Source organism: Planomonospora alba, from assembly GCF_039534085.1.
In the GTDB taxonomy this organism is placed as follows: domain Bacteria; phylum Actinomycetota; class Actinomycetes; order Streptosporangiales; family Streptosporangiaceae; genus Planomonospora_B; species Planomonospora_B alba.
In genome coordinates this window covers 53,464-142,719 of sequence record NZ_BAAAUT010000014.1, presented here as the reverse complement: position 1 = coordinate 142,719, position 89,256 = coordinate 53,464, and the positions used below count along the sequence as shown (strand labels likewise).

The following is an 89,256-nucleotide window of genomic DNA, read 5'->3' as shown; positions in this document are numbered from 1 at the left end:
GGCACGGCCGACCCGGCGCGAGACTTCTCCGGCCTTCCGCCGCGCCTGCTCCCAGTCCGCTGCCACGCCTTCAGTCATACCTCACGGGCGGACGGGCTGTCCGGCACGGCGCGTCACGCGCCGGGCGGCCGCGGCGCCTCACGTGCCGGGCGGTCGCGGTACGTCATGTGCCGGACGGGCGGGCGCGTCACGCGCCGGGCGGGCCGCCACGTGCGGGCACCGGCCCGCGCGCGGTGCCGTTCGCTCCGGGCATAGGCGAGAATGAATCCGTGACCCGTACTCGATCCCGCGCTGTAGCTCTCGACCAGGCCTGTGCCGCCGCCGTCGATCTGGCCCGCTCCGCGATCGAGGAGAACGTCAGACCGGACCAGATCGGCGAGCACCTGGGCGTCGAGGGCGAGGGCGACCGGGTGGTCACCCACTACTTCGCCTGCCTCGACCGCGCCTACCGCGGCTGGCGCTGGGCCGTCACCGTCGTCCGGGCCGCCCGCGCGCGCAACGTCACGGTCAGCGAGGTCGTGCTGCTGCCCGGTTCCGGCGCGCTCCTGGCGCCCCCGTGGGTGCCGTGGAGCGAGCGGCTGCGCCCCGGCGACCTCGGCGTGGGCGACCTGCTGCCCACCGGGGCGGACGACGACCGGCTCGCGCCCGGCTTCACCGGCATCGACGACGAGACGGGCGACGAGATCGACCGTCAGATGATCTTCGAGTACGGCCTCGGCCGGGCCCGGGTGCTCTCCCCGATCGGCCGCGACCTCGCCGTGCGGCGCTGGCACTCCGGCGAGGCGGGGCCGCACACCCCGATCGCCCACGCCGCCCCCGCCCAGTGCTCCACCTGCGGCTTCTACTGGCCGCTCGCGGGCTCGCTGCGCATCGGGTTCGGCGTCTGCGCCAACGAGTACGCGCCCGACGACGGCCGGGTCGTGTCCGCCGACCACGGCTGCGGCGCGCACTCCGAGGCCGCCGTGGTGCCGCACCAGGCCGTGCCGGCCTCGCCGATCCTCGACGAACTGGCCTTCGACATCGAGGAGGAGGAGCCCGCGGAGGCCGACCTGGCCGGTTCCGTGGAGGACACCGACTCCGAGCCGCTGGGTCACTCCTGACCCGACCCGATCCGACGCCGTCCCCGCGCCGCCGGGTCGCCTCCCGCCGCGGTCCGGCCGCCGCGCTGTGGCGTCCCGGGGCCCCCGAGCCGGCCTGAGAACCTGGGAATCACCGCTGTGACTGACATCTTCGGCACCGATCGCATCCGCTCCGCCGTGCTCGCAGCGTGGACCGCCTCGCCCGCACGCTTCCGCGAGGACGCCAACGCGGAGGAGGACTTCGCGCTCGGCGGCTACCGCGACCGGCTGATCGTCGAGCTGGCCCAGAACGCCGCCGACGCCGCGCTCCGCGCCGGAGTCCCCGGCCGGCTCCGGCTCTCGCTGCGCGAGGGCGTGCTCTCCGCGGCCAACACCGGCGCGGCCGTGGACGCGGCCGGGATCGAGAGCCTCTCGACGCTGCGCGTCTCCGCCAAGCGCGGCGAGACCTCCGCGACGGGCCGGTTCGGCGTCGGCTTCGCGGCCGTGGTGACGGTCTGCGACGAGCCGGTCATCGGCTCGCTCGGCACCGGGGTGGTCCGCTGGTCCCGGGAGCAGACCGCCGCGCTGGTGGCGGCCGAGCCCGCACTGGCAGGCGAGCTCGCCGAGCGCGGCGGGCACGTGCCGCTGCTCCGCCTGCCGTTCCCCGCCGGTCCGGTGGAGATCCCGGCGGGCTTCGACACGCTGGTACGGCTCCCGCTCCGCGACGAGGCGGCCGTGGAGGCCGTACGGCGGATGCTCCACGCGGCGGGTCCCGCGCTGCTGCTCGGCCTGCCTTCGCTGGAGTCGATCGAGATCGACGTGGACGGCCGGACCCGGACGATCACGGCGGACGGCTGGCGGGTCGTGTCGGCCTCCGGCCGGTTCACCCCGGAGCAGGTGGCCGAGCTGTTCGCCGACCGGCCGACCGAGGAGCGGGCCCGGCCGTACTGGACGGTCCGCTGGGCCGTACCGGTCGGCCCGCAGGACGGCCCGCACGCCGGCGAGCCGCGGCCGCTGCCGGAGACGGTGCCGCCCGTGGTGCACGCGCCGACGCCGAGCGACGAGCCGCTGGACCTGCCCGCGCTGCTCATCGCCTCCTTCCCGATGGCCACCGACCGGCGGCACGCGGCGGCGGGGCCGCTGGCCGACTTCCTGGTGGAGCGCGCCGCCGAGACCTACGTCGAGCTGCTGGCCGCCCTGCCCCGCACGCCGAAGCTGCTCGACCTCGTCCCGGGCCTGATGGGCAAGGGCGAGCTGGACGCCCGGATCCGCCGGGCGATCCTGCGCCTGCTGCCCGACGCCCCGCTGCTGCCGGCCCTCTCCCCGCCCGCCGACGCCGCGGAGCCGGTCCCGGACGGCGAGGACCTCCTGGTGCCCGGGCGGCAGGCGAGCGTGGTGGCGGCCCCCGGCGAGCTGCTGGAGAAGATCGCCCCGATGGTGCCCGGCCTGCTGCCCGCCGGCTGGCCCGCCCGGCACCCCGCGATCGCCGCGCTCGGCGTGAAGCGGGTCGAGCTCGCCGACGTCGTCGACCTGCTCGCCGGAGACCTCTCCGGCGGTCCTTCCGGCGGCCCGGGCGCCGACCGGGACCCGGCCTGGTGGCGCTCGCTGTACGAGGTGCTGCCCGCCGACGACCTGGAGGCGCTCGGCGCGCTCCCGGTCCCGCTCGCGGACGGGCGCCTGGTCCGCGGCCCGCGCGGCACCCTGGTGCTGACCGAGCGCGGCGCGCTGGACCTGGAGGTGCTCGCCCCGCTGGGGCTGCGCGTCGTCCACCCCGAGGCCGCGCACCCCCTCCTGCTCCGTCTCGGCGCGGCCGAGGCGACGCCGCGCACGGTCCTGGAGGACCCGCTCACCAAGGCGGCCGTCGACCAGTCCCTGGACAGCGACGACCCCGAGCCGGTGGCACGGGCCGTGCTCGCCCTGGTCGACGCGGCCGGGCTGGTCGCGGGGGAGGCCCCCTGGCTGGCGGACCTGGCGCTGCGCGGCGCCGACGGCGAGCTGTACCCGGCCGGGGAGCTGCTGCTGGCCGACGGGTCGCTGGCCGGGCTGCTGGACAGCGAGGCGCACTTCGGCACCGCCGCGCCGGAGCTGGTGGAGCGGTACGGCCAGCGGGTGCTGACCGCGACCGGCGTGCTCGACGGCTTCGCCGTGGTCAACGACACCGACGTGATGATCGACCCGGACGAGTGCGACCACGACCTCGACCGCGAGGACGAGTGGCTGGAGGCGGTGCTCGACCTGCTGCCCGACCTGGACGTGCCGCCGGTGGCCCGGGAGTTCTCCGCGGTCCGCGACCTGGAGTACATCGCCGACTGGCCGTCCGCGCTGGCCCTGCTCTCCCGGCCGCCGCTGCGCGCGGTGCTGCACCCGCTGCGGCTCCTGGTCGCGGGCGAGGTCGTGGAGGTGCCGTCCTACACGTCGTGGTGGCTGTCCAACCATCCGGTGCTCGGGGGCAGGCGCCCCACCGAGCTGCGGGTGCCGGACGGCGACCCGCTGCTGTTCGGCCTGTACGGCGACGCCCCGGCGGTCACCGACGCGGCAGCCCTGGAGATGATCGGCGTGCGGACCACGCTGGCCGACCTGCTCGCCTCGCACGGCGGCCCCGACGAGCTGCTCGACCTGCTCGCCGATCCGGCGATCGAGGTGGACCGGGCGCAGCTGCGGGCCCTGTGGGTGGCGCTGGCCGGGGTGGACCCCGAGCGGGTCGCGCCGCCGCGCGCGGTCCGCGCGGTCCTCGGCGGGGAGATCGTCGTCGCCGACGTCGAGGACGGGCGGCTGCTGTCCGGGCCCGGTTCCGGTTCCGCGCCGGACCGTGCGACGGGCGAGCCGGTCGTGGTCGAGGCGCCGGACCTGCTGCCGCTGGTCGCGGACCGGCCGCTGGTCCTGGCCCCGTTCGACCTGGCCGAGGCGCTGTCGGAGCTGCTCGACCTGCCGCTGGCCGGGGAGGTCGCGGCGGGGGAGGTGACGTCCTCGGGCGAGGTCCGCCAGGTCCCGGCCGCGGTGCGCTCGCTGCTGCCGACCGCGCCGGAGACCTATGTGGAGCACGAGAAGCTGCTGGTGGACGGGGTCCCGGCCGCCTGGCGGTTCTTCGAGGGCACGGTGCACGCCTGCGGGGTGGAGGGACTGGCGCGGGGACTGGCCTGGGCGGCGGGCCAGTGGGGCGACCGGCTCGCGGTCGCCGCGCTGCTGCGCGACCCGGCGGCGGTGCCGCTGCTGCTGGCCGAGGCCGACCTGGACGGCTGGACGGCCTCGACGACGTGACGGCCGGCGGCCCGGGCGGGCTGACGGCCGGCGGGCCGAGGGTCGGCGGCCCGGGCGGGCTGACGGCGGGCGGGTCGGCGGCCGGGGCCGGCGCGGGCGTCGTCACCGGCCGGTGGTCCGGCGGCCTCAGCCGGTGATCTGGCGGTCGGAGTCGCCGGGGGCGTCGGCGCGCTCCGGGGCCGGGACCTCGCTCCGGGGCAGGCCCGTGGTCTCCGGCGACGTCTCCGGGGAGGTGTCCGGCAGGAGCGCGGCGGGCGGCGGGACCGCCGTCGCCGGTTCGACGGGCTCCTGGCCGGGGGGCAGCTCACCCGGGGACGGGGAGGCGACGCCGTGGCGCGGCCGGACGTACCACAGGCCGAAGGCGCCGAGGCCGATGGCCGCCACGCAGGTCCAGATCCACCAGCGGTCCTCCGGGTCGAGGCCGATGATCAGGAGGACGACCAGGGCGACCGCCCACAGGCCCATGCCTGCGAGGATCGTGGCCGTGTTGTTGGTCTGCAGCGGCTGGAGATCCTGACGGCGAGGCTGGTTCACGTGCTCCAGCGTAGGCGACGGCGCCTCACTACTCGCACGGCGGGCGCCGTGAGGGCGCGGATCGGTTGCGATCCCATCACCATCGTGACCTGGGCCTTCCTTGACCACTGCTTCAATGTCACGCTGAATGTCCGTGAGTGATACTAAAACAAGCCAAATTGGGGCACTTGACCGTTTCTTCCACATCACTGAACGCGGCTCGACGGTGGGGAGGGAGGTCCGCGGCGGTCTCGCGACCTTCTTCACGATGGCCTACATCGTGGTGCTCAACCCGCTGATCATCGCCACGGCCAAGGACGCCGAGGGCCAGTTCATCGCCGACGCCACCTCGGCGCCCATCCCCCTGGTCGCCGCCGGGACCGCCTTCGTCGCCGGCGTGCTCAGCATCCTGATGGGGGTCGTCGGCAAGGTGCCGTTCGCCATGGCCGCGGGGCTCGGCCTGAACGCCTTCGTCACGTACGGCATCGCCACGCAGATGTCGTGGGAGTCGGCCATGGGCCTGGTCTTCCTGGAAGGCGTGATCATCGCCCTCCTGGTGCTGACCGGCTTCCGCACCGCGGTGTTCAACGCCATCCCGGCCCAGCTGAAGACCGCGATCAGCGTCGGCATCGGCCTGTTCATCGCGCTGATCGGCTTCGTGGACGCCGGGTTCGTGCGCAGCGGATCCGGTGTGCCGGTGGACCTCGGCATCGGCGGCAAGCTGACCAGCTGGCCGATGCTCGTGTTCGTGGTCGGCGTGCTGCTGATCGCCGTGCTGGTGGCCCGGAAGGTGAAGGGCGCCATCCTGATCGGCATCGTCGCCACCACGGTCCTCGCGATCGTCGTCGAGGCGCTGGTCAAGGCCGGCGGCTCCGGCACGCCGGACGCGCCGAACCCGCAGGGCTGGCGGCTCAACGTCCCCGCGCTGCCCGAGCGGGTCTTCGGCTTCGAGAACCCGCTCCGGCTGTTCGCCGAGTTCGACCCCTTCGGCGCGTTCAGCACGGTCTCGGTCACCCTGGCGGTGCTGCTCGTCTTCACCCTCCTGATCACCGACTTCTTCGACACCATGGGCACCGTCGTCGGCGTCGGCGCGCAGGCCGGCCTGGTCAAGGAGGACGGCTCGCTGCCCCGCACCCGCGAGATCCTGCTCGTCGACTCGATCGGCGCTGCGGTCGGCGGCGCGGGCTCCGTCTCCTCCAACACGACCTACGTCGAGTCGGCGGCGGGCGTCGGGGAGGGCGCGCGCACCGGCCTGGCCAGCGTGGTCACCGGCGTGCTGTTCCTGCTGGCGATCTTCCTCTCGCCGCTGGTCGGCATCGTGCCGCACGAGGCCGCCGCCCCCGCGCTGGTCATCGTGGGCTTCCTGATGATGACGGCGATCAGGGAGATCGACTTTAACGACTACGAGATCGCCATCCCGGCCTTCCTCGTGATCGTGCTCATGCCGTTCACCTACTCCATCGCCAACGGCATCGGCGCCGGATTCCTCGCCTTCGTGCTGATCAAGGCGGTCAAGGGCAAGGCGCGGGAGGTCCACCCGCTGATGTGGCTCGTCGCGGCGCTGTTCGTGGTCTACTTCGCCCGCGGCGCGATCGAGGCCCTGCTCGGCGTCGCCTGAGCGTCTCCCGGCCCGGAGGCCGCCGCGGTGACCGGAGCGCGCCGGTCACCGCGGCGGCCTTCCGCGTTCCCGGGACCGGAGCACCCCTTCCGGCCGGGGCGACCGCCGGAGGCCCCCGGGAGGCCCGGCGGTCCGCGGCGGTCGCCGGGGGTCCGTGGCGGTCCGCGGTGAAAAGTTTTGTTCACCCGGCGGATAAACGGGATGACCGGTCGGGTAGGTATGTGGCCGGTTGAGGACGGCCACCGAGGTTGCCGAATAGATATCCTCGTCCTAACATCGCAGGGCGAAAGGATTTGCGGCGGACCGCCGGTGAATCCTTGAGCATTGTTCTCGCTCCGGGTGGGATGCCGATTCACAGCCCGCCGTCCCGCCACGTCGAATACCGCAGAACGCGGTGGACATTTCAGAGGAGACGTTCATGCGATTCCGGCCGTCCGCCCGTGCCCGCGCCAGGTGGCTCGCCGCCGCCGTCCTGGCGGGTCCGGCGCCGCTGCTCGGCGCCTCCCCGGCCCTGGCCGGGGCGCCCGCGCCGGACGCGCCGGTGGGCTCCTACGTCCTGCGGATGGCGCCCGAGGACGGCGCGGGGCCGGCCGTGGCGACTCTGACCTGCGCTCCGGACGGCGGTACGCACCCGAGGGCGAAGGAGGCCTGCGACCAGCTCCGCCGCGTCGCGGGCCAGGTGGAGCGCATCCCCGAGAGTCCCGGCCCGTGCACCCTGGAGTACGCCCCGGTCCGCCTGACCGCCACCGGGACCTGGCGGGGCCGGCAGCAGCGCTTCACGAAGACATATCCGAACCGGTGTGCCGCGATACGCGGGACCGGAGGCGTCCTCTTCGCTTTCTGATCGGCCGGCCAGTCAATTCTTCGGCGCCGTGGCGGATGCGCGGCGCCGCCGTTTCCGGGTCTCCTCGATCCGGTCCGGTGATTCATGGAGGATTCCTTCGCCCGCCGGAGTGAATTCACCGTTTCATTTCACCGGCGGAGACCGCGGCGTTCGATATCCGGATTCCGGGCCGGTGGAGGAGGCCGGTGGGGACCGGAGGTCCCGCCGTGCCGTTCCACCGGCCCACCGGTCCGGGGGCCCCGTCCCCCTCCCCCTCACTGTTTGGAGACGATCGATGCAGCCCCTCTACGACGAGCAGCCCTTCCCGCCCGCCCGCCGCGAGCGGCCGGTCCCGGAGGCCGCCGACCTGCTGCACGAGGCCGCGGAGCGGGCCGCCCGCGGTGGACCGGGGGTCGACGCGCTGGCCCTGGCCGGGGTCGGCATGGCCCTGGTGGACCTGGCGCGGGAGGTGCGCGCCCTCCGGGAGAGCGTGGAGGCCGCCGGCCGTACGGCGTGAGGGGGCGCCGGGGCCGGCGGCCCTGAGATCGACCTCACCCTCCGAAACGGCGTCCCGGGTTGGGAAGTACGGGGTCCGTCTGTCACGCTTTACGGCTCGCGGGAATGAATCCGGCCCGGAGGGAATGGGATGCGAGCGCGCATCGTTAGCAAGGGTAATGAGTACAGCTAATGAGTTACCCAGACAGGAAGGACCCCGTCGCCAACCTGCGCAGCGACGCCGGTCTGGCATCGGCGCTGCGCGTGTCACTGGCACGTCTGACCAGGCGCCTGCGCAGGCAGGCCGCGGGCCACTCGCTGACCCCCACCCAGGTCGCGACGCTCGCCGCCGTGGACCGGCACCCCGGCATAACGCCAGGAGAGCTGGCCGAGCACGAGAAGGTGCAGCCGCCCTCGATGACACGTGTGATCGCCGTGCTGGAAGAGCGGGGGCTGCTGTCGCGCACCCCGCATCCGACCGACCGGCGCCAGGTGAGCCTGACCGTGACCGAGGCGGGGTCGGCGCTGCTGAAGGAGGAGCGCCGGCGCAGGGACGCCTGGCTGGCGCAGCGGCTGAAGGAGCTGACCCCCGAGGAGAGGGCGGTGCTGCGGCAGGCGGCTCCGATTCTGGAGAAGCTCAGCCGGATCTAGCCGAACCTGACGAACCCGGCGCCTCGGCCGTTTCCCCCGAGGCCGAGGCATCCGCCGGACCGTCCGTCCGGTCCGGCGGGCGAGACGGGCGAGGCAAGCGGCTGGGGCTGCGGGCGCGGGTGCGCCGCGGCCGGATCGCGCGCAGGGCGGCGGCCCGGGAGATGCAGGCGGTCCGGACCGGGGGCGTCCAGACCGTGCCGGAGAGCAGGGGCTCGATGTTCCGGTCGCTGCGCAACCGCAACTACCGGCTCTTCGCGATCGGCGGCGTCGTCTCCAACGTCGGCGGCTGGATGCAGCGCACCGCGCAGGACTGGCTGGTGCTGGACCTGACGGGCGGCAGCGCGGCCGCGCTCGGCGTGACCACCGCCCTGCAGTTCCTGCCGACGCTGCTGTTCGGGCTCTGGGGCGGCATGCTCGCCGACCGCTACCCCAAGCGGCGGCTGCTGTTCGTCGCCCAGTCGCTGCTGGGCCTGCTGGCGCTCACCATGGGCGTGCTCACCGTGACCGGCACCGCGCAGGTCTGGCACGTCTACGTGATGGCGCTCGCGCTCGGCCTCATCGCCTGCGTCGAGGTGCCGACCCGGCAGTCGTTCGTGGTGGAGATGGTCGGCCGCCAGGACCTGCCCAACGCGATCGCGCTGAACGCCTCCAGCTTCAACCTGGCCCGCGTGCTCGGCCCGGCCGTCGCCGGCGTGCTGATCCACATGCTCGGCGGCACGGGGCCGATCTTCCTCATCAACGCGTTCTCCTTCCTCGCGGTGCTCGGCGGGCTGGCCCTGATGCGCGCCTCCGAGCTGACCACCCCCGACCCGGTCCCCCGGGCCAAGGGCCAGCTGCGCGAGGGCCTGCGCTACGTGAAGGACCGGCCGGACCTGCTGCTGCCGATCCTGCTGGTCGCCTTCATGTCGCTGTGCATGCAGTCGTTCTCGACGTCGATCGCGCTGATGGCCCGCGAGGTGTTCTCCGCGGGCGCGTCCTCCTTCGGCCTGGCCTCCAGCATGTTCGCGGTGGGCGCGCTGGTCGGCGCGCTGATGGCGGCCAAGCGCACGAAGCCGAGCCGGAAGCTGCTGATCGGCGGGGCGGTCTCGTTCGGCCTGTTCCAGATCGCCACCGGCCTGGCCCCGTGGTACCCGCTCTACCTGCTCCTGCTCATCCCCACCGGCGTCGCGATGATCTCCCTCAACACGACCGCCAACGCGAGCGTGCAGCTCGCCTCCTCGCCGGAGATGCGCGGCCGGGTGATGGGCCTGTACGTGCTGGTGTTCACCGGCGGCGCCCCGGTCGGCGCGCCGCTGCTCGGCTGGGTGGCCGAGGTCGGCGGTCCGCGGGCGGGCGTCATGGTCGGCGGGGCGCTCACCCTGGCCGGCGTCGGCGCGGCGATAATGCTGACGAAGGCGATCGGCAGGAGGACGACGCATGCGGCTGTTCGTGGCGTTGCTGCCGCCGCGGCGGGCGCGCGATGAGCTCGCCCGCGCGCTCGCGCCGCACCGGGAGGGATGGCCGCAGCTGCGCTGGGTCGATCCGGAGAACTGGCACCTGACCCTGGCCTTCCTGGGCGAGGTGCCCGAGGAGGCGGTGCCCGGGCTGGAGCTCCGGCTCGCCCGCGCCGCCTCCCGGTACGCGCCGATGACGCTGGCCTTCGCCGGCGCCGGCGCGTTCCCCTCCGCGCGGCGGTGCCGGGTCTTCTGGGCGGGCCTGCGCGGCGGCGGCGAGTCGTACGGCGGGCGCCCCGAGATCGTCCGGCTGGCCGACTCCACCGCCGCGGGGGCGCGGCGCGAGGGCATCGAGGTGGACGACCGGCGCTTCAAGCCGCACCTGACCCTGGCCCGGGCCCGCACCCGGGGCGACGTCGACGCGCGTCCGCTGGTCGAGGCGCTGGAGCCGTTCGCCGGCGCGGAGTGGGAGGCGGAGACCGTGCACCTGATGCGGAGCAGCTTCGGGAGCCCGCAGGCGGGCCCGGAGCGGGGCGGCGTGCGCTACGAGACGGTCGCGGAGTGGCCCCTCGTGGCGCGGGCACCCCGTGGGCAGGGTTAGGCTCCAGGGCGTGGATCGTCCCCGTCGCTGGCTGCTGCCCACGGTGCTCACGCTGCTCGTGCTGCTCGTGGTGGTCGGAGCCCTCGTCTCCTGACGCCTCCTACCAGGCGTACTCCTCCGGAGCGGTCCTGAAGCCGGGGAAGATCTCGTCGAGCCGGGCCAGCGCCTTCTCGTCGAGCGTGATCTGGAGGGCCTTGACGTTCCCGTCGAGCTGCTCCAGCGTGCGCGGGCCGACGATCGGCGCGGTGACCGCCGGCTGGTGGAGCAGCCAGGCCATCCCCACGTTGGCCGGGTCCTCACCGAGCTCGTCGCAGAACGCCTCGTAGCGCTCGATCTTGTCGCGGTGCTTCTCCAGCTGCTGGGTGATCATCTCCGAGGCGGAGCGGCCCTTGTCGATCTTGCGCAGGACGCCGCCCAGCAGGCCGCCCGCGAGCGGGCTCCACGGGATCAGGCCGAGGCCGTAGTCCTGGCAGGCCGGGATGACCTCCAGCTCGGCGGGGCGGACCAGCAGGTTGTAGTGGGACTGCTCGGAGACCAGGCCCATGGTGCCCCGGCGGCGGGCCTCCTCCTGGGCCTTGGCGATGTGCCAGCCCGCGAAGTTGGACGAGCCGACGTACAGGATCTTGCCCTGCTGCTTGAGGATGTCCATGGCCTCCCAGAACTCCTCGAACGGGGTGTTCCGGTCGACGTGGTGGGCCTGGTAGAGGTCGATGTAGTCGGTCTGCATGCGCCTGAGCGACGCCTCGCAGGCCCGGCGGATGTTCAGCGCGGACAGCCGGCCCTCGTTGGGCCAGTCGCCCATGTCCCCGTAGAGCTTGGTGGCGATGACGGTCCGCTCCCTGCGCCCGCCGCCCTGGGCGAACCAGCGGCCGATGATGCTCTCGGTGATCCCCTCGCCCTTCTTCCAGCCGTAGACGTTGGCCGTGTCGAAGAAGTTGATCCCCAGCTCGTGGGCGTGGTCCATGATCGCGAAGGAGTCCTCCTCCGTGGTCGCCGGACCGAAGTTCATGGTGCCCAGGCAGAGGCGGCTGACCTTCAGGCCGCTACGGCCAAGCTGTGTGTAATCCATGTCGCCCACATTAGGCGCCTGGAGTGCGCTCAAGGCGAGCCCTTCCTCCCCGGTTTCCCCCGGTGCGGCCACGCGCCGGGAGGGCCGCCGTGGACCGGGAAGGTCGCGGCGGACCGGAGAACGAGCTACAAACGGTCCATGGACAGTGAGACGCTCGCCGACCGCCTCGCCCGCGCCGTCGCGCAGGGCCGCGTGCCGGACCTGCACGGTGTCGTCGTCGCCCACCGCGGCCGGGTGGTCCTGGAGCACTACGGCGAGGGCGAGGACTTCCGGCTGAACGAGCCGCTCGGCCACGTGCGCTTCGCCCCGGACACGCTCCACGACGTCCGCTCGGTGACCAAGAGCGTCGTCGGCCTGCTGTACGGCGTCGCGCTGGCCGAGGGCCGGGTGCCGGAGCCGGGCGAGCCGCTGCTGCGGCACTTCCCCGAGTACCCCGACCTCGCCCGGGACCCGCGCCGCGCCGCGCTGACCGTCGAGCACGCGCTCACCATGACGCTCGGCCTGGAGTGGCGGGAGGAGGTCCCCTACACGAGCCCGGCCAACGGCGAGATCGCGATGGAACTGGCCCCCGACCGCTTCCGCTACGTCCTGGAGCGGCCGGTCGTGGAGGAGCCCGGGGTGCGGCGGTCCTACTGCGGGGGCGCCACGGCGCTGCTGGGGCGGCTCATCGAGAAGGGCACCGGGACGGCGCTGGAGGACTACGCGCGGGCCAGGCTGTTCGAGCCGCTGGGCATCGAGCGCTTCGAGTGGTCGACCGGCGCGGACGGCAGGGCCCTGGCGGCCTCCGGCCTGCGGCTCGCCCCCCGCGACCTCCTGGCGATCGGGCGGCTCGTGCTGGACGGGGGCGCCGGTGTCGTGCCGGAGTCCTGGCTGGCGGCGGCGCTCCGCCCGCGCGTGCGGATCGATGAGGGCTCCTGCTACGGCTACCAGTGGTACGTCGGTGACACCTGGGTGGGCGGGTTCGGCAACGGCGGCCAGCGGATCCATGTGACGCCCGCGCGGGACCTCGTCATCGCCGTCACCGCGGGGCAGTACGACCTGCCCGACCAGCCGACCGCCACGGTGGTGATCGACGAGGTCGTCCTGCCCGGCCTCGCCGGCTGAGGTCCGCGGGGCCGCTCCTCGGCGGGTTCCGCACCCGGCTCCCCGCGCGGGGTTCGGCGTCGAACCCCGCGCCGCCGCGGCAGATCGGCCGGGGCCCTCCGTGCAGGCCTGCCGGGTTGTCCGGGGGCCAGCGCGGCGACGGCGACCCGGACCGACGTACGGCCTGCGGGATCGGAGACGACCCCGGAGCTCATCTGCGCCGGAGGCTCCCGGAACAGCCCCTCGGGGCGGGGGCCGACCACATCGCGTCACTCTTCGGGGACGAACCTCCTGGAACCGCATCTTCCAGGGGTGCACTTCCGAGGAGTTCCCGCAGACCCGTCAGGCGACGCGGCGGGCGGTGACGGGGTGGCCGCTCCAGAGCATCTCGATCTTCCGGGCCGGTTCGCCGACGAAGGTGAGCTCCACCTCGCCCTTCATCCGGGCGAAGTAGCGGGTGCGCGACATCGGGCGCAGCTCGGTCTTCTTCAGGCCGTGGACCTCGACCATCAGGCCGTCCCCCTCGTGCGTCACCTCGATGGTCGAGGTCCGCCCCATGAAGGTGCACTCGTAGCGGCCCGTGCAGGCGTCGAAGACCGACGGGTCGGCCGGGACGAAGACCCGCTCGCCCGGCACCTCGTACGGCTCGCCGCGCGCGATCGCGGCCAGCGCCGTCTCGATCTCCGTGTAGGCGGCGTTCTCGGCGTTCGCCAGGACGACGACCGTCAGGTCGTCGGCGGGGTAGTGGGTGGTGAGGCTCACGTAGCCGATGGTCCCGCCGGAGCTCTCCAGGCGGCCGCCGGCCGCCATGCAGCCGTAGGCGTAGCCGTCCACCTGGGGTGTGACGAGCAGTTCGAGCGAGCGAGGGCCGAGCACCTTCCCGGCGCGCAGGCCCCGCACCCAGCGGAGCATGTCCTCGGTGGTCGAGTGCAGCGCCCCGGCCGCGTACTGGTTGGAGTTGTCCAGGTACGGCGTGCGGACGGCCCGTCCGCCGTCGAGCATGTAGCCGTCGGCGTGGCCGGGGACCACGTCGCCGGAGGCGGCGAGCCCGCTGCGCTCCATGCCGAGCGGGGCGAGGATCTCGCTGCGGACGTGGTCGCCGTAGGTCTGGCCGGTGAGCCGCTCGATGACCGCGCCGAGCAGCACCCAGCCGGAGTTGCTGTAGCTCATCCGCTCGCCGGGGGCGAAGAGCGGCGGCCGGTCCCGGAAGGTCGCGATCAGCTCGTCGACCGTCCGGGACAGGCCCATGGTCCGGGTGAAGTCCTCGGTGGTGATGTAGTCGGGGATGCCCGAGGTGTTGGTCAGCAGGTGGTGGAGGGTGATGCGGTCCCCGCCGGGGTGGCCGGGCAGGACCTCCTCCAGGGGCCGGGCGACGTCGAGCAGGCCGCACTCCTGGAGGCGCAGGATCGCGATCGCGGTGAACGTCTTGGTCTGCGACCCGATCCGGAAGGCCGTCCGCGGGGTGTTCGGCACGCCGTGCTCGTGGTCGGCCAGGCCGTACCCCTTGGAGAGCAGGACTCTGTCGCCGCGGGCGACCAGGACCGAGCCGCTGAAGCGGCCGAGCCGCGTGTAGGCCTTCACCAGCGTGTCCATCCGCGATCCGGTACGCCAGTTCATGATCTCCCCTTGGTCAAGGATGAATAATCAACCTTGACTATTAGGGCACGGCGGATCGCTATAGTCAACTTTGAACATCGGTGGTCCGACTCGTCCGGGAGCGTGGTTGTCCTCCAGCGCGCGCATGCTCGTGCTCGGCCTGTTGCAGCAGCGGCCCATGCACGGCTACGAGATCAACCAGCTCACCGTGGAGGGCGAGCTGGACCGGTGGACGCCGGTGCTGCCCGGATCGGTCTACTACGCGCTCAGCAGGCTGGAGAAGGACGGCCTGGTGCGCACCGAGGCGGAGGAGCGGACCGGCGACCGGCTCCGGAAGGTCTACGCGATCACCGAGGAGGGCCGGGCCGAGCTGAAGCGCCTGCTCCTCGACGCGCTCGGCCGGCCGCCGCACGGGGTGCAGTCGGCGCTGGCCCTCGCCGCCACCTGGATCCACCTGCTCCCCCGCGAGGAGGTCCTGGCCCGGCTGGCGGAGGCGGAGGCGGAGGTCGCGGCCGCCCGGGAGCACACCGAGCGGGGGCGGGCGCTGAAGGCGGAGATCTCGCCGCTGGCGGCGGCCCTGTTCGACAACGCCGCGGAGATCCTCGACGCGGACGAGCGCCTCCTGCGCCGCCTGCGCGAGCTGCTGCCGGGGCATGATGGCTGAATGCGGAGCAGACCGGGGGAGATCCTGATTCGGGTGGCGGCCGTGGCGGGGCTGGCCGCGGCCTCGGTGTTCGCCGCTCCCGGCGTGCAGGCGGGGGCGGCCGGGACGGGCCGGGCGGAGGCGCCGGCGGGAACTCCGGCGGAGCCGGGCGGGGCCGGACGGGAGCCGGGCGGCGACGAGGCGGAGCGGGTCCTGTTCCGCTTCACGGACCCCCGGATCACCGAGTCGAGCGGGCTGGCGGTCTCGCCGACGCACGAGGACGTCTACTACACCCACAACGACAGCGAGGCGGGACCGGTCTTCTTCGCGGTGGGCGGCGACGGCCGCACCCGGGCGGCGTTCACCGTGCGGGGGGCGCAGGCCCGCGACTGGGAGGGCATGGCGGCCTCCCGGGACCCGGAGACCGGCCGGGGGGTGCTCTGGTTCGCCGACATCGGCGACAACTTCGACGGGGCCTGGCCCGACATCTCGGTCTACAAGGTGCCCGAGCCCGCCTCGCTGCGCGACGCCACCGTCTCCGCCGTGCGTTACCGCTTCCGCTACGAGGACGGCGGGCACAACGCCGAGGGCGTCATGGTCCATCCGAAGACCGGGCGGCTGTACATCGTGAGCAAGGAGTTCGCCGGGTCGGTCTACGCGGCGCCGCAGCGCCTGCGCACCGGGAAGGTCAACGTGCTGCGCCGGGTCGGCTCCGCGCCGGTCATGGCGACCGACGCCGCCTACGCGCCCGACGGGTCGAGCTTCGTGATCCGGACCTACTTCTCCGCGACGGTCTACCGCGACTTCGACCGGCAGCTGGCGCGGGTCCCGATGCCCCAGCTGGAGCAGGCCGAGTCGATCGCCTACACCGCGGACGGCGGGGCCCTGCTGACCGGGAGCGAGGGGGCCGACAGCCCGGTCCACCGGGTGCCGCTGCCCGAGCGGGTCCTGGCGGCGGCCTCTCCCACCCCCGCTCCCGAGCCGAGCGGTACGGCGGGCGCGGACCGGCCGGGCGGAGCGGACGGGGCCGCGGAGACGGACCGGCCGGGCGGAGCGGACGGGGCCGCGGAGACGGGCCGGCCGGGCGGCACGGGCGGGGCCGCGGAGGCGGCCGACGGCGAGGAGGACGCCGGGGTGCCCGCCTCGGCCGTGCTGCTCTGGCTGCTCGTGGCCTTCGGCGCCACCGGTGCCATCACCTTCATCGCCCGCCGTACCCGGTAGGCGGCCCGCCGCGGCCGGACGGCCCGCCCTGCGCGGCGGGCGGCTCGCCGTACCCCGTCAGCGGCGGCGCCGGAGGCCCCAGAGGACGCAGGCCAGGCCGACGAGGCTTCCGGCGACCACGCCCGCCAGGACGCCGTTGAAGAAGCCGCCGGGGAAGCCGCCGGGGTCCCCGTCGCGGCTGACGAACCAGCCGACGGCGAGGGCGGCCAGGAAGAGCCCGTAGCCGGCGAGGAAGAGGTAGAGGCGCTTGCCGAAGAACACACTGCGGGCGGGGGCGGCGGGGGCGGCGTCGAGCTCGCCCGCCGGTCCTTCGGAGGCGGCCTTGGGACGTTTGAAGTACTGGAAGTGCATCCAGCTCCCGCAGGGCTCCCAGCCGTCCGGGGCCAGGCGCTCGGCGAGGGTGCCGTGGCGGGCCGGCGGCGCGGTCTCGCGGCGGTACTCCCAGCGGAGCGGGCGCTGCGGGTCGCGGCGGCTGACGAAGCGGCCCAGATAGTCGATGCGCTCGACCTCCCAGCCCTGGTCACCGTAGACGTTGAGGCGGGCGACGTCCTGGAAGGCGTCGGCGGTCCAGGTCCAGGTCTCGGCGACCGGGTCCGGATCCTCCTCGGAGGTGCCGCCCGAGCGGGCGGGGGTGAGTGAGGCGGCGAAGTCGGCCACCGGGCCGAACTCCTCCAGGGGGTCGGCGCCGCTCTCGGCGGCGTAGGCGGCGAGGTCGCCGACCGTCGCGGTGACCTCCTCCTCGGGGACGCCGTGTTCGCGCAGGCGCGCGGCGAGCTCGTCGAAGTAAGCGGTGGTCATCTCACACCTCCTCGGGAGAGTACCGAGCGGACCGATTCGTCGAAGGCCAGCCAGAGCCCGCCCTGCTCGGCGAGGGTGGCGCGGCCCTGCGGGGTGAGGGTGTAGTAGCGGCGGCCGGGGCCCCGGTCGGTGGCGCGGAACTCCGCGGTGACCAGGCCGGCCTCTTCCAGCCGGTTGAGCACGGGGTACAGCGTGCCGCCCTTGATCTGGCCGAGGCCGCTCTCGGCGAGGGTCTTGGCGATCTCGTAGCCGTAGTTCTCGCCCTCGGCGAGGCTGGCGAGCACCAGCAGGTCGAGCACGCCCTTCAGCCAGCTGGCGCGGCGGTCGGTGGCCATGGCGCTCAGCCGCGGCCGCGCGCGAACTGCCAGGCCAGGGCGGCGGCGGTGGCCACGAGGAGGCCGGTCAGGGCGCCGGAGAGGAGATCCAGGTCGGCGTGGCGGCGGACGAGGGTGTTGCCCGCGGAGAGCAGGAAGAAGGCGCCGAGGGTGAGCTGGAAGCGCCTGTCGGAGGAGAGGTCCCCGCGGGCGGGGACGGCCGGGGCCGTGGAGCCGGAGTGCGTGGCGGTCATGGGTCTTCCTCTCGGTGGGGGTCGATCAGGAGGATCCGTCGGTGGCCGACTCCGGGGGAGTCGTCGACTTCACGATGTAGAAGCTACCGCCATCTAGTTAGAAATACAACCTATATAGCTACGGCTCCTGTATCGGGACCCAGAGGGGTTGCCGGGGGAGTGCTCTCTTCTCCTGGAAGGGGAGTTCCCGCTAGCTTTCGGGGATGTGCACTCCGGTGACCGGAGTGTCCTGTTTCGGAGGTCGTGCCATGAACATCGGCATCGTGGGTGCGGGCATCGTCGGCCTGGCCGTGGCCAGGGAACTCGCGCTGAGCGGTGCTCAGGTGACCGTCCTCGACAAGGAGGACCGGATCGCAGCCCACCAGACCGGGCGCAACAGCGGCGTCGTGCACGCCGGCATCTACTACCGGCCGGGTTCGCTCAAGGCGCGCCTCTGCCGCGAGGGCGTGGCGCTGCTGCGCGAGTACTGCGCCGAGCACGCCATCGCCTACACCGAGGTCGGCAAGCTCGTCATCGCCGCCACCGCCGCCGAACGGCCCGCCCTGCGGGTGATCGCCGAGCGGGCCCGGGAGAACGGCGTGCCCGGCATCGCCGAGCTGGACGCGCTGGCCCTGCGCGAGATCGAGCCGCACGCCGTCGGGGTGGCCGCCGTGCACTCCCCGCACACCGCGATCGCCGACTTCCCCGCGGTCGCCCGCCGCCTGGCCCGGGACGTGGAGGAGTCCGGCGGCGCGGTACGGCTGGCGCACCCGGTCCGGGCGCTGCGCCAGACCGCGGACGCGGTGGACGTGGTGGCCGGGCGGGAGCGGATGCGCTTCGACCGGCTGGTGGTCTGCGCCGGGCTCGGCACGGACGCGGTCGCCCGGATGGCCGGAGCGCCCGGGGACGTGCGGATCGTGCCCTTCCGCGGGGAGTACCGCGCGCTGGCCGGACCGGCCAAGGACCTGGTGCGGGGGCTGATCTACCCGGTGCCCGACCCCCGCTACCCGTTCCTCGGGGTGCACCTGACCCGCCGGGTCGACGGCGAGGTGCTCGTCGGCCCCAACGCGGTGCCGGCGTCGGCGCTGGAGGGCTACTCCCGGCGGGACGTCGACCTGGCCGACCTGCGCCGGATCGCGGCCTGGCCCGGGACGTGGCGGCTGGCCGCCCGGCACTGGCGGACCGGTGCCGCCGAGGTGCTCGGCTCGCTGTCCGGCCGGGCCTTCCTGGACGCCGCGCGCCGCTACGTCCCGGAGATCACCGCGGCCGACCTCGTCCCGGCGGCGGGCGGCGTGCGGGCGCAGGCCGTGGCCCGCGACGGGAGCATGGTGGACGACTTCGCGATCGACACGCACGGGCGGATCACCCTGGTGCGCAACGCCCCGTCGCCCGCCGCGACGTCGAGCCTGGCGATAGCCAGGCATCTTGTGGATATAACCTCTGTTATGACCTTTTAAAGGCTTTCTCAGACGGGCGGGTGACGATGGTTCGCGTGAACGAATCACCCGAGGCGCGCCTGCTGATCGTCGAGGACGAGCCGAACATCCTCGAACTCCTGGCCGCAAGCCTGCGGTTCGCCGGGTTCGGCGTGAACACGGCGGGCAACGGGGCGGACGCCGTCGCCGCCGTGCAGCGCCACCGGCCGGATCTCATCGTGCTCGACGTGATGCTCCCCGACATGGACGGGTTCGACGTCGTGCGGCGGCTGCGCGGCGGCGGCAGCGACACCCCGGTGCTCTTCCTCACGGCCCGGGACGCCACCGAGGACAAGATCCGGGGGCTGACCGTGGGCGGGGACGACTACGTGACCAAGCCGTTCAGCCTGGAGGAGGTCGTGGCCCGCATCCGCGCGGTGCTGCGCCGTACCGGGGGCGCGGACGCCCTGGCCCGGCAGTCCCGGCTCACCTTCGCCGACATCGAGCTCGACGAGGAGAGCCACGAGGTGTGGCGGCGGGGCCGGGCGGTGGCGCTCTCGCCGACGGAGTTCAAGCTGCTGCGCTACTTCATGGTGAACGCGGGCCGGGTGCTGTCGAAGACCCAGATCCTCGACCACGTGTGGGACTACGACTTCCGCGGCGACGTCGGGATCGTGGAGTCCTACGTCTCCGTGCTCCGCCGCAAGATCGACAACACGGAGCCGCGGCTGATCCACACGCTGCGCGGGGTCGGTTACGTGCTCCGCTGCCCGCCGGGATCGTGATGCCCGCCAGGAGGCCCTGATGCTCGCCCGGCTCTCCCTGCGCGTCAAGCTGATCGGCATCATCCTGGTCCTGCTGGCCATCGCGCTGCTCCTGATCGGCGTCGGCAGCGTATCGATCATGAGGGGCTACCTGATCGACCGGGTGGACCGCCAGATCGACGTCACCACCGAGAACACGCTGCGCCGCCTGCAGCGCTCGGGGGGCGTCGAACCGGTGATCCGGGCGGTGCCCGCGGACATGAAGCTGGAGCTCCGCGACACCGCGGGCGCGTCCCTCTTCCAGATCAGCGGGGTGGACGTGGAGGGCAGGCCCGCGCCGCGGGTGCCTCCGGACCCGGGGCCCGGAGCCTACGACGCCGGCGCGTGGCGGGTCCGCGTGACCCAGCTGGACTCCGGCGGGAGCCTCCTGGTCGCCGTCGAGCTGGCCGAGGTCCGGCAGATCGTGGGCCAGCTGGCGCTGATCGAGGTGCTCGGCGGCGGCGGGCTGATGGTGGCGCTGGCCCTGACGGGCGTGGTGGTCATCCGCCGCAGCCTGCGCCCGCTGGGGGAGATCGAGCGCACCGCCGAGGCCATCGCCGCCGGCGACCTGAGCCGCCGCGTCCCCGACGCGGACCCGCGCACCGAGGTCGGCCGGCTCGGCCGGTCGCTGAACGGCATGCTCGCCCAGATCGAGACGGCCTTCCGGGCCAGGTCCGAGTCGGAGGCCGCGGCCCGCAGGTCGGAGGAGCGGATGCGCCGGTTCGTCGCCGACGCCTCGCACGAGCTGCGCACGCCGCTGACGTCGATCCGGGGGTTCGCCGAGTTCTACCGGCAGGCGCCCGGCATCGACGCCGGGCCGCTGATGCGCCGGGTGGAGTCGGAGGCGGTCCGGATGGGCCTGCTCGTGGACGACCTGCTGCTGCTCGCCCGGATGGACCAGCAGCGGCCGATGGCCAAGCGCCCGGTGGACCTGCTCGCCATCGCCGCCGACGCCGTCCACGACGCCCGGATCCTCGCCCCCGAGCGAGCGGTCTCGCTCTCCGTCGACGGGGCCGCGCTGATCGTCTCCGGTGACGAGGTGCGGCTCCGCCAGGTCGTGGGCAATCTGATGCACAACGCCCTGACCCACACCCCGGAGGGCACGCCCGTGCGGGTGGGGCTGCGCGCCGAGGACGGGACGGCCGTCGTCGAGGTCGCGGACGAGGGGCCGGGCCTCACCGCCGAGCAGCGCGAGCGCGTCTTCGAGCGGTTCTACCGCGTCGACTCCGCCCGCGGCCGCCGTACCCCGGAGGACGGCGGCAGCGGCCTGGGCCTGGCCATCGTCGCGGCCATGGTCGAGGCGCACGGCGGGACGGTGGCCGTCGACTCCGAACCCGGCAGGGGCGCCGTGTTCAGCGTCCGGCTCCCCCTCGCCGCCGAGGCCGGCTGAGCCCTCCCTCCGCGGCCCGCGCGGTCCTGCCGCCCTCAGGAGAACCTGAGGCTTGGCTGAGAGCCTTTCGCGCCCTTCCGCGGCACACAGTGAACCTTCAGCTTCGCCGGAACCCGCTCCAGACCTCGCACGCAGGCATCCGCCGCCGTCGACCAGGCGCGGAGCGCCGATCGCGCACGGGCCCCCGGCCCGGTGGCGGCGCCGCGCCCGGCCGTGAACGGGCACCCCGCGCTCAGGAAACGTTCAGCGGGGACGGAGCGGTCTTCCAGGGAGGTGGGCGAGCCTCGTGGATGTGCTGGACAGAGTTGAGGCCCGCCTGCTGGTGGTGGACGACGAGCCGAACATCCGGGAACTGCTCTCCGCCAGCCTGCGCATGTCCGGCTTCGAGGTCGTGACGGCGGCGGACGGCGGGGAGGCCGTGCAGTTCGCCCAGCGGATCCGTCCCGATCTCGTGGTGCTCGACGTGATGCTGCCCGACATGGACGGCTTCGCGGTGGCGGGACGGCTCCGGGAGATGAGCGGGCAGCTGCCCGTGCTCTTCCTGACCGCGCGGGACGGCGTCGACGACAAGGTCGCCGGGCTGAGGCTGGCCGACGACTACGTGACGAAGCCGTTCAGCCTGGAGGAGGTCCTGGCGCGGATCCGGGCCGTGCTCCGCCGTACCCGGGGGGACCTCGACCTGCCGGTCCGCCTCCGGGTCGGCGACCTGGAGCTGGACGAGGAGGCGCACCAGGTCTGGAAGGCCGGCGAGCCGGTACGGCTGTCGCCGACCGAGTTCAAGCTGCTGCACTACTTCATGGTCAACACCGGCCGGGTGCTGTCCAAGGCCCAGATCCTCGACCACGTGTGGAACTACGACTTCGGCGGCGACGCAGGGGTCGTCGAGTCCTACGTCTCCTACCTGCGCAGGAAGGTGGACACGGTCGAGCCGCGGCTGATCCACACCCTGCGCGGGGTGGGCTACGTCCTGCGTCCGCCGCAGAGTGATTGAACTTTCAGCTACTCTTCAGCTTCGCCTGATCTGACGCTGAGCTTGATGCGTTCAAATGAGTGACGGGTGACCCCAGACCTCCCGGGCCGCCTCCGGTTCGGGCTCGCCTCCAGCTGCGGGGGAGACGAGTCCGGCACGAGACCGGACCCGGAACCGGGAGACCGGCCCCACCGCTCCACCGGATTCGCCCCCGTGATCCGGTCGGGCGGTGGGGCACAACCGTCTCCGGGGTCTTTTTGGCGTCTAGCGTCTCTTTCCACGGGAATGACCCTCCTTATGAAGGAAAGCGAGGGTCTGCTGGGGGCGCTGCGGGAGCTGCGACGCCACCTCGACCATGAGCTGTTCCCCCTGGCGGCCGGGGACGCGGCGGCCGACCGGCGGGCGCTGCGCGAGCTGACCGGCCAGCTCGACGACTACCTGATCCCGCGCCTGAGCGCGATCGACGCCCCGCTGCTGGCCGTCGTCGGCGGATCCACCGGGGCGGGCAAGTCCACCCTGGTGAACTCCCTGGTCGGCGCGGACGTCACCGAACCCGGCGTGCTCCGCCCCACCACCCTGGCGCCCACGCTGGTGACCGGACCCGCCGACCGCGACTGGTTCACCGGCCTGCACGTCCTGCCCGGCCTGCCGCGCGTCACCGGGGCGGGCCCCGGCGAGCCCGGCACGCTCCGGGTGGTCGTCACCGAGGCCGTCCCGCCCGGCCTGGCCCTGCTCGACGCGCCCGACATCGACTCGGTCGTCGCCGCCAACCGGGAGCTGGCCGCCCAGCTCCTCGCCGCCGCGGACCTGTGGCTGTTCACCACCACCGCCGCCCGCTACGCCGACGAGGTGCCCTGGGGCTTCCTGCGCGAGGCCCGGGAGCGGAGCACGGCGCTGGCCGTGATCCTGTCCCGGGTCCCGCCGGAGGGGGCGGGCGTGGTGGCGGGCGACCTGCGGCGGCTGCTGGAGGCCAACGGTCTGGGCGGGACCCCGCTGTTCGAGGTGCCGGAGCTGTCGCTGCCCGAGGAGAACGCCCGGCTGCCCCGCGAGACGGTCCGGCCGATCGGCGACTGGCTGTCCGGCATCACGGCCGACGCGGCCGCCCGGGCCGACGTGGTGCGCCAGACCCTGTCCGGCGCGCTGGAGAGCCTCGCGGTGCGGGTCCCCGCGCTCGCCGACGCGGTGGACCGCCAGCACGCCGCCGCCACCGAACTGCGCGGGGCGACCGGCGCCGCCTACGCCGCCGGGATGGCCCGCTTCGACGAGGGCATGCTCGACGGCTCGTTGCTGCGGGGCGAGGTGCTCGCCCGCTGGCAGGACTTCATCGGCACCGGCGACCTGATGCGCTCCCTGGAGAGCCGGGTGGGCCGGCTGCGGGACCGGGTCGTCGCGCTGCTGTCCGGGCGGCCCGCACCGGAGAGCGAGCTGAAGGTCGCGCTGGAGAGCGGCGTGGAGGCGCTGATCAGGTCGGCCGCGGACAGCGCCGCCGAGCTGGCGCTGGAGTCGTGGTCGTCCCGCGAGGCGGGGCGCGCGCTGCTGGAGCGGGCCGGGGCCGTCGAGGCGGGCCGGCTCGGCCGGTCCTCACCGCAGCTGCGCCGCTCCGCGGAGGAGGCGGTCCGGAGCTGGCAGGGCTACGTGCTCGACCTGGTCCGGCAGGAGGGCGCCGAGCGGCGCACCACCGCCCGGCTCGCGTCCTACGGGGTCAACGGGGCCGGGCTGCTGCTCATGATCGCGGTGTTCGCCTCCACCGGAGGGCTGACCGGGATCGAGGTCGGCATCGCCGGCGGCACCAGCGTGCTCAGCCAGAAGATCCTGGAGGCCGTCTTCGGCGACCAGGCCGTGCGCACCCTGACCATGAAGGCCCGCGACGACCTGCGCACCCGCGTCGAGGGCATCCTCGCGCGGGAGGCGGCCCGCTTCACCGCGCTCCTCGACGCCGTGGAGCCGCCCGGCGGGGCCGCCGCTGCCCTGCGCGCCGCGGGGGAGGCCGTACGGGCGCACCGGCGCGAGATCCCGGACGGCTCCGGACGCGCGGACGCGGCCGCCGCGGTGGCCGCCGGCAAGAGGGCGGGTGGCCGGTGAAGCTGCTGCGACGCGGGGACCGCACGGGCGGGGTCTCCCTGGACGAGCGGCTGGCGGCCCTGGCGGAGGCCGCCGAGCTGGCCGACGGCCGGCTGGACGCCGGAGCGGTCGCGCGGGCGCGCGCCGTGGTCGCCCAGGCGGGCGCGCGGCGGAACCTGTCGGTGTCCCACACCGCGGTCGCGCTGGCCGGGGCCACGGGCAGCGGCAAGTCGTCCCTGTTCAACCTGCTCGCCGGGGCCCCGCTGGCCGAGGTCGGCGTGACCCGGCCCACCACGTCCACCGCGCAGGCGGCCCTGTGGGACGGCAGGGGGGCGGGGCCGCTGCTCGACTGGCTGGAGATCCCGCACCGCCACGAGGTGGACGGCGCGGGCGCCCCCGGCGGCACGGCGGGCGGCGCCGACCTGTCCGGGCTGGTCCTGCTCGACCTGCCCGACCACGACTCGATCGAGCGGGCGCACCGGCTGGAGGTGGACCGGCTCGCCGGGCTGGTCGACCTGCTGGTGTGGGTCCTCGACCCGCAGAAGTACGCCGACGCGGCCGTGCACGACCTGTACCTGGCCCCGCTCGCCCGGCACCGGGACGTCACGGTGGTCGTCCTCAACCAGATCGACCGCCTCTCCCCGGCCGCGGCCGAGCGGTGCCTGGCGGACCTGGGGCGCCTGCTGGAGGCCGACGGGCTGGCCGGGGTGCCGGTGCTCGGCGTCTCGGCGCGGACCGGCGCGGGCGTCGGCGAGCTGCGCGCGCTGCTGGACTCCCGGGTCGCCGGCCGCCGCTCCTGGGCCGACCGGCTGGCCGCCGACGCGGAGACCGCAGCCGACGACCTGGACCGGGCGTCGGGCGCGCCCGACGCGGCCGTCCCCGCCGGGGCGCCGGAGGAGGGCGTCGACGTCCTCGCCGCGCCGCTGGCCGCCGCGCTCTCCCAGGCGGCCGGCGTGCCGGGGGTCGTCCGCGCGGTGGCGAAGGCGCACCGGCACCGCTCGGTCGCGGCCACCGGCTGGCCGGTGACCCGGTGGATCCGCCGCCTGCGGCCCGACCCGCTCCGCCGCCTCCGCCTGGGCGCCGGCTCCGGGGAGACCGGGCCCGACGGGGGACCCGGCGAGCTCGTCGGGCGCACCTCGATCCCCGCGGCGAGCGTCGTGCAGCGCTCCCAGATGGACACCGCCCTGCGCGAGACGGCCGCCGCCGCCTCGGCGGGGCTGCCCGAGCCGTGGGCGGCCGCCGTGCGGCGCGCGGCCCGCTCGCACGCCGACGACCTGGAGGACGCGCTCGACCGGGCGGTGGCGACCACCTCGCTCGGCGCCTCCCGCAGGCCGCTGTGGTGGCGGGCGGCGGGGGCGGCGCAGTGGCTGGTGCTCGCGGCGGCGGTGGCGGGCGCGCTCTGGCTGCTGGGCCTGGCCGCCCTGGACTACCTGCACCTGCCCGAGCCGCCCGTGCCGACCGCCGGTGAGCTGCCGTGGCCCACCCTGCTCCTGCTCGGCGGGCTGCTGCTCGGCGTCGTGCTCGCCCTGCTCTCCCGGGTCGCCGCCTGGCTCGGCGGACGCCGCCGGGCCCGGAAGGCGGCCCGGGCGCTGCGCGCGAGCGTGGAGCGGGTCGGCCGGGAGCTGGTGCTGGAGCCGGTGGCCGGGGAGCTGGCCCGCCACCGCCGCTTCACCGAGGCGCTGGCCACGGCCCGGTCCGGCGCGTAGGCGCCCCGTGCGCCGGCGCACGGGGCGGTGGAGGACCGTGCCGTTTCCTCGGAGGGCGCGGACCGCGCGGGCCGGGTCGCTCAGAGGGCGCGGACCGCGCGGGCCGGGTTGCCGACGGCGACGACGTTCGCGGGCAGGTCGCGGGTGACCACGGCGCCCGCTCCGACGACGGTGTTCTCGCCGATCGTCACCCCGGGGCAGACGATGGCGCCGCCGCCCAGCCACACGTTGTCGCCGACGGTGATCGGCCGGGCGGACTCCCACTTGGCCCGGCGCGGCTCGGGCTCGACCGGGTGGGTGGGGGTGAGCAGCTGCACGTTGGGGCCGATCTGCACGTCGGCGCCGATGTCGATGCGGGCGACGTCCAGCATGACCGCGCCGAAGTTGACGAACGTGCCGGGGCCGATGGTGATCTGGTAGCCGTAGTCGACGTACAGCGGCGGCCGGACGGCGACGCCCTCCCCGACCCCGCCGAGCAGCTCCCGCAGCAGGGCGTCGCGGGTCTCCTGGTCCTCGGCGCCGGTGGCGTTGTACCGCTCGGCCAGCCGTGCCGCGCGCATCAGGTCCGCGGCGAGCTCCGGGTCGTCGGCGATGTAGGGCTCCCCTGCGAGCATGCGCTCCTTCTGCTCACCCACGGTCACATCCCTTCTGCCCGGTCCGGAGACTCGGGCCGCGCGGCGGGCGGTGTGCGGCCGGCGTACGGCGGGACGGCGACGGCCACCGTCCGGCCTACCCCTCCGCGGCGTCCGGCACTCCGGTCCGAGACCCGGCGGAGCGGCGGTTCAGGGGGAGGCGACCCGGCGCAGGGCCGCGGCGGCGTGCCGGAGGGTGTCGAGCAGGGGGACCAGCAGCGGGTGGCGCTCGGCGCCGCGCCGTACGGCGGCGAAGACCCGGCGCTGCGGGCCCGCGACCGGGCGGATCACCACGCCGGACAGGTCCGCGCCGCGCAGCGCCAGGCGCGGCACCATCGCCACGCCCGCTCCCGCTCCGGCCAGCGCGACCACCGCGCGGAAGTCGTCGGAGGAGTGCGCGAACGCGGGGGTGAACCCGGCGTGCTCGCAGGCCATGGTGATCACGTCGTGGCAGGGGTTGCCCGGGTAGGGGCCGATCCAGGTCTCACCCGCCAGACCGGAGACCGTGACCGCCGCACCGGCGAGAGGGTGGTCGCGGGGGAGGACGACGTCGAACGGTTCGGAGTAGAGCGGGATGCGGGACAGGCGCCGGTCGTCCTCACCCGGGGCGCCGCGGTACTCGACGGCGACGGCGACGTCCACCGCTCCGTCCAGCAGCATGGTGAGGCTCTGGTCGCCCTCGGCGTCCAGGACCCGGATCTGGACGCCCGGCTCCTTGTCCCGGAGCACGCCCACCGCCGGGGCCACCACGAGGCCGATCGCGGTGGCGAAGGAGGCGACCGTCACCTCGCCCGCCGTGCCGGCGGTGTAGGCGGCGATGTCGGCCTCGGCCCGTTCCAGCTGGGCGAGGACCTCGTTGGCGTGGTCGAGCAGGATGCGGCCGACGGCGGTGAGCCGGGCGCCCCGGGCATCGCGCTCCAGCAGCCGGTGGCCCACCTCGTGCTCCAGGGCGGCGAGCTGCTGGGAGACCGCGGAGGGCGTCAGGTGCAGCGCGGCCGCGGCGGCGGTGACCGTCCGGTGGTCGGCCACCGCGCGCAGGGTCCGCAGCCGCCGGGTGTCAATCACCCCATCATTGTCGGGCAGTGACCGCGGTGCGTGTGCCCGCTCACCGGACCAGGCCGAACGCCCCCCTGGTGAGGGAGAGCATCTCGGGGGCGGCGCTGCCCTCGTCGATGGGCGCGCGGGTGTCGCTGGCCAGCGTGGTGACGACGTACGTCCGTCCCTTCGGGGTGCGCCCGAGGTGCGCCATGGCGAGGACGCCGACCTCGGAGCCGCCCTTGTACCAGACGGCCGGCCACGCCCGGGGGTCGAGGCCGAGGCCGGCGTCGTTGGCGGAGAGCACCTCGTGCAGGCGCGGGCTGTTCCGCTTGAGCAGGCCGGCGTAGGCGCGGCAGACGTCGCGCGGGGAGGCGAACCACTCGATCTCGTCGATCTTCCGGGGACGCCGCCAGTCCTGGTATTCGGCGGCCGAGAGCGGGAGTCCGGCGACGACGTCCCTGAGGTAGGCGCGGCGGCCCTCGGCACCGCGTGCCAGGTAGGCGCGGGCGTGCCGGGGGTAGTCGACGGTCTTCAGCAGGAACCACTCGCGGGTGGTGAGGAAGGGGATGTTCCGCCCGGCGTGGTCCGACCACTGGCGGACCTTCTTCTCCACCGCCTTGCGCCCGACCGTCTTGATGAGCAGGTCGGTGGCGGTGTTGTCGCTGATCGAGATCATCAGTTTGGCCGCCTCGTGGACCGTGACGGTGCTGTTGTCCGGCCGGGTCCCCAGGCCGTCCTCGGCGGGGACCTTCACGTCGGGCGTGACGGTCAGCTCGGTGTCCCAGCTCAGCCTGCCCGAGTGGATCCGGTCCGCCACCGCGCCCAGGACGTAGAGCTTGAAGATCGAGCCCAGCGGCCGGGCGGTGTCGGCGCCGACGCCGTGGACGGTCCGGCACCGGCCCCGCCCGTCGATCTCGGCGGCGAGGAAGCCGGTCCGGGGCGCCACCTCGCGGAGCCGGGCGTCGAGCTCGGCCCAGCCGGTCGGAGCGGGCGGGATCAGGGGTGCCGCGCCCAGAAGCTGGATCTTCCCCTCGGCGTCCACGCCGAGCCGGAGCTCGAACTTCTGCCCGCCGACGGTCACCGTGCCGGTCAGGGCGGTCGGCGTGGTCGTGGTCAGCGCGTCGAGCCGGACGCCGGCCATGCCCTTGAGGAACCCGTTGAGGCCGTCGGCGGTCACCTCCTTCAGGAAGGCGGCGTTGAAGTGCTGTTCGAGCTCGCTCGCGGCGAGCGGCGCCCGGCTCACGGCCTCCAGGAGCCAGCGGAGCTGCCGTCCGGCCGGGCTGTCGGGGATCTCCGGGGCGGCGCCGGCGGTGGCCTGCCGCGCGGGTGCCGCGGTGGCCGGCCGTACGGCGTCCGCGGCGGCCGGGAGGGTCCCGCCGAGGGTGAGCGGAGCGGTCACGGCGAGGGCGGCCAGGGCGAGGGCACGGGTCGTTCGGGTCCGGAAGCGCACGGGTGTCTCCTTCACGGGCTGCGGTCCGCCACCACCGACGTGTGGTGGCCGTGATCCACACGCTAGGAAGGACGCGGCGGGTGGGGTATCCGGCGGGCCGCCGCGTTCCGGGGTGCGGCCGTCCCCCGCGGATGTGCGGTCAACCTCATAGACGCCGGTCCGCGGGAGGGGCCACACTGCGTTCCGTGCTCTCCCCGACCCCGACCCGTCTCCTCGCCGCGTCCATGGCGGTGGCGGCGATCCTCGGCGCCGTCGCCGGCGCGGTGCTGGAGACGGGGTTCCCGATGCCGGCCGAGCAGTGGGCGTTCGTCCTGCTCACGCTGCTCCTGCCCGCGCTGGGCTGGCTCATCGCCCACCGGCGGCCCGGCAACCCGTACGGCTGGCTGCTCCTGGCCACCGCGGACTGCCTGGGCCTGGGCGCCCTCGGCGTCGGCCTCCTGATCTCCGCGGGGGCGGGGGCGCCCAGGCATCTGCTCGTCCTCGCCGCCCTGCTGGCCTCCCTCTTCGTGCCCTTCTACGGGCTCTCCTGGGTGTTCGTCCCGCTGCTCTTCCCGGACGGGCGGCTCCCCTCGCGGCGCTGGCGCGCAGGGGCGGTGATCGGCGGGGCGGCCGTCGCCGTCCACTGGCTGGGCATGCTCCTGGCCCCGGACCAGGTCTACGCCATCTCCCCGATCGGCAACCCGCTCGGCGTCACCGGGCCGGGCGAGCTGGTCGTGGCCGGCCTGGGCGGGCTGGGGCAGCTGACCGTCTTCGGCACGGCGCTGGCGGTGCTGGGCTCCCTGCTGGCGCGCATGCGCCGCTGCTCCGGAGCCGAGCGCCGCAGGCTGGGCTGGATGGCCGCGGGGCTGGCCGTCACCCTGGGCGGGTTCGTGCTGTCGTCGTTCTTCATCGTCACGGAGTCGGCGGCGATCTGGATCGGCCTGACCCCCGTGCTGGGCGCGCTGCCCGCCGTGATCGGGGTGACCGTGTTCCGGCACAACCTGCTCGACATCCGGGTGGGCCTGCGGGGGTCGCGGTTCTTCCTCGTGTTCGACCTGCGGCCCACGGTGGACGAGCTGCTGTCGGAGCTGGCCCCCGGCCTGGAGGAGGCCGAGCCCGGTGAGCTGCTGGAACGGCTGGCGGAAGCCGTGCGGGCCGCCCTGGACGTCCGGTGGGCGGCCGTCATGCTCGCGGACGGCACCCGGGTCGTGGCGGGCGAGGAGGACGGCGGCCCGGAGCTGACCGTCCCCGCCGGGCAGGGGTGGATCGCGTGCGGCCCCCGGGACGGCGGCCTCACCGGCGACGACCGGCGGCTGCTGCGCGCGCTGGCCGTGCCGGTCGGGCTGGCGATCCAGAGCACGGGGCTGGCCGCCCGGCTGGTCAACGCGCAGGAGGCCGAGCGGCGGCGGATCGAGCGCAACATCCACGACGGGGTGCAGCAGCAGGTCGTCGCGCTCATCGCGGGCCTGGAGCTGGCCCGGGCCACCGGGGCCGACGCCGGGACGCTCGCGCTCCTGCGCGACCAGGCCCGCCAGACCCTGGACGACCTGCGGGAGCTGGCGGCGGGCATCCACCCGTCGGTGCTCAGCCAGGGCGGGCTGGCCGAGGCGCTGGAGGAGCGCTGCTCGCGCCTCCCGGTGGCCTCGACGGTGGACGTCGACCCGGAGCTGCGCGCCAGGCGGTTCGCCGACGAGATCGAGGGGGCGGTGTACTTCACGGTGAGCGAGGCGGTCGCCAACGCGCTCAAGCACGCCCGGGCCTCCACCCTGGACGTGCGGCTCGCGCTCTCCGGAGGCCGCCTGCAGGTCACGGTCGCCGACGACGGCACGGGGTTCGACCCGAAGGCGGCCGTCCGGCGGGGGCTGGTGGCCCTGGCCGACCGGCTGGCCGCGCTCGGCGGCGGCCTGGACGTGGTGAGCGCGAAGGGAGAGGGAACGAGGGTGAGAGCGTGGGTGCCGGTCCATGACTGAGTCGCCGACACCGCCGACACCGCCGACACCGCCGGGATCGCAGGCGCGGCCGGAGCCGCAGGCGCCGCCGCGCGTGGTCGTCGCCGACGACCACTACCTGGTCCGCGAGGGCGTGCGGCGGCTGCTGGAGACGTCGGGGAAGGCCGTCGTCGCCGGGACCGTGGGCAGCGCCGACGAGCTGCTGGACGCCGTGCGCAGGCTCCGGCCGGACGTGGTGATCACCGACATCAGGATGCCGGGCGGCTCCTTCCGGGCGGGCTTCGAGGGCATCGACGCTGCCCACCGGATCCGCGTCGAGCGTCCGGGGACGGGGGTGGTGGTGCTCTCCCAGTTCTCCGACGCGCTCTACGCCTTCGAGATGTTCAAACACGGCACCGAGGGCTTCGCCTACCTGCTGAAGGACCGCGTCGGTGACCTGGAGGAGCTGCTCGGCGCCGTGCGGGCGGTCGCCGGCGGGGGCTCGGTCATCGACCCCAAGGTCGTGGAGGGCCTGCTGGCCCGCCGTGCCGTACGGGGAGGCCGGGGGGAGGAGCTGACCCCGCGCGAGCGCGACGTGCTGCGCGAGATGGCCCACGGCAGGTCCAACGGCGGCATCGCCCGGGCGCTCCACCTGTCGGTCTCGGCCGTCGAGAAGAACGTCAACTCGATCTTCACGAAGCTGGGCCTGGAGAACAGCCCCGACACGCATCGGCGGGTCGCGGCGGTCCTGGCCTACCTCGGCGCCTGACGCCCCGGGCCGCAGGCCCGGCGGTCATCCGGCGGGGCGGACGGCATAGCCGCCGAGGGAGGGCTCCAGGAAGCCGAAGGCGGTGTCGATGTGGCCGGTGAGGACCGCCGCGATCTCCGCGTCGTCCTGCCCCGCGATGGTGCGGCGGAGCGTCTCGTCGAACAGTAGCCGGTGGACGCCGCCGAGCTGGGCGGCGGCCACCCGGGGCAGGAGGTCGCCGGGCCCGGCCCCGGTCTCCGCGGCGAGCGCGTCGGCCAGGGCCCTCTCGCGCTCGTCGTGGAACTCCCGCAGCCGGGCCGTCAGGGCCGGGCTGTCGTCGATCATCCGGGCGAAGGCGGGACCGGAGAAGCCGATGACCGGGTCGCGCCGGGCGACCGCGGCCAGGTAGGCGCGGCGGAGCGCGGCCAGGGCGGACTCGCCGGGCGCCCGGTCGCGGACGGTCCGGGCCAGGGACTGCACGAACTCGTCGCTCAGGTCGAAGACCAGGTCCTCCTTGCGGGGGAAGTAGTTCGTGACCGTCATCTTGGCCACCTGTGCGGCCTCCGCCACCTCGGTGATCGTCACCTTGTCGAAGCCGCGTTCCAGGAACAGCCGGGTGGCGTGGTGGGAGATGTTCTCCCTGGTCTGCCGTTTCTTCAGCTCTCTGAGGCTCGTCTTCTGCGTGCTCATGCGCCCACCTTACATCGGATCGGTCTAAGTTTAGTGTTGACATATTCTTGTGATTGACCTAATTTTAGGTCGTGCGGCCGATCCGGGCCCGCGCGACCACGGAAGGACGTGCCTTTGACCACTGCCGCTCTCACCGCCCGCCCCGTCCGCGACTCGAAGGGAGCAGCCGGCATCGACCCGGTGAAGGACTACCTCAAGCAGATCGGGCGCACCCCGCTGCTCACCGCCGAGCAGGAAGTGGAGCTGGGCGAGCGCATCGAGGCCGGGAGGCTGGCCGGGGAGCGCCTCGCCGCAGGGCCCGGGGGCGAGGCCGAGCGGCGCGGGCTGGAGCGGCTGGCCGCCGACGGCCGCCGCGCCAGGGACCACATGGTCGAGGCCAACCTGCGCCTGGTCGTCTCGATCGCCAGGCGCTACGCCGCCGGCGGCGGGCTGCCGCTGCTGGACCTGGTCCAGGAGGGCACCATCGGCATGATGCGCGCGGTGGAGAAGTTCGACCACCGGCGCGGCCTGAAGTTCTCCACCTACGCCACCTGGTGGATCAAGCAGGCGATCGGCCGCGCGCTGGCCGACCAGAGCCGGACGGTCCGCCTCCCCGCGCACGTGGTCGAGGACCTCAACCGGGTCAACCGCACCCGGCGCGCGATGTCGCAGGAGCTGGGCCGCGAGGCCACCGCCGGGGAGCTGGCGGCCGAGCTCGGCCTGACGCCCGAGAAGGTCGAGCAGCTGCTCCGGCACGGCCGCGAGCCGGTCTCGCTGCACGCCAGGGTCGGCGACGGCGGCGACGCCGAGCTGGGCGACCTCATCGAGGACGACGCGCAGGACCCGGCCGACGCCGCCGCCTCGTCCCTGCTCCGCAGGGAGCTGGACGCGGTGCTGGAGACCCTGACCGGGCGGGAGGCCGATGTGATCTCGCTCCGGTTCGGCCTGGACGACGGCGAGGCCAAGACCCTCGAGGAGGTGGGCCGGAGGTTCGGCGTGACGCGCGAGCGCATCCGCCAGATCGAGGCCGCCGGGATGCGCAAGCTCCGGCAGCCCTCCCGCGCCCGCGCCCTGGCGGACCTGCTGGCCTGACCGCCTCGCCCTCCCTTCCGGGCGCCCCGGGCCACCCGGAGAAACCCATATGATCATCAAGCGTGTCCATGCCGTCGCCGACGAGATCTCGGCGGCGAGAGAGGAGACCATGTCCTCGCCATCCCGGCCCGTGGGCCTTCCGCCGGACGCCGACCGCGCGCCCGTCCTCCCGGCTCCCGGTGACATGGCCGCCGGCCGGGTCCGGGAGTTCACCGTCAGCGGCCCGGACGCCGGGCCGTACGCCGTCGTCGCCGGGCCGGACGGCGCGATGTGGTTCACGCTCGTGCACCAGGGCGCGATCGGCCGCCGGGCACCGGACGGCACGGTCACGACCTACCCGCTCCAGGACCCGGGGAGCGGACCGACCGTCATCACCCAGGGCCCGGACGGCGCGCTCTGGTTCACCGAGTACAAGGGGCACCGGATCGGCCGGATCACCCCGGCCGGGGAGATCGGCTCGTTCCCCGTGCCGACCGGCGCCGGACCGTTCGGCATCGCGGCGGGCCCGGACGGCGCGCTCTGGTTCACCGAGACCGGCGCGGGCCGCATCGGCCGGATCACCGTGGAGGGAGAGGTGAGCGAGTACGGGCTCCCCGTTCCCGGCGCCTTCCCCTCGGCGATCGCCGCGGGCCGGGACGGCGCGATGTGGTTCACCCTGAACGCGGCCGGCGCCATCGGGCGGATCACGATGGACGGCGACGTCACGGTCCATCCGCTGCCCACCGAGGGCGCCGCTCCCGTGGGCATCGCGGCCGGAGACGACGGCGCGATGTGGTTCGTGGAGATCGGCGCCGGCCAGGTCGGCCGGATCACGGCCGACGGAGAGGTCACCGAGTTCCCGCTGCCCGACCGCGGAGCCCGCCCGCACGCCGTCGTCGCCGGGCCGGACGGCGCGATGTGGTTCACCGAATGGGGCTCCGGCCGCGTCGGACGGATCACGCCGGACGGCCACGTCGACGAGTACGACCTGCCGACCGCCTCGTCGGAACCGCACGGCATCGCCGTCGGTCCCGACGGGGAACTCTGGGCGGCGCTGGAGACCGGAGCCCTCGCCCGGATCACCGTCCCCCGCGGGGACGCGGCCCGCCCCGCGGATCCCCCGCCCGGAAAGAAGGGACCCCGCGTGCCGTTCACGATCCCCGACCCCGCCACGGTGCACCCGCTGGCCGAGCACCCGCGCGTGGTGCTGCTCAGGCCGCTGGTCCGTGACCCGCGCATCGAGGTGGGCGAGTTCACCTACTACGACGACCCCGAGCACGCGACCGAGTTCGAGACGCGCAACGTGCTGTACGCCTACGGCCCGGAGAAACTGGTCATCGGCAAGTACTGCGCGATCGCCTCCGGCACCCGCTTCCTCATGGCGGGGGCCGAGCACCCCACGATGGGCGTGTCGACCTTCCCGTTCACGATGTTCGGCGGGAGCTGGACCGAGGCCACCCTCGACCTGGTCACCGGCATGCCCAGCCGCGGCGACACGGTGGTGGGCAACGACGTGTGGTTCGGCTACGGGGCCACGGTCATGCCCGGCGTGCGGATCGGCGACGGCGCGATCATCGCGGCGGGCGCCGTGGTCACCGCCGACGTCCCGCCGTACACCGTCGTGGGCGGCAACCCGGCCCGGCCCATCCGGGCCCGGTTCGAGCCGGACGACGTGGCCAGGCTGCAGCGCGCCGCCTGGTGGGACTGGCCGGTCGAGCTGGTCACCAGGCACGTCCGCACCATCATGGCCGGCACCCCCGCCGAGATCGAGGCCGTCGCGGAGAAGGAACTCCCGTAGGGCGGCCGCGGCGCGGGACCGTGCGGCGGATCCGACCGGCGGGCAGGCGGCGGTCCCGCGCCGGCCGTCCCGGCCCCGAATCCGGCTCCGGTCCCGGACGGGCCGTCCGGTCCCGGCCCCGCGCCGGTCGTCCCGGCCCCGGTTCCGTACCGGGGCCGGGACCGGCGGCTCAGCCGCGGGCGGCGACGAACGCGGCCACCGCGCGGTCGACGTCCTCGGTGGAGTGGGCGGCCGAGAGCTGGACGCGGATGCGGGCCTGGCCGTGCGGGACCACCGGGTAGGAGAAGCCGATCACGTAGACGCCCTGGTCGAGCAGGCGCTCCGCCATCGCCGCGGCCTCGGCCGCGTCACCGATCATCACCGGGACGATCGGGTGGTCGCCGGGCAGGATGGTGAAGCCCTCCTCGGTCATGCGGGTGCGGAACCGCTCGGTGTTGGCGCGCAGCCGGTCGCGGGCCTCGCTGTGGTCGGCCACCAGGTCCAGCACGCGCAGCGAGGCGGCGGCGATCACCGGGGAGAGGGAGTTGGAGAACAGGTAGGGGCGCGAGCGCTGGCGCAGCAGCGCGCAGATCTCCGCGCGGGCCGCGGTGTAGCCGCCGCTCGCCCCGCCGAGGGCCTTGCCCAGCGTGCCGGTCACGATGTCGACCCGGTCGCGCACCCCGAACAGCTCGGGGGTGCCCGCGCCGGTGGCGCCGACGAAGCCCACCGCGTGGGAGTCGTCGACCATGACCATGGCGCCGTACCGGTCGGCCAGGTCGCAGATCTCGTCCAGCGGCGCGACGTAGCCGTCCATGGAGAACACGCCGTCGGTGACGACCAGCTTCCGGCGGGCGTCGGACGCCTCCTTGAGGCGGGCCTCCAGCTCGGCCATGTCGCGGTTGGCGTAGCGCAGGCGGCGGGCCTTGCACAGCCGGATGCCGTCGATGATGCTCGCGTGGTTGAGCGCGTCGGAGATCACCGCGTCGCGGTCGTCGAGCAGCGTCTCGAAGACGCCGCCGTTGGCGTCGAAGCACGAGCTGTACAGGACGGTGTCCTCCTGGCCGAGGAACGCCGCAAGGCGCGCCTCCAGCTCCTTGTGCACCTCCTGGGTGCCGCAGATGAACCGGACCGAGGCCATGCCGAAGCCCCAGCGGTCCAGCGCCTCCTTGGCGGCGGCGATCACCTCGGGGTGGTCGGCCAGGCCCAGGTAGTTGTTGGCGCAGAAGTTCAGCACCTCGCGGGGCCCGTCCCCGCCGCCCGGTACGGCGGTGCCCGCCGCGGCGGCCTCGGGCGCGGCGCCGCCGGGCGCCACGGCGATGGCCGCGCGCTGGGGGGTGGTGATGACCCGCTCGGGCTTGAGCAGCCCGGCGGAGGCGATCTCGTCGAGGGTCGCGCGCAGGTCGTCGCGGACGTTGTCGAACATCAGGCGGTCCAATCCATGATGATCTTTCCGGTCGTGCCGCCGGCCGCGGTGTCGAAGGCGGCGTCGAAATCGCGGTAGGAGAAGCGGTCGGTGATGACGGGGGAGAGGTCGAGTCCCTTCTCCAGCAGGACCGACATGGCGTACCACGTCTCGAACATCTCCCGGCCGTAGACGCCCTTGATGGTGAGCATCGAGGTCACGATCGTCGCGAAGTCGACCGCGAACTCCTCGGCGGGCAGGCCCAGCATGGCGATCTTCCCGCCGTGCGTCATGTTGGCGATCATGTCGCGGAGTGCCCGGGGGCTCCCCGACATCTCCAGGCCCACGTCGAAGCCCTCGCGCATGCCGAGCCGCGCCATGCCGTCCGCGACGGAGCTCTCGGCCGCGTTCAGCGCCAGGGTGACGCCGAGCTTGTCGGCGATGGCCAGGCGCTCGGGGCTCAGATCGGTGATGACGACGTTGCGCGCGCCGACGTGCGTGGCGACCGCCGCCGCCATCAGCCCGATCGGCCCCGCACCGGTGATCAGCACGTCCTCGCCGACCAGCGGGAACGACAGGGCGGTGTGCACGGCGTTGCCGAACGGGTCGAAGATCGCCGCGATGTCGGGGTCCACCGGCGTCCGGTGCACCCACACGTTCGAGGCGGGCAGCACCACGTACTCGGCGAAGGCGCCGTCGCGGTTGACCCCGAGCCCGATGGTGTTGCGGCACAGGTGCCGCCGGCCGGCCATGCAGTTGCGGCACTTGCCGCAGACGATGTGGCCCTCGCCGCTGACCAGGTCGCCGACCGCGATGTCCGCGGCGCCCTCGGGGCCCGGCGCCACCTCGACGACCTCGCCGCAGAACTCGTGCCCGACGATGAGCGGCGTGCGCAGCGTCTGCCGCGCCCAGGCGTCGAAGTTCCGGATGTGCAGGTCCGTTCCGCAGATCCCGGTGCGCAGCACCCGGATCAGCACCTCGCCCGGCCCGACCTCGGGCTCCGGCACGTCCACCAACCACAGGCCGGGCTCGGCCCGCTCCTTGACCAGCGCCTTCATCTCAGACCCCCCTCGTCTTCCGACCTTACGCACTGTGCCGGGCCGCCTCCGCCGGTGTCCATCGCGCTTTTCTTAACCCGGGGGAAAGCCCGGCTTCACGCCGGGGAGGGCCGTGCCGTACGGCGGGCGGGGCGGCCGTGCCGTACGGCCGGACCCTACGCCGAGGTCCGGCGCCGGAACAGCACGGCGGCGGCCGGGATGCCGGCCAGCACGCCCGCGGAGAGCCAGGCGGCGGCGAGCCACCCGGCGTTCCCCAGGGGCTGGTCGAGCAGGAGCGCGCGCAGCACCTCGACCACCGGGGTGACCGGCTGGTGCTCGGCGAAGCTCCGCAGCGGGCCCGGCATGGTCTCCGCCGGGACGACGCCGTCCGAGACGTACGGGAAGAAGATCACGACGAAGCCGAACACGCCGGCGGCCTGCGCGGAGCGGACGAGCAGCCCCCAGGCGACCGCGAGCGCCGAGACCGCCAGCACGTATCCGGCGACGAGGGCGAGGACCAGCGCCCACTCGGCGGGGGTGGCGCGGGGCCGGAACCCCAGGGCGACCGCCACGGCCAGGGCCAGCGCGGTGGCCAGCACGTTGCGCAGCAGCGAGGTGACGACATGGCTCGCGGGCACCGTCCAGCCGCCGATGGGCAGGGTCCGGAAGCGGTCGATCATGCCCTTGGCCATGTCCTCCGCGACGTTCACGGCGGTCAGCGCCGCGCCGTACCCGCCGGCCATGAGCAGCACGGTCGGGACGACGAAGTCGATGTAGGCCAGCCCGCTGGACCCGGTGGTGATCGCGCCGCCGAAGACGTAGACGAACAGGATCATGATGATCACCGGTAGGGCGATGTTCACGATGAGGGCGTCGGGGGTGCGCGTCTCGTGGCGGAGCGCGCGCACGACGAGGCGGCTCAGGTCGCCCGCCGCCGTGCCGCGGGAGGCGGCCGGCGCCGCGTTCACGCCGGTGGGGGTCGTGGTGGCGGTGCTCATGCCGCTGCCTCCGTGAGCTCGAAGAAGACGTCGTCCAGGGTGGGGGTGCGCAGGCCGACCTGCTCGACGGCGATGCCCGCCCGGTGCAGCAGGTCCAGGGCGCGGCGCAGGTGGTCGGGGTCGTGGGCGGAGCATGCGCTGGCTGGACCGGGGGCTGGCCGCGCTGGCGGACACCGGGCTGGACGCGGGGGAGAGGATCAACGCGGTGACCACCCTCAACGGCTACGCGCTGGCCGACACCGCGCTCGTGTACGGCATGAGCAGCGGGAACCGCCACTTCGAGGAGGCCGGGATCACCGGCGCCGCCGACTACGGCGAGGTGCTCGCCGAGGTCCTCGATCCGCAGGACTACCCCGCCCTGTCGGCCGCGGTGCGCTCCGGCGCCTTCCGGGGGGCCGAGGGATGGACCGAGGACGCCGACTTCCGCTTCGGTCTCGACCTCCTGCTCGACGGCATCGAGGCGATGATCGCCCGGCGCGCGTAGCCGGGTGCGGCCGGGAACAGCGGGCGGGTGCGGCCGGGAACAGCGGGCGGGTGCGGCCGGGAACAGCGGGCGGGCCCAGCCTGAACGGCGGAAGGCCCCTCCCGGCGCGCGGGAGGGGCCTTCTTCTGCGGGTCGGCCCGGTGGGCCGGACCGGCCGGTGGGGAAGGGGGCCGGCCGGTGCGGGAAGGGTCAGCTCGTCGGGAAGTCGTCCGCGGTGCGGATGCGGTCGCGGATGTAGACGCCCGACGGGTTGAGCACCCCGGTGCCCGCGAAGGTGCCGCCCGCGCAGGTGCCCGGCTTGAAGGCGGCGCTGCTCTCGGGGGCGTCGGAGTAGGTCCAGTTGGCGTAGCCGATCTTCAGCTGGTCCAGCATGTCGAGCCAGGCGGCGGTGCTGGCGAGGTCGACCTGGCCGTTTCCGCTGGCGGTCACGGTGCCGAACTCGGAGACGAACAGCGGCAGCTTCGCCGCGGCCCGGCTCACCACGGCCCGGTAGTCGTCCTTGTGCGAGGCGGCGTAGAAGTGGAAGGCGTACATGATGTTGTCGGCGTCGACCGGGTTGTTGACGATCTCGGTCTCGTTGGAGCCCTCCGAGACGCCCAGTGACGACCACGCCCGGGTGCCGACGATGACCACGGCGTCCGGGTCCGCCGCGCGGATCACCGGGATGACCTGCTCGGCGTAGCTCTTGATCGACGCCCAGCTCACCCCGTTGGGCTCGTTGGCGATCTCGTAGATGACGTTGTCCTTGTCCGCGTTGCGGGCGGCGACCGAGGCGAAGAAGGTCTTCGCGCGGGCCAGGTTGTGGTTGGGGTCGCCCGGCGTCAGCGTGTGGAAGTCGATGATCGCGTACAGGCCGCGCGCGGTGGCCATGTCGACGTACTTGTTCACCTGCTCGGTGAAGGCGGCCGGGTCGGTCTCGTACCCGCCCTCCTGCACGTACATGGAGATCCGGAAGAGGTCGGCCTTCCAGTCGTCGGCCAGCGCGTTCAGCGAGGCGTCGGTGTAGCACTTGGGGAACCACTGGATGCCGTGGGTGCTCATGCCGCGCAGCTGGATCGGGCGGTTGTACCGGTTGCACAGCTTGACGCCGCAGACGCGCAGCTTGCCGTTGATCGCGACGGGCGTGCCGGTGGCCGGGGCCTTCGTGGGGGTCGGCGTGGGCGTCACCGTGCGGGTCGCGGTCGGCGTGGGCGTCGGAGTGGCCGTGCGGGTCGCCGTGGGCGTCGGGGCGGCGGTGGCCGTGCGGGTCGGCGCGGGGGTGGCGGTGGCCGTGCGGGTCGCGGTCGGCGTCGGCGCGGCCGTGGCCGTGCGGGTGGGGGTGGGCGTCGGGGTGGCGGTCGGCGGCGCGGGCGGCCGGGTGGCGGTGTCGTTGCAGGTGACGCCGTTGAGGGTGAACGTCGTCGGGATCGGGTTGCCGCCGGTCGTGCTGCCGATGAACCCGATCTGCGCCGAGGCGCCGGTGGCCAGCGACTTGTTGTAGCCGACGCTGCTCGCGGTGACGTCGGTGCCCTTCTGGTCGTAGACCGCCGACCAGCCGTTGCCGACCTTCTGGCCGGTGCTCGGGAAGGAGAATCGCAGCTTCCAGCCGTCGATGGCGCTGCCGAGGTTCTTGACGGTGATGTTGGCGCTGAATCCGCCCGGCCAGCTGCTGGTGGTGTAGGTGACCGCGCAGCCTGCGGCGGCGGCCGTGGCGCTGCCGGCCGGCATGGCCGACAGCGAGCCCAGCGCGAGCGCGACGGTGGCGCCGATCCTCAGGAATCCGCGGCGCGGACGCGCGAGAGGTTTCACGACGGTGGCCTTTCGTGTTCTGTTCAGCCCGGGTGAGGAGGGGCCGCGCGTGGTCGGCGGCGCTCGGCTCCTCATGGGACGGACGGCGGGCCCCGGCCGTCGGCGACCTGCCGAGATCACGGAGCCCGGGGGATTTCTAGCAGCTCGCGCGTCATGTGCCACATCGGGCGTTTATGACCGTTCGGTGCCGCAGGGGGCCGGGAACCCGTCGCATCCCCTCTTCTCCCTGCGCGTTCGCCACCGCCCGGTACGGCCGGCGGCCGTACCGGGCGTATGAAACTTTCATTTCGGACGCGCCCCGGCGGACCCGGCGGAGGCGGAAGGCCGGAGCCGTACGGCGGGCGGAACAGGACCGCCGCACGGCGGGCGGGGGCCGGTCCGTGCGGCGGCCGGGTCGCGCGGGAAGGACGGGGCAGGTCAGGGGGTGTCGCGGCGGGGCTGTTCCTGCCGGGGGGCGTGCTCCTCGCTCAGGTGGGCCAGCGCGTCCGGGGTGACCGGCCCGGGGCCGAGCTGGCGGGGCCCACCGGTGGTGGGGTCGGCGTCGGCGGCCTCCGCGACCGCCTCGGCGGCGGCCCGCTGGGCCTGGGCGGCCTCCTGCGCCGCCTCCCGGTCGTGCCGCGGGGCCTCGCGGGTGGCGGCGGAGCGGGGCAGCGACTCGGTGAAGGCCCGTGAGACGTTCTGCAGGGCGGAGGTGACCTCGCCGGGGATGACCCAGAAGGTGTTGCCCTCGCCCTTGGCCAGCTCCGGCAGCACCTGGAGGTACTGGTAGGCCAGGAGCTTGGGATCGGGGTCGTTGCGGTGCACGGCCTGGAAGACCTCGTCGATGGCCTGCGACTGGCCCTGCGCCCTGAGGATCGCGGCGCTGCGCTCGCCCTCGGCCCGCAGGATGGCGCTCTGCTTGTCGCCCTCGGCGGTGAGGATCTGCGACTGGCGCTGGCCCTCGGCGGTGAGGATGGCGGCGCGCTTGTCCCGCTCGGCGCGCATCTGCTTCTCCATCGCGTCCTTGATGGTCTGCGGCGGGTCGATGGCCTTGATCTCGACCCGGTTGACCCGGATGCCCCACTTGCCGGTGGCCTCGTCCAGCACGCCGCGGAGCTGGCTGTTGATCGTGTCGCGGGAGGTGAGGGTCTTCTCCAGGTCCATCGAGCCGATGACGTTGCGCAGCGTGGTGACGGTGAGCTGCTCGATCGCCTGGATGTAGTTGGCGATCTCGTAGGCCGCCGCGCGCGGGTCGGTGATCTGGAAGTACAGGACCGTGTCGATCTCGACGACGAGGTTGTCCTCGGTGATCACCGGCTGCGGCCGGAACGAGACGACCTGCTCACGCAGGTCGAGCACCGGGTAGACCCGGTCGATGTACGGGATGACGAAGTTCAGGCCGGGCTGCAGCGTCCGGTGGTAGCGGCCGAGCCGCTCGACGTTCCTGGCCCGCGCCTGCGGCACGATCCGCACCGACTTCAGGACGGTGAACACCGCGAACAGGACGACGAGCACGCCGGCGACCAGTGCTGGATCCATATGGGGTCACTCCCTCGGGTACACGAGCGCGGTCGCGCCCTCGATCTCCATGACGTCGACGGCCGCCCCGGCCGGGATCACCAGCGTCTCGTCGTAGGCCCGCGCCGACCACTCCTCGCCGCCGATCCGGATCCGGCCGCCCCGGCCGGTCACCTCGCTCGTCACGTAGGCGGTCTTCCCGATGAGGGCCTGCACGCCGAACCGCTGACCGGGCGGGAGCGGCCTGAGGTGCCGCTTGGCGATGGGCCGGACCACGGCCACGCCGGCGCCGAGGGCGCCGGCGAAGACGATCAGCTGGAGCGGGACCGGGAGGCCGATCAGGGCGGCGAGGCCGGCGACCAGGGCGGCCCCGCCGAGCAGGCCGAGGGCGGTGGTCAGGGTGAAGATCTCGGCGACGCCCAGCACCACCGCGAGAACCAACCAGATGACCCAGTCCTCCATGTCCGGCCCTCCTGCCCCGCCAACGGCTTCGACGCCCGGTGAGTTCCCGGATTCCACCGTATGCCGCGGTCGCCGGGTGTGTCAGGAGCCGGTACGGCGGGCCGCCGGAGGGCGGGCCGTCAGAGGTCGCGCCGGAGGTTGTCTCCCCGGCCGTCGCCGGCGTCGCGCACGAGGTCGTCGTGGAGGGCGCTGCCGGCCAGCCACTCGGCCCAGGACAGCTGCCAGTAGCCCCAGCCGTTGTCCCACTCCAGCTCGCGGTCGGTGCCGCGGATGACCACCGGGTCGCCGCGCAGGGAGTTCTCGTAGAACCACTTCGCCTGGTCGGGGCGGGCGTTGACGCACCCGTGGCTGACGTTCACCCGGCCCTGGGCCCAGACGTTGTCCTTGGCGTGGATGTACTCGCCGCTGTTCGAGATGCGCACGGCGTGGTCGATCATGACGTCGTAGTAGCCCGGGTCGCCCTTGCGGCGGTTCGGCGAGATCATGCGGACCGGGTTGGCCTTGTCCATGGTCAGGTGGACGCCGCTCGTCGTGGTGTACTCCCTGGTGGTCGCCATGCCGGCGCTGATGGCCATGCGCTGGACGACCTTCCCGCCGCGCTCGACCGTCATCCGGTGGGTCCGGGTGTCGATGGTGCTGGTCTGCCTGCGCCCGACGGTGAACCGCACGCCGCGGTCGGCGGTGCCGTAGACGTCCTTGGCGGCGCGGACCCCGGACAGGCGGGCGACGAAGTCGACCTTCAGCCCGGACGGCCAGTAGTGGCGGGGCCGGTAGATCACCCGGGTGTCGCCCGCCCAGTGCCAGGCGCCCTCGACCGGCGTGCCGGTGCGCACGGTCAGCGCCCGCTCGACCGACGCCTTGTCCTTCACCGGGGTGTCGAAGTCGACGATGATCGGCATGCCGACGCCGACCGTCTCACCGGGGGAGGGGGTGACGGAGGTGATCGTGAAGGTCTTCTCCGGGGTGAACGTGCGGAAGGTGCCGGCGGTGCTCGCCCTGGCGCCGCCGGGGCCCGTCGCGGTGACGCTCACCGCGTACTCCTCGCCGGGCGCCAGGGCGTGCTCGGAGCGCCAGACGGTCCGGCCGGCGTCGAAGCGGCCCGGCACCGGGGCGCCGCCCGCGTAGGCGGCCACCCCGGTCAGCGTGCCCGCGGAGGTGCGCACGGTCAGCCCCCGGCCGGTCGGCGCCTGCCGGGAGCCGGGCGCCGGGTCGATCGTGATGGCGGGCGCCGTCGCCCTCCCCGCGGGGGGGCCGTCACCGGTCGTGAGCCAGGTGCAGCCCACCGCGAGGAGGACGAAGAGGATGGTCGGGAGAAGTCCCGAGGCGCGCCGCATCGCTCCCTGCCTTCGGAGTCCGTGAGTGGTCGGCTGCCAAGGTTAGCGCTCCGTGGCGCCTCCGGCACGCCGAGTCACAACACGGTCCTACCGGGCAGGCAGGATGGTTCCCGACACCTCGCCGAGGGTGATCACACCTCCGTCCGGGCCCGGCGCGGTCGCGCTGATCACCACCGTGTCGCCGTCCTCCAGGAAGGTGCGGACCGACCCGTCGGAGAGCTTGAGCGGCTCGGCGCCGTTCCAGGTCAGCTCGATCAGCGAGCCCCGCTGGCCGGGCTCGGGGCCGGAGACCGTACCGCTGGCGAACAGGTCGCCGACCCGCAGGCAGGCGCCGTTGACGGCCATGTGGGCGAGCATCTGGTCGGGCGTCCAGTACATCTCCCGGTACGGCGGGCGGGAGACCACCTCGCCGTTGAGCCGGACCTCCAGGGTCAGGTCGAGCCCCCAGTCCCCGTCGCGCCGCAGGTAGTCCAGCGGCTCGGGATCCTGCGCCCGGCCCGGCACGCGCGCGGCGGCCAGCGCCTCCAGCGGGGTGATCCACGGAGAGATCGAGGTGGCGAAGGATTTACCGAGAAAGGGACCGAGCGGTACGTACTCCCATGCCTGGATGTCGCGGGCGCTCCAGTCGTTGACGAGCGTCACCCCGAAGACGTGGTCGGCGAAGGCGCCCGGCCGCTCACCCGGCGCGGTCGGGCCGCCCACGACGAAGCCGAGTTCCGCCTCGATGTCCAGCTTCACCGAGGGGCCGAAGACCCCGGCGCCGCGCTGCCCCGACGGGCGGACCACCGGGGTCCCGGAGACGACGACGGTCCCGGCCCGGCCGTGGTAGCCGACCGGCAGGTGCCGCCAGTTCGGCTTCAGCGGCTCCTCGTCCGGGCGGAACATCCGGCCGAGGTTCGAGGCGTGCTCCAGCGAGCAGTAGAAGTCGACGTAGTCGGCGACCTCGAACGGCAGGTGCAGCGTGACGCGGTCGAGCGGGATCAGGTGGGGCTCGACCGCGACCGGGTCGGTGCTCAGCTTGCGCCGGATCAGCTCCCGGGTGTCGCGCCAGGCGGTCGCCCCCCGGGCCAGGAAGGCGTTGAGCGAGCCGGTGGCGAACACCTCGTCGTGCAGCGCCTCGGTGAGGTCGAGTACGCGGTCGCCGTACCGGACGCCGACCCGGGGGGTGCCGTCGCCGATCCGGTCGGTCCGGGAGAAGACCCCGTAGGGCAGGTGGTCGAGGCCCCAGGCGCCCGCCGATGTCACGCGTCCTCCTCGTCGATCAGGCCGAGGGCCCGCAGGTCCTCGACGGGGGTGGCGGTGTTGCACGAGCCGTAGGAGACCAGCAGCTCCCGGGCGCGCCGGGCGGTCTCCTCCGGTACGGCGCGCGCCCGCCGTACCAGCTCGCCCACGTCCGTCAGCTTCAGCACCGGGACCGGGTCGCGCCCCTCGACCGCCGCGCAGACCGCCAGGACGAGGTTGACGAAGCCGTGCCGGTCGACCCCGAGCGCCGGGTCGAAGTGCCGGACCGCGTGGTGCAGCCCGGCCGTGGCCTTGAACGGGACACCCTGGCGGACGCAGAAGGAGACGAAGGCGCCCAGGTCGTGGGCGCTGGGGAAGGACTCCGGCTCGCTCCCGCCGCACCGGATCTTCAACCCGACGCCCTCGGGCAGGTGGACGGGGAGCTGGGCCGCGGTGACCTCGACGAACTGGCGGGCCTTGACCTCCAGCGGGGGCCCGTCCGGCAGTTCGAGGCGTCCGGAGGCCGTCTCGAACGGCGCGCCCGGCATCTCGACCAGCTCGACGTCCAAGCCGTCGAGCGGCGGCAGCTCCTCGGTGTCGAGGATCAGCCCGAGCCGGAGCGGGAAGCCCTCATCCGCCAGGTGGACGCGGAGCACCGGCAGGCGGCTGGACGGGCACAGGAAGCGGTGGGTGAGCACCGGGCCGCCCTGCTCCAGGTCGGCCCGGTGCCGGGCCAGGGCCTCGTCCATCGGCAGCGCGGTGGGCGGGAAGAGGCCGGCGTCGTCGACGAGGTCGTGGAAGAGCCTCATCGCGACCACGTCCAGGCGTAGGCGGGGTCCTCGACCGACAGGGCGGCGGGGCCGAGGTCGAGCGGGCGGAAGGTGTCGATCATGACGGCCAGCTCGCTGGTGCGGGTGTGCCCCTGCCGTACGGCTTCCAGCACGGCCTCGACCGCGCCGGGCTGCGGGCCGTGGGTGAACCCGGCCGGGTGCAGCGAGACCGAGCCGACGTCGATGCCGGAACCGCGGCGCGCGCTGTAGTCGCCGCCGGCGTAGAACATCAGCTCGTCGGAGTCGACGTTGTGGTGGTTGTACGGGATGGGCACGGCCTCCGGGTGGAAGTCCAGCGGCCGGGGGCAGAAGGAGCAGATCACGAAGTTCGGGCCCTCGAAGGTCTGGTGGACCGGGGGCGGGGCGTGGATGCCCTTCACGATCGGCTCGAAGTCGTTGATGTTGAACGCGTAGGGGTACAGGCAGCCGTCCCAGCCGACCACGTCGAAGGGGTGGTTGCGGTAGACCAGCCGGGTCAGCCCGCCGCGCGTGCGGACCAGCACCGGCACCTCCTCGCCCTCGGCGGTCAGAGGCTCGGACGGGGCGCGCAGGTCGCGCTCGCAGTAGGGCGCGTGCTCCAGGAACTGGCCGTACTTCGACAGGTAGCGCTTGGGCGGGCGGATGTGCCCGGCGGCCTCGACGACCAGGGCGGTCACCCGGCCGCGGGGCACCCAGCGGTGGATGGTGCCGGTCGGCACGACCACGTAGTCGCCCTCGCCGGCCTCCAGCGCGCCGTAGGTCGACTCGAAGGTCACCCGGCCGCCGGCGATGTAGACGCACTCGTCGCCCATGGAGTTGCGGTACAGGCCGCTGGGCGCCTCGGTCGCGGCGTAGGACAGGCGGACGTCGGCGTTGCCTGCCAGCAGGGCGCGGCCGGTGACCAGGTCGCCGCCGTCCGGCAGGTCCTGGGTGCGGAAGTGGCGGGGGGAGAGCGGCAGGTTGGGCGTCAGGACGGCCGCCTCGGACGGCTCGACGGCCTCGGCCTTGATGATCGCCGTGGGGAGGTGGCGGTGGTAGAGGAGCGAGGAGTCACTGGAGAACCCCTCCTCGCCCATGAGTTCCTCGGCGTACAGCCCGCCGTCGGGCCGCCGGAACTGAACGTGCCGTTTGCGGGGTACCTCCCCCACGACGCGGTAGTACGGCATGCGCTTCTCCCAAGATTGTCCGTTTATCGGACGTATGTGTCCTCTATACGAACAACCTTCCGCCACCGCGCCGGGGATGTCAAACCTCCCCACGGGCGCGTGACGGGTTCCCCCGCGGGCCGGCCCGCGCGCCGCAGCGGCGGTCCGACACCGTCCGGGATCGTGGACCGGGATCGTGGAGCGGGGACGGCGGGCCGTACGCTGCGGCGAGGACCCGGTCGGCGGGAGGGGCGTCCGCCACGGGCCGGGACCGGAGTCCCCCGGTGACCTGCGGGCCGCCCCCGGCCGGTCGCCCGAGGTCCCCGGCCGGTCAGCCGAGGACGAGGCCCGCCAGGCGGCCGAGGGCGACCGAGGCGGCCACGGCGGCGAGGGCCAGGCCGATGGAGAACAGGCAGCCCGTCCCGCCGTCCCAGCGCTTGCGCGGCGCGGGCTCCCGGTCCGGGCCGAACCAGATCGGCCGGGGTTCGAGCGCCAGGAACAGGAGCGCGCCGACCTGGCCGACGGTGAACAGCCAGAACCACGCCCAGCGGTTGCCCAGCCGGGGCGTCGAGCCGAGCATGACGAGGAAGGCCGCCACCCACGCCGCGCCGATCCACCCGCCGGCGCGGCCGGGGACGTCGAACGGCCAGTCGGGCAGGAAGCCCCCGCCGTCCGGCTCGCCCTCCCGCTCCGGGAACACCGACGGGCTCCCGCCGAGGTCGCGGTGGAGCCGCGCGACCGGGTAGACCGCGGGGCCGTCGCCCACCGGCAGGCCCTGGACCTCGCGCCAGGCCAGCGGCCCCTCCGACCACGTCAGGTGGAAGACGTCACCGTCCTGCTCCCGGTAGGCGGCGTGGGTGACCCGGCCGGCCCCGGCCGCGACGCGGAACTCCTCCAGGGTGCGGTCGGCCGGGAACGCGCTCAGCGCGGAGATCAGCGCGCCCCAGAGCAGGGGCGCGAGCAGCACGACCCGCACGGTGATGCCCACGGCCCACCACGGCGTGCGCGCCCGCTCCGGTGTCATGCCTCCTTCCTACTCGACCGCGGCCCATCGGGGTTGACCCGGTTGTCCGGATCACGGATTCCGCGATGACCCATAGGGTGCCGCGTCCGGAGGCCGACACCGGGACCGGCCGGGAGACGCCGGCTGCGGGCCGCTTCCCGGCCGGTCCCGTTCCCCGCGGGTCCCGGTGTCAGCGCAGGGTGGCGAGGAAGTCCCGCAGGGCGGCGGTGACCTCGTGCGGGCGCTCCAGCGGCGGCAGGTGGCCGGTGTCCGGCAGGTCGAGGCGGCGGGCCCCCGGGATGCCGCCGGTCAGCAGGTCTGCCACCTCCTGGATGCCCGGCACGTCGGCCAGGCCGTTGACCACCAGCGTCGGCGCCCGCACCTCGCCCAGGCGGCCCTTCGCCGGCGGGTCGAGGTGCCGCTCGGTGGCGGGCGGGCCGCTCCAGAGCCGGGTGAACGCGCCCCGGCACATCTCCACGGCCGCCTCCCAGACCTCGGGGGCGAGATCCTCCCGGCCGCGCCCGGGACCGGCGACCTGCCAGAGCACCTGGGCCCGGGCCATCGCCGCGGCGTCGGCGGGGTCGACCGGGACCTCCTTCGCGCGGTAGCGGGCCAGCCGGTCGGCGGGGACGGCGGTGTGCACGCGCTCGCGGGCCTGCGCGACCATCTCCGGCGGCCACGCGTGCCCGGTCAGGCCGGAGGCGATCGGCACCAGCCCGGCCACCCGGTCCGGGGCGGCCAGGGCGGCCTCCACCGCGTACGCGCCGCCCATCGAGCAGCCGACCAGCACGGCCCGCTCCACCTCCAGCGCGTCCAGCAGCGCCAGCAGGTCCTCGTGGTGGGCGAAGTCCCCCTCGGCGTCGCCGGACCCGCCGTAGCCGCGCCAGTCGTAGCGGATCACCCGATGGCCCGCGGCCAGCGCCCGGAACTGGTGCTCCCACATCCGCCGGTCGGCGATCGCCGCATGCACGAACACCACGGCCGGTCCCCGCCCGGCCTCGTCGAAGGCCAGCCGTACCCCGTTGCAGTCGATCACGCCCATGTTCGCAATCTAGTGCGGGACATCTCGCTCGAACCGGGCGTTCGCCTCCGGCGCACCGCGTCGCGGGGCCGGAAAACCGTTTGTGCGTCGGGTGCGCGCCGCCTAGCGTGGGCCGCATGTCTGCTTCGTGCCATGGGCCGGTCTTCTTCATCCGCATCCGCCGCAGCCCGGCTCCGGGCCGGTAGGAAGGCGGACCGCTTCTTCCTGCGCGTGCCCCGGGGCCTGCCGAGACCTCATTCCTCTCGGACCCCGAAAGGGCATCACTGTGGCGCAGTCCTTCGCACACGGAAACCATTCACACACCCAGCGCAAGATCCGCGGCGGCTCCGGCCGCACCGGCGGCCGCACGGCCCGCGACCGGGACCGGCGCGTCCTGTCGCAGAACTTCCTGGCCGATCCCGAGGCCGTCGCCCTGGTCGTGGCGGCCACCGGCCGTCATGACCTGGTCCTGGAGCCGGGCGCCGGGGAAGGCGTGCTGACCCGGGCGCTCGCCCGCACCTGCGGCCAGGTCGTCGGCTACGAGATCGACCCGCTGCTCGCCGGGAAGCTGGCCGCCCGGACCTCGGGCGGCGGGCGCGTCCGCGTCGTCCGCGGGGACTTCCTGGCCGCCCGCGCGCCGCGCGAGCCGTTCGCGGTGGCCGGGAACATCCCCTACGCGATCACCTCGAAGATCGTCGACTGGTGCCTGCGGGCGCCCGCGCTCACCTCGGCCACCCTGGTGACGCAACTGGAGTACGCGCGCAAGCGCACCGGCGACTTCGGCCGCTGGAGCATGCTGACCGTGCTGACGTGGCCCTGGTACCGCTGGGAACTGGCCGGCCGCATCGGCCGCGAGGCGTTCCGGCCCGTCCCGGCGGTCGACTCCGCGATCCTGCGGATCGAGCGCCGGGCGGCGACGCCGGGGCGTGCTGTTCCCGGCGAGGCGGTGCCCGGGACGGCCGGGCCCCGGGAGACCGCCGGACCCGGCCTGCCCGGTTACCGGGACTTCGTCGAGTACGGCTTCACCGGGCTGGGCGGCTGTCTGCACGCCACCCTGCGGCTGCGGTACCCGGCGGATCGGGTCGAGGCGGCCTTCACCGCAGCGGGCGTCGACCCGGGCACGGTCGTCGCCCACGTCCACCCCGACCGCTGGCGGGTCCTCTACGAGCATCTGCACGGGTGACCGTCCGGCCGGGGCCGCACCACACGGCCCCGGCCGTACGGTCCGGTGTCCGGAGCCGGGGCCGCATAGATCCTTTTCCGGGAAGCGCACCTCCTGAGACCGCCGAGACCGTGCACTTCCCGGAGAACGATCATCCGTTGACCTGCCGTCTATATCTTGATATCAAGATGATTGACGTCAAGATATGGATGGAGGCCGGGATGCTGCACCATGTCCAGCTGGCCTGCCCGCCCGGGAGCGAGGACGCCTCGCGGGAGTTCTATGGGGGTGTGCTCGGGTTCACCGAGATCCCCAAGCCTCCGGCGCTCGCCGCGCGCGCCGGCTGCTGGTTCCGGGGTGACGGCTTCGAGCTGCACCTCGGTGTCGAGGACGACTTCCGCCCGGCGCGCAAGGCTCACCCCGGCATCCTGGTCCGCGACCTCGACGGCTGGGCCCGCCGCCTGGCGGACGCGGGATACCCGGTGACCTTCGCCGACGACGTCCCCGGCATGCGCCGCTTCCACAGCGAGGACTGCCACGGCAACCGCCTGGAGTTCGTCGAACCGTTCGGCTGAGATCGGCGAGTGGCGGACACGACCCGGTTCCCGGCTGCGGAGCCCGGGATGTTACCGGCTGCGTGAAGCGGGATCAGGCCAAGGCGTGGGCCAGGGCGGTGGCGGCGGTGACGACGCGGGGGCCGACCGCGCCGGGGTCGAACGGGGTGAAGGCGATCACGCCCACGGAGGCCTCCAGCCAGGGCAGGCCGGGGACGGGGGCGGCGATCCCGTGCGCGCCCTCCTGGAGCTGGCCCTCGGAGGCGACGTAGCCGGTCTCGCCCCGGCGCAGCGCCAGGATGGCCCGGCCCGCCGCGCCCCGGTCGAGAGGATGCCGGGAGCCCTCCCGGTAGGCGACGTGCATGTCCGTCCAGGACGGCTCGACCACCGCGACCGCCAGGGCGTCGTCGCCCTCGGCCACGGTGAGGTGGGCGGTGGCGCCGACCTCCTCGGCGAGCCTGCGCAGGGTCGGCAGGGCGCCCTCGCGCAGCAGCGGCTGCACGGCCCGCGCTAGGACGAGCACGCCGAAGCCCAAGTGGACGCGGCCGTCGCCATCGCGGCGGACGAAGCCCTCCCGCTGCAGGCTGGTCAGCAGGCGGTAGACCGCGGGGCGGCTCAGCTCCAGCTCGGCCGCGATCTCGGTCGGGGTGCGCCCCCTCAGCTCGCCGGCGAGCAGGCGGAGCAGGCGCAGGCCGCGTTCCAGGGTCTGCGAGGACTCGGCCATCAGCCCGCCCGCCGGATAGGAGACATGTCCTCGATTATCACGGTGGCCGGACCCCGCTCCCGACACCGGGCCAGGGAAGGGCGGTGGCGGGTTGTCATGCCGGTAACAACCGGCACGGGGGAATGTGCGGGGGTTTGGCAAGAATCGCGTGTCATGCCTGCCGTAGCTTGCTAGGTCCCTGCACTCCGGCGAGGGGACCTTCGACCATGAGCGAGCCGTTGATCGCCCGTGTCGCGCGGTGGGCGAGCGAGATCCCGGACGCCCCGGCGTACACCTTCCTGGACTACTCGGCCGGCCGCGACGGGGTCCGGCACACGCTCTCCTGGTCCGCGGTGGACCGCAAGGCCAGGGCGGCGGCCGTACGGCTGCGCGAGGTCGCGCAGCCCGGGGAGCGGGCGGCGATCCTGGCTCCGCAGGGACTGGAGTACGTCGTCGCGATGCTCGGCGCGCTGTACGCGAGAGTGGTCGCGGTGCCGCTGTTCGCGCCGGACCTGCCCGGCCACGCGGACCGGCTGGTCCGGGCCTACGCCGACGCCGACCCGGTCTGCGTGCTCACCACGGTCCCCGCGCTGGAGGCCGTCCGGGCGTTCCTCGACGGGCACGGCGGGGAGTCCGTGCCGCGCCCCAAGCAGATCGTCACCGTCGACACCGTCTCCGACCTGCTCGCCGACGAGTGGGAGCCCGAGCCGATCGGCGCCGCCGACCTGGCCTACCTGCAGTACACCTCCGGTTCCACCCGCGCCCCCGCCGGGGTCGAGATCAGCCACGGCAACGTCACCGCCAACGCCGAGCAGCTCTGGACGGCCTTCCGCGCCACGCCCCGCGTCTCCACGGCGGCGCTGTGGCTGCCGCTCTTCCACGACATGGGCCTGATCGCGACCGTCGCCGCGCCGATCGTCGGCGGCAACCGGTCGGTCTTCATGGACCCGGTGGCGTTCGTCATGCACCCGGTCCGGTGGCTGCGCATGCTCAGCGAGTTCGACGACGTGTTCACCGGCGGCCCCAACTTCGCCTACGAGTACACCGCCAGCCGCGTCACCGAGGAGGAGAAGGCCGCGCTCGACCTGTCCGGGGTGGTGGTCATGCTCAACGGGGCCGAGCCGCTGCGGGCGGGCACCGTCCGCCACTTCTCGGAGGCGTTCGCCTCCTGCGGGCTCCGCCCCGAGGCGCACACCCCGGGGTACGGCCTGGCGGAGGCGACGGTGTTCGTCACCGCGATGGACCGGGACCTGCCCGCGCGGACCACGCCGTTCGACCGGGAGGCGCTGGCCGCGGGCCGCGCCGTACCGGTCGCCGCCGCGGACGGGAAGGAGGCAGCCGAGCTGGTCTCCTGCGGGACGCCGACCGGGCAGCGCGTCAGGATCGTCGGCCCGGACGGCACGGCCAGGCCCGACGGCGAGGTCGGCGAGATCTGGATCCAGGGGCCGAACGTGGCGCGGGCCTACTGGCGCGACGAGGAGCGCAGCGCCGAGGTCTTCGGCGGCGTGCTGGCGGGCGAGGACGGGACCTGGCTGCGCACCGGCGACCTGGGCGTGGTCCACGAAGGAGAGCTCTACGTCACCGGGCGGATCAAGGACCTGATCATCGTCGACGGGCGCAACCACTATCCGCAGGATGTGGAGGCCACCGTCCAGGAGGCCGACCCCGCCGTCCGCCGGGACCACGTGGCGGCGTTCGCGGTGCCCGGTGAGGAGACCGAGCGGCTGGTGGTGGTCGCCGAGCGGTCGCGCAGGGCGGAGGGGCGCGACCCGGCCGAGATCGCGGCCAACGCCCGGGCCGCCGTGGCGAGGCGCCACGACCTGCGGCTGCACGAGTTCGTGCTGGTCGAGGCGGGCGCCGTACCCCGCACGTCGAGCGGGAAGATCGCGCGCCGCGCGTGCGCCCGGGCCTACCTGGACGGGGCCTTCACGGCCTCCGCGTCCGGGTCCGCGCCGTCTTCTCCGCCGTCCGGCCCGCCGCCCTCTCCGCCGCCCGGCCGGTCGGACGGGCCCGCCGGGGGCACCGGCGCCGGATCCGGATCCGGGGACGCCGGCGCCTGATGTTCGAGACGCTGGGGCGGATCGTCTACCGCGGGCGCTGGTCCATCCTGGCGCTCGGGACGGCCTTCGCGGTCCTGGCCGGGATCTTCGGCACGAGCCTGTTCGGCCGGATGGCGGACGGCGGGTTCGAGGACCCGGACGCGGAGTCGACCGCGGCCGCGCGCTGGAGCCGGGAGTGGTTCGGCGGCAGCTCGCCCGACGTGGTCGTGCTCTACACGAACCCGCGCGTCGAGGCCGCGGACGAGCGGTTCGAGCGGGACGTGCGGGCCGCGCTGGACGCGCTGCCCGCCGAGCACGTCGCCGAGGTGGTCACCTACTGGGAGACCGGGGCCAAGGAGCTCGTCTCCGCGGACGGGCACTCCACCTACGCGATGGTCGGCCTGCGCGGCGAGGAGCGGGACAAGCAGCGCCGCTACGAGGAGATCAAGGGCGCGCTCCGCAGCGCCCCCGCCGGATACGCCGTCCGGATCGGCGGCGAGGTCCCGCTCCTGGCGGACCTCAACACGCAGACCGCCGAGGACCTGCGGCAGGCCGAGATGATCTCGATGCCGGTCCTGCTCGTCCTGCTCGTCGTCGTCTTCGGCAGCCTCGTGGCCGCCGGGCTCCCGCTCGTCGTCGGCCTGCTGTCGGTGCTCGGCGCGCTCGCGCTGCTGCGGCTGCTCACCGAGGTCACCGACGTCTCCGTCTTCTCGCTGAACGTCGTCACGATGCTCGGCCTCGGCCTGGCCGTCGACTACTCGCTCTTCGTGCTCGGCGCCTTCCGGGAGGAGATCCGCCGGGGGGCGCCCGCGGAGGCGGCCGTGGTGCGGACCATCGCGACGGCCGGGCGGACCGTCGCCTTCTCCGGGCTGACCGTGGCCACCGCGCTCTGCGGGCTGCTGCTGTTCCCGCAGATGTTCCTGCGCTCGATCGGGCTGGGCGCGGCCGCGGTGGTGCTGGTCGCGATGGCGGCGGCGCTGGTCGTGCTGCCCGCGCTGCTGGCCGTGCTCGGGCGCAGGGTCGACGCGCTCGACGTGATGCCGGACTTCGGCGGGCGGCGCGGCGGGACCTGGCACGCGATCGCCTCCAGCGTGATGCGGCGCCCCGTCGTCTACCTGGTCGGGGTCGGCGTGCTGCTGTCCGCGCTGGCCGCGCCGTTCCTGCACGTGCGGTTCGGCGGCGTGGACCACCGGGTGCTGCCCGAGCACTTCGAGAGCCGCCAGGTCGCCGAGCGGATCGACCGGGACTTCGCCAGGAACGCCCTGTCGCCCATCGAGGTCATCGTGCTCGTCGAGCGCGACCTGGTCGGGCCGATGACCGCCGCGGTGCCGGGGGCGCTGCCCTCGGAGGTGGGCGGGCGCCCGGGACCGGTCGGGGTGGAGAACTCCGGGCCCATCCCGGTCACCGAGGTCGGCCCGCTGGACGTGAAGGTCTTCGCCGACCGGCTGGCGGAGCTCGACCACGTCACCGGGGTCGACGTCACGGGGGTCTCCCAGGCCGGCGGCGCCGTACGGCTGGCGGTCCGCCACGACGGGGACCCGATGTCGGACGGGGCCCGCGCGCTGGTCGAGCGGATCCGGGCCATGGCGCCCGAACCGAACGTCCAGGACGTGGTCGTCGGCGGGGCCACGGCCGCCCAGCTCGACCTCCAGGCCAGCCTGGCGGGGACCCTGCCGTGGACCGCGCTCGTGGTCTGCCTGGTGACGGGCGTGCTGCTGTTCGCCGCGTTCGGGTCGGTGGTGCTGCCGGTCAAGGCGATCCTGATGAACGTCATGTCGCTGGGCGCGTCCTTCGGCGTGATCGTCTGGGCCTTCCAGGACGGGAACCTGGCCGGCGTCCTCGGCTTCACCCCGACCGGGACCGTCGAGGCGACGATCACCGTGCTGATCCTGGCGGTGGTGTTCGGCCTCTCGATGGACTACGAGCTGTTCCTGCTCAGCCGGGTGCGGGCGGAGTGGCTGCGGACCGGGGACAACACCGGGGCCGTGGCGGCCGGCCTGGAGCGGACCGGCGGGCTGATCACCAGTGCCGCGCTGCTGCTGCTGGTGGTCATCGGGGCCTTCTCCACGGCGGGGATCACGCTGGTGAAGATGCTCGGCGTCGGGATGTTCGTCGCCATCGTGGTGGACGCGACCCTGGTGCGGGCGCTGCTGGTGCCCGCGACGATGCGGCTGATGGGGGACGCCAACTGGTGGATGCCGCACTTCCTGCGCGGCCTGCACCGGCGGATCGAGTTCCGCGAGGACGGCCGCGGCCGCGGTCTGCACGGGCTGCCTCCCACGTACGTGACGGTGGAGCGGGAGGACTGGCCCACCGCCGGCTTCACTGCCGGCTCCACCGCCGGTCCCGTCGCCGGCGCGGTCGCCGGTTCCGCCGCGGCCGCGCTCACCGGACCGGCCGCGCTCACCGGACCGGCCACGGAACCGGCCGGCGCCGGGCAGCGGGCCCTCGCCGCCCGGCGCCGGGCGATCGCCCCGCCGCCGGACCGGCGGACCACCGCTCCCGCGGCGGCCGCGCCTCCCGCGCCTCCCGCACCTCCTCCGCCCTCCGCGTCCCCGGTGACCGGTGGGGCTCGCGCGGCCTCCCCGCCGCACACCGCCGGGCCTCCGGCTCCGCCCCCGGTGACACCGCCGTCCCCGGTGACACCGCCCGCCGGCCCGGGCACGCCGTCCGGTGCGCCGGCGTCCCGGCCCCGGCAGCACAGGTCGAACCCCTACCCGCTGCCACCGCTCCCCCTCGCCGGACCGGCCGCGGCCGCTCCTTCCGCGGCGGCTCCTTCTCCGGCCGCCGCGCAGGCCGGGCGCGGGACCGCTCCCGCGGGACCGGCGCAGCGCAGCAGGAAGGTCGTCAAGCCCAACCCGGACGGTCCCGGCTGGCACTGGGCGGAGGAGGGAGCGGTCCCCTCGCCGCCGCAGCCCCTGCTGACCGTCGAGGAGGCCGTGGGCGCCTCCGCCCAGCGGCCTCCGGCGCGCTCCCCGGCCCGTCCGATGCCGGAGACCGTCACGCCCTTCGTGCCGCCGCGCCCCGAACCGGTGCCGCCGGAGCCGGTGCCGCCGCCCGGGCCGGTGCCCTTCGCATCGCCGGATCCGGTGCCGCCGGGACGACGGGAGCCGGGGCGGCCGGAGCCGGGGCGGCGGGAGCCGGGGCGGCCGGAGCCTGCGGCTCCCGTGCCGCCGGGACCGGCGCCGTCCACCCGGAGGGAACCCGCGCCTCACGCCCGGAGCACCCCGGTGCTCAGCCCTCACCTCATCGACCGGCTGGAGCCGCCGCCGCGGCGGCAGGACGGCGAACCGGTCGTGCCGATCAACGGGCGTGCGCGGCCCGGGCCGGACCCGGCGGACGAGGTGGAACCCGGACCGCCACCTGCGCCCCGACCGGCACCGCGGCCCGAGCCCGCGTCCCGGCCCGCCGGCGGGCGGTGGACGCCGCAGGAGGAGCAGGCATGGATGCGGGAGCGGCCCGGAGGATGGATCCCCCTCGGGCGTCGGGTGACGCGGGTGGTGCGCCCCACCCCGGACGGCTCGGGCTGGACCTGGGCCGAGGTGGACGGATGAGCGGGCTCGCCGCCCGGCCCGCCGAGGGCACCGGTCCCGGCGGGGCGGCCGGGCGCGCCGGGCGCGGGCTGCTGCTCCTGGTTATCGGCCTGGCCGGGTTCGTGACGACCCTGGACAACACGGTCGTCACGGTCGCCCTGCCCACCCTCAGGACCGAGCTGAACGCCTCCCTGGCGGCGCTGGAGTGGATCGTCACCGGATACGTCCTCACCTTCTCCGGTCTGATGCTCGCCGGAGGCCGGCTGGCCGACGTCTACGGCCGCCGCCGGATCCTCGTCACCGGGCTCGCGGTCTTCACCGCGGCCTCGCTCGCCGCCGGAGCGGCCACCTCGGCCGGTGCGCTCGTCGCGGCCCGCCTCGTCCAGGGCTGCGGGGCCGCGCTGGTCCTGCCCGCCATGCTGGCCGTGGTCGCGGTGGCGGGCGGCGGCCGGGAGCGCTCGGCCGGCGTCGCCGTCTGGATGGCCTCGGGGGCGGGGGCGCTCGCGCTCGGCCCGGTCGTCGGCGGCTACCTCACCCAGCACACCCACTGGAGCTGGATCTTCCTGCTCAACGTGCCCCTCGGCGTGCTGTGCATCGCGCTCGCGCTGCTCGCCGTACCCGAGTCCCGCGACGAGGGCGCCGCCCGGGTGGACGTGCCGGGGGTCGCCGCCTCGGTCGTCGTGCTCTCGGCGGGCACGTTCGGGCTGACCTTCGCCGCGGAGCTGGGCTGGACCTCGCCGGTGATCGTGGCGTCCCTCGCGATGAGCGCGGTCGCGGCCGGGGTCTTCGCCGCCGTGGAGCGGCTGGGCCGGGACCCGATGGTGGACCTGGCGCTGTTCCGGGCGCGGGCCTTCACCGGCGGGGTGATCGCGCAGGTGCTCTGGGGACTCGGCGTCAACGGGGTGTTCTTCTTCACCGCGCTGTTCCTGCAGGAGGTGCTGGGCTTCAGCCCCACCGCCTCGGGGCTCGCCTTCGTGCCGCTGGCGCTGCTGGTCGCCGTGGTCACGCCGCTGGTCCCGCTCGCCGAGCGGCGGATCGGCGCGGCCCGCACGGTCGCGCTCGGACTGGTGCTGGTGGCGGGCGGCATGGTCGCGGTGGCGTTCCTGCGGCCGGGCGACGGCTGGGCCGAGCTGCTGCCCGCCGTGTGCGTGATCGGGATCGGCTCGGCGCTGACCATGCCGCTCGGCTCCGCCGTCCTGGGCGCCGTGCCCGAGGACCGGGCGGGCGTCGCGGGCGGCGTGTTCAGCGTCGCGCGGGAGACGTCGGGCCTGTTCGGCATCGCGGTCGTCGGGGTGATCGTCAACGGCTCCGCGAGCTTCACCGCGGGCTACTCGGCCGGCCTGCTGACCGCCGCCGCGCTGGTCTCCGCCGGAGCCGTCGTCAGCCTGGTGACGCTCCGGTGACGCCCCGCCCGCCGACGCCGGTCCGCCTCCGCCCGGCGACGCCGGCCCGTCCCCGCCTGCCGGGACCGGTCCGTCCACGCCTGGCGCGGAGGCCCGGATGAAGGTCGCGATCCTGGCGTTCGGCTCGCGGGGCGACACCCAGCCGTGCGCGGCGCTCGGGGCCGGGCTCGCCGCGCGCGGGCACCGGGTGACGGTGGTCGCGGCGGAGCGGTACGGCGCCCTGGTCGGGGAGGCCGGGCTGCCGACGAGCCCGCTCAGCGTGGACCCGGAACGGATCGTGGAGTCCGAGGAGGGGCAGGCGTGGCTGCGGAGCGGCCCGGCCGGGTTCGTCCGGGGCTTCCGCCGGGTCGTGGAGCCGCTCGCCGAGCGGCTCGCCGCCGAGGTGGACGCGGCCTGCGCCGGGGCGGACCTGGTCCTGGCCCCGGCGCTGGGCTGGTTCGGGCGGCACCTGTCGGAGCGGTACGGCATGCCGTACGCGCTGCTGCACTTCCAGCCGGGCGAACCGACCCGGGACTTCCCCAACCCGCTGGTCCCGCTGCGCACGCTGGGCCCGTGGGGCAACCGGGCCAGTTACGCGCTGGTGGAGGGGCTGAGCCGGGTGCTGCTGGGCCGGATGGTGGACCGGTTGCGCGGGCGGGTCCTCGGGCTCGGGCCGATGCGGGGCGACCCGTTCCGGCGGGCGCGGGCCGAGCGGGTGCCGGTGCTGTGCGGGGTGAGCCGGGCGGTCGTCGGACGCCCGGCCGACTGGCCCGCCCACGTCCACCTGACCGGCTACTGGTTCGCCGAGCGGGCCTGGAGCCCGCCGCCGGAGCTGGAGGCGTTCCTGGCGGCGGGGCCGCCCCCGGTCTACGTGGGCTTCGGCAGCATGGCCCCCGCCGACCCGGCCGCGACGGCGGGGACGGTGGTGGCGGCGCTGCGGGCGGCCGGGGCGCGGGGGGTGCTCCAGGGCCTGCCGTACGGCGGGGCGGACGACATGCTCGTGATCGGCGAGGCGGACCACGGGTGGCTGTTCCCCCGGACGGCGGCGGTGGTGCACCACGGGGGCGCCGGGACGACCGCGGCGGGACTGCGGGCGGGGGTGCCGTCGGTGGTCTGCCCGTTCTTCTCCGACCAGCCGTTCTGGGGTGCCCGGGTGGCGCTGCTGGGGGCCGGGCCGGCGCCGCCGCCGGCGCGGCGGCTCACCGCGGGTGCGCTGGCCGGCCGGGCGGCCGCCGCGCTGCGGGACGCGGGGATGCGCGGGGCGGCGGCCCGGCTGGGGGAGCGGCTGCGGTCCGAGGACGGGGTCGCGCGGGCCTGCGACATCCTGGGCGCGTGAGCGGGTCCGGAGCGGGGCCGCCGGGTCCGGTCCCCGGCCTTTCCTGACGGAACCTGTCCGGAAGCTGTTCGGGGAGGGGTGATCTCGGTAAGGTGCGGGGAGATCTTCTCGCCGGACAGATCAGGGAGTTTCACGACATGCGACTCAGGTTGCGGCGGACCGTCGCCGCCGGTTCGATGCTCGCTCTGCTCGGTGCCGTGGCTCCCGCGGCGGCCGCCTACGCCCAGGACGATCCGCGCAGCTGCCGTGACCTGCTGACGGCGGACGCCCCGGCGTACGTCCAGTGCCACTGGCTGGCCACCCCGGACGAGGCGCTGGGCGTCGCCCTGTTCTGGGGGGCGAACGACAACGCCAACCTCAAGGAGGCGACGCCGTACCCCGGGCAGTTCATCGACTGCTCGGCGCCCGGCAGCTCCTGCCCGACGCCGCCGGACGGCGGCGCCGAGGGCGACGAGAACTCCCCGCTGCCGGAGGACGCCGAGGACGGCGGCGCGCCCGAGTGCGAGACGGGCGGCGACCGGTGCGCGGTCGACGGGCACGACCAGGGCGGGGACGGCACGGACAACGGCTCCGAGACCGGCACCGGAGCCCGCACGACGGTGGCGGCGCAGACCACCGCGGCGCGGAGCGGTACGGCGCGGCCGGCCACGGCGGAGGAGGTCGCGGCGGCCGCGCAGACCCCCGCGGGCCGGGCCGTCACCACGGCGAAGGGCACCGGCCTGCGCGTCTGGCTCGACACCGAGCTGGCCGACGACTGGAAGGCGGGCGAGGAGGCCTTCGCCGCCGCGGTCAAGCGGATCGGCGCGCTGGCCGCGCGGCCGGAGGTGGCCGGGATCCGCTTCTCCACCCAGCTCGGCTACGACACGACGTTCACCACGCACGAGGAGATCACGGCCTTTGTGGCCGCGGCCTCCGCCGCGCTGCGCCAGGCCGCCCCCGGCAAGCAGCTCGGCGTGCACACGGTCGTGCCGGAGTTCGCCTGCGGCGCCGTCGAGGAGTGCAAGACGGAGATGGCCCGGCGGTACCCGCTGCTGGCCCCCGAGCGGATCGAGTCCTACCTGAGCACCGGCGCCGTCGACCAGCTCACCCTGGACGGCGGCCTGCTGCGCGGCGGCTACACCGCCTGGCGGATCGACGCGGGCACCGCGCAGCGCAACCAGTCGATCCAGCTGCGCGCCCGCGCCTGGGACGTGCTGGCTCAGATCGCCGCCGAGGAGACCGGGCTCGTCGGCGAGGTCGCCGCCGAGGAGGTCGCCGAGCGGGTCGCCGCCCCGCTCCGGGACGGCGGCGCCCAGCAGGTCAACCTCTGGACGCGCCTGCAGGACGCCCAGGGCGGCGTCAAGCACCTGACGGCCTGGGACGCGCTGAAGAAGCTCAGCCCGCTCCAGCGCCGGATGGCCGCCGTCTACGACCCGGCCGCGCCCGGGACGGACGCTGCCGCCGACCTGAAGAGGATCGCCGAGGTCTTCGGCCAGGTCTACCTCACCGTGGCCTGACGGGACCCGGGTCCGGCCGGTGACCGTAGGCGGCCCCGCGGGATCCCCGCGCGGGCCCTACGCGGGGTCCCGCGGCCTGACCCAGCCGACCGCCCGCTCGACCGCCCGCCGCCAGTTGTCGTACTCGGCGGCGCGGCGCCCGGGCTCCATGGCGGGCAGCCACTGGGCGGCCCGGTGCCAGTTGCGGCGCAGTCCCTCCAGATCCGGCCAGTAGCCGACCGCCAGCCCGGCCGCGTAGGCGGCGCCCAGGGAGACGGTCTCGGCGACCATGGGCCGCACCACCGGCGCGTTCAGCACGTCGGCGATGAACTGCATGAGCAGGTTGTCGGCGGTCATGCCCCCGTCGACCTTGAGGGTCTTCAGGTCGAGCCCGGAGTCGGCGTTCATCGCGTCGACGACCTCCCGGGTCTGCCACGCGGTGGCCTCCAGGACCGCGCGGGCGAGGTGGCCCTTGGTGATGTAGGAGGTCAGGCCGACGATGACGCCGCGGGCCTCGCTCCGCCAGTGCGGGGCGAACAGCCCGGCGAACGCGGGCACGATGTAGCAGCCCCCGTTGTCCTCCACGGTCCGGGCGAGGGTCTCGATCTCCGGGGCGCTGTTGATCAGCCCCAGCCCGTCGCGGAACCACTGCACCAGGGCGCCGGTGACGGCGATCGGCCCCTCGAGCGCGTACACCGCGCGCTCCCGCCCGACCTGGTAGCCGACGGTGGTGAGCAGCCCGTGCTCGGAGCGGACCGGTTCGGCCCCGGTGTTGAGCAGCAGGAAGCCGCCGGTGCCGTAGGTGCACTTGGCCTCGCCCGGGGAGAAGCAGGTCTGGCCGAACAGCGCCGCCTGCTGGTCACCGAGGGCGGCGGTGATGCGCACGCCGGGCAGCACGCGGGTGGCCGTGCCGTACGGCTCGGCGGAGGGCCGGATCTCCGGCAGCATCGCCCGCGGCACGCCGAAGAAGTCGAGCAGCCACGGATCCCAGCGCAGGGAGGCCAGGTCCATCAGGAGCGTACGGCCGGCGTTGGTGACGTCGGTGACGTGCAGGCCGCCCTCGGGCCCGCCGGTGAGGTTCCAGATGAGCCAGCTCTCCATCGTCCCGAACAGCACCTCGCCCCGTTCGGCGCGCTCGCGCAGCCCGGGCGTGTGGTCGAGCAGCCAGCGGATGCGCGGCGCGGAGAAGTAGGCGGCCAGCGGCAGGCCGCAGCGTTCCTGCACGCCCGGCGCGTCGGGCCGGGCGGCGAACTCCTCCACCAGGGCGTCGGTCCGGGTGTCCTGCCAGACGATGGCCCGGCCGAGCGGGACACCGGTCCGCCGGTCCCACAGCAGCGTGGTCTCCCGCTGGTTGGCGATGCCGATCGCGACCACCTGCTCCGGGCCGATGCCGGCCTGGACGAGCGCCTGCGGCGCGATGCGCTCCAGGTTCCGCCAGATCTGCACGGCGTCGTGCTCGACCCAGCCGGGGCGGGGGAAGTGCTGGCGGTGCTCGCGCTGGGTCACCGAGACCAGCCGTCCCCGCTGGTCGAAGAGAATGCACCGGGTCGAGGTCGTGCCTTGATCGATGGACATCACATAACGCGTGACCATGGTGTCCTCTGCCTGGGGGGTGTGGGGGAGCGGGGGTCACCTGGGGGTGCGGGGCCGCCGGGGCCGGTCGGGACCGCCGGTGCGGGGACCGGGCCGCCGGGGGGCGGGGGCCGGTCCGGGGGCCGGTCCGGGGGCCGGTGGGCCCGCCGGGAGCGGGCGGGGCCGCCTACGGGCGGGGCCGGGGCGGGCGCCGGGTCACCAGCGGGAGGCGCCGAGGTCGCGGGAGACGGCCCGCGCGGCGTCGCGCACGAACGCCACCAGGGCGGTGTCCGGCCGGCCCGCGCCGTCGCAGATCCGCTCGACGGCGCCGGAGACGCCGATGGCGCCGACGACCAGGCCGCCGTGGCCGCGGATGGGCGCGGCGATGCCGGCCTCGCCGATCGTCGTCTCCTCGGACTCGGCGGCCCAGCCGACCTCGCGGACCCGGGTGAGCGCGCGGGCCAGCGTCTTCGGGGAGGTGATCGTCTTGCGGGTGAAGGCCTCCAGCGGGTCCTCGCCCAGCGCCGCGGCGGCGCCCGCCTCGTAGGCCAGCAGCACCTTGCCCAGCGCGGTGGCGTGCAGCGGGAGCAGCGCGCCGACGTCCAGCGTCTGCAGCGTGTCGTCGGGGCGGAAGACGTGGTGGACGACGAGGACCCGGCCGTCGAGGAGGGTGCCGATGCGCACGGCCTCGCCGCTCCTGGCCGCCAGCGCGTCGGCCCAGTTGATCGCCCGGGAGCGCAGCTCGTTCACGTCGAGGTAGCTGGTGCCCAGGTGGAGCAGGGCGGCACCGAGCTGGTACTTGGCCGTCGCGGCGTCCTGCTCGACGAACCCGACCCGCTGCAGGGTGCGGAGCAGTCCGTGGGCGGTGCCCCGGGCCAGGCCGAGCGAGGTGGCGATCTCCCCGACGCCGAGCCGGCCGGAGCTGCGCGCGAGGAGGCGCAGGATCGCGGCCGCCCGCTCGATGGACTGCACTGGTCCTGGCACGGAGCCGATCGTAGTGCTCCCGGCAGATGTTCGACAATGTCGGCGCAGGTCAGGGGACGATCTGCGCACTCCCCCGCAGATACGGAGCGGTGTGATCGGGGCCATAGATCAAGACCATAAACCGGCCTGACATGACTGACTAGTGTTCGACATTGTCGGCACATCGCCGTTGACCCCCCTCCCCTTCTCACCTAGCGTCCCCGGCAGCGGTGAGCATCACCCCCACCCGCCCGCCCGGCCCCGCCGCGACCGCGGGCCCGCCGTGCGGCACTGTGAGGAGGAGCAATGGTGGAACGGCTGAAAGCCCGCGGGCTGCTCGGCGAACTGGCCGCCGAGTTCGCGGGGACACTGATCCTGATCCTGTTCGGCGTGGGCGTGGTGGCGCAGGTGGCCGCCGCCGGCATCGGCGACCACGACAGCATCGCCTGGGCCTGGGGCCTCGGCGTCACCCTCGGCGTCTACGTCGCGGCCCGGATCAGCGGGGCCCACCTCAACCCGGCGGTCACGGTCGCCCTGGCGGTCTTCAAGGGCTTCTCCTGGCGCAAGGTCCTGCCGTACTCGCTGGCGCAGACCGCGGGCGCGTTCGTCGCCGCGCTCGTCGTCCGCTTCAACTACAGCGACGCGCTGACCGCGGCCGACCCGGGCCTGACGATCAAGACCCAGGGCGTCTTCTCCACCCTGCCGGGCAACGGCACGCTGGACGTCGGCACCTGGGCCGCCTTCGGCGACCAGATCATCGGCACCGCCATCCTGCTCTTCCTCATCCTCGCCCTGTCCGACGCGCGCAACTCCCCGCCCGCGGCCAACCTCGCGCCCTTCGTGGTCGGCCTGGTCGTCGTCGCGATCGGCATGGCCTGGGGCACCAACGCCGGCTACGCCATCAACCCGGCCCGCGACTTCGGCCCGCGCCTGGCCTCCTTCCTCACCGGCTACGAGACGGCCTTCCAGGACCAGTACGGGCAGCTCTACTTCTGGGTGCCGATCGTGGCGCCGCTGCTCGGCGGAGTGCTCGGCGCGGGCCTCTACCAGGTCCTCATCGGCAGGTTCCTCCCCCCGGAGGACGAGCCCGAGGCCGCACGCGTGCCAGGGAAGAACGCCTACGAAGCCGTCTGACGGCCGCCCGACACCCGACCCCGGACAAGGAGCGCGATCACCATGCCCGACTTCATCGGAGCCGTCGACCAGGGGACGACGAGCACCCGTTTCATGATCTTCGATCACGGCGGCAACGAGATCGCCCGCCACCAGCTGGAGCACGAGCAGATCCTCCCCCAGGCGGGCTGGGTCGAGCACAACCCCACCGAGATCTGGGAGCGGACCCGCTCGGTCATCCAGACCACGCTCAACCGGGCGAACCTGGCCGCCTCCGACCTGGCCGCGCTCGGCATCACCAACCAGCGCGAGACCACGCTGGTGTGGAACCGGCGGACCGGCCGGCCGTACTACAACGCGATCGTCTGGCAGGACACCCGGACCGACCGGATCGCCTCCGCCCTGGACCGCGACGGCCGGGGCGAGGTCATCCGGAGGAAGGCGGGGCTGCCCCCGGCGACCTACTTCGCCGGCGGCAAGATCCAGTGGATCCTGGAGAACGTCGACGGGGTGCGCGCGGCGGCCGAGGCCGGGGACGCGCTGTTCGGCACCACCGACACCTGGCTGCTGTGGAACCTCACCGGCGGCCCCCACGGCGGCGTGCACGTCACCGACGTCACCAACGCCAGCCGCACCATGCTCATGGACCTGGAGACGCTGGACTGGGACGACGAGCTGCTGTCGTTCTTCGGCGTCCCCCGCGCGATGCTGCCGCAGATCATGCCCTCGTCCTGCCCCGGCCTGTACGGCGTGACCCGCGCGGACGGCCCGCTCGGCGGCGAGGTCCCCCTCTCCGGCGACCTCGGCGACCAGCAGGCCGCGACCGTCGGCCAGGTCTGCTTCAGCCCCGGCGAGGCCAAGAACACCTACGGCACCGGCAACTTCCTGCTGCTCAACACCGGCACCGAGCCGGTCCGCTCCGAGCACGGCCTGCTGACCACCGTCTGCTACCGGTTCGGCGACGACAAGCCGGTGTACGCCCTGGAGGGCTCGATCGCCGTCACCGGCTCGGCCGTGCAGTGGCTGCGCGACCAGCTCGGGATCATCTCGGGCGCGGCGCAGAGCGAGGCGCTGGCCCGGCAGGTGGACGACAACGGCGGCGTCTACTTCGTGCCCGCGTTCTCCGGCCTGTTCGCCCCCTACTGGCGCTCCGACGCGCGCGGCGCCATCGTCGGCCTGTCCCGCTACAACACCAACGCGCACCTGGCCCGGGCCACGCTGGAGTCGATCTGCTACCAGACGCGGGACGTGGTCGAGGCGATGCAGCAGGACTCCGGCGTCGTGCTCGACGTGCTCCGGGTGGACGGCGGGGTGACCGCCAACGACCTGTGCATGCAGCTGCAGGCCGACATCCTCGGCGTGCCGGTCTCCAGGCCGGTCGTGGCCGAGACCACGGCGCTCGGCGCCGCCTACGCCGCGGGCCTGGCGGTCGGCTTCTGGTCGTCCACCGACGAGCTGCGCAGCAACTGGCAGGAGGACCGCCGCTGGGAGCCGCAGTGGTCCGGCGAGCGGCGCGAGCGCGGTTACGCCGGTTGGAAGAAGGCCGTCACCCGCACGCTCGACTGGGTCGACGTGGACTGACCGCGTCCGCCCGTGCCTTTCCCGAGACGAGGAGCCTGACATGACAGCCGTGCCCCTGGGACCGCCGTACCGCGAGGCGGCGCTGCGGCGCATGAGCGACGGAGAGTTCGACGTGCTGGTCGTCGGCGGCGGCGTGGTGGGCGCGGGAGCGGCGCTCGACGCGGTCTCCCGGGGCCTTTCGGTCGCGCTGGTGGAGGCCCGCGACTGGGCGGCGGGCACCTCCAGCCGGTCCAGCAAGCTGATCCACGGCGGCCTGCGCTATCTGGAGCAGCTCGACTTCCGGCTGGTCAGGGAGGCGCTGAAGGAACGCGGCCTGCTGCTGACCCGGCTCGCGCCCCACCTGGTGCAGCCGGTCCCGTTCCTGTTCCCGCTCCGGCACCGGATGTGGGAGCGGTTCTACGTCGGCGCGGGAGTGACGCTCTACGACACCTTCGACGGCTCGCGCACCCTGCCGCGCCACCGCCAGCTCAGCCGGCGGCGCGCGCTGGCCGCCGCCCCGGGGCTCCGCCCGGAGGGGCTCGTCGGCGCCGTCCAGTACTACGACGCCCAGGTCGACGACGCGCGGTTCACGATGACGCTGGCGCGCACCGCCGCCCAGTACGGCGCCGCCGTCGCGACCGGGGCCCGGGTGACGCGGCTGGCCCGCGACGGCGCCCGGGTGACCGGGGCGCACGTGCTCGACCGGGAGAGCGGCCGGGAGATCCTCGTCCGCGCCCGCCAGGTGGTCAACGCCACCGGGGTGTGGACCGGCGAGAGCCGCGAGCTGGCCGGCACGCGCGGCGGCCCGTCCGTGCGGGCCTCCAAGGGGGTGCACATCCTCGTCCGGCGCGACCGGATCGCGCTCCGCACCGGCCTGATCCTCCGCACCGAGAAGAGCGTGCTGTTCGTCATCCCCTGGGGACGGCACTGGATCATCGGCACCACCGACACCGACTGGACGCTCGACCCGGCCCGCCCGGTGGCCAGCCGGGCCGACGTGGACTACCTGCTGGAGCGGGTCAACGCGGTGCTCAGCACGCCGCTGGCCCGCGACGACGTCGAGGGCGTGTACGCGGGGCTGCGCCCGCTGCTGGCGGGGGACGGCGCCGACACCGCCAGGCTCTCCCGCGAGCACACCGTCGCCCGGCCCGCCCCCGGCCTGGTCGTCGTGGCCGGCGGCAAGTACACCACCTACCGGGTGATGGCCAGGGACGCCGTCGACGCGGCCGCGCAGGGGCTCGGCGGCCCCGTGCCGGCCTCCGTCACCGACCGGCTGCCGCTGGTGGGCGCGGAGGGCTTCGAGGCGCTGTGGAACGGCCGCGACCGGCTGGCCGCCCGCTCCGGCCTGGACACCGCCCGGATCGAGCGCCTGCTCCGGCGGTACGGCTCGGCCGTCGAGGACCTGGTCGGCATGGTCGAGGCCGACCCGGCCCTCGGCGAGCCGCTGGCCGGGGCGGCGGACTACCTGCGGGCGGAGGTGGTCTACGCCGCCACCCACGAGGGGGCGCTGCGCCTGGAGGACGTGCTGGCCCGCCGTACCCGGATCTCGATCGAGGAGCGCGACCGCGGCCTGGCGGCGGCGCCCGAGGCGGCCGCGCTCGTCGCCCCCGTGCTGGGCTGGGACGCCGCCGCCGTGGCCCGCGAGACGGAGCGCTACCGGCTCCTGGTGGAGGGCGAGCGGGCCGCCGAGCTGGCGCCGGACGACCTGTCGGCCTACGGCGCGGCCAGTGCCCGCGCCGGGGAGAGCCGGGAGGCGCGGACCGCCGGGTAGAGCCCGGCGAGGGCGCCGACGGCCAGGGTCGCGGCCAGCCCGCCGCCCGCCGCCCAGGCGGGCACCACGACCGGCCAGCCCTGGTAGAGGGCGTAGCCGGCGGTGACGGCCGCGCCGAGCAGCACCCCGCCCGCCCCGCCCAGCGCGGACAGCAGCAGCGACTCGGCGAGGAACTGCGTGCGGATCTGCCCGCGGGTCGCGCCGAGCGACCGGCGCAGGCCGATCTCCGCCCGCCGCTCCAGCACCGAGATGACCATGGTGTTGGCCACCCCGACGCCGCCGACGAGCAGCGCGACCGCGCCGACCCCCAGCAGCAGGCCGGTGAACGCCTGGTCGGCGGCCTGCTTGGCGGCGAGCGCGTCGGACGGGCGGGAGACGTCCACCTCGTTGGGCGCCTCCGGGTCGGCGGTGGCGGCCAGCACCGCCCGGACGGACTCCAGCCGGGCCTCCTCGCACCGCGTGTAGAGGGTCGTCGGATGCCCGTCGAAGCCCAGCACCGCCTCCGCGGCGGGCCAGCCGACGAGTACCGCGGCGTCCAGCTCGGCGGCGAGCGGCACCGGGTCGAGGACGCCGACGACCGTGAAGCGCTCACCGCCGACGACGACCTGGACGTCCGGTCCGGCCGCGGTCACGCCGAGGCGCCGGGCCGCGGTGGACCCGAGCACCGCGGCCGGGTGGCGGTGGGTGGCCTCGTTGAGCCAGGTGCCGCTGCGCACCCGCGCGCCCACCGTGGCGGGCAGGTCGAGGCGGGCGGCGTGCACGGAGACGCCGCCGGTCTGCGCCTCGGGGATGCGCTCGCTCCGGTACACCTTGGCGCCGTCGACGTACCCGGTCGCGGAGACCGCCCGCACGGGGCCGATGCGCTCGATCATCGCCTCGGCCTCCACGGGCATCTCGGCCTCCTCGCCGGTGAGGGTCTGCCCGGCCGCGGCGGTGAGCAGGTTGGTGCCGAGCGCGGCGAGCGTGCGGTCGAGCTCGGCACCCGAGGAGGACGAGATGCCGACCACGCCGGTCATCGCCGCGATGCCGATGGCGATGCCGAGCGCGGACAGAAACGCCCGGAGCGGGCGGGTGCGCAGGCCGGCCGCGCCGGTCCGCAACACGTCGCGCGGGCGCATCCGGGCCGGGACCGGCTCGGGCGGGATCCGATCAGCGGCGCCGGGACCGGGGCGGCCCACCAGGCCGGCGGTCATCGCGCCGCCCCCGATCCGGCACGCCGCCGGTGCCCGCCCGGGTCCTCCGTCCCGGGGCCCGCTCCGGCCCCCGCCTCCGGGCCCGGATCCGCCTCCGGGTCCGGATCCGGTCCGGCCGCGGAGTCCGAGACGATCCGGCCGTCGCGCATGCCCACCCGCCGGGGCAGGCTCGCGGCGATCTCCCGGTCGTGGGTGATGACCACGACGGTGGTGCCCGAGGCGTTCAGGTCGTGCAGCAGCCGCATCACCCCGGCCCCGGAGGCGGAGTCCAGGGCGCCGGTCGGCTCGTCGGCCAGCAGCAGCGGCGGATCCCCGGCCACGGCCCGGGCGATGGCCACCCGCTGCCGCTCGCCGCCCGACAGCTCGTGCGGCCGGTGGCCGAGGCGGTGGCCGAGCCCGACCCGCTCCAGCGCCGCCGCGGCCCGGCGCCGCCGCTCCGGCAGGCGCAGGCCGCTGTAGAGGAGGCCGTCGGCCACGTTGTCCAGGGCCGAGACCCCGGCGGCCAGGTGGAAGTGCTGGAAGACGAAGCCGATGACGGCTGCCCGGAGCGCGGAGAGCCCGTCGTCCGAGAGCGACGGGACGTCGTGCCCGTCGATGCGCACGGTCCCCGACGAGGGCCGGTCGAGCGTGCCGATGATGGTGAGCAGCGTCGACTTGCCCGAGCCGGACGGGCCGACGATCGCGGCCAGCTCGCCGCGCGCCACCTCCAGCGAGACCGCCGACAGCGCCGCCACCCCGCCGGGGTGGACCTTGCTCACCCGCGACAGGGAGATCATGGGAGTCGTCATTCCGGCATCCCCACGATCGTGCCCTCGGTGAGGCCGCCGCCCGAGACCTCGACGCGGCCCCCGGCGAACATGCCCGTCTCCACCGCGACGTGGCGGGACCTGCCGCCCTCGACGACCTCGACGCCGAACCCGCCCTCCCGGAGCGCGACGAGCGCGGCGACCGGCACGGTCAGCACGTCCTTCCGGCGGGAGGCGGTGAAGGTGACGTCCACCGCGGCGTGCTCCAGGCCCCGGACCGCCTTCTGCCCGAGCGAGACGACCACCTCCAGCGCGGTCTCCGGCTCCGCGTCCTGCCCCTGCCCGGGCTCGATGACCGTGGAGACCTCGGCGACCTCGCCGTCCACGCTCCTGCCGTCGGGCAGGGTGACCGTGACCCCGGCGCCCTCGCGGGCCATCCGCCGGTCCTCGGCCGCCAGCCGTACGGTGACCGCCTTGGCGGTGCCGGTGTAGGTGAGCACCCGCTGCCCGGGACCGGTGGGCCGGCCCGCCTCGGTCTCCAGGGCGTCCACCCGGACCCGCCCGGCGGCGAAGACGACCCGGCCGAGCTCGACCACGCCGGTCTCCTCCAGGCCCCGGTCCTGCTGCCACTCCATGACCGCCGCGGCCGTGGCGGAGGTGTACTCGCCGTCCACGGTGAACCCGTCGTAGCCGAGCGCGCGGAGGTTGCGCTCCAGCGCCTCCACGTCCCGGCCCTCGGTGCCGGCCCGCAGGTCGCGGTAGGCGGGTGTGGCTCCGTACATCAGCACCACCGGGTCGTCGTCGATTCTGTAGAGCGGTTTCCCGCGGCCGATCAGAGCTCCGCTCTCCGGGAGCCAGGTGACGGTGCCGGGCCTGCGGCTGACCGCCGTGACGGCGGGGCCGTAGCCGAGCTCGCCATCGGCGTCGCGCGTGTCGCGGAGCGTCTCCCGGGTCACCTCGGCGGTGGCCGCGGGAAGCGGCGGCGCGTCGTCCGCCCGGCCGCCGCCCCCCGGCAGGCCCGTGCCGCCCGCGGCCACCGTGGCCGTACCGGCCAGGGCCGCCGCGGCGAGCAGCCACGCGGCCCGGCGGCGGGTACGGCGGGCGGGCGCCGGGCCCATCAGGAACCCCCCTTCTCCGGACGGCACTTCGCCTCCGCCGCCGGGAAGTCCGGGTCGTCGGTGACCCCCTTGCCGACCTTGATGCGTCCCTCCGGGTCCGGGTCGGGGAAGTCCGGCACGCCGTTGTCCCGCATGCACCGGGCGATCTCGCGCATCCTCTCCGCGTTGCGGGAGCGGTCCGCGCCGGTGCCGCCCACCGGGGCGTACTGCTTGCAGGCCTGCCGGGCCTTCTCCACGGCGGCCTCCTGCCCCTTGCGGATCCTGAGCATGACGGGCTCGCCGGGCCTGGGGTCGGGCATGTCGACGCCGTTCTCCCGCATGCACTGGGCGAACCTGAGGTTCCGCTCGTCCGGGTCCAGGGTCGGCGTGGCGCTCGCGGCGGGCCCACCGCCGCCACCGGTCGCGGTCGCCACCTCGGCGCCACCGCCCGCGGCGCACCCGGCCAGGGCCGCGGTCAGGGTCAGGGCGAGCACCAGCGGGACCGCCGCCGGTGCACCGGGAATGCGCATGGTCGTCTCCTCGTCCGGCGGCCGGACGCGCGCCGGCCGCTCGATGAGGCATGCAACAGGGAAGCGTGTTTCCGGGCCGTTTCCGCCGCCTCCGCCGTCGCCGTGCTCGTGGCCCGTGCTCGTCGCCCGTGCCGGGCCCGTGCTCGTCGCCCGTGCCGGGCCCGTGCTCGTCGCCCGTGCCGGGCCCGCGCCGGTGCGGCGGCACCGGCGGCCTGGAGCGGCCGGTGCTAACGCGGAGCAAACAACGCGTCCGTCACCATCGCCTCCGTACGCGAGGCGGAGGGCACGGGCCCTCCGGCGGGCAGGGCACGGGGACACGATGCGGGTACTGGTGGTGGAGGACGAGCGCGTGCTCGCCGACGCGATCGCCGAGTGGCTGCGCGAGGAGGCGCACGCGGTCGACACCGCGCACGACGGCGAGGCGGCGCTGGAGCGGCTCGCGGTCAACGACTACGACGTGGTCGTGCTCGACCGCGACCTGCCGAGGGTGCACGGTGACGACGTCTGCCGGGAGCTGGTCGCCTCGGAGTCGGACGCGCGGGTGCTGATGCTCACCGCCGCGGCGGAGATCGGCGACCGGGTGGCGGGGCTCTCGCTGGGCGCGGACGACTACCTGGCCAAGCCGTTCGCCTTCCCCGAGCTGGCCGCCCGGGTCCAGGCGCTGGGGCGGCGCGCCAGGCCGGCCGTGCCGCCGGTGCTGTGCCGGGCCGGGATCACCCTCGACCCCGCGCGCCGGGAGGTGTTCCGCGACGGGCGGTACGTGCCGCTGTCGAAGAAGGAGTTCGCCGTCCTGGCGGAGCTGCTCCGCGCCGACGGGGCCGTCGTCTCCGCCGAGCAGCTGCTGGAGAAGGCATGGGACGAGAACGCCGACCCGTTCACCGGGGTGGTGCGGCTGACCGTCCTCAAGCTGCGCCGCAAGCTCGGCGAGCCGCCGGTCGTGCGGACCGTGCCGGGCGCGGGGTACCGGATCGCATGAGCGCCCGTGCCCCCCGCCCGCCGCGCCGCCGGCCGCTCACCCTGCGCGCCCGGCTCACCCTCGTGTACGGCACGCTGTTCCTCCTCGCCGGACTGACCCTGCTCGGCGTCACCTACCTGCTGTTCGACCAGCGGCTGTCGGCCTCCTTCGCCCGCAGCGGGCTCCAGCAGGAACCCGGCACCCTGCCGCGTAAGGTCGTCATCCTCAACCGGAACGGCGACGTGCTCATGGGCCCCGAGGCGGAGCGGGTGCTGGCCGAGCAGGAGGAGCGGCTGCGCGAGGCGGCGGCCACCTCGATGCTCACCCAGGGCGCGGTCGCGCTGGCCGTGGTCGGGGCCGCAGCGGTGGGGCTCGGCTGGGTGGTGGCGGGACGGGTGCTCGCCCCGCTGCACCGGGTGACCGAGACGGCGCGGCGGATCGCCGCCGCCCCGGTCGCCGACCACGGCCTGCGCGAGCGGATCGCGCTGGACGGGCCGCCGGACGAGGTGAAGGAACTCGCCGACACCTTCGACACCATGGTCGAGCGGCTGGACCGCTCCTTCGACGGTCAGCGTCGCTTCGTCGCCAACGCCTCGCACGAGTTGCGGACCCCGCTGACGCTGAACCGGGCCCTGGTCGAGCTGGCCATGCACCGGAAGACGGCCTCGCCCGACGTCAAGCGGCTCGGTGAGAGCCTGCTGGAGATCAACGCCCGGCACGAGCGGCTCATCTCCGGGCTGCTGCTGCTGGCCCGCTCCGAGCACGAGATCACCGACCGGTCGCCGGTGGACCTGGCGGACGTGGTCGCGCACGTGGTCGCGCAGACCTCCGCGGAGGCCGGGCAGGCGGGGGTCGCCGTGCGGGAGGAGGCCGGGCCCGCGCCCACCCGCGGGGACGCGCTGCTGCTGGAGCGGCTGGTGCACAACCTGGTGGAGAACGGCATCCGGCACAACGTCGGCGACGGCACCGGCTGGGTGCGGGTCACCAGCCGTACGGTGGCCGGCGGGCGGGTCGAGGTGGAGGTGAGCAACACCGGGCCCGCCGTGCCGCCCTACGACATCCCGCCGCTCTTCAAGCCCTTCCGCCGTCTCGGCGCCGAGCGGGTGGTCACGGGCCGGAGCACGGGCCTCGGGCTGTCGATCGTCAGGTCCGTGGCCGTCGCCCACGGCGGTGACGTCACCGCCCGCCCGCGGGAGGGCGGCGGCCTGGTCGTGACGGCCTCCCTCCCGGGCGCCGGGGAGGCCGTGCCGTGAAGGGCGCGCCCGCCGGATCGCCGGGGCCTGCTCACCGGTGCTGCCAGACCTCCTCTCCCGGTCCCGCGCCGGCGTCCCGGCGGTCCGCGCCGAGGGACGGAGGGCCGCCGGAGGAGTCGTCGAGCGGGGAGGGCCCCCCGTCCCGCGGCAGGCCCAGGGCGTCCAGGATCATCGGGTAGGAGCGGATGAACTCCCGCTGCCAGTACGGCCAGCTGTGGGTGCCGTCCTTGTAGAGGTGCACCGTCGGCTTGATCCCGTGCAGGCGGAGCCTGGCGACCAGGTCCTTGGTGGTGTAGGCCGAGACCGGTTCGCTCAGGTGCGCGGGGGACCAGGGGGTGCCGGGCGGGTCGAGCTCGCCCGGGAGGCTGGTGGTGCCGCTGGAGATGTAGACGCCCACGCCCTTGAGGTTCCCGGCGTGCGCGGCGGGGTCGTTGGCCTTCCAGACGGTCCGGTTCCTGACCGGGTCGCCCCACAGCGCCTTCGGGTCCGCCCCCTCGGCGGCCTGGGCGTTCATGATGAGGTCCGGGATGCCCGGCAGGCGGGTGGACATGACGCCGCTGTAGGCGCCGACGAAACGGAACATCCCGCGGTGCCTGGCGGCGTACTTCATCGCGCCGTAGGCGCCCATGGACAGGCCCGCCACCGCCCGGCGGGTCCCGGCGCGGTAGCCGGTCTCCAGCAGTCGGCGCAGCTCCTTCAGATGGAAGGTCTCCCAGCGGGGCGGGCCGCCCCTGCCGCCGTTGTACCAGTCGCTGTAGTTCCCGGCACGCCCGGCCTCGGGCATCACGACGATCGCGTCCAGATCCTCGGTGATCTCCGCGATCCCGGTCATCCGGGTCCAGGAGGTGTAGTCGTCCGCGCCGCCGTGCAGCAGGTAGAGCACCGGCCAGGTGCGGTCGGCGTTCTTCGACCAGCCCCGGGGGACGAGCACCCGGACCGGGAGCCGGGCGTCCACCGCCGGGGACGAGATCGTCAGGTCCACCATGCGCAGGCCGAACCAGCGCTCCTTCACCACGCGCGCCTTACCGGGCAGCGCCGCCGGCCAGGGACCCGACGGGCTCCTGCCGGTCTTCGCGGAGGCCGGCTTCCTGGCGGGTCCCGCCGGGGCGCTCGGGGACGCGCCGGGTCTCGCGGCGCCGGGGGAGGCGCTGGGTGTGGCGCCCGGCTCCGCCGCCGGAGCCGTCCGCGCGTGCGCGGCCACCGGCGGGCCGCCGAGGAGCAGCAGGGCCGACAGTGAGATGGGCAGCGAGACCTGGAGAGCCGGGAATCCGCGTCGGGCAGGGCGCATCGTCTAACCTCCACCGGCCCGGAGGCGTGAGGGCCGTGGCAGGCGACCCTAGGCCCGGTCGCGGGACGCCGATATGGCCGGCCGCAACGGAAACGCCGGGCCCGCTTGAGGCCCGGCGACAAAGCCCGCCGGGCCCGGCCCGCCCCGCGGGGCCGTTGTCACGGCCATGACAAAACGCCCTGGTGGATTGTGGGCCGCCAGGACTCCCCCGCGCAGGCCCCCCTGGGTAAGTTGGCCGATCACCTCGGCCGTTCTTGGGAGTCGCCCCGTGGATCTGCTCGGTGAAGACGACATCCGCCGCTTCCTTTCGGAACGCATCGCCGCCCGGTGCCGCCTGCCCCTCGCCGACGTCGACCCCGACCGTCCGCTGGAGGAGTTCGGGCTCTCGTCGCGCGACGCGGTGGCCGTGGCGGGGGAGCTGGAGGCGCTGCTCGGCAGGGGACTGGGCCCGACGCTGGTCTGGGAGCACCCGACGATCGACCGCCTCGCCCGGGCGCTCGCCGCGCAGGCCGTACGGCCGGCCGCCGGGGCCGCGGCCGGGCCGGTGGATCCGCAGGCCGTACGGCCTGCGGCGGGCGAGCCGGTCGCGGTGGTCGGCGTCGGCTGCCGCCTGCCCGGCTCCGTCCGCGGCCCGGAGGACTTCTGGCGGCTGCTCATGGCGGGCGGCGACGCGGTGGGCGAGGTCCCCGAGGGCCGGTGGGAGGCCTTCGGCGACGGCTCGGCGCGCACCGCCGAGGCGCTGGCCGCCACCACCCGGCACGGCGGCTTCCTCGATGACGTGGCCGCCTTCGACGCCGACTTCTTCGGGATCGTCCCCGGCGAGGCCGAGACCATGGACCCGCAGCAGCGGATGCTGCTGGAGACGGCCTGGGAGGCGCTGGAGCACGCCGGGATCGCGCCGCGCTCGCTGCGCGGCAGCCGTACCGGGGCGTTCGTCGGCATCTCCGGCAACGAGTACGCCCACCTGACCACCGCCGACGTCTCCCGGGTGGACGCCTGGACGGCGACCGGGGCGGCCTTCAGCATCGCCGCGAACCGGCTGTCCTACGTGCTCGACCTGCGAGGGCCCAGCCTCGCGGTGGACACGGCCTGCTCCTCGTCGCTGGTGGCCGTGGACCTGGCGGTGCGGAGCCTGCGGGCGGGGGAGAGCGACCTGGCGCTGGCGGCCGGGGTGAACCTGCTGCTCTCGCCGGTGGTCACGATGGCCTTCGACCGGGGCGGCGGGACCGCGCCCGACGGCCGGTGCAAGGCGTTCGACGCGGCGGCCGACGGCATGGTCCGCGCCGAGGGCTGCGGCGTGGTGGTGCTCAAGCGGCTGTCCGACGCGCTGCGCGACGGGGACCGGGTGCTCGCCGTCGTCCGCGCCACGGCGGTGAACCAGGACGGCCGCTCCAACGGCCTGGTCGCGCCCAACCCGGAGGCGCAGGAGGGGCTGCTGCGCGCCGCCTACGCGGGGCTGGAGCCGCCGGACTACATCGAGGCGCACGGGACCGGCACCTTCCTGGGCGACCCGATCGAGGCGCGGGCGATCGACGCGGCCCTGCCCGAGGGCCACCGCGTCCTGCTCGGCTCGGCCAAGAGCAACCTCGGCCACCTGGAGGCCGCCGCCGGGATCACCGGCCTGATCAAGACCGTCCTCGCCCTGCACCACGGCGTGATCCCGCCCAGCGTGCACTTCGAGCGGCCCAACCCGCACATCCCCTGGGACCGCCTGCGGGTCGTCACCGCCCCGACCCCCTGGCCGGACCGGCCGGGCGCGCGCCCCCGGGCGGGTGTCTCCTCCTTCGGCTTCGGCGGCACCAACGCGCACGTGGTGCTCGACGCCGCTCCCCGCACCGCGCCGCCGGAGGTCCCGCCGGGGGCGTCGGCGGGGGCACCGGAGGTGTCGCGGGACGTGTCCTCGGAGGGCCCGCCGGACGTGCCGCCGGAGGCGCGGGCCGGCCGCGGCGCGCGGGTGTTCCTGCTCACGGACGTCTCGGCCGACCGGGTGCGGGAGTACGCCGGGGTGCTCGCGGACCGGATCGCCGCGGACGGCCCGCGGAACCTGGACGACGTCGCCCGCACGCTCGCCCGGCGCGCCGGGCGGGGGCGCGTCGGCGCCGCCGTGGTGGCCGAGGACGCCGCCGGGCTGGTCGCCGGGCTGCGCGCCGTACGGGAGGGCCGGGCCGCGACCGGCACGGCGGGCCCGGTGCCGGGTGCGGCCCCGGGCACGGCGGCGCGCAGGGGGGCGGGCACGGCGGTGGGCACGGCGGCGGGGGCGGTCTCGGCGGCGGCCGGGACGGCGGCGGGCGGCGGGGCGGGCGCGGTGGCGGTGGGCACCGCGGCGGCGGGGCGGGGCCCGGTCTGGGTGTTCGGCGGGTACGGCGCGCAGTGGGCCGGGATGGGCGCCCGCCTCTACGCCCGGGAGCCGGTCTTCGCCCGGGCGGTCGACGAGATGGACCCGCTCTTCCGCGCGGAGGCGGGCATCCCGCTGCGGGAGACCGTCGCCGGGGGCCGGGATCCCGGAGGCGTGGCCACCGCACAGCCGCTGATCTTCGCGCTCCAGGCGGCGCTGGCCCGGCTCTGGACCTCCCACGGCGTGCGGCCCGCCGCCGTGGTCGGGCACTCGATGGGCGAGGTCGCCGCCGCCCTGGTCGCGGGCGGGATCGGCCTGGCCGACGCGGTCCGGGTGATCTGCCGCCGGGCCCGGCTGCTCGGCACGCTCGGCGGCGGCGGCGCCATGGCCGTGCTGGAGGTGAGCGCCGGGGAGGTCCCGGACGACCTGCACGTGGCGGTCCACTCCTCGCCCCGGCAGTGCGTCGTCACCGGCGACCCCGACCGGGTCGCGGCCTTCGCCGCGGAGGTGGAGTCGCGCGGCCTGCTCTCCCGGCTGCTGACCGCGGAGGGCGCCGGTCACTCGCCCCAGGTCAAGCCGCTCCTGCCGAGGCTCCGCGCGGAGCTCGCCGGGATCGGGGGCGGCAGGCCGGAGATCCCGTTCTACTCGACCGTGCTCGACGACCCCCGCGAGGTCCCCGGCTTCGAGCCCGCCTACTGGGCCGCCGGGGTCCGCCGCCCGGTCCGGCTGATGACCGCGCTCCAGGCCGCCGCCGAGGACGGCCACACCGTCTTCACCGAGATCGGCCCGCACCCGGTCCTGGCCGCGGCCCTGCGCGACACCCTGCCGGAGGGCGCGGTGGTCACGCACTCGCTGCGCCGCGGCCACGACGAGGAGTTCGCCGCCCAGCTGGCGGCCGTCGCGGTGGCGCTGCCCTCCCCGGCGCTCGCCCCGTACGGCGCGCTCACCGATCTCCCCCTGCCGCCGTGGCGGCACCGGCGCCACTGGGTCCCCGCACCCCGCGGCGCCGTCCCGCCGGCCGGAGCCCACCCGCTGCTCGGCACGCACGTCGAGAGCCCCGCCGGGCACGTGTGGACCACCCGCGTCGACGACCTCGCCGACGCCCCCTGGCGGCTGGATCCCGCCACCTGGAGACCGCACGGACTGCCGGTCCTGCCGCTGGCCGCGGTGGCCGCCCTCGCCCAGGCGGCGGCGTTCGAGGTCTGGGGCCGGGCCGAGCTGGCCGACATCACCCTGGACGGCCTGCTGCCGCTGCCCGCCACGGTCGTCACCACCGTCACCCCGTCCGGCGAGGTGGAGATCGACGCCAGGAACGCCGCGGGGACCTGGGTCCGGTACGGCACCGCGACCGTCGTCACCGACGCGCCCCCGGCCGGGGCGGTCCCGAGCCCGGCGGAGCTGGCCGCGCGGCTGACCGGCGGGGCGGCCGCCCGGACGGCGGGTACGGAGGACGGAGCGGCCGCGGGAGACGGAACGGGAGCGGCCGGGCCGGTGCCGGTGCCGGTCGCGGTCGGGTACCTCGGCGCGGACGGCACGCCCGAGCGGGTGCGGACCCGGCGGATCCCGGCCGCCGCCGTGCCGGTCCCGCTCGCGACCAAGCTGGTCGGCCGCGTCTGGACGGAGACCCCGGCGCCCACCGCGACGGTCTCCGGGCCCGCGGCCGCCGGGAGCGGGGCCGGGGGAACCCCGGCGTCCGGGAACGGTGCCGCCGGGGTCGCCGCCCCGGTACCGGCCGGCGCCGGGGCGGGCGCGGGACGGTCCTGGCTGATCGTCGCGCGCGCCGGGGACGGCCGGGCCGGGGACCTCGCCGGCGGCGTGGCCGCGGCCGGGCACACCGTGCGCCGCACCGCCCTGCCCCGGACCTCTCCGGCGGACCCGCGCCCCGGGCCCGTCCCGGCGCCGCGTCCGGCGCCCCTCGCCGCCCGCCCCGGCACGGTCCCGCCGGTCCCCGGCACGCCCGCGCCGGACGCCCCGCAGGCCCGGACCGCCGGCGACGGGGCCGCGGTGCCGCTCCCCGGCGGTCCGCCGCCCGACGAGACCGTGGTGCTGGTCCCGGCCGGGCTGGATCCGGCGGGGGCGGAGGCGCTGGTCCTCGCCGTCACCCGGCTCGTCCGCGACCTCGCCGGGACCGGGACACGGCTGCGGCTGGCCGCCGAGCGGGCGCAGGCCGTACTCCCCGGGGAGCGCCCGGACCCCGGCGCCGCCGCGCTGCGCGGCCTGGTGCGGGTGCTGGCCTTCGAGCATCCGGGTCTGCGCGCCTGCCTGGTCGACACCGACGGCCCCGCCGCGCTCCTGGCGGAGCTGACCGGCGAGGCGGCCCTCGCGGACGCCCTCCCCGGCACTCCCTCCGGAGCCCTCCCCGGTGCACTCCCCGACGACGAGGTCGCCTGGCGCGACGGCGTCCGCCGCGCGGCCCGCCTGGCCGCCCTGCCGCTCGGCGGGTTCCCGCTCCCCGGCACGGGCGCGCCGGTCGTCCGGCGCGGCGGGAGCTATCTGATCACCGGCGGGTACGGCGGGCTGGGCCTGGTGGTGGCCCGGTGGCTGGCCGAGCGGGGAGCCGGGCGGATCGTGCTCGGCGGCCGGTCCGGGCCGTCCCCGGAGGGGGACGAGGTGATCGAGGAGCTGCGGGACCTCGGCGCGGACGTCCGGGTGGTGACCGGCGACCTGGCCGAGCCCGGGACGGCGCGGCGGCTGGTGGAGACGGCCGTCGCGGGCGGCCTGCGGCTGCGCGGCGTGGTGCACGCGGCGGGCGTGCTGGACGACCGGCTGGTCACCGACGTCGGCGCCGGGGACCTGCACCGGGTCTGGTCGGCCAAGGTCCACGGCGGCCTGGCGCTGCACGAGGCGACCCGGGACGGCGACCTGGACTGGTGGGTGGCGTTCTCGTCGGCCGCGGCGCTGCTCGGCTCGCCGGGCCAGGCCGCCTACGCGGCGGCGAACGCCTGGCTGGACGCGCTCTGCGAGCTGCGCAGGGCGGAGGGGCTGCCCGGCACGGCGATCGACTGGGGCACGTGGGCCGAGGTCGGCGGGGCGGGCCGGGCGGCTCTGCCCGCCGTGGCGCCCATCACCCCCGGCGAGGGAGTCGAGGCGCTGGAGGCCCTGCTCCGCCGGGACGTGCCGGCCGCCGGGGTGGTCCGCCTGGACGCGGCCGCGGCGGTGGCGGCCTTCCCCGCCATCGTGCGCATGCCGTACTTCGCGGAGCTGGCCGGGGCGGCGGGCGGAGCGCGGGCCGGGGCCGGGGACGGGTGGCCGGGGGTGGAGGCGCTGGGCGGGCTGGGCCCGGACGAGGCGCTGGCGGCGGTCGCGGCCAGGGTCGCCGAGCGCACGGCCGCCGTGCTGGGCTTCGAGCCGGGCCTGCTCCAGGAGGGCACGGTGCTGACCGAGGCGGGGCTCGACTCGCTGGCGGCCACGCGGGTGCGCGGGGCGATCGAGCACGACTTCGGGGTGGTGGTCCCGGCGGCCCCGCTGCTGAGGGGTGCGACGCTCGGGGACCTCGCCGCGGCCGTCGCCGCCGGGCTGGGCATCCGCGGCGGCGCGGACCGGGCGGCCGGGACCGCGGGCCGTACGGCGGGCGGGGTGGAGCGGGCGCCCGGAGGGGAGCGGGCGGCCGGGGCGCGGACCCGCCCGCTCGGGCCCAGGGACGCGGCGGAGCGCAGGGTGGTGGCCGTGCTCGCCCGGGTCCTGGGCCGCGAGCCCGGGGTGGACGAGGAGATCCCCGCCGAGGCCCTGCCCGCCGTGCTCGCCGGGCTGGGCGGGCCGCCGGTCGTGGAGGGGGCGCTGACCGGGGCGCTGCTGGCCGACTTCGTCCGGCGGGCCGACGAGGAGGAGGCGGCCAGGGGCGTGGTCCGCCCCCTCACCCCGGCGGCCCGGGCCTACCTGGCCGCCCGCCGTACCGGAGGGCCCGCGGACGCGGCCGGTCGCGACGGCGCCGGGGCGCCGGCGGGCGGGACCCGGGACGGCGCCGCCGGGGCGCCGGAGGCTGGGCTCAGGGACGGGGTCGCCGGGGCGCCCGGGGGCGCGCCGCTGTTCCTGGCGCACCCGGCGGGCGGGACCACGGGCGTCTACGCGCAGCTGGCGGCGCTGCTCGGCGCCGACCGGGTGGTGTTCGGGCTGGAGCGGCCGGCGGAACCGGGGCGCGCCGCACCGGGGGAGGCCGTGCCGGGGAGCGCGGAACCGGGGAGTGCCGCACCGGAGGGCGCGGCACCCGGGCGGGCGGGGGCGGCGGGGGCGGAGCACGGCGTGGCGGAGCGGGCCGCCCGCTACGTGGCGGAGATCCGGAAGGTGCAGCCGGAGGGGCCGTACCGGCTGGGCGGCTGGTCCTTCGGCGGCGTCCTCGCCTTCGAGATCGCCCGGCGGCTCGGCGCGGAGGACGTGGAGCTGGTGGCGATGATCGACTCCGGCCTGCCGGACGAGAGGGCGCCGGAGGAGCGGGCCCGGATCACCGCCCGCAGGTACGCCGACTTCGCCGCCTACCTGCGCGAGACGTACGGCGTCGCGGTCGAGCTCGGCTACGGTGAGCTGGCCGCCCTGGACGAGGCCGGGCAGCTCGCCCTCACCGAGGAGCGCGTGGCCGCCTCGGGGGTGGCCGACCTGCTGGGCGAGGCGATCCTGCGCCACCAGGTCACCTCGCACGCCGACACCCGCGCGCTGGAGGGCTACCGGGCGGGGACCTTCACCGGCCGGGTGGTGCTCTACCGCTCCACCGAGCCGACCCCGTGGGCGGTCGAGGACGTCCGCTACGCCCACACCGGCGACCCCGCCCGGGGGTTCGGCCCCTACAGCCCGGGGCTGGAGATCGTCACCGTCCCCGGCTCGCACCACCTCAACCTGCTCGACCCGCCCCACGTGGAAGTCATCGCCGCTCACCTTGGAGGCCAGCTATGACCCTCGCACAGGCCGTCGTCGACGGCGCCGACCCCGAAGAGCTCGCCCGGCTGGAGCTTCCCACCGCCTTCCGCGCCGCCTACACCCGCAAGGAGCAGGTCGGCATGTTCGGCCGCGTCCCGCACGGCACCGACGGGGTGGACAAGGACATCACGCGGTCCGTCCACGTCGGCGAGGTGCCGATGCCGGAGCTCGCCCCCGACGAGGTGCTGATCGCCGTCATGGCGAGCGCGATCAACTTCAACACCGTGTGGACGGCCATGTTCGAGCCGATCCCCACCTTCGCCTTCCTGGAGCGGTTCGGGCGCACCGACCCCCGGCACGACCGGGACTTCCACGTGCTCGGCTCGGACGCCTCCGGCGTGGTCGTCCGGATGGGGGCGGCGGTGCGGCACTGGCGGATCGGGGACCGGGTCGTCGTCTCGCCCGCCTACGTGGACGCGCAGGACCCGGTCACCCACGCCGACTCGATGCTCGGCGAGGACCTGCGCGCCTGGGGCTTCGAGACGAACTACGGCGGGCTGGCCGAGTTCGCCGTGGTCAAGGCCACCCAGCTGCTGCCCAAGCCCAGGCACCTGAGCTGGGAGGAGGCCGCCTGCAACATGCTGTGCGCCTCCACCGCGTACCGGATGCTCGTCAGCCCCCGCGGCGCCCGCATGAAGCAGGGCGACGTGGTGCTCGTCTGGGGCGCCACCGGCGGTCTCGGCGCGTACGGCGTGCAGCTGGTCAGGAACGGCGGCGGCATCCCGGTCGGCGTGGTCGGCTCCCCGGCCAAGGCCGAGCTGCTGCGCCGGATGGGCTGCGAGCACGTCGTGGACCGCTCGCAGTTCGAGCACCTCGGTGACGAGAAGGCCTGGCGGGCCTTCGGCGCGGAGGTGCGCCGCCAGGCGGGCGAGGACCCGCACATCGTCTTCGAGCACACCGGCAAGGACACCTTCGGCGCGTCCGTCTACGTCGCCCGACGCGGCGGATCCGTCGTCACCTGCGGCTCCTCCAGCGGGTACGCGCACACCTACGACAACCGGCACCTGTGGATGAAGCTGAAGAGCATCATCGGCTCGCACGGCGCGAACTACCAGGAGTGCCGCGAGGTCAACCGGCTGCTCGCGCTCGGCATGCTGCAGCCCACCCTCTCGGCGGTCTACCCGCTGGAGCGGACCGGCCAGGCGGCCCGCGCGGTGCAGCTCAACCGGCACGTCGGCAAGGTCGGCGTGCTCGGCCTGGCCCCCGCCGAGGACCTCGGCATCGAGGACCACGCGCTCCGCGAGCGCATCGGCGAGGACCGCATCAGGATGTTCCGGAGCTGACCCGCCGGAGCGGGCCGGACCGCGGGGCCCGGAGGGCCGGGCCGCGCCGGAGGTCAGGCCGTGCCGAACCCGGTGGTGGCCTGGCGGGCGCGCAGGACGATCTCCAGCTCGAACCTGACGTCGGGGTCGGAGAGCTGGTCGCCGTAGAGCTCCTCCAGCTGCCGGAGCCGGTAGCGCACGGTCTGCGGGTGCACGTGGAGCCGGGTGGCGACCTCCCCGGCGCCGCGGCCGTGGCGCAGCCACGCCAGCAGCGTCTCGGCCAGCCGGTCCTGCTGGCTGGGACGCAGGTGGGCCAGGGGCGCGAGCCGCACCTCGGCGAGGGCGTCGATCAGCTCCTCGTCCTTGAACACGACGAGGGCTGCCATGTGGTCGGAGCAGCGGATCAGGTTCCTGCTGCCGGACAGCACGCCGCGCCGGCCCAGCTCCAGCGCCTCCCGGGCCCAGCGGAGCGAGGTCGCGGCGGCGTCGACCGGCACGGCCGGGCCGATCGCGGCCTTCCAGCCGCGCAGCCCGGCCTCCAGGGCCTGCGCCTGGCCGGGGCCGTTGGGGTCGGGCACGAGGAGGCAGGGGTTGGGCCGGTCGAGCCCGGCCAGCACGTCCGGCGGGAGCGACGGCGGGCGGTAGCCGCCGCACTGCTCGTCCAGGGCGACCCCGGCGACGGTCCTGGGCAGCCGCCAGCCGGCGGCCTTGGCCAGGTCGGCGACGGCCTCGGGGGCGGCGGGCGGCCTGCTGAGCAGCAGGTTCAGCAGGCGCTGCCGGCGGCGTTCCATCTCTCCGGCCACCCGCGCCCTGGCCTCGTCGAACCCCTCGGCGGCGGCGTCGGCGATCTGGTCCAGGTAGACGAAGATGGCCTCGCCCAGGTCGTAGAGCTGCTGCGGGGTGAGGCCGAGCTGCTCGGCCTGCTCGGTCAGGCGCCGCCAGGCCACCCGCGCGCCCAGCCGCAGCGCGGTCTGCAGCGGGTCGAGGTTGCGGCCCTCGTTGGCCTCGCCGCGCCCGATCGTGCGGAACACGTCGGCCTCCAGCGGTCTGCTGGGGGTCTCGATCCGGTCGACGAACTGGCGCAGCGCCTCGTCGACGGCCAGCCGTACCGCCTTGACGTACATGGTGTCGGACGGCCGGGCGTACTCGGGGATGCGCAGGGTGATCTCGCCGATCACCTGTTCGGCGACCTGGGACAGGCCGGGCCGGAGCCGCCGGGCGACCTCTGCCGGGGTGGATCTCCAGAGCCGCTGGTCGGCCGTGTCGTGTGGTCTGACCCGGCGGCCGCCCAGTCCCTTGACCGTGATTCTCGCGTGTTCCTTCGTCGCCACAGACCCTCCCGTCGGAGTGCGCCTCATGTTCTGACGTGACAAACGCTTGTCAGTAAGCAAACGCTTGTTACTGTGGCGCGTGCAACACCTGAAGCATCCGGCGGGAAGGATTGAGACCTATCCGAGATAGGCGGCGAACTCGTCCAGGGAGATGAGGCCGTCGCCGTCGTTGTCCATCCGGCGGATCGCCGCGGCCGCGGCCTCGGGGGTGAGGGGCTGGCCGAGCACCTCCATCAGGCGCGACAGCTCGGTGACCGAGATCAGGCCGTCGCCGTCGACGTCGACCATGCTGAACGTGAGCGCGTAGTCGTTGGCCATGGGATCCGCCTTCCGGGCGCGGAGGAATCAGACGGCATGCACCTTAGCGTCATATCTCCACCGCACCCGGAGGGGCCTCGCACGGCGACGTGCGCCCGCGCCGCGCCGGAAGACGCCGAGGCCGTACGGCACCGCACCCGGCGGCGCCGTACGGCCTCCCGGCGGAGAGGTCCCGCGGCCCCTACAGCACCGCGCCGGAGCCCTCGCGGGGCCGGGCGGTGCGCTTCTTCTGCTTGGGCTGCGGCGGCGGCGCCTGGTTGCGCTTCTCGAAGACGATCGCCAGCGGCGTCGCCACGAACGCCGACGAGAGCGTGCCGACGATGATGCCGATCAGCAGCGCCACCGCGAAGTCGTTGAGCGAGGAGCCGCCCAGCACGGCCAGCGCGGCCAGGATGAACAGCGCGCCCAGACCGGTGTTCACCGTGCGCGGCACGGTCTGCAGGACCGCGGCGTTGGCGATCGTGGCGAACTCCGCCTTGCGCTGCTCGCCCCACATCTCGCGGACCCGGTCGAAGACCACGACCTTGTCGTTGACCGAGTAACCGATCACGGTCAGCATCGCCGCCAGGAACACCCCGTCGACCGGCTTGCTCGTCCACGCGAACACGCCGACCACGACCGCCACGTCGACGGCCAGCGTCAGCACGGCCGCCAGGCCGAAGGTCCAGCGGAACCGGAACGCCAGGTAGGCCAGCTGCGCGGCGAGCGCGACGGCCAGCGCGATCAGGGCGTTGCGGCGCAGCTCCTCGCCCATGCTCGGGCCGATGAGCTCGTCGCGGATCTTGTCCGCCTGCCCGGCCCCGCGCTCCAGCGCCGTCTCGATCCGGGTCACCTCGGCGTTGCCGATCTGGCCGGTCCGCACGGAGATGTCCTTGCCGGAGGTCTGCACGACCGCGTTGGGGAACCCGGCCTCGGCGACCAGGTCACGCGCGGCGTCGGCGCTGATCGGCTTGGTGGTGGAGAACTCGATGATCCGGCCGCCGGTGAACTCCACGCCGAAGTTCAGCCCGCCGCGCACCGCGAGCCCGGACAGGGCCGCGACCGCCACCGCCACGGCGACCACGAGGTAGGTCACGTGCCGGCGCATCAGGTCGGGGCCGTTCTCGTTCAGCCACGTGCGCAGCCGGCCGATGCCGGCCAGACCGGTGATCTTCGGCCGGGCGGAGACGGACCGGCGGTTGACCGCCCACTGGGCGATGACCCGGGTGATGACCATCGCGGTGACCATCGAGGCGAGCACACCGATGGAGAGCGTCACGCCGAAGCCGCGCACCGGCCCGGAGGCCAGGAAGAACAGCAGCCCGGCGGCGAGCAGCGTGGTGATGTTGGAGTCGGCCACCGCGCTCCAGGCGTTGCGGAAGCCCTTCTCCAGCGCCTGCCGGAGCCGGGTCCCGCCGCCGGCCGCCGCGGCCTCCCTGCGGTCGGCCTGCTTCGAGCCCGTCTGCGGCCGGGCGGCGTACTCCTCCCGGGCCCGTTCGAAGACCAGCACGTTGGCGTCGACCGCCATGCCGATCGCGAGCACGAAGCCCGCCAGGCCGGGCAGGGTGAGGGTCGCGCCGAGCGCCACCAGCGCCGCGTAGGAGACGAGCCCGTAGCAGGCCAGCGCGAAGGCGGCGACGAAGCCCACCAGCCGGTAGACGATGATGATGAAGATCGCGGTGAGCGAGACGCCGATGACGGCGGCCTCGGCGCTGGCGGTGATCGCGGCGGCGCCGAGGGTCGGGCCGACGGTCCGCTGCTCGACGACCTCGACCGGGACCGGGAGCGAGCCGCCCTCGATCAGCACGGCCAGCTCCCTGGCCTCCTCGGCGGTGAAGGTCCCGGTGATCTGGGTGGAGTTGCCGGGCAGGCCGACGTTGCAGTTCACGTCCTCGTTCACCTGGGGCGAGACGAGCACCTTGCCGTCGAGCACGATGGCGACCCGCCGCTTGGGGTCGCCGGACGGGTTGCAGGCCGCCTCACCGGTCAGCTTGGGCCACTCCTGGGTGCCCTTGCCGCGGAAGTCGATGGTGACGAACCACCCCCCGCCCGACTGCGGGTCGATGCCGGCCTCGGCGGCGCCGACGTCGTCGCCGCTGAGCCGGGCCGGGCCGATGAGGATCTTCCCGCCGTCCTCGTCGGTGATGACCTGCTCGCCCTTGCCGGGCTTGGTGTTCGCGTCGGCGACCCCGAGGACGGGGTGGATGGTCAGCTGGGCGGTCTTGCCGATGACCTCGGCGGCCTTGGTCGGGTCGAGCACGCCGGGCAGCTCGACGATGATCCGCTGCTCGCCGGAGCGGGCCAGCGTCGGTTCGGCCACGCCCAGCGCGTCGACGCGGCGGCGGAGCACCTCGAGGGTGCGGTCGGTGGTCTCGGCGTCGGCCTTGACCGTCGGGGCGTCCCTGGTCTCCAGGACGATCTGGGTGCCGCCGCGCAGGTCGAGGCCGAGGCGCGGCGTCATCGTCAGGGCTACGTACAGTGATGATGCGATCACGACGAACGCCGCGATCGCGCGTACCAACGGGGCACGCGACATGGAAGCCTCCCCAGGCTCGGAACAGGAGCGGTTCCGCGTACGGCCAGGCACCGGGCGGGCCCGCGGGACCGGCCGCCGGGTACGGCGGGGCCCCGGAGCGGGCGCGGTGGGTCGCCTCGGTGGGCCGGGTACGGCGGAGCACCCCGGGAACGCGGGGTCGGCGGGGTGCCTCAGCCGCCTGTGGAGGGAGGCGCGCGGCCGGACCTGACGAGCAGGGCCGCGAGCGGCCGCGGGTCGTCGTCCCGGGCGGGGCGGACGGCGGTGAACAGGCCGGGCGGCAGGTGCCGGACGGCGGGCGGCGGGGCGGCCGCCGGAGGGCCGCCGCCCGCGCCGGTCCCGGTGAAGGGCGAGGCGACCGCGTGGTAGCGCTCGCCCGCGGGGACCTGGCGGGAGGACGGGTGGTGGTCGGAGGCCGCCTTGGCGACGGCGGGGCCGTACGCACCGCCGAGGCGGTGGACGCGCCCGCCCCGCCGGAGACGAACAGCGGCAGCAGCAGCGCGAGCAGCCAGCCGAAGGGCGCACCGCACCTTCGCTGCCACATGACGACGCCCTCCGGCCGGTTCGGGACCACCTGGTGGTGATTTCCCTCACCATAACGTGTCACCACCGCCCTCACCGGTCATCGGGTCCGGGACACGGACCGCCCGCCGCGGCCCGGCGACGGGCCGCCGGCAGGTCGCCGGGGATCCGCCGGGCCCGGTCATGGAGGCGTAAAAGCGGGGTAGTGCGCCCCTATGCGATCGACCACAACCGCGGACCTGTGGTGGAAGAACGCCGTGGTCTACTGCCTGGACGTCGAGACCTACAAGGACGGCGACGGGGACGGCATCGGCGACTTCCGCGGCCTGAGCCAGCAGATCGACCACCTGGCCCGGCTCGGGGTGACCTGCATCTGGCTGATGCCGTTCTTCCCGACCCCCGGCCGTGACGACGGCTACGACATCACCGACTTCTACTCCGTGGACCCCCGGCTGGGCACCCTGGGCGACTTCGTGGAGTTCATGCGGACCGCCCGGGACCGGGGCATCCGGGTCATCGCCGACCTGGTGGTCAACCACACCTCCGACGAGCACCCCTGGTTCACCGAGGCCCGCTCCAGCCGGGACTCCCCCAAGCG

General features: G+C 75.0%; 71 protein-coding genes and 1 pseudogene (1 of these 72 only partly in view). 38 read left to right on the top strand and 34 right to left on the bottom strand.

Annotation, left to right across the window (positions count from 1 at the left end; translation table 11 throughout):
- The first annotated feature begins 269 nt into the window (after window positions 1-269).
- On the top strand, window positions 270-1,100 hold the full coding sequence (locus tag ABD823_RS11105; protein ID WP_344858492.1) for a DUF3027 domain-containing protein: 831 nt from the start codon (window positions 270-272) through the stop codon (window positions 1,098-1,100).
- Between the two features lie 117 nt (window positions 1,101-1,217).
- Entirely contained in the window at window positions 1,218-4,316 is a 3,099-nt protein-coding gene (locus ABD823_RS11100; RefSeq protein WP_344858491.1) for a sacsin N-terminal ATP-binding-like domain-containing protein, read from the top strand.
- A gap of 126 nt (window positions 4,317-4,442) precedes the next feature.
- Here ABD823_RS11100 and ABD823_RS11095 read toward each other — a convergent pair whose 3' ends face one another.
- Window positions 4,443-4,850, bottom strand: coding sequence for a DUF2530 domain-containing protein (locus tag ABD823_RS11095; RefSeq protein ID WP_344858489.1), 408 nt, complete (start codon window positions 4,848-4,850; stop codon window positions 4,443-4,445).
- 127 nt (window positions 4,851-4,977) lie between these two features.
- Here ABD823_RS11095 and ABD823_RS11090 point away from each other — a divergent pair, with 127 nt between their 5' ends.
- The 6 genes from ABD823_RS11090 (at window position 4,978) to thpR (ending at window position 10,450) form a co-directional block, all read left to right on the top strand.
- Window positions 4,978-6,447: an NCS2 family permease gene (locus ABD823_RS11090; protein ID WP_344858487.1), complete on the top strand. Its 1,470-nt coding sequence runs from the start codon at window positions 4,978-4,980 to the stop codon at window positions 6,445-6,447.
- Window positions 6,448-6,865: 418 nt separating this feature from the next.
- Window positions 6,866-7,291, top strand: coding sequence for an SSI family serine proteinase inhibitor (locus ABD823_RS11085; RefSeq protein ID WP_344858485.1), 426 nt, complete (start codon window positions 6,866-6,868; stop codon window positions 7,289-7,291).
- Window positions 7,292-7,565: 274 nt separating this feature from the next.
- Window positions 7,566-7,787 carry a hypothetical protein gene (locus ABD823_RS11080; protein WP_344858483.1) on the top strand — a complete coding sequence of 74 codons (222 nt, stop codon included), beginning with the start codon at window positions 7,566-7,568 and terminating at the stop codon, window positions 7,785-7,787.
- A 170-nt stretch (window positions 7,788-7,957) separates the two neighbouring features.
- Window positions 7,958-8,416, top strand: a complete 459-nt coding sequence (locus ABD823_RS11075; protein WP_344858482.1) for a MarR family winged helix-turn-helix transcriptional regulator — start codon at window positions 7,958-7,960, stop codon at window positions 8,414-8,416.
- Window positions 8,417-8,577: 161 nt separating this feature from the next.
- Complete coding sequence (locus ABD823_RS11070; protein ID WP_344858480.1) at window positions 8,578-9,879, top strand: MFS transporter; 1,302 nt, start codon at window positions 8,578-8,580, stop codon at window positions 9,877-9,879.
- Window positions 9,833-10,450: an RNA 2',3'-cyclic phosphodiesterase gene (gene thpR / locus ABD823_RS11065; RefSeq protein WP_344858478.1), complete on the top strand. Its 618-nt coding sequence runs from the start codon at window positions 9,833-9,835 to the stop codon at window positions 10,448-10,450. Before ABD823_RS11070 ends, thpR begins: the two co-directional genes overlap by 47 nt.
- A gap of 100 nt (window positions 10,451-10,550) precedes the next feature.
- On the opposite strand, the gene ABD823_RS11060 is transcribed toward thpR, so the two are convergent.
- Complete coding sequence (locus ABD823_RS11060) at window positions 10,551-11,519, bottom strand: aldo/keto reductase (protein ID WP_344858476.1); 969 nt, start codon at window positions 11,517-11,519, stop codon at window positions 10,551-10,553.
- Between the two features lie 138 nt (window positions 11,520-11,657).
- Between ABD823_RS11060 and ABD823_RS11055 the strand changes: the two genes are divergently transcribed.
- Window positions 11,658-12,623: a serine hydrolase domain-containing protein gene (locus ABD823_RS11055; RefSeq protein ID WP_344858474.1), complete on the top strand. Its 966-nt coding sequence runs from the start codon at window positions 11,658-11,660 to the stop codon at window positions 12,621-12,623.
- A 321-nt stretch (window positions 12,624-12,944) separates the two neighbouring features.
- Here the strand turns inward: ABD823_RS11055 and ABD823_RS11050 are convergent, their stop codons facing one another.
- Window positions 12,945-14,219: a serine hydrolase domain-containing protein gene (locus tag ABD823_RS11050; protein WP_344858473.1), complete on the bottom strand. Its 1,275-nt coding sequence runs from the start codon at window positions 14,217-14,219 to the stop codon at window positions 12,945-12,947.
- 106 nt (window positions 14,220-14,325) lie between these two features.
- Between ABD823_RS11050 and ABD823_RS11045 the strand changes: the two genes are divergently transcribed.
- Window positions 14,326-14,862 (top strand): PadR family transcriptional regulator, encoded by a 537-nt coding sequence (locus tag ABD823_RS11045; protein WP_344858471.1) that lies wholly within the window; start codon window positions 14,326-14,328, stop codon window positions 14,860-14,862.
- The gene (locus ABD823_RS11040; protein ID WP_344858469.1) at window positions 14,863-16,062 is read left to right on the top strand and encodes a hypothetical protein; all 1,200 of its coding nucleotides are present in this window, start codon (window positions 14,863-14,865) and stop codon (window positions 16,060-16,062) included.
- 57 nt (window positions 16,063-16,119) lie between these two features.
- On the opposite strand, the gene ABD823_RS11035 is transcribed toward ABD823_RS11040, so the two are convergent.
- From ABD823_RS11035 to ABD823_RS11025, 3 genes are read right to left on the bottom strand one after another with little or no spacing between them, the layout of a single operon-like run.
- Window positions 16,120-16,860, bottom strand: coding sequence for a hypothetical protein (locus ABD823_RS11035; protein WP_344858467.1), 741 nt, complete (start codon window positions 16,858-16,860; stop codon window positions 16,120-16,122).
- Complete coding sequence (locus tag ABD823_RS11030) at window positions 16,857-17,195, bottom strand: PadR family transcriptional regulator (protein WP_344858466.1); 339 nt, start codon at window positions 17,193-17,195, stop codon at window positions 16,857-16,859. Before ABD823_RS11030 ends, ABD823_RS11035 begins: the two co-directional genes overlap by 4 nt.
- 5 nt (window positions 17,196-17,200) lie before the next feature.
- A complete protein-coding gene (locus ABD823_RS11025; RefSeq protein ID WP_344858464.1) occupies window positions 17,201-17,428 on the bottom strand; it encodes a hypothetical protein in 228 nt (75 codons plus the stop codon).
- A gap of 248 nt (window positions 17,429-17,676) precedes the next feature.
- Here ABD823_RS11025 and lhgO point away from each other — a divergent pair, with 248 nt between their 5' ends.
- The 6 genes from lhgO to ABD823_RS10995 all read left to right on the top strand — a co-directional run bounded on the left by lhgO (window position 17,677) and on the right by ABD823_RS10995 (window position 25,752).
- Window positions 17,677-18,864: an L-2-hydroxyglutarate oxidase gene (gene lhgO / locus ABD823_RS11020; protein ID WP_344858463.1), complete on the top strand. Its 1,188-nt coding sequence runs from the start codon at window positions 17,677-17,679 to the stop codon at window positions 18,862-18,864.
- A gap of 35 nt (window positions 18,865-18,899) precedes the next feature.
- Complete coding sequence (locus tag ABD823_RS11015) at window positions 18,900-19,607, top strand: response regulator transcription factor (protein WP_344858461.1); 708 nt, start codon at window positions 18,900-18,902, stop codon at window positions 19,605-19,607.
- A 19-nt stretch (window positions 19,608-19,626) separates the two neighbouring features.
- A complete protein-coding gene (locus tag ABD823_RS11010; RefSeq protein ID WP_344858459.1) occupies window positions 19,627-21,015 on the top strand; it encodes a sensor histidine kinase in 1,389 nt (462 codons plus the stop codon).
- Window positions 21,016-21,301: 286 nt separating this feature from the next.
- Window positions 21,302-22,006 (top strand): response regulator transcription factor, encoded by a 705-nt coding sequence (locus ABD823_RS11005; protein WP_344858458.1) that lies wholly within the window; start codon window positions 21,302-21,304, stop codon window positions 22,004-22,006.
- A gap of 276 nt (window positions 22,007-22,282) precedes the next feature.
- Window positions 22,283-24,067, top strand: a complete 1,785-nt coding sequence (locus ABD823_RS11000; protein WP_344858456.1) for a GTPase family protein — start codon at window positions 22,283-22,285, stop codon at window positions 24,065-24,067.
- A complete protein-coding gene (locus tag ABD823_RS10995) occupies window positions 24,064-25,752 on the top strand; it encodes a GTPase (protein ID WP_344858454.1) in 1,689 nt (562 codons plus the stop codon). Before ABD823_RS11000 ends, ABD823_RS10995 begins: the two co-directional genes overlap by 4 nt.
- Before the next feature lie 80 nt (window positions 25,753-25,832).
- On the opposite strand, the gene ABD823_RS10990 is transcribed toward ABD823_RS10995, so the two are convergent.
- The 3 genes from ABD823_RS10990 to ABD823_RS10980 form a co-directional block, all read right to left on the bottom strand.
- Window positions 25,833-26,366, bottom strand: a complete 534-nt coding sequence (locus ABD823_RS10990) for a sugar O-acetyltransferase (protein WP_344858497.1) — start codon at window positions 26,364-26,366, stop codon at window positions 25,833-25,835.
- Window positions 26,367-26,534: 168 nt separating this feature from the next.
- The gene (locus tag ABD823_RS10985; protein ID WP_344858453.1) at window positions 26,535-27,449 is read right to left on the bottom strand and encodes a LysR family transcriptional regulator; all 915 of its coding nucleotides are present in this window, start codon (window positions 27,447-27,449) and stop codon (window positions 26,535-26,537) included.
- 40 nt (window positions 27,450-27,489) lie between these two features.
- Window positions 27,490-28,872, bottom strand: a complete 1,383-nt coding sequence (locus ABD823_RS10980) for a serine hydrolase (RefSeq protein ID WP_344858451.1) — start codon at window positions 28,870-28,872, stop codon at window positions 27,490-27,492.
- A gap of 185 nt (window positions 28,873-29,057) precedes the next feature.
- Between ABD823_RS10980 and ABD823_RS10975 the strand changes: the two genes are divergently transcribed.
- Both ABD823_RS10975 and ABD823_RS10970 read left to right on the top strand, forming a co-directional pair.
- Entirely contained in the window at window positions 29,058-30,821 is a 1,764-nt protein-coding gene (locus ABD823_RS10975; protein ID WP_344858449.1) for a sensor histidine kinase, read from the top strand.
- Window positions 30,814-31,548: a response regulator transcription factor gene (locus tag ABD823_RS10970; RefSeq protein ID WP_344858448.1), complete on the top strand. Its 735-nt coding sequence runs from the start codon at window positions 30,814-30,816 to the stop codon at window positions 31,546-31,548. Before ABD823_RS10975 ends, ABD823_RS10970 begins: the two co-directional genes overlap by 8 nt.
- A gap of 24 nt (window positions 31,549-31,572) precedes the next feature.
- Here the strand turns inward: ABD823_RS10970 and ABD823_RS10965 are convergent, their stop codons facing one another.
- Complete coding sequence (locus ABD823_RS10965; protein WP_344858446.1) at window positions 31,573-32,217, bottom strand: TetR/AcrR family transcriptional regulator; 645 nt, start codon at window positions 32,215-32,217, stop codon at window positions 31,573-31,575.
- Between the two features lie 114 nt (window positions 32,218-32,331).
- Here ABD823_RS10965 and ABD823_RS10960 point away from each other — a divergent pair, with 114 nt between their 5' ends.
- From ABD823_RS10960 to ABD823_RS34605, 3 genes and pseudogenes are all read left to right on the top strand, one after another.
- The gene (locus ABD823_RS10960) at window positions 32,332-33,288 is read left to right on the top strand and encodes a sigma-70 family RNA polymerase sigma factor (protein ID WP_344858444.1); all 957 of its coding nucleotides are present in this window, start codon (window positions 32,332-32,334) and stop codon (window positions 33,286-33,288) included.
- Window positions 33,289-33,337: 49 nt separating this feature from the next.
- A pseudogene (locus ABD823_RS34610) lies at window positions 33,338-34,336 on the top strand (Vgb family protein); the annotation flags it as partial.
- Window positions 34,337-34,411: 75 nt separating this feature from the next.
- Window positions 34,412-35,065 carry a CatB-related O-acetyltransferase gene (locus ABD823_RS34605; RefSeq protein WP_425566591.1) on the top strand — a complete coding sequence of 218 codons (654 nt, stop codon included), beginning with the start codon at window positions 34,412-34,414 and terminating at the stop codon, window positions 35,063-35,065.
- Window positions 35,066-35,234: 169 nt separating this feature from the next.
- Here ABD823_RS34605 and ABD823_RS10950 read toward each other — a convergent pair whose 3' ends face one another.
- From ABD823_RS10950 to ABD823_RS10940, 3 genes are all read right to left on the bottom strand, one after another.
- Complete coding sequence (locus tag ABD823_RS10950; RefSeq protein ID WP_344858496.1) at window positions 35,235-36,467, bottom strand: glycine C-acetyltransferase; 1,233 nt, start codon at window positions 36,465-36,467, stop codon at window positions 35,235-35,237.
- Window positions 36,467-37,504: an L-threonine 3-dehydrogenase gene (tdh, locus tag ABD823_RS10945; RefSeq protein WP_344858441.1), complete on the bottom strand. Its 1,038-nt coding sequence runs from the start codon at window positions 37,502-37,504 to the stop codon at window positions 36,467-36,469. Before tdh ends, ABD823_RS10950 begins: the two co-directional genes overlap by 1 nt.
- Window positions 37,505-37,659: 155 nt before the next feature.
- On the bottom strand, window positions 37,660-38,481 hold the full coding sequence (locus ABD823_RS10940) for an ABC transporter permease (protein WP_344858440.1): 822 nt from the start codon (window positions 38,479-38,481) through the stop codon (window positions 37,660-37,662).
- A gap of 133 nt (window positions 38,482-38,614) precedes the next feature.
- On the opposite strand from ABD823_RS10940, the gene ABD823_RS10935 reads away from it, so the two are divergent.
- A complete protein-coding gene (locus tag ABD823_RS10935) occupies window positions 38,615-38,965 on the top strand; it encodes a TetR/AcrR family transcriptional regulator C-terminal domain-containing protein (RefSeq protein WP_344858438.1) in 351 nt (116 codons plus the stop codon).
- Window positions 38,966-39,154: 189 nt separating this feature from the next.
- On the opposite strand, the gene ABD823_RS10930 is transcribed toward ABD823_RS10935, so the two are convergent.
- The 9 genes from ABD823_RS10930 to ABD823_RS10890 form a co-directional block, all read right to left on the bottom strand.
- Window positions 39,155-40,753, bottom strand: coding sequence for a cellulase family glycosylhydrolase (locus ABD823_RS10930; RefSeq protein WP_344858436.1), 1,599 nt, complete (start codon window positions 40,751-40,753; stop codon window positions 39,155-39,157).
- 417 nt (window positions 40,754-41,170) lie between these two features.
- The gene (locus ABD823_RS10925) at window positions 41,171-42,271 is read right to left on the bottom strand and encodes an SPFH domain-containing protein (RefSeq protein ID WP_344858435.1); all 1,101 of its coding nucleotides are present in this window, start codon (window positions 42,269-42,271) and stop codon (window positions 41,171-41,173) included.
- 6 nt (window positions 42,272-42,277) lie between these two features.
- A complete protein-coding gene (locus ABD823_RS10920) occupies window positions 42,278-42,712 on the bottom strand; it encodes an NfeD family protein (protein WP_344858433.1) in 435 nt (144 codons plus the stop codon).
- Window positions 42,713-42,831: 119 nt separating this feature from the next.
- Complete coding sequence (locus ABD823_RS10915; RefSeq protein WP_344858431.1) at window positions 42,832-44,046, bottom strand: L,D-transpeptidase; 1,215 nt, start codon at window positions 44,044-44,046, stop codon at window positions 42,832-42,834.
- A gap of 87 nt (window positions 44,047-44,133) precedes the next feature.
- Complete coding sequence (fahA, locus tag ABD823_RS10910) at window positions 44,134-45,291, bottom strand: fumarylacetoacetase (RefSeq protein ID WP_344858430.1); 1,158 nt, start codon at window positions 45,289-45,291, stop codon at window positions 44,134-44,136.
- Window positions 45,288-46,076 carry a hypothetical protein gene (locus tag ABD823_RS10905; RefSeq protein WP_344858428.1) on the bottom strand — a complete coding sequence of 263 codons (789 nt, stop codon included), beginning with the start codon at window positions 46,074-46,076 and terminating at the stop codon, window positions 45,288-45,290. The genes fahA and ABD823_RS10905 overlap by 4 nt, the downstream gene beginning before the upstream one ends.
- Window positions 46,073-47,242 carry a homogentisate 1,2-dioxygenase gene (locus ABD823_RS10900; protein WP_344858427.1) on the bottom strand — a complete coding sequence of 390 codons (1,170 nt, stop codon included), beginning with the start codon at window positions 47,240-47,242 and terminating at the stop codon, window positions 46,073-46,075. Before ABD823_RS10900 ends, ABD823_RS10905 begins: the two co-directional genes overlap by 4 nt.
- 310 nt (window positions 47,243-47,552) lie before the next feature.
- Window positions 47,553-48,245: a hypothetical protein gene (locus tag ABD823_RS10895; protein WP_344858425.1), complete on the bottom strand. Its 693-nt coding sequence runs from the start codon at window positions 48,243-48,245 to the stop codon at window positions 47,553-47,555.
- 169 nt (window positions 48,246-48,414) lie between these two features.
- Window positions 48,415-49,266 (bottom strand): alpha/beta fold hydrolase, encoded by an 852-nt coding sequence (locus tag ABD823_RS10890; protein WP_344858424.1) that lies wholly within the window; start codon window positions 49,264-49,266, stop codon window positions 48,415-48,417.
- Window positions 49,267-49,579: 313 nt separating this feature from the next.
- Here ABD823_RS10890 and erm point away from each other — a divergent pair, with 313 nt between their 5' ends.
- Window positions 49,580-50,428 carry an ErmE/ErmH/ErmO/ErmR family 23S rRNA (adenine(2058)-N(6))-methyltransferase gene (gene erm / locus ABD823_RS10885; RefSeq protein WP_425566590.1) on the top strand — a complete coding sequence of 283 codons (849 nt, stop codon included), beginning with the start codon at window positions 49,580-49,582 and terminating at the stop codon, window positions 50,426-50,428.
- A gap of 167 nt (window positions 50,429-50,595) precedes the next feature.
- Window positions 50,596-50,982: a VOC family protein gene (locus tag ABD823_RS10880; protein ID WP_344858420.1), complete on the top strand. Its 387-nt coding sequence runs from the start codon at window positions 50,596-50,598 to the stop codon at window positions 50,980-50,982.
- Window positions 50,983-51,055: 73 nt separating this feature from the next.
- Here ABD823_RS10880 and ABD823_RS10875 read toward each other — a convergent pair whose 3' ends face one another.
- Window positions 51,056-51,685 (bottom strand): IclR family transcriptional regulator, encoded by a 630-nt coding sequence (locus ABD823_RS10875; protein WP_344858418.1) that lies wholly within the window; start codon window positions 51,683-51,685, stop codon window positions 51,056-51,058.
- Window positions 51,686-51,891: 206 nt separating this feature from the next.
- Between ABD823_RS10875 and ABD823_RS10870 the strand changes: the two genes are divergently transcribed.
- The 5 genes from ABD823_RS10870 to ABD823_RS10850 all read left to right on the top strand — a co-directional run bounded on the left by ABD823_RS10870 (window position 51,892) and on the right by ABD823_RS10850 (window position 61,450).
- Window positions 51,892-53,724, top strand: coding sequence for a fatty acyl-AMP ligase (locus ABD823_RS10870; RefSeq protein ID WP_344858416.1), 1,833 nt, complete (start codon window positions 51,892-51,894; stop codon window positions 53,722-53,724).
- Window positions 53,724-57,257, top strand: coding sequence for an MMPL family transporter (locus tag ABD823_RS10865; RefSeq protein ID WP_344858415.1), 3,534 nt, complete (start codon window positions 53,724-53,726; stop codon window positions 57,255-57,257). Before ABD823_RS10870 ends, ABD823_RS10865 begins: the two co-directional genes overlap by 1 nt.
- Window positions 57,254-58,639 carry an MFS transporter gene (locus ABD823_RS10860; RefSeq protein ID WP_344858413.1) on the top strand — a complete coding sequence of 462 codons (1,386 nt, stop codon included), beginning with the start codon at window positions 57,254-57,256 and terminating at the stop codon, window positions 58,637-58,639. The genes ABD823_RS10865 and ABD823_RS10860 overlap by 4 nt, the downstream gene beginning before the upstream one ends.
- 97 nt (window positions 58,640-58,736) lie before the next feature.
- A complete protein-coding gene (locus ABD823_RS10855; RefSeq protein ID WP_344858412.1) occupies window positions 58,737-59,954 on the top strand; it encodes a glycosyltransferase in 1,218 nt (405 codons plus the stop codon).
- Window positions 59,955-60,091: 137 nt separating this feature from the next.
- Window positions 60,092-61,450 carry a hypothetical protein gene (locus ABD823_RS10850; protein WP_344858411.1) on the top strand — a complete coding sequence of 453 codons (1,359 nt, stop codon included), beginning with the start codon at window positions 60,092-60,094 and terminating at the stop codon, window positions 61,448-61,450.
- 57 nt (window positions 61,451-61,507) lie between these two features.
- Here the strand turns inward: ABD823_RS10850 and glpK (ABD823_RS10845) are convergent, their stop codons facing one another.
- Together glpK (ABD823_RS10845) and ABD823_RS10840 are read right to left on the bottom strand one after the other, a co-directional pair.
- Window positions 61,508-63,022 (bottom strand): glycerol kinase GlpK, encoded by a 1,515-nt coding sequence (gene glpK / locus ABD823_RS10845; RefSeq protein WP_344858409.1) that lies wholly within the window; start codon window positions 63,020-63,022, stop codon window positions 61,508-61,510.
- Between the two features lie 195 nt (window positions 63,023-63,217).
- Window positions 63,218-63,985 carry an IclR family transcriptional regulator gene (locus tag ABD823_RS10840; protein WP_344858407.1) on the bottom strand — a complete coding sequence of 256 codons (768 nt, stop codon included), beginning with the start codon at window positions 63,983-63,985 and terminating at the stop codon, window positions 63,218-63,220.
- A 285-nt stretch (window positions 63,986-64,270) separates the two neighbouring features.
- Between ABD823_RS10840 and ABD823_RS10835 the strand changes: the two genes are divergently transcribed.
- The 3 genes from ABD823_RS10835 to ABD823_RS10825 are packed head-to-tail and all read left to right on the top strand — an operon-like array spanning window position 64,271 to window position 68,408.
- Entirely contained in the window at window positions 64,271-65,098 is an 828-nt protein-coding gene (locus tag ABD823_RS10835; protein WP_344858406.1) for an MIP/aquaporin family protein, read from the top strand.
- 42 nt (window positions 65,099-65,140) lie between these two features.
- Window positions 65,141-66,658 carry a glycerol kinase GlpK gene (gene glpK, locus ABD823_RS10830; RefSeq protein WP_344858404.1) on the top strand — a complete coding sequence of 506 codons (1,518 nt, stop codon included), beginning with the start codon at window positions 65,141-65,143 and terminating at the stop codon, window positions 66,656-66,658.
- A gap of 40 nt (window positions 66,659-66,698) precedes the next feature.
- Window positions 66,699-68,408: a glycerol-3-phosphate dehydrogenase/oxidase gene (locus ABD823_RS10825; protein ID WP_344858403.1), complete on the top strand. Its 1,710-nt coding sequence runs from the start codon at window positions 66,699-66,701 to the stop codon at window positions 68,406-68,408.
- Here the strand turns inward: ABD823_RS10825 and ABD823_RS10820 are convergent.
- From ABD823_RS10820 to ABD823_RS10805, 4 genes are all read right to left on the bottom strand, one after another.
- On the bottom strand, window positions 68,351-69,526 hold the full coding sequence (locus tag ABD823_RS10820; RefSeq protein WP_344858494.1) for an ABC transporter permease: 1,176 nt from the start codon (window positions 69,524-69,526) through the stop codon (window positions 68,351-68,353). The two genes, ABD823_RS10825 and ABD823_RS10820, sit on opposite strands and share 58 nt — an antisense overlap.
- Window positions 69,527-69,597: 71 nt before the next feature.
- Window positions 69,598-70,389 (bottom strand): ABC transporter ATP-binding protein, encoded by a 792-nt coding sequence (locus ABD823_RS10815; protein WP_344858401.1) that lies wholly within the window; start codon window positions 70,387-70,389, stop codon window positions 69,598-69,600.
- A complete protein-coding gene (locus ABD823_RS10810) occupies window positions 70,386-71,465 on the bottom strand; it encodes a peptidoglycan-binding protein (protein WP_344858400.1) in 1,080 nt (359 codons plus the stop codon). The genes ABD823_RS10815 and ABD823_RS10810 overlap by 4 nt, the downstream gene beginning before the upstream one ends.
- On the bottom strand, window positions 71,465-71,974 hold the full coding sequence (locus tag ABD823_RS10805; protein ID WP_344858398.1) for a hypothetical protein: 510 nt from the start codon (window positions 71,972-71,974) through the stop codon (window positions 71,465-71,467). The genes ABD823_RS10810 and ABD823_RS10805 overlap by 1 nt, the downstream gene beginning before the upstream one ends.
- 319 nt (window positions 71,975-72,293) lie before the next feature.
- On the opposite strand from ABD823_RS10805, the gene ABD823_RS10800 reads away from it, so the two are divergent.
- Both ABD823_RS10800 and ABD823_RS10795 read left to right on the top strand, forming a co-directional pair.
- Entirely contained in the window at window positions 72,294-72,950 is a 657-nt protein-coding gene (locus ABD823_RS10800) for a response regulator transcription factor (protein WP_344858397.1), read from the top strand.
- On the top strand, window positions 72,947-74,182 hold the full coding sequence (locus ABD823_RS10795; RefSeq protein WP_344858395.1) for a sensor histidine kinase: 1,236 nt from the start codon (window positions 72,947-72,949) through the stop codon (window positions 74,180-74,182). Before ABD823_RS10800 ends, ABD823_RS10795 begins: the two co-directional genes overlap by 4 nt.
- Before the next feature lie 31 nt (window positions 74,183-74,213).
- On the opposite strand, the gene ABD823_RS10790 is transcribed toward ABD823_RS10795, so the two are convergent.
- Window positions 74,214-75,470, bottom strand: a complete 1,257-nt coding sequence (locus ABD823_RS10790; RefSeq protein ID WP_344858393.1) for an alpha/beta hydrolase — start codon at window positions 75,468-75,470, stop codon at window positions 74,214-74,216.
- Window positions 75,471-75,738: 268 nt separating this feature from the next.
- Here ABD823_RS10790 and ABD823_RS10785 point away from each other — a divergent pair, with 268 nt between their 5' ends.
- Both ABD823_RS10785 and ccrA read left to right on the top strand, forming a co-directional pair.
- Window positions 75,739-82,689 (top strand): SDR family NAD(P)-dependent oxidoreductase, encoded by a 6,951-nt coding sequence (locus ABD823_RS10785; RefSeq protein WP_344858392.1) that lies wholly within the window; start codon window positions 75,739-75,741, stop codon window positions 82,687-82,689.
- Window positions 82,686-83,996, top strand: coding sequence for a crotonyl-CoA carboxylase/reductase (gene ccrA / locus ABD823_RS10780; protein WP_344858390.1), 1,311 nt, complete (start codon window positions 82,686-82,688; stop codon window positions 83,994-83,996). The genes ABD823_RS10785 and ccrA overlap by 4 nt, the downstream gene beginning before the upstream one ends.
- Before the next feature lie 53 nt (window positions 83,997-84,049).
- On the opposite strand, the gene ABD823_RS10775 is transcribed toward ccrA, so the two are convergent.
- The 4 genes from ABD823_RS10775 to ABD823_RS10760 all read right to left on the bottom strand — a co-directional run bounded on the left by ABD823_RS10775 (window position 84,050) and on the right by ABD823_RS10760 (window position 88,678).
- A complete protein-coding gene (locus ABD823_RS10775; RefSeq protein WP_344858388.1) occupies window positions 84,050-85,306 on the bottom strand; it encodes a PucR family transcriptional regulator in 1,257 nt (418 codons plus the stop codon).
- 117 nt (window positions 85,307-85,423) lie between these two features.
- Window positions 85,424-85,624, bottom strand: a complete 201-nt coding sequence (locus tag ABD823_RS10770; RefSeq protein ID WP_344858386.1) for an EF-hand domain-containing protein — start codon at window positions 85,622-85,624, stop codon at window positions 85,424-85,426.
- A gap of 181 nt (window positions 85,625-85,805) precedes the next feature.
- Window positions 85,806-88,139, bottom strand: coding sequence for a protein translocase subunit SecD (secD, locus tag ABD823_RS10765; RefSeq protein WP_344858385.1), 2,334 nt, complete (start codon window positions 88,137-88,139; stop codon window positions 85,806-85,808).
- Between the two features lie 170 nt (window positions 88,140-88,309).
- Window positions 88,310-88,678, bottom strand: coding sequence for a hypothetical protein (locus ABD823_RS10760; RefSeq protein ID WP_344858383.1), 369 nt, complete (start codon window positions 88,676-88,678; stop codon window positions 88,310-88,312).
- Between the two features lie 195 nt (window positions 88,679-88,873).
- Between ABD823_RS10760 and ABD823_RS10755 the strand changes: the two genes are divergently transcribed.
- Window positions 88,874-89,256: the 5' portion of an alpha-amylase family protein gene (locus tag ABD823_RS10755; protein ID WP_344858381.1), read on the top strand. Its footprint extends 1,279 nt past the window's final position; the window shows 383 of its 1,662 coding nt (coding positions 1-383); the start codon lies at window positions 88,874-88,876; its stop codon lies off the right edge, out of view.

Bases quoted from the DNA above. Each gene is read 5' to 3' on its own strand.
- ABD823_RS10950 (WP_344858496.1), bottom strand. From the start codon at position 36,467: ATGTTCGACAACGTCCGCGACGACCTGCGCGCGACCCTCGACGAGATC.
- ABD823_RS10920 (WP_344858433.1), bottom strand. From the start codon at position 42,712: ATGGAGGACTGGGTCATCTGGTTGGTTCTCGCGGTGGTGCTGGGCGTC.
- ABD823_RS10965 (WP_344858446.1), bottom strand. From the start codon at position 32,217: ATGAGCACGCAGAAGACGAGCCTCAGAGAGCTGAAGAAACGGCAGACC.
- ABD823_RS10820 (WP_344858494.1), bottom strand. From the start codon at position 69,526: ATGCGCCCGCGCGACGTGTTGCGGACCGGCGCGGCCGGCCTGCGCACC.
- ABD823_RS10825 (WP_344858403.1), top strand. From the start codon at position 66,699: ATGACAGCCGTGCCCCTGGGACCGCCGTACCGCGAGGCGGCGCTGCGG.
- ABD823_RS10905 (WP_344858428.1), bottom strand. From the start codon at position 46,076: ATGAGGCTCTTCCACGACCTCGTCGACGACGCCGGCCTCTTCCCGCCC.
- ABD823_RS11035 (WP_344858467.1), bottom strand. From the start codon at position 16,860: ATGACCACCGCTTACTTCGACGAGCTCGCCGCGCGCCTGCGCGAACAC.
- ABD823_RS10870 (WP_344858416.1), top strand. From the start codon at position 51,892: ATGAGCGAGCCGTTGATCGCCCGTGTCGCGCGGTGGGCGAGCGAGATC.
- ABD823_RS10900 (WP_344858427.1), bottom strand. From the start codon at position 47,242: ATGCCGTACTACCGCGTCGTGGGGGAGGTACCCCGCAAACGGCACGTT.
- ABD823_RS10990 (WP_344858497.1), bottom strand. From the start codon at position 26,366: ATGCTCGCAGGGGAGCCCTACATCGCCGACGACCCGGAGCTCGCCGCG.
- ABD823_RS10805 (WP_344858398.1), bottom strand. From the start codon at position 71,974: ATGCGCATTCCCGGTGCACCGGCGGCGGTCCCGCTGGTGCTCGCCCTG.
- ABD823_RS10770 (WP_344858386.1), bottom strand. From the start codon at position 85,624: ATGGCCAACGACTACGCGCTCACGTTCAGCATGGTCGACGTCGACGGC.
- glpK (WP_344858409.1), bottom strand. From the start codon at position 63,022: ATGGTCACGCGTTATGTGATGTCCATCGATCAAGGCACGACCTCGACC.
- ABD823_RS10925 (WP_344858435.1), bottom strand. From the start codon at position 42,271: ATGGATCCAGCACTGGTCGCCGGCGTGCTCGTCGTCCTGTTCGCGGTG.
- ABD823_RS10875 (WP_344858418.1), bottom strand. From the start codon at position 51,685: ATGGCCGAGTCCTCGCAGACCCTGGAACGCGGCCTGCGCCTGCTCCGC.
- ABD823_RS11085 (WP_344858485.1), top strand. From the start codon at position 6,866: ATGCGATTCCGGCCGTCCGCCCGTGCCCGCGCCAGGTGGCTCGCCGCC.
- ABD823_RS11010 (WP_344858459.1), top strand. From the start codon at position 19,627: ATGCTCGCCCGGCTCTCCCTGCGCGTCAAGCTGATCGGCATCATCCTG.
- ABD823_RS11060 (WP_344858476.1), bottom strand. From the start codon at position 11,519: ATGGATTACACACAGCTTGGCCGTAGCGGCCTGAAGGTCAGCCGCCTC.
- ccrA (WP_344858390.1), top strand. From the start codon at position 82,686: ATGACCCTCGCACAGGCCGTCGTCGACGGCGCCGACCCCGAAGAGCTC.
- ABD823_RS11075 (WP_344858482.1), top strand. From the start codon at position 7,958: ATGAGTTACCCAGACAGGAAGGACCCCGTCGCCAACCTGCGCAGCGAC.
- ABD823_RS10860 (WP_344858413.1), top strand. From the start codon at position 57,254: ATGAGCGGGCTCGCCGCCCGGCCCGCCGAGGGCACCGGTCCCGGCGGG.
- lhgO (WP_344858463.1), top strand. From the start codon at position 17,677: ATGAACATCGGCATCGTGGGTGCGGGCATCGTCGGCCTGGCCGTGGCC.
- ABD823_RS10865 (WP_344858415.1), top strand. From the start codon at position 53,724: ATGTTCGAGACGCTGGGGCGGATCGTCTACCGCGGGCGCTGGTCCATC.
- ABD823_RS10795 (WP_344858395.1), top strand. From the start codon at position 72,947: ATGAGCGCCCGTGCCCCCCGCCCGCCGCGCCGCCGGCCGCTCACCCTG.
- ABD823_RS10815 (WP_344858401.1), bottom strand. From the start codon at position 70,389: ATGACGACTCCCATGATCTCCCTGTCGCGGGTGAGCAAGGTCCACCCC.
- ABD823_RS11055 (WP_344858474.1), top strand. From the start codon at position 11,658: ATGGACAGTGAGACGCTCGCCGACCGCCTCGCCCGCGCCGTCGCGCAG.
- ABD823_RS11000 (WP_344858456.1), top strand. From the start codon at position 22,283: ATGAAGGAAAGCGAGGGTCTGCTGGGGGCGCTGCGGGAGCTGCGACGC.
- ABD823_RS10850 (WP_344858411.1), top strand. From the start codon at position 60,092: ATGCGACTCAGGTTGCGGCGGACCGTCGCCGCCGGTTCGATGCTCGCT.
- ABD823_RS10890 (WP_344858424.1), bottom strand. From the start codon at position 49,266: ATGGGCGTGATCGACTGCAACGGGGTACGGCTGGCCTTCGACGAGGCC.
- ABD823_RS10835 (WP_344858406.1), top strand. From the start codon at position 64,271: ATGGTGGAACGGCTGAAAGCCCGCGGGCTGCTCGGCGAACTGGCCGCC.
- tdh (WP_344858441.1), bottom strand. From the start codon at position 37,504: ATGAAGGCGCTGGTCAAGGAGCGGGCCGAGCCCGGCCTGTGGTTGGTG.
- ABD823_RS10895 (WP_344858425.1), bottom strand. From the start codon at position 48,245: ATGACACCGGAGCGGGCGCGCACGCCGTGGTGGGCCGTGGGCATCACC.
- ABD823_RS11040 (WP_344858469.1), top strand. From the start codon at position 14,863: ATGCGGAGCAGACCGGGGGAGATCCTGATTCGGGTGGCGGCCGTGGCG.
- ABD823_RS10790 (WP_344858393.1), bottom strand. From the start codon at position 75,470: ATGCGCCCTGCCCGACGCGGATTCCCGGCTCTCCAGGTCTCGCTGCCC.
- ABD823_RS10800 (WP_344858397.1), top strand. From the start codon at position 72,294: ATGCGGGTACTGGTGGTGGAGGACGAGCGCGTGCTCGCCGACGCGATC.
- ABD823_RS11080 (WP_344858483.1), top strand. From the start codon at position 7,566: ATGCAGCCCCTCTACGACGAGCAGCCCTTCCCGCCCGCCCGCCGCGAG.
- secD (WP_344858385.1), bottom strand. From the start codon at position 88,139: ATGTCGCGTGCCCCGTTGGTACGCGCGATCGCGGCGTTCGTCGTGATC.
- ABD823_RS11030 (WP_344858466.1), bottom strand. From the start codon at position 17,195: ATGGCCACCGACCGCCGCGCCAGCTGGCTGAAGGGCGTGCTCGACCTG.
- glpK (WP_344858404.1), top strand. From the start codon at position 65,141: ATGCCCGACTTCATCGGAGCCGTCGACCAGGGGACGACGAGCACCCGT.
- ABD823_RS10880 (WP_344858420.1), top strand. From the start codon at position 50,596: ATGATTGACGTCAAGATATGGATGGAGGCCGGGATGCTGCACCATGTC.
- ABD823_RS11050 (WP_344858473.1), bottom strand. From the start codon at position 14,219: ATGAACTGGCGTACCGGATCGCGGATGGACACGCTGGTGAAGGCCTAC.
- ABD823_RS10855 (WP_344858412.1), top strand. From the start codon at position 58,737: ATGAAGGTCGCGATCCTGGCGTTCGGCTCGCGGGGCGACACCCAGCCG.
- ABD823_RS11070 (WP_344858480.1), top strand. From the start codon at position 8,578: ATGCAGGCGGTCCGGACCGGGGGCGTCCAGACCGTGCCGGAGAGCAGG.
- ABD823_RS10915 (WP_344858431.1), bottom strand. From the start codon at position 44,046: ATGCGGCGCGCCTCGGGACTTCTCCCGACCATCCTCTTCGTCCTCCTC.
- ABD823_RS10935 (WP_344858438.1), top strand. From the start codon at position 38,615: ATGCGCTGGCTGGACCGGGGGCTGGCCGCGCTGGCGGACACCGGGCTG.
- ABD823_RS11090 (WP_344858487.1), top strand. From the start codon at position 4,978: ATGTCCGTGAGTGATACTAAAACAAGCCAAATTGGGGCACTTGACCGT.
- ABD823_RS10970 (WP_344858448.1), top strand. From the start codon at position 30,814: ATGACTGAGTCGCCGACACCGCCGACACCGCCGACACCGCCGGGATCG.
- ABD823_RS10810 (WP_344858400.1), bottom strand. From the start codon at position 71,465: ATGGGCCCGGCGCCCGCCCGCCGTACCCGCCGCCGGGCCGCGTGGCTG.
- thpR (WP_344858478.1), top strand. From the start codon at position 9,833: ATGCGGCTGTTCGTGGCGTTGCTGCCGCCGCGGCGGGCGCGCGATGAG.
- ABD823_RS10940 (WP_344858440.1), bottom strand. From the start codon at position 38,481: ATGAGCACCGCCACCACGACCCCCACCGGCGTGAACGCGGCGCCGGCC.
- ABD823_RS11025 (WP_344858464.1), bottom strand. From the start codon at position 17,428: ATGACCGCCACGCACTCCGGCTCCACGGCCCCGGCCGTCCCCGCCCGC.